The following is a 115,343-nucleotide window of genomic DNA, read 5'->3' on the forward strand; positions in this document are numbered from 1 at the left end:
GTCGGCCTGTGCGGCGGCGAACTGGGCGTCACCGCGGGCCGGGTCCAACTGCATCAGCACGGTGCCGGCCTTGACCTGCTGGCCTTCGCGCACCTCCACCGCTGCAATCACTTCGGCCGCCGGTGCCGGCACGGTGACCCGGTCCCATTCCAGCGTTCCCAGCGCAGTCGGTGGCGCCTGGCCACAGCCTGCCAGCAGGGCCAGGCCCACCAGTCCGAACCCACGCATCCCGTTGCCCATGACCATCCCCTCCAGCGACGGCGCTACGGTGCCATCAGCCCCGTGCACCCGCGATGATGCCGATCCGCCCTGGCGGTTTTTTCACCACGCCCTGACAGGCCTTGTGCCGTCAGGGTCTGGTCCACCTATCCACAGGTTGATTCGGCATCATTCCACAGCGGGTGTGGAAAAGCGGCAGGAGGATGGCCGGATTGCTCGCCTGGCAATGGAACGTGCGCCGGCGGCAGGATGGATCGCGCGGTGGGGTGATCACCAAAACGCTGAGCACCCCGCTGCGCGCCCGTTGTGGTGGCCTGATTGCCCAGATCGGATCCCGCTGGAACGCCGATCCCACCAGCACGGGAAGCCACAGCGGATGTGGAAAAGCTGCGACGTCAGAGCGGAGAGCCTGCGGCCAGAGGCCGGTCACGCCATCCATAGGCATCCTTCAGGAAACCACTGACCTCGTTGTTCTGGTAGACGACAACGCTACGATCACCCTTGCCGCAGTGCATTTCATCGCCAGCTTCCGCGCCTGCTGCCATTTTCCCGCACACCAGCACGCGCTCGGGACGTCCTCGCCGGTTGAAGTGAAACACCCTATAACCTTCGCCCGACCCCTGGAGCACGCGTGCATCGAATCCGTCTGCAGCGATGGCGTCTTCCGGCATCGGTACGTCAGGATTCATCCAGCCATTGATGACCTGCACCAGGCGTCCAGCCTTATCGTAATCCTCCTGGCGATAGACCGGCCCGGAATCGCTGGCCCAGGCCCGCCGGCGCAGTGCGTGGGAATCTGCATCAAACACTTCGTGAACCCGCATCTTCTCCGCAACGCGATGACTACGGATCCGGGGATAGGTCGACAGTTGCGAGAACCCATTCATTCCCACCTCGGCGGGAATGGTGACGTTGACGAAGTCGTACCGCAGGTCTGCACCCTTCACGCCCAGCCGGGTGACGGCATCCTGATAGAGAGGCTGCGCATCGGCCGGCAACAGATCCCCTTCGATGCTGTTGATCACGTAGACCCCCAGTTGCTGATCCAGCCGGGCCATCGCATAGGTCTCAAATCCGTAGACGCTCCGCTCGGACGGCCGTATGTACTCCGCAACGCCGGTCCACCCGGACGTACCCCTGACCGATGCCATGACATTCCGCCCCATCGATGGCGACGGCGGCGTTGATCTGACGGAGGCATACATCCGGCCATCATCGTCGAGCAGATATCGTTGCACCAGGGCGTTGCCTTGATCCATCTGATCACAGGTCAATCCCTCTCCACCTTGACGCAGACTGGCCGGAGTTGGCTGCGCCGACCATGTCGGGCGACTGTGCTTGTCATACTTCATGCAGTTCAATGTCTGGCTGAACAACATGCCATCCGGTCCACGCCCGTGCTTGCGGATCTCGACGAGGCGTTCCTGGTCGTCGTAGAGATAATCACGCGCTTCGGCGAGCACGAAGTCCTTGGATATCGTCCGGAGAAGTCCGGCAGCCGCTGTTCTCGCTGAAGGATCAATCTCGACGGCGGTAGGAGGGGACAAAGGCACTTCGCGGGACACCAAGCCGCCCGTTTCCGAATTCCAGCTAGCAGATTTCCGGCTCCGCCACAGCTCCTCGCGGCAGACACGTTCACCGGCCCCGTCTTCCGACTGGACGTACACAATGCTCCCACCCAGCAGGGAGAAGGGAAGCGTGCGTGACGCCGAATTCGAACGACTGAGCCTGATCTGCGGAAGCGAGAGGCGACCATCGGCCATGGGCGATGCTTCTCTCAGCTCCGTTGCATAGTCATCGATCATAGGGGACGTCAGAACGCTGATGTACTCCATCTTCCAAGGGGAAACCCAGGGATCGTTTGCCACCTTATCCCCACAGGCCCAGGCCGAGGGGCTGAGCACGGCACACGCCAGCATTACGCCCCCTGCCCGCCGCCCCGCCACTGACCACCCCCGCTTCTGCGGAGGTCTCGTACCCATCGACTTCATATGACTGCCTCCTGGCATGCATCCTGTACGTAAAGCCCATTACTCGTCATTCGCCCGGCAAACCGAGCTTCGTGGTACCAAAGCCATACTTCGTTTCCATCAGCTTCTTCACCGGGCCCATTCCCTCCACGCTCATCTTGCCGTCCGGCGTGCCGCAGCGTGTACCGACCTGCGTCCTGGCGTACTGCAGCTCGGCTTCACGGCTGCGCTTGGGCCGAGGATCGGGCTCCCACCAGGGGAAATGGGCGTAGGGCTTGTTGGTCGAGACTTCGTAGCGCCAGCACACGAACGACAGGGTCTCTCTACCGGCAGCGTCATAGTCGTACACGCGGTAAGAGCTGTAGCCGTTGGTGAGCGGCGTGAGCTTCAAGGCACCCTTCTCGGCGTAGGCGCGCAGGTTCTCGGTGTAGCCGTCGTCATCGGATACCGGACCGGACAGGATCACCCGCGTGAGCTTGCCATTTGCGTCGTAGTTCTCCTGGCGATTCAGATCCAGCCTGCGCCACTGTCGTTCGCTCGGATGCTTTGCCTGCGGTCCGAATACTTCGAAAATCCTGCTATCCGAACGGTGCAGATACTCACGCACACGGGTATAGCCTGTGACTCCTTCAAAGTACCCCTTGGCGACCTCTGGAGGAACACGCTCACCCGGGAACGTGTACCGCACCTCCTGCGACACGCTCCGACTGCGCTCTGCGAAAACTGGAGTGGCGTCAGATGGAACCAGGGTAGCGGAAGGGCTTCGCACCCCTACAAGTCCTCTTTTTTCGCTGCCATAAAAGCGAATGCCGACGATCCGTTTCAATTCAGCGTCGTCGACATTGACGAAGCCCCCTACAGTCCAGGCACCATCGGTCGCCTCCGTTCCAGGGCCGGTGTCCTCGCGGTAGGGATCCTCACCTGGCTTACGGGTGGCTTCCTTCTCTACATCGGAAGCCAGCGATCCATCCGGTCGATAAGTGAAGTATCGAGTGGTAGGGCGGGATGGCATATCGCGGAGCTGCGAACACTGGAACTCTGGCCTATCCGAGACTATCAATCCAGAACTCTCATTTGCCACTTCTATGCGACCATTTTTGTCGTAGAGTGCACAAAACGTTGTGGCCCTACGCCCTTTCGCGTCAACATTCTGAATCGAAGTCAATCTACCAGCCGAGTCATAATGGAGCTCATAGCTCCTACTCAGCTCGAAATAGGGATAGACCGACTTAACCGCAGGATGCAGGCTCTCAGGCGGCACTTGGCCAATCAATTTGGATTCCCGCCTCTTCCACTCTTCAACGCGACATAGCCGCTGCCCTTGAGCGCTTTCTTCCAAGTAATAAATAGCACCACCATTCGAGTTGAACGGTTTATTGTGCAACTCACCGAGTATTGGCTCGACACTGATCCGTACGTAGGGGGCATCTTCGTTCGCGCGACTGAGGCTGGCGCCTACCGCATCCACCTCGCCCGATGGGCTTGGCCTGAACTTGATCACCATCCCACCATTCTGAAACCGGAGATCCCTTTCATTTGATGAACCGCAGTCTGCATGCGCGGATTGCACACCACACAGGGTCCCCAAGGCCACCATCGCCCTCAACAGTAGATGCCCACTCATACTTGCTCTCCGTGCCCCCAAGAACCATGGCGACCCGAGTACGCTAGTTCAGTTGACCGATCCGCCTCAATAGGCACGACTGCAATGATCTCGTTCGGCATCGCTGCAGCGGGATCATCCATGTCACTCCCCCAGAGGAGTGGCATGGTTACCCAGAAACCCTGAATCCCGCGACGCGTTTCGGTACCTCTGAGGAAATCCGTCGCCTTACGCACATCATGCCGCCCCACCGCATCGGTCACGTAGTCGTTCACAACACTTGGCTCCTTCATGAAATCTGGCTGCAGATCTGCCGGCTGCGCGTAGAGCATGCGCCTGACGTGCCCTTTGTCACTAAGACCTGCCGCCGGAAATCCATGAAACACTGAGTCGTAGCGAGGGAAAGAGTCGCGAGGGACATTCGTGAAGACACGCTGATAAGCTTCTGAATTGGCATCCGCAAGCGCCCTGATTCCCGCCCAAGTTTTGGCACTTGCCGGCTTGTCGACCTCCAGGGTCGGAACTTTTTTGCTGAATAAAGGGTAGTAACCTTTGGTTGCATCAGAAAGGACGAATTGCTTGTCCCCCTTCTCAGGCTTCGTCTCAAGCGCCTGCCCCAGGAACTTCTTCCAAAGATTCATCCGCAGATCCCGTGCAAACTTCCGGGTTATCACCTGCAAGCCATTGCCCAGGTCCATCGACTTGGCCGCACCATCCACGATCACTGCGGCGATCTCGGTGTCACCCGTGCCCAGCAGGCTGCGGTCGTTGCAGTTCGCACTTCCAATGATGGCCACGGCGTCGTCCACGATCAGCAGCTTGGAGTGTACGTAACACTGCTCGGTCACCACGTACAAGGGGGTGGCCTGGTCGGCGCCGATCGTATGCGGTGCGTAGTGGTTCTTGTGGTTGATGTCGGCCAGGACCCCATAACTTCTCAGGTTCATTACCGACAGGTATTGCTTCCAGCGCCCGGCCTTCACCTCTGCCTGCAGGTCGGCCTCTTCCACGCTCGCCTCGCGGATGTCCTTGTCGCGCGCGATCAGTGAACGGCAGATGCGGCGGATCAGGCTGTCGTCGCCACGCAACAGGGTCTGCTGCACCCAGTATTGCTGCTTCAGCACGGCACCGTCGAACAGGCTGCCTTCCGGATGCACGGGCAAGGTGATGTACACATGGAAGCCCTGTCCGGCCACGATGGCGCGGCGGATGCGCGCAGCGATGGCCGCCACCAGCGGGTTGCTCAACGCTGTCAGTTCCATGCCACGTGCCAGCGTGGCCTGCTCCAGCAGGCCGGCGCCTGTCACAAGTTCGGATAGAAGTCTCGTCCTACTCGCCCGGCAAACCGAGCTTCGTGGTACCAAAGCCGTATTTGGTTTCCATCAACTTCTTCACCTGCCCCATACCCTCCACGCTCATCTTGCCGTCCGGCGTACCGCAGCGTGTACCGACCTGCGTCCTGGCGTACTGCAGCTCGGCTTCACGGCTGCGCTTGGGCCGAGGATCGGGCTCCCACCAAGGGAAATGGGCGTAGGGCTTGTTGGTCGAGACTTCGTAGCGCCAGCACACGAACGACAGGGGCTCTCTACCGGCAGCGTCATAGTCGTACACGCGGTAAGAGCTGTAACCGCTGGTGAGGGGCGTGAGCTTCAATACGCCCTTGTCTGCGTAGGCGCGCAGGTTCTCGGTGTAGGCGTCACCAGAGACCGGGCCAGACAGGATCACCCGCGTGAGCTTGCCCTTTGCGTCGTAGTTTTCCTGACGATTCAGATCCAGCGTGCGCCACTGACGTTCACGGGGGTACTTTGCGCGGGGAGCAAAGATCTCATAGATCTCGCTCCCGGTGCGATGCTGATAACTGCGCACACGTGTGTAGCCACCAATGCCACTGAACTGCGCACCTGCAGCACTCAAAGGTACGGCCTCGGCGGGAAACGTGTAGCGAAGCACCTCGCCTTGTGTGGAGGCTCCCGCCTATACCATCCGACTCAAGATAGATGATCTGCCCACCATCCTGATCGAACCCTCTGTTACGAACCAGAGAAGCATCCGGCACAATTCCCGGAAGACTCACCCTCCTGTCTTCAGTAATCCTTGGAAGACGGTAAGTGACCTTTTCCGCGTTTGATGGCGACAGCCGCATTTCCACTCCGGCTGTAGGTGCCAGCAAAGGAGCTTCAGCATCGTTGCAAGCAGCGCGAACAGTTGCGCTGGCGGCAAGCACAGCAACGAAGAGCAACTTCGATGAAACACATCTGCTTTCATGCTTCAAGCATTTCATCCCTGCCTTCTCTACAACTTGCCAAGTGTGCCCAACGCTGGGGCCACCGGGACAATGAATCGATGAAGATTCTTCTGATCCTTCATCGTGCCCGAGGAACGCGCAATCTGTACTGCAGCCATTGATCGCTCAACGGCGTCAGTTCCGTGCCACGCGCCAGCGTGGTCTACTCCGGCAGGCCGACGCCTGTCACAAGTTCGGGAAAGAAGTCTTGCCCTACTCGCCCGGCAATCCCAGCTTGGTCGTCCCAAACCCGTACTTGGTTTCCATCAGCTTCTTCACCGGGCCCATTCCCTCCACGCTCATCTTGCCGTCCGGCGTGCCGCAGCGTGTACCGACCTGCGTCCTGGCGTACTGCAGCTCGGCTTCACGGCTGCGCTTGGGCCGAGGATCGGGCTCCCACCAGGGGAAATGGGCGTAGGGCTTGTTGGTCGAGACTTCGTAGCGCCAGCACACGAACGACAGGGTCTCTCTACCGGCAGCGTCATAGTCGTACACGCGGTAAGAGCTGTAGCCGCTTGTGAGAGGCGTGAGCTCCAAAACGCCCTTCTCGGCGTAGGCGCGCAGGTTCTCGGTGTAGGCGTCACCAGAGACCGGGCCGGACAGGATCACCCGCGTGAGCTTGCCCTTTGCGTCGTAGTTTTCCTGACGATTCAGATCCAGCGTGCGCCACTGACGTTCACGGGGGTACTTTGCGCCAGGAGCAAAAATCTCGAAGATGCGCTGTCCGGTGCGGTGGAAATACTCACGAACGCGCGTATATGCGGTTACGCCGTTAAATTGCCCCTTCAGCACATCTGGCGATACACGCTCTCCAGGGAAGGTGTAGTTCAACTCCCTACCTTCATCCCGACTGCGTTGCTCAAAGATGGGCGTCGAGTCGGATGAAGCGATGGCAAAGGATTTACTCTGAATACCAGTAAGCCCGCGCTTATCACTCATCTGAAACGAAGCACCAATGCGGTGATGGATGCTGGCACCGTTAAAGAAAAATTCCCCCTGCGCGTACCAGGCCCCATCAGTTGCCTCGGTTCCGAAGTCGACATCCTCTTGCTCTGCGCTCTCCCCAAGCTTGCGTGTAGCCTTCTTGGTCATATCCAAAGCCAAGAATCCATCAGGCCGATAAGAAAAGTATCTTGTATCTACACTTACTGGCTTATCTCGAAGATCCGAGCACTGAAAATGCGGATCCTCCGAGACGATCAACCCAGAACTCTCATTTGCCACCTCTACGCGACCATTTTCGTCATAGAGCGCACAGAACGTTGTGACCTTACGGCCCGACGTGCCGGTCTGTTGAATCGATGTCAATTGACCCGACGCATCGTAATCAAGCTCGTGCGCCTTATGCATTTCAAAGTACGGATACAGCAACTTGACTGCAGGATGCAGGCTTTGGGGAGGCGCTTCACCAATCAGCTTGGACTCCCGCCTTCTCCATTCCTCAGCACGGCAGATCCGCTGCCCTTGGCCAGTAGTTTCCAGATAGTAGACCGAACCACCATTCGAGTCGAATGGAACGTTGTTCAACTTAGCCAGATCAGGACCGGTCCTGATTCTTATGTAAGGTGCCACCTCGTTCGCGCGACTGAGGCTGGCGCCTACTGCATCTCCTCCACCATCCAAGCTTGGCGTAAACTTGACCACCATGCTGTGTCCCTGAAAGCGGCCATCCCCTTCATTTTTTGAACTGCAACCTGCATGCGCGGCTTGCACGGCGCACAGAGCACTCACCGCAATCAGTGCTTTCAGCAGCAAATACTCACTCACACCTTTTCTCCTTGACTCAAGGCAGCATGTCGAGTCGAGTATGCCAATTCACTTGACCTATCCCCCTGAACAGGCAGGGCTGCAATGATCTCGCTCGGCATCGCGGCAGCCGGATCGTCCATGCTGCTCCCCCAAAGCAGCGGCATGGTGACCCAAAAGCCCTTAATCCGCGGACGTCCTGGCTCGCCCCTGAGGAAGTCAGTCGCCTTGCGCACATCATGCCGACCGACAGCACTGGTCACATAGTCGTTCTCAATACTAGGCTCCTGCATGAAGTCTGGTTGCAGGTCTGGTGGTTGCGCATACAACATGCGCTTGACGTGTCCCTTGTCACTCAGGCCTGCTGCGGGGAACCCATGAAACACGGAATCATAGCGGGGAAACGAATCACGTGGGACATTGGTGAAGACCTGCTGATAGGCATCCGAATTAGCGTCAGCAATCTTCCTGATCCCCTGCCAAGTTCTGGCGCTTGCCGGCTGTTCGATCTGCGGAACTGGATCTACCATATGGAACCAAGGCAGATACGCCCCCGCAGCTCCAGCTGCAGAGTATGGTTTCTTCTTTTTCTCTGACAGCTCTTGAATCGCCTGCCCCAGGAACTTCTTCCAAAGCTTCATCCGCAGATCCCGCGCAAACTTCCGGGTTATCACCTGCACGCCATTGCCCAGGTCCATCGACTTGGCCGCACCATCCACGATCACTGCGGCGATCTCGGTGTCACCTGTGCCCAGCAGGCTGCGGTCGTTGCAGTTCGCACTTCCAATGATGGCCACGGCGTCGTCCACGATCAGCAGCTTGGAGTGTACGTAACACTGCTCGGTCACCACGTACAAGGGGGTGGCCTGGTCGGCGCCGATCGTATGCGGTGCGTAGTGGTTCTTATGGTTGACGTCGGCCAGGACCCCATAACTTCTCAGGTTCATTACCGACAGGTACTCCTTCCAGCGCCCGGCCTTCACCTCTGCCTGCAGGTCGGCCTCTTCCACGCTTACTTCGCGGATGTCCTTGTCGCGCGCGATCAGCGAACGGCAGATGCGGCGGATCAGGCTGTCGTCGCCACGCAACAGGGTCTGCTGCACCCAGTACTGCTGCTTCAGCACGGCACCGTCGAACAGGCTGCCTTCCGGATGCACGGGCAAGGTGATGTACACATGGAAGCCCTGTCCGGCCACGATGGCGCGGCGGATGCGCGCAGCGATGGCCGCCACCAGCGGGTTGCTGGCCGCTGACTTCACGCCCTGCTTGCGCTTCACCAGGTCCTGCACAACGCCGGTTTTCCCGATGGGCCCACTCATGGCCACGCCCTTGTCGACGTAGCCGGCCTTCTTTTTTTCGGCTTTGGTCATGGGCCGCCGCTCGCCGCCCTTGATTGCCGTCTCCACCGTCCTGCCGGCTTCAGCGTCGGACCATCCGCATTCGGAAATCAGGAACTGGGTCTCGAGGTAGACAAAGGCGCGCGCCGAGGCGATGCAGTTGACCATCGCATCGAGGATCGAATGCATCGGCTGGTTGCGCTCCCAGTACGGCTGCAGGCAACTGGCATCGTCCAGATTCAGGCCGAGTTCCTTGCAGCCCTTCTTCTCCAGCGCATGCAACGCCGTACCCGAGGAACGCACGATCTGTACGGTGACGTCGCCGGCCGTGCCCGGCCGGGCCAGGTCACCGAACAACGCCTGCATGCCGCCCATCGACTGCAGCCATTGATCGCTCAACGGCGTCAGTTCCATGCCACGTGCCAGCGTGGTCTGCTCCGGCAGGCCGGCGCCTGTCCAGTCGTTGGCACCGCGGATGCCACGGTTCAGAACCTTGCGCACCGCCGCGCCGATTTCACGGTCGCCGCGCTGGTTCTGCCAGACCATGGCGTTCCAGCGGTGCATGAAGTTGCGGCAGATGTCGAACACCGCCGGTCCCTGCAGGCGCGCGTGCACGTCCTGCCACGGCATGCGCGGCTGGCGGCCGCTGTCGAGCAGGCGCTGGATGCGATCCACCGGCTCGTTGATCCACTTCACCAGCGATTCCCACGCCTGTTTGGCCTTGTTGAACTTGTTCTCGATCTCGGCATATTTGGCCTTGGCGTCCGTGACCAGCGAGTCAGGATCACGTACGTATCCCACGACCGTGGTGGCCGTCTTGATCGGGCCCAGAATGGCGTCCTTGATCGCAGCCTTGCGCTCATCGACCCACTCGCCGAACTTCTTCGCCTGGATCTTCGTGAAGCCTTCCACCGCACGCCCTGCGGCGGCGGCAGCCTCGCCGACGTTCAGCTTGACCGCCTCGTCGGCGGCCCGGTTGGAAGCGGCGATGACGTCGGCGTATTCCTTTTCGATCTCGGTCAACCACCCTTGAATGGCCAGGAAGGTCTTGGCGACCGAACGCTGTACCTTCACGGCTTCTTCCATGCCCGGAATGACCATCTCGGCAAGCTTGCGGATGCCTTCGCGCTCCAACGCGTCGGGCACGCCCAGCTTATCCGCATAGTCCTGCAGTTCGGCCAGTGCGGCGCCTGCATCCCACTGCGCCTTCATCCGGTCCAGCGCGATGGCCAGGCCCGGCACGTATGCCTGGGCAAAGCCGGGGCGGACACGGCCCGCTGCATCCGGGCTGGTATCGGGCTTGTCCAGGGTCAGGTCCTGCTCAGCCCTCGTCATGCCCCGGAATTTGCTCAGGCAGTTGTTGTAGTGATCATTGAGCACATGCAACGTCGGGTCGCAGACCACGTCGAAGTTGCCGTCGTCCCAGCGCCCGTGGGCGATGTCCAGGCCGCCGACGAAGCCGATCTTCCCGTCCACCACCAGGATCTTCTGGTGGTGCGAAAAGGCGATGTTGAAGGCATCGGTGCGGCCGGTGGCCGGGTTGTGCAGGCCGACCTGCACCTGCCCCGGCGTGTTGGCATCCTGCATCTTGTACAGGGCCGTGCGCGCCTCGTTTTCGTGGGTGTAGGCCGCCGCCTCGACACTGTCGTAGAGGAGCACCCGCACATCCACGCCGCGCTGGTTGATGGCGTCGAACAGCAGTTCGCTCAGTCGGCTGGCGTGGGCACCGCCACGGCTGTCCAGCTCGGTGTCGAAGTTCATCTGCCAGTCGGCGATGAAGATGAACTTCTGCGCGCCGCGGATGGCATCGGCCATCGCCTTCATCGCCGAGCGGCCATCGGTGTAGGCGTCAACCTTGTTGCCGCGCCGCACCGGCGCGAACTGGCGGTCCGGTGGCGCGTAGTAGTCACCGCTGCTGGTGCCCTTCTGCCCGTCCAGGCAGGTCAATGCGGTATGCGGGACGCTGCCCAGCTTGGTGCCGTCTGCCATCACTGGATCTCCTTGCGCTGGGCCGGGTCGGCGTCGATATGCGACTGGAACTCGTACTCGGCACGCTGCCGGTAGGCATACAGCGCCGCATCATCGGGAAGGTCGGCCAGGGTTTTGCCGTAGTTGATCGCTTCAAGCGTGTCCATGGTGGCGCGCACGCCTGGCGAGCTGCTGTAGGGACGCGGACGCTGCAGGGGAATCACGTCGATGCCATGCACCAGGAACAGCCGCCCCGGGAACCGGCCGGCATCGTTCCAGATCTTCGCGCACAGGGCGTCGTCCAGGCTGACGTCGCCCTGCTCGTCGGCCTGCCCCTCGGCAACGGTCTCGGCCCAGTTGCCCGGTACCAGCGCGCCATCTCGCATGTCCTCGTCCAGCGCCCGGCGGGTACGCACGATCTTCCAGGGCTGGCCTGCCAGCGGATGCCCCTGCGGCCCCGGAATGTCCTGCAGGCGGAAGGCCAGCTTCGGAATCTGCTCGCTGAGGGTGCTGGTCGGCATGTCCGGGAGCGCGTAGCTGAGCTGCGCAGGCCCGACGAAGGACTTCTGCCCGGCATGCACGGTGATGGTGCCGGGACAGTTCACCACCAGGTTGCCGCCCTCCAGGGTGAGGCTGGCGCCACCGGCGGTGGCGATATGCAGGGTGCGCGGCGCGGCCAGTTCCACGGCCGCCTGGGCGCTGGCGGCACGTAGAGAGGCACGCGATTGCACGTTGATCTGCGCGGACTGGGCGCGGACGTCCAGCGCCGCCTGCCCTGCCACGACGCTCAATGCAGCCTCGCCGGCAAAGGTCCGGCCACTGGCCGCGAGCACGCCCACGGCCTGCATCGCGTGCAGGCGCGCGCTACCGGCCACGCTGGCATCGCTGTGCTGGCCACTGGCCAGCACCACATGCCGGGCACTGCTCCACTGCAGCGCCTGCCCGGCCACCATGGCCAGGCCGGCGTGGCCGTGCAGCCCGAGCATGGGCTCTTCTGTATGCGGCACGGCGCCGCCGGTGGGCCGACCCTCACCACCTGCGCGGGCCTGTGCGTAGTCCTGCCCGGGCACGCTGGCGCGCGCGACCCGCTGCAGGCCCGCCAGGCCCGCGCTGTCCTCCGGCGGAGCGTGGCTGGCCATGCCGACCGCCCGGTGGGTGGTCGCCATCGCGTGCCAGGACCCGGCCAGGGTTGACGCCTGCTGCAGCAGCGCACTGGCGGCAACGGCCTCACCGGCCGGCGAAGCGGGGGCGCGGGGGTGCGCGATCAGCCATGCGCCACGCTCGGCGCGCAGTGCGCCCCAGGCATCGGTACGCAGTTCCGCGCCCTCGCCGCGCAGGGACCCGCGATGGTTGTCGGCCTGGTGCCGCAGGTGGCCAAGATTCAGTTCGCTGATGGCATGGCTGCTGGCCAGCTGCAGGCGCAGCTGCGCATCGGAGTCGTCGAATACCAGGCGGTTGTAGCCGGTTCCGGACCACTCCCGTGACTGGATGCCCCACAAGGCACCGGCATGCCGGTGCTGGTCTTCACCGGGCGCCATCGCATGCCAGGCAGGGGCGTGGCCGCCGGCCGCATTGCCCTGCGCACTCGGACACCTGTCGACGGCCTGGCCGAACAGGCCTGCGTCGCTACCGGCTGCAGCCGCACCGGCAGGCGTGGGAGCAGCGCCGGCATCACCACGGCCGTTGTACAGCGCGCCCAGCACCAGCGGCCGGTCGATGTCGCCCTCAAGGAAGCCGACCAGCACCTCCTGGCCTACGCGCGGCAGGAACTGCGAACCCACGCCTGGCCCGGCGTAGCGCTGCGCCACCCGCATCCAGCACGTTGCCTCGGCGTCGGTGGCCCCCTGCAGATGCAGGCGCACCCGGACCCGGCCCTGGCTGTCGGCATGCAGATCGGCGTCACTCCGGCCATCGCCGGCGATGACCCGGGCGGTCTGGTAGCCCGGTGCAAGCGGCCGCGGGTTGATGCGCTCCCCCGTTCCGTCCTGCAGTACCGGGCGCCATGGCTGCCGCTGGTCGACGGCCCGGAACCGGTTGGCGTAGCCCAACGCCGAGGACGCCTCGAGCGGGGCTCCCGGCAGCCCTGCGCTGGCCGCGAGCCAGGGCGCAGGTGGCTCGGCCCGCCGCTGCCCGCGCCCCTGCGTGATCGGCGGCGGGTTGCACCCGTGGTGCAGTACTTCGGTTGGCAGGAGGGTCGGGGCGGCGGCGGTTCCGGCCGCCAGCACGCGGATGAAGCGGCCCGCCTGCAGGCTTCGAACGCTGCCGGTGCCCAGCCAACCGGCCAGGCCCGCCTCGTGCGCTTCGGCTACCCGGCGCGCCCGGCGCTGCCCATCGGCCGCCTGGGCGAAGGCATGCGCGCCCACCGGGTCGTAGATCTCGCGCGGACTCTGGCCGCCCGCCTGCAACGGCAACTGGACATGGCGGAGCACCGGCCCCCGGTAATCGCTGGTGACCAGCGACAACCGGTTGCTGCCCAGCAGGCGACGTGCGCCCAGCTGCTGCAGCGTGTCCGCCGCTTCGGTACCGTCATTGCGATGGAAGCGGATGCCGCCATCGCGGGCGGACTGAGGGTTCTCCGGCTGCGCTCGACTGTCGGAAAACAGCACGAGGGTCAGCCGCCCGCCGCTGTCGCTCTCGAATGCGCCGGCAATTCCCTCTTCGGCCAGCAGGCGCTGCACGAAGGCCAGGTCCGGCTCGCGATACTGCACGCAGTAGCTGCGCGCCGGCGCCTCGGCCAGAGCGGCCATGGCGTCCTCGCTCCAACGCCAGCAGGCCAACTCACCATGCCCGCCCAGCACGTCCTCGACGATGTCGCGCACGGTGCGTTCCTGGTACACGCGGCTGTGCCGTGCATGCCCCAGCATCCAGGTCCATGGGACACAGTGCAGGCGATAGCGCGCCAGGCCGCCCTCGCTCTCCAGCCGATGGGCAGAGGCAACATACCCGCAGCGCAGATGGTCCTGGCCATCGTCCAGGCGGGTGACCAGCGCCGCCTCGCGACCCGGCCATTCACCGAACGCGAGGCCCGCGTCCGGATGCAGCACATCCACCCAGTAATCGAATCCACCAGCCAGGCATTCATGGCCCCACCATTGTTCGACGAACAAAGGGGGCAGGCCATCGGCCCGCAGGCGGTGCAGTTGATGGTCCGGCTCCAGCCCGACCAGCGAAGCAAGCGCGGCATGCGCGAGTGAAGCATCCATGTCATTTCCTGTGCCAGGCGCTCCTGCCCTGGCGATGGCCTACCTGCCACTTCCGCGTTGCTACGGGCCGGGCAGCGCGCTGCGCCGATCCTTGCGGAAGACCCTGTTCCCTTGGGGCTCCGGGCTGATAGTCATCCGCGACCCGGCCGCCGTCAAGTTTCCGGCGCGCCCCCCTCTCCGCCGGTCATGACGTTTTTTTCACCATCGGCTCATGGAGCCTGTGGCACAAGGGACGAAGGTGTCTATCCACAGCTTTCTTCCAGCCCGGTCCACACGCCATGTGGAAAACGCCCGGCGCTGGCCGTGTGACCCTGCCGCGCGCTACCCTTGCTGCCTGAATCCACTGTGGTGCAAGGCTTCCGCCCTACCCGATCAATGAAAAGCATCGAGCATCGAGACTTCACCCTGTCGCCGGAAGACAACGAGCGGCTGGCCAACCTATGCGGTCCGTTTGACGGGCATCTGCGACAGATCGAGCTGAAGCTCGGCGTGGAGATCGCCAACCGCGGCTTCGTGTTCCGCATCAGCGGACCGGAAGAGGCCATCGTCGAAGCACAGAAGCTGGTCGAGGCGCTGTACGCCGAGGCCGGCGAGACCACCTTCGACAACCATGCCATCCATCTGCGCCTGGCCCAGGCCAACGTCGAGCAGATCGCCGAGCGCTCCTACGAAGCGCAGGACGTGGCAATCAAGGTCAAGCGCGGCACGGTGCGCGGACGCGGTGCCAACCAGGGCCGCTACCTGCACCAGATCGCCACCCACGACATCAACTTCGGCATCGGCCCGGCCGGTACCGGCAAGACCTTCCTGGCCGTGGCCAGCGCGGTCGAAGCGCTGAATGAATCGCGCGTGCAGCGGCTGATCCTGGTGCGCCCGGCGGTGGAGGCCGGCGAGAAGCTGGGCTTCCTGCCCGGCGACCTGAGCCAGAAGGTCGATCCCTACCTGCGACCGCTGTACGACGCCCTGTATGAAATGATGGGCGTGGAGAAGGTGGTCAAGCTGCTGGAGAAGAACGTCATCGAGATCGCGCCGCTGGCCTACATGCGCGGCCGCACGCTCAACGATGCGTTCGTGATCCTGGACGAAGCGCAGAACACCACCATCGAGCAGATGAAGATGTTCCTGACCCGTCTCGGCTTCGGTTCCACCGCGGTGGTGACCGGCGACCTGACCCAGACCGACCTGCCCAAGCACGTCCGCTCCGGCCTGCGTGACGCCATCGATGTGCTGCGGGGGGTCGAGGGCGTCAGTTTCACCTTCTTTGAATCCCGCGACGTGGTCCGCCACCCGCTGGTCGCGCGCATCGTCAGCGCCTACGACCGCCGCGACCTGCATCAGATCCAGCCTGGAGCAACTCCATGACCCGTGGTCCCGTGCGACTGGACGTCGCCGTCAGTTACGCCCTGCCGCGCACCGGCCTGCCGGCGGCGGTCAGCTTCCGCAAGTGGGTGGCCGCCGCACTGAAGGGCCGCATCCGCGAGGCCGACCTGGCCATCCGCGTGGTCGACGCGAAGGAGGGGCAATCGCTGAACCGCCACTACCGCGGCAAGGACTACGCCACCAACGTGCTCAGCTTCCCGGCCGAAATGCCCGAAGGCCTGCCCAAGGGCGTCAAGTTCCCGCTGCTCGGCGACCTGGTGATCTGCGCGCCGGTAGTGGCCCGCGAAGCCGATGAACAGGGCAAGGCGCTCAATGCCCACTACGCGCACCTGACCGTGCACGGCGTGCTGCACCTGCTCGGCTGGGACCACGAGGACGACAAGGAAGCCGAGGCGATGGAACAGCTGGAGCGCGAGATCCTGGCCGAGCTCGGCATCGCCGATCCGTACGCCGGCGAGCGCTGAGCAGGCCGGGCGGCCATCCCCCGGGTCCATAACGAAAACACGAGGAACAAGGATGATCCAGCAAGGCAGCTTCATCACGCTACTGATCGTGGGCGGCCTCTTCGCCGCCCTGCTGGTGCTGGGCGTGCGCACCGTCCGGCGCATCGCTGCCACCGATCCCACCGGGCAGCACTGGCTGCTGCGCGGCCTGGCGCTGCTGTCGCCCCTCTGCCTGGTGGCAGGGCTGGCGATCGGCATGATCGGGCCGTACCTCAACGACCGGGCGCAGCCCGCACACGGCCCCGGCCTGCTGACGATCTCGATGCTGCTGATGCTGGCGGGTGCGCTGGCGCTGCCGGTGCTGTGGCGGATGATGCTGCAACGACGCCTGGGCCGGCCCGCCAATGGGCTGCCGTTCTTCCATGCCTCGCGCACCTCGCTGCTGGTGCTGTACGTACTCGCCGCGGTCTACATGATGCTGATCCGGAATGCCGGGCCGAACCCGGTGCCCTGGCTGATGGACGCTGGGCTGGTGCCGACCGTGGCCTGGGCCATCGCGGGGCTGGTCCACCTCGCGATGCTGTCGGTGCTGATTACCCTGCCGCTGATGCTCCTGCGCGCAGTGATGATTGGTGTCGCCCGCCGTATCACCCGGCCGTTCACCCGTTCCTCGGGGCTATGATGGCGCCCCACCGCCTGCGGATACCGCCCGTGTCACTGCGCTGCTGCCTGATCCTGCTGGGTGCCCTTGCCGCCCCGCCTGCCTTCGCCTCCAGCCTGGACCTGCCGGCGTTGATCGAGTGCCGGCAGCGCGTGGCCGATCTCGGCGCGCTGGCGCCGCTGCTGGCCGACCCGCTGAAGGCCGTGGCCCAGGGCCTGCAGCCGTTGCCGCAGGGCAACCAGTTCATGAGCGAGTACCGGCTGGCCCAGCCGATCACCGTCTTCGGCGTGGCCACCGAGCGGGTGGCGGTGGCCGGCGCCAGCATCATGGCGGTGCTTGACCAGGCCGACCCACGGCCGCTGGCCAAGCGGCTGGGGCTGGAGACCGGCTACGACCAGGACGGCAAGTTCATGGCCGGCCGCGAACTGGTCAGCCGTGATGTGACCGACCCGAAGACCGGTGAGGCCCAGATCGAGTCGATCATCCTCAGCGTCTCCACCGTGGCCTCCCATCCCGGCAAGACCCTGGCCGGCTGCACCTACAGCCTGGACCTGCCCGAGGAAGAAGCCCCCGCGCGGCCTGAACTGGCCCCGCCGCCGATCACCGGGCCCGGCAGCGACGGTCACTGACAGGCCGTCACATCCTGCTAGACTGGGGCCAACGCCCGGCCTGCCGGGTGCCTTTTTTCCAGAGATGTCAGAAGACGACAGTAGTAGCTCCCCTGCGGAGCACAGTGAAAAGAAGCGCGGCTGGCTTGAACGCCTGACGTCCGCCTTCTCCGGCGAACCCCACACCCGCGACGAGCTGGTCGCGGTCCTGCACACCGCGCAGGAAGAGGGGCTGATCGCCGCCGATACCCTGAAGATGATGGAAGGCGCCATTTCGGTGGCCGAGCTGACCGTGGGCGACGTGATGATCTCGCGCTCGCAGATGGTCTCGCTGCCGGTCGAAGCGCCCTTCCTGGAACTGATGAAGCAGGTGGTCGAATCCGGCCATTCGCGCTTCCCGGTTCATGGCGAGAACAAGGACGACATCCTGGGCATCCTGCTGGCCAAGGACCTGCTGCGCGGCGTGGTCGCCGACAACGGCCCGGCCAACGTGCGCGAGCTGCTGCGCCCGGCGGTGCTGATTCCGGAGGCGAAGAAGCTCAACGTGCTGTTGAAGGAATTCCGCCTGTCGCGCAACCACATGGCCATCGTGGTCGACGAGTACGGCGGTGTCGCCGGCCTGGTCACCATCGAGGACGTGCTGGAGCAGATCGTCGGCGAGATCGACGACGAGCATGACGAAGCCGAGGATCCGTCGGCGCAGATCGCCATCCAGTCCGACGGCCAGTACGTGGTCGACGCGCTGACTCCGATCGGCGACTTCAACGAGCGCTTTGGTGCCACGTTCTCCGACGAGGACTACGACACCATCGGTGGCCTGGTCACCGAGGCCGTGGGCCACCTGCCGGAAGTCGGTGACGAGCTGGCGCTGGATCGTTTCATGTTCCGCGTGGCTCGCGCCGATGCGCGTCGGGTGCAGGCCTTCCACGTGACCGTGCTGCCGCCGGACGCGCAGGACGACGCTTGAAGCGCGGCGGCCCTGTCCAGGCACTGCGCCTGACGGTGTGGCTGGCACTGTGCGTGCTGGCCATGGTCCTGCCGCTGGCCGCCTCCGCGCAGCCGGCGGCAACCACACCCGCACCTGCTGCACCCGTTGCCAGCGCCGAGGCTCCTGCCCCGCGCATCGGCGTGGTGACCATGCAGCCGGGCACGGTGTTCTTCGAGCGCTTCGGCCACGACGCCATCGTCGTGATCGATCCGGCCAGCGGCGAAGCGACCTCGTACAACTTCGGCTACTTCGATCCGTCCGAAGATGATTTCATCAGCCGCTTCATGCGCGGCGACATGATGTATTACCTGGTGGCGCTGCCGCTGCAGCAGGACCTGTCGTACTACGACGAGACCGGCCGTGGCGCCAGCGTGCAGTGGCTGGACCTGCGCCCGGACCAGGCGCGAGCGCTGGCCGCCGACCTGGCCGAGCGGGCCAAGCCGGAAAACGCGCGCTACCACTACGATTACTACACCGCCAACTGCGCCACGATGGTGCGCGATACCGTGGACAAGGCGCTGGGCGGCGGACTGCAATCGCAGCTGTCGGGGCGCTCGCGCGGCAACACCTATCGCAGTGAATCGGTGCGCCTGGCCTCGCCGGCAGCGTGGATGTGGCTGGGCTTCGACGTCGGCCTCGGCCCGTTCGCCGACCAGCCGCTGTCGCGCTGGCAGGAAGCGTTCGTACCCATGCGTCTGGCCGATGCGCTGCGCCAGGCACGCAACAGCGATGGACGACCGCTGGTGCAGTCCGAACAGGAACTGTTGCCGCACCGCATCGACCCGGAACCGAAGGAATTCGCGCGCCGCTGGTGGCCGTGGCTGCTGTGCGGCCTGGTGATCGCCGCCGGCGTGCTGGCGCTGCGCAGCCGCCTGCGGCTGCTGGCCGGGCTGGCCCTGCCGTTCTGGCTGCTGTGTACCATCGCCGGCAGCCTGCTGGTGTTCCTGTGGGGCTTCAGCACCCACTACGCCGCCTGGGCCAACCGTAACCTGCTGCTGCTTTCGCCGCTGGCGGTGCTGCTGCTGCCGGGCGCGATCGCCGTGCTGCGCCGGCGCGTGCCGGGCCGCATGTTCAGGATCGTGCTGTGGCTGCTGGCGGTACAGGCCGTGGCCGCGCTGGTACTGCACTGGCTGAGCCTGCAGGCGCAGTACAACGTGCAGTGGATCGTGCTGCTGCTGCCGGTGCACGTCGCCCTGGCGTGGGTGCTGGGGCGTCGTCCTCACTTGTCCGAAACACGCCCCTGACGCACGATGGCGGGCATGTCATTGCCCGCCTCCGCTTCCGCACCTGCCTCGGCCAACCCCGCCTGCGTCATCAACTGCGTCCACTACGATGACGAGGGCAAACGCCACGACATCAGCCTGGACGCCATCAGCGATGTCATTGCCAGTGGCAACGGCTTCGTCTGGGTGGGCCTGTACGATCCCAACGACGATGTCCTGCTGAAACTGCAGGAGGAATTCTGCCTGCACGACCTGGCCATCGAGGATGCGCGCAACGCGCACCAGCGGCCCAAGGTCGAGACTTACGGCAATTCGCTGTTCGTGGTGGTGACCACCGCGCAGATGGTCGATGAGCGCATCCAGTATGGCGAAACGCATGCCTTCCTCGGCCCGCGCTTCCTGGTGACGGTGCGCCATGGTGCATCGCTGTCCTACGCGCCGGTTCGCGCGCGCGTCGAGCGCGAGCCGCAACTGCTGAAGATGGGCCCGTCGTATTGCCTGTACGCGGTGACCGACTTCGTGGTCGACAACTACCTGCCGATCGTGCATCGCTTCCGCGACACCCTGGACCTGCTGGAAAAGGACATCTTCGCTGACAACTACAAGCGCAGCACCGTGGTGCGGCTGTACGAGCTCAAGCGCGAACTGAACAAGATGCGGATGGCGGTGGCGCCGCTGCAGGACGTGCTGGCGCAGCTGCGCCGCTACCAGGGCGATCTGATCCCCGACGAAGTGAAGCTGTACGTGCGCGACGTACACGACCACGCCGTGCGCATCAGCGATGTGATCGACACCCTGCGCGAAATGCTGGGCACCGCGCTGAGCGTGAACCTGTCGCTGGTGACGCTGGCGCAGGGCGAGACGGTCAAGCGCCTCGGTGCCTGGGCCGCCCTGCTGGCCGCGCCGACGCTGATCACCAGCTGGTACGGCATGAACTTCAGCCACATGCCGGAGCTGAGTGAACCGTGGTCCTACCCGCTGATGATCGTCGGCGTGGGCGGCGTGTGCGTGGGGTTGTACCGGTTGTTCAAACGCGCCAAGTGGCTGTAGAGCGTATCGACCAACGGTCGATACCCACCAAACCGGTAGGCCACGACCGTGGGTCGTGGCACATGACCCGCCTTGGGTAGTGCCGGCCGCTGGCCGGCAACCAGGCAATGCCGGCCAGCGGCCGGCACTACCGTTCGGCATCAGGCCACGTAGACGGTCTTGATGTTCATGAACTCATGGATGCCGTGGTCGGCCAGCTCGCGGCCGAAGCCAGACTGCTTGCTGCCACCGAACGGCAACCGCGCGTCACTCTTGACGATGGCGTTGACGAACGCGGCGCCACACTCCATCCGCTGGGCAAAGCCTTCGCCGCGCACCGGGTCGCGGGTCCACACGCTGCCGCCCAGGCCAAAGCGGGTGTCATTGGCCACGCGCAGCGCCTCGGCCTCGTCCTTGACCCGGATCACTGCAGCCACCGGCCCGAACAGTTCCTCGTCGTACGCCGGCATTCCCGGACCCACCTGATCGAGCACCGTGGCCGGATAGCCGGCATGCGTGCCGGCAATCGGCTCGCCACCGACCAGCACCCGCGCGCCCCTGGCCACGCTGGCCTGCACCTGCTTGTGCAGTTCGTCGCGCAGGTCGGCGCGGGCCATCGGCGCCAGCGTGGTACCACGCTCATCCGGATCCCCGTACTGGCGCTCGCCCGCCGCCTCAACGAAGCGACGGGTGAATTCATCGGCCACGGCATCGACAACGATGAAGCGCTTGGCTGCGATGCAGGTCTGGCCGCTGTTGTCGAAGCGTGATTTCACTGCCGCCGCCACGGTCTTGTCGAGGTCGGCATCGTCGAGCACCACGAAGGCATCACTGCCGCCGAGTTCCATCACCGACTTCTTCAGCTGGCTGCCGGCATTGGACGCGATCGAGCGCCCTGCCCGTTCGCTGCCAGTCAATGTCACCGCCTTCACCCGCGCGTCGCGCAGCACGTCGGCGGCCTGGTCGTTGTCGATGTGCAGCACATCGAACACGCCTTCGGGAAGGCCACCGTCACGGCACACCGCCAGGATCAGGTCGGCGCACTGCGGCACGTTGCTGGCGTGCTTGAGCAGGGCCACATTGCCAGCCATGAACGCCGGCGCGAGGAAACGGAACACCTGCCAGATCGGGAAATTCCACGGCATCACCGCGAACACGCAGCCGATCGGCTCGTAGCGCACGTAGCTGCGCTGGGCTTCGGTGTCGATCAGCTGTGGCTTGAGGTAGTCAGCGGCGTGGTCGGCGTAGTACTCGCAGGCCGCAGCACACTTGTCCACTTCGGCCAGCGCTTCGGCCTTGAGCTTGCCCATTTCATGGGTCATCGCCTGCTGCAGGTCGTCGCGGCGTGCGCGCAGCTGCGCGGCGATCTGGCGCAGGATGGCGCCTCTTTCCTGCAACGAGCGATCCGCCCAGCCCGGGAAGGCCTCGGCGGCAGCCTGCAGGCGCTGCTCGATATCGGCAGCGCCCATCAGTTCATGGCGGTAGGTGACCAGGCCGGTGGCCGGATCGACGATCTCGACGGTCATGGGGGATCTCCTTGAGGAAGACCCCCATTGTGCGCCGCCGGCCGTGAGCCGGATGTTGCCGGCGCTGTTGTTGCCGGCCCTGCCGGCAGACCTCAGCCGTTGTCCTGCCGCGCCAGCTGCAGGTCGCGCTGGCGCCGCTTCTCGGCGCGTGCATTGATGTACCAGCCGATCACCGCGGCAATCGATACCGCCGACACCAGCAGCGTTGCCAGTGCATTGATCTTCGGGCTGATGCCCATGCGCACCGAGGCGAACACCTTCATCGGCAGCGTGGTCGAACCCGGCGTGGCGACGAAGCTGGCCACCACCACGTCATCCAGCGACAGGGTGAAGGCCAGCAGCCAGCCTGCCACCAGTGCCGGGGCGATGATCGGCAACGTGATGCGGCCGAACACGGTCAGCCGGCTGGCACCCAGGTCCATCGCCGCTTCTTCCAGCGAGAGATCCATTTCCTGCAGGCGCGAGGACACCACCACGGTGACGAAGCACAGGGTGAAGGTGACGTGCGCAATCCAGATGGTGGCCAGGCCGCGCGCGGGGAAGCCGGGAATCGTGCCCATCGAGGCCAGCAGCGCCATCAGCGAGAAACCGAGGATGACGTCCGGCATCACCAGCGGTGCAGTGACCAGGGCGCCGAACAGCGGCTTGCCGCGGAAGCGCTTGAAGCGGGTCATCACCATCGCCGCCAGCGTGCCCAGCACGGTGGCGGTACAGGCGGTCCAGAACGCCACCACCAGGCTGGTCCACATCGCATCCATCAGCGCGCGGTCGGCGAACAGGTCGCTGTAGGCACGGGTGGAGAACCCGGCCCAGACCATCGCCAGCCGCGAGCTGTTGAACGAATAGAACATCAGCAACAGGATCGGCAGGTACAGGAAGGCGAAGCCGAGCAGCAGCACGCCCAGCCCCAGGCCCTTGGCGGTGCGCGGGCTCATGCCTGCTTTCCTTCCAGCAGGCGCTGCTGGGAACGGTTGAACAGCAGGATCGGCACCAGCAGCAGCAGGATCATCGCCACCGCCATCGCCGAGGCACCCGGCCAGTTGCGGTTGTTGAAGAACTCGTTCCACAGCTGGCGGCCGACCATCAGCGTCTCCGAACCGCCCAGCATTTCCGGGATTACGAATTCACCGATCGCCGGAATCATCACCAGCATGCAGCCGGCGATGATGCCCGCCTTCGACAGCGGCAGGGTAATGCGCAGGAACGCCTGCCACGGCTTGGCACCAAGGTCGTAGGCCGCCTCCAGCAGGCGGTGGTCGTGCTTGACCAGGTTGGCGTACAGCGGCAGCACCATGAACGGCAGGTAGCAGTAGACGATGCCGATGTAGGCGGCGGTCGGGGTGTCGATCAGCTGCAGCTTGGGCAGGCCCAGGCTGGTCATCAACGTCTGCAGGCCGGTGAACTGCAGGAACTGGTCAAGCAGGCCGTTGCGGTCCAGGATCGCCTTCCACGCATACACGCGGATCAGGAACGAGGTCCACGACGGCAGCACCACCAGCATCATCGCCACGTTGCGCGCGGCCGGCGACAGGCGGGCGATGGCGTAGGCCATCGGGTAGCCGATCAGCAGGGTCAGGAAGGTCGAGATCGCCGCGATCTTGATCGAGCTCAGGAACGCCTGCGCATAGATCGAATCGCGGAACAGCGCCAGGTAGTTTTCCAGGTTCAGCTTCAGCGAGAAGCCGCCGTCAGCGTACTGCAGCAGCCAGGTATACGGCGGCGAGCCGACCCGGCTGAGCGAGAAGCTGATCATCAGCACGATCAGGAACGGCACTGCGAAGAACAGCAGCAGCCACAGGTACGGAATGCCGATCACCGTGGCACGCAGCCCCGGCAGCCAGCGCTTCAGGCCGGCGACGCTCATGAGGTGAGCACCACGCCATCGTTGTCGCGCCAGTGCACCCACACGCTGTCGCCCCAGGTCAGGCCATCGCTGGCCCAGCGCTGCGAGTTGGCGAAGTTGGCCAGCACCTTGGCGCCGCTGGGCAGGCGCACGTGGTAGACCGAGTGGCTGCCGAAATAGGCGATGTCCTCGATCACGCCCTGTGCCTTGTTGGTGTGCCCTTCCGGCTCGTCCTTGCCGATCATCACCTTCTCCGGGCGCAGCGCGAACGCGACCGGCTGCCCTTCATAACCGGTGATGCCATGGGCGATGTAGATCGGTGCCGGGAACAGCGGCGAGCGCACGGTCACGTACTCGGGCAGGTCCTCGTCGATCACCCCGTCGAACAGGTTGACCGACCCGATGAACTCGGCCACGAAGCGGTTGGCCGGCTGCTCATAGACCTCGTCCGGCTTGCCGACCTGCTGGATCCAGCCGGCATCCATCACCGCGATGCGGGTGGCCATGGTCATCGCTTCTTCCTGGTCGTGAGTGACCATCACGCAGGTCACGCCCGACGATTCGATGATGCTGACCAGTTCCAGCTGCATCTGCGAGCGCAGCTTCTTGTCCAGGGCGCCCATCGGCTCGTCCAGCAGCAGCAGCTTCGGCCCCTTGGCCAGCGACCGCGCCAGCGCCACGCGCTGCTGCTGGCCACCGGACAGCTGGTGCGGCTTGCGCTTGCCCAGGTGGCCCATCTGCACCAGTTCCAGCATCTCGCCGACGCGCTTGCTGATCGCGTCCTTGCCCAGGCCATCCTGCTTCAGCCCGAAGGCGATGTTCTGCTCGACCGTCATGTGCGGGAACAGCGCATAGGACTGGAACATCATGTTGACCGGCCGCTGGTACGGCGGCAGTGCGTCCAGGCGCTGGCCATCGAGGGTGATGCTGCCCTTGGTGGGCGTCTCGAAGCCGCCCAGGCAGCGCAGCAGGGTCGACTTGCCACTGCCGGAGCCACCGAGCAGGGCAAAGATCTCGCCCTTGCGCACGTCCAGGTTGACGTCGTCGACGGCGACGAAACCGTCGAATTCCTTGCGCAGGTCACGAATGGAGAGATAGCCGGGCACACCCGTCGTGTCGACGACGGCGGCTACCGGCTGGGCTTCAACGGGCATGGGGGCTCCGGGAGCGGGCGGTGGACAGCGGCCGCCATTCTAACGGCCCGGGGGCGCAGGGGATATGACGGCAACAGGCGGGCGGGGCCGGTCGGGCCGCGCCTGCGCGGCCACTGCCCTTGCCGGGCAAGGCCCGCCTCCCTCCCGGGGAGCGGGCGCCGGGCATCGCCCGGCGCCGCCGGACCGGCTTACCGCCCGGTCTTCACCTCGGTCCACAGCCGGGTGTAGAGCTTGTCGGTCGCCGGCGTGTTGATCGAATAGGTGAACATCTTCTCGGCCACATCGGCCGGCGGATAGATGGTCGGATCGGTACGGATCGCCTCGTCCACCAGCGGGGTCGCGGTCGGCACCGGGTTGGCGTAGTGGATGAAGTTGGTGTTGGCTGCGGCCACCTTCGGCTGCAGCAGGTAGTTGATGAACGCGTAGGCCGCTTCCGGGTGCTTGGCGTCCTTCGGGATGGCCAGCATGTCGAACCACTGCGGGGCGCCTTCCTTCGGGATCGAGTAGGCCACGTGCACGCCATTGCTGGCTTCCTCGGCACGGTCGCGGGCCTGGATGATGTCACCCGACCAGCCGACCACCAGGCAGGTGCCGCCATTGGCCAGCGAGCCCACGTACTGCGAGGAGTGGAAATTCTGGACGTACGGACGGATCGACTTCAGCAGGTCGGCCGCCTTCTGCAGCTCGGCCGGGTCGGCGCTGTGCGGGTCCAGGCCCAGGTAGTGCAGCGCGATCGGGATCATGTCCGCCGGCGTGTCCAGGATGGTCACGCCGCAGTCCTTCATCTTGCTGATGTTTTCCGGCTTGAACACCAGGTCCCAGCTGTTGGCGATGTCGGCGCTGCCGCCGAAGCGCTGCTTCAGCATGTCCACGTTGTAGCCGATGCCGGTGGTGCCGATCATGTACGGCACGCCGTACTCGTTGCCCGGGTCCTGGGTGGCGATGCGCTTCATCACCGCCGGATCGAGGTTGCCCAGGTTCGGGATCTTGCTCTTGTCCAGCGGCAGGAACACCCCGGCCTGGATCTGGCGCCCGAAGAAGTTCAGGGTCGGCACCACCACGTCGTAGCCGCTGTTGCCGGCCAGCAGCTTGGTCTCGACCATCTCATCGCTGTCGAACACATCGTAGGTCACCTTGATCCCGCTCTCCTTCTCGAAGTTGGGGATGGTGTCCTCGGCGATGTAATCGCTGTAGTTGTAGACGTTCAGGACCTGGCTGTCCTGCGCGCCACCTTTGCCACCGCCGCAGGCGGCGAGCATGGCGGAGGCCAGGCCGAGCGTGAGGATACGCAGCTTCATCGGGTGCTCCAGAATGCGGGAAGGGGGGCCGGCGGAGCCGGCAACGGGTGCCAGCCTACCCCCCGGCGGCGGATTTTTCTATTGCGGACGCTCAGACGTTCAGCAGCAGGAACTCGCGTTCCCACGAGCTGATCACGCGGAAAAAGGTCTCGTATTCCTTGCGTTTGACCGAGATGTAGGCCCGGCAGAAACGCTCGCCCAGCAGTGCCTGCAGCGCGCCGCACTGTTCCAGGCCATCCAGTGCCTCGCCCAGCGAGCGCGGCAGGTTGTAGCCCAGTTCCTTGGCACTGCCGCTGACCGGTGCATCCGGTGCCAGGCGCTCGCGGATGCCGAGCAGGCCGCAGGCCAGGGTGGCCGCCATGGCAAGGTAGGGATTGGCGTCGGAACCGGCGAAACGGCTTTCGACGCGCATGTTTTCCGGGGTATCCAGCGGCACCCTCAGGCCGCAGGTGCGGTTGTCGAACCCCCAGTGCACGTTGCTTGGTGAAACCTCGCCGAACACCAGCCGGCGGTAGGAATTCACGTTCGGCGCGAAGAAGGCCATGGCCATCGGCACATACTTCTGCAGGCCCGCCAGGTAGTGGGCGAACATGGGGCTGAAATCCTCGCCGCCATGCTCGCCACTGAACACGTTCTGGCCGTCGCTGATCCGTACCAGGCTCTGGTGGATGTGCATGGCGCTGCCCGGCTCGTTCTCCATCGGCTTGGCCAGGAAGGTGGCGTACACGCCGTGGCGCATCGCCGATTCGCGCATGGTGCGCTTGAACAGGAACACCTGGTCGGCCAGGTCCATCGCGTTGGCGTGGGTGAAATTGACCTCCAGCTGCGCCGCGCCGGACTCGTGGATCAGCGTGTCGACGTCCAGCTTCATCGCGTCGCAGTAGTCGTACATCAGGTCGAGGATCGGGTCGAACTCGTTGACCGCATCGATCGAATAGGACTGGCGCGCCGTTTCCGGACGGCCCGAGCGGCCCGCCGGGGGCAGCAGCGGGAAATCCGGGTCGGTGTTCTTCTGCACCAGGAAGAACTCCAGTTCCGGTGCCACGACGGGGCGCAGGCCCAGTTCGGCATAGGCGTCCAGCACCCTGCGCAGCACGTTGCGCGGGGCCAGCTCGTGCGGTTCGCCGGTCTTGGTGTAGCAGTCGTGGATGATCTGCGCCGTCGGGTCGGTGGCCCAGGGCACCATGCGCACGGTGTCCGGGTCCGGACGCAGGATCATGTCCGAATCCGACGGCGAGGTCAGGTCGTAGTAATCGTCGGGGAACTCGCCCGTGACCGTAGTGGCGAAGATGCCTTCCGGCAAGCGCGTGCCGTAATCGTGCGAGAACTTGTCGGCGGGGATGATCTTGCCGCGCGCGTTGCCGGTGATGTCCGGCACCAGGCATTCGACCTCGGTGATCCGCCGCTCCTTCAGCCAGCGCAGCAGGCTGCTTTCCTGCGGTGCGGGGGGCGTGGCCGTCTTGCGCGGGCGCGTTCGGGAACTCATCGGGAATCCAGTCGGTTCTGTTGGTGCTGCCGGCAAGCTTGGCCGAACGCACGGAAAATAGCGTGATAGAACGGCGCCTGCATGACACGCCACTCCGGGTGCCACTGTACGCCGAGCACGAATCGATGATGCAGGCTGCGCGCCGCCTCGACCAGCCCGTCGTCGGCCACCGCCTCGACCCGCAGCCCCCGCGCCAGGCGGGCGATGCCCTGCCCATGCACCGAATTGACCTGCACGCGCTCGCCCTCGTGCCACTGCGCCAGCCAGCCATCGGCCGCCAGCGTGACCGCGTGGGCCGGCCCATACTGCACCTCCACCGGCGCCTGCGGGTCCTCGCGATGGTCGTCCAGGCCCGGCACCACATGCACCTGCGGATGCAGGCTGCCGCCCAGTGCGACATTCAACTCCTGGAAGCCGCGGCAGATCGCCAGCACCGGCAGGTCCAGCGCCAGCGCCTCCTGCAGCAGCGCGAAGGCATTGGCATCACGCGCCGGATCATGCGGGTTGCCCGGCCAGCTGCGGCCGCCTTCATAGTGCTGTGGTTCGATGTTGCTGACCGCACCGGTCAACAGCAGGCCATCGAGCCCCTGCAGCCAGTCACTGGCCGGCAACGGCGACTGCAGGCTCGGCAACACCAGCGGGGTGACGTCGGCCGCCTCGACCAGCGCGCGCACGTACTTTTCGCCAGCCACCGCGAAACGGTGATGGCCGAGCACGGTACTGTCGGTGGGCAGGCCCACCCAGGGCAGGCGGCGCATGGGAAAACTCCTTGGCGTATGGACACGTTACCCGCCGGCCGACGAACGCGGCAAGTCATCACCGTCACACCATGTCCGTCATCCATCGGCGAAACTACGCGGGTGAACACCGATCACCCTCCCCCACTCCAAACATCCGCGCCGCAAGCGCGAGGCCTGCAGTGAGCGCTGCCTTCCCACCCAGCTGGTACGCCGCCAGCCTGCCCGAACCACCCGCGCTACCCGCGCTGCGGGGCGATGTGCAGGCCGATGTAGCCGTGCTTGGCGCCGGCTATACCGGCCTGACCGCGGCACTGGAACTGGCGGCACGGGGCCAGCGGGTGGTCCTGCTGGAAGCACAGCGGATCGGCTGGGGCGCCTCCGGGCGCAACGGCGGGCAGGCGCTGGTTGGCTACGGCTGCGAGGTGGATGAGCTGGAGCGCCAGCTCGGCCGCGACGATGCCCGCCGCCTGTTCGACTGGTCGCGCGATGCCGTGCAGGCGATGCGCACGCGCATCGACCGCCATGGCATCGATTGCCACTGGGTGGAAGGCCACGCCAGCGTCGCCATCCGCGAGCGTCACGAGCGTGATCTGCGCGCCAACTGCGAGCACCTGCAGCGCCACTACGACTACCCCATGCAGTGGTGGGACCGTGACACCCTGCATGCGCAGCTGGACAGCCCGCGCTACCGCGCCGCGATGTTCGACCCGCTCAGCGCGCACCTTCAGCCGCTGGCCTATGCACGTGGCCTGGCCGATGCAGCACGTGCGGCCGGGGTGGTCATCCACGAGGATTCGCCCGTGGTGCGCATCCAGCGTGGCTCCCAACCCGCGCTGCACACGGCGCAGGGCAGCGTGCGCGCCGCGCACCTGGTGGTGGCCGGCAACGCCTGGCTGCAGGGCCTGTTGCCCGAGCTTGAGCGGCGGATCATGCCGGTCGGCACCTATATCGGTGCCAGCGCGCCACTGGGTGCGCAGCGCGCCCGCGCCCTGATCGGCAACAACATGGCCGTGGCCGACACCGCCTGGGCACTGGACTATTTCCGCCTCAGCCACGACCACCGCCTGCTGTTCGGCGGCCGCGCCAGCTATTCGGCCCTGCCCCCGCCCGGGCTGCACGGGGTGATGCAGCGGCGCATGCACCAGGTCTTCCCGCAGCTGGCCGACGTGCCGCTGGAACAGGTCTGGGGCGGCTACGTGGACATTACCCGCAACCGCGCCCCGCACTGGGGCCGGCTGGATGGCAACCTGTACTTCGCGCAGGGGTTCTCGGGGCATGGCGTGGCCGCCGCCGGGCTGGCTGGCGAGGTCATCGCCGCCGCAATTGCGGGGCAGAGCGAGCGCCTGGACGTGTTCCAGCGCCTGCGGCATGCGCCCTTCCCGGGAGGGCGGCTGCTGCGGATGCCGCTGCTGGTGGCGGCGATGTCGTGGTACAAGCTGCGGGACGCGTTGTGGTAGCGGAACCCTTCCCAGCCACATAATCGGCGCAGGAGCTGGGGGAGCACGTGGATGCGGTGGTGGAAGGACGGCCTGCAGGTGAGGATACGGGTCAGCCCCGAGGGGCTGGCACTGGCGCTGCTCTATGCCTTCGCCTGCTGGGGCGCGCGCAAGCTGTCGCTGGACCAGTTCTTCCTGCCTGCTGGCGTACGGGTGGCCGCACTGCTGCTGTGCCCGCCCCGTCTCTGGCCTTATCTGCTGATCGGTGAATACGCCTACTTCGCGCATCTGCGCATCCCTCTGATCAGCAAATACAACCTGACCTGGGTGATCCTCGCCTCGGTGTTCCTGATGCCTGCCGTGATGCTGATCGTGCGCCTGCACCGGAAGCTGCTGGCACGCACCACGATCGTCGGCGTGATCTCCATTGCGGCATGCGCCGCGATGGTCATCAGCCTGCTGAACCTGGGGATCTCGTACCTGCTCTGGGAACCGTTGCACAACGCGTCATTCATCACCAACCTGCTGCGCTATGCGCTGGGCGACTTCACCGGCATCCTGATCCTGGCGCCTCTGGCTCTGCTGTGGATCCGCCGGGCCGAGGAAGAATGGACGGTCCGGTCCATTGCTGCCGTGGCAGGAGCACTCGCAGCCATGCTTGTCGTTGGCCTGCAGGCGACTCCGGTGTCTGCCTCGATCACGGCGCCTGGCTCACTGCAGTTGCTGTTGATCCTGCCTATTCCCGCGATCGCCCTGACCTGCCTGCTGGGATGGCGCGGTGCGGCCATCGGTGTCGCCGCCGTGAACATGATGCTTGGCCTGAGCGCCCCTGCCGACCATCCGACGGCATTCGACCCGGCCACGTTCGCTACCCAGCAGGCCATGGCCATCGCCAGCATCGCCCTGCTGCTGCTGGGCGCGCGCATCACCCACTTCCAGAGCCAGCACCGGTTGCGCGAGGAAGATGGCAGAGCAGCCCTGCTGCTTGCGCGGAACTCACACCTGGCCAGCGAGATGGACCTGCGTGAGCGCGCGGCCCATCTGCGCCAGCTGGGCGATGGCATGGACCTGTCGCTGAACGAAATGGTGAACTGGCTGCATGCGCAGGGCCATCACGCTGTCGCAGACAGCCTGCGGCATACCTCGGAGGTGCATTCACGCCTGTTCCGGGCCCAGGCCAGCATGATCTATCCCGCCGCCCTGGAACGGCTGGGCCTGTACGTGGCCTTGCAGGCGGGTGGAGTGCGTGAGGCATGGAACGCCACGCATCGAATCGGGCAACCCAGGTTGATGGGTGACCCCTGCGCGCTCGGGGTAGGCCTGCAGCTCGCGGCCTACCGGCTTGTAGTTGATGCGGTATCACTTCTACTGAGATGCGAATCCGGACAGATTTCGGTCAGCATCCGCTGTGGATATTTCGCCCGAAATCCGGGTGTATTCATCTGCGTAGCCCTCGTGGGTCGGAACGAATCTTTGGGAATCCGGACCACGGAACTGGCAAATGAGCAGTTGCTGGGCCGAATTCTTGTGCATGGTGGCCACATGGACATGAGTGGCAACAGACTCAGGATCGTATTGACGGAAGCGCGGGGAGGTTCCAGCCAGGCGAGCGCTACCGAAGCTTTGGGGGGACGTACATCCTCCATTGACCCAGGTGCTCCGCGGGCCGCAACCTGACTTCCTCATAGAAATGAGATGCAGATCACTACCCGAAGGTGATCTTTGTTAGGCACCGCCTTGCCCCCCCGCCAAGGCGGTCCAGCTCGTGTGATTGCGCGCCCGTGCTTCTATGGATACTGTCACCCAATGGCGCGTTCAAACAAGCAATGGGGCCGCCGCCATGTCACGAGCATTGGAGGCTTGGGTTGAATTGGTGGAAGAGGGGAATTGAACTGACGTTCCGCGTGCGGCCCTTGGGGCTGGCGATTGCCGTGATGTACGCGATTACGTGTTGGGCCGCTTGGCGGGTTTCGCTGGACCAGTTTTACCTACCTGCCGGCATTCGCGTAGCGGCTTTGCTTGTGTGTCCACCTCGCCTCTGGCCCTACCTGCTTATTGGCGAGTACGCGTATTTTGCACAACTGCGCTACCCGTTGATAGATGAGTATGGCCTGGCATGGGTAATCCTGGGTTCGGCATTCCTGCTGCCAGCCGTTGCTCTGGTTGTATATGCGCATCGAAAATTCATGACTGCCAGGGCAGATGGATGGCTGCTTTCGGTCGCGGTGTCAGCCGCAGTGATTGCTACTGCCCTGAAGCTTGGGCTGTCTCACTTGCTTTCAGAGAACCCTTCAAGCGTGCCGATTGCGACAAGGGCCGTACGCTTCGTCCTTGGTGACTACATTGCCATCCTGACGGTTGCGCCACTGGCGGTTCTCTGGAGCAGGCGCCATGCAATGGACGAATGGGGACGCTGGCGCTCTCCCCCGACTGTCGCCGCTCTTGCAGTGATGCTGGGACTGGGTCTGATTACCGCAATGGCCCCTGGCTTGTCGGATGCAAGCAAGACAAGTCTGCAGTTGACCATGGCGCTGCCCGTGATCGTGTTGACATGTATTCATGGCTGGCAGGGAGCAGCCGTTGGCGTCCCCCTGTTGAACATTCTCATTGCAGTGGTTACTCCTACATCCGGCCTCCTTGGCTCATACGATGAACGAACCTTCACGACGCAGCAGCTGATCGCCATTGCAGGAACCGGGCTGCTGGCACTCGGCTCACGCATCAGCCGGCACTATCATCAGCGGGGGCGTAGAGACGTAGACGGGCACCAGGCTGCACGACTATCAAGGTCCGCTCATATGGCGGGCGAAATGGATCTGCGGGAGCGTGCCCTGGATCTCAGGAGAATCGCGGATGACATTGAAGCTTCCTTGAGCAGGACAGCCGACCTGTTGAAGACACATGGCCATCACTCGCCGGCAGTGGATCTACTTCTCACATCCACCGCACATTCCCGCCAATTCCGCGAATTGACCAGCATGGTCTATCCGACCGAGGTCGAGCACGTCGGTCTCTACCTGGCCCTGCAGGTCAGCGGCATTCGTGAAAGCTGGAATCAGACACACAGGATCACATCCCCCTTCCTGGCTGGGGATCCCTGCAAACTGAGTATTGCCTTGCAGTTGGCGGCCTACCGCACTCTCACCGAGGCCGTTTCATTGCTGCTCAAGCAGGAACAAGGACAGATCCAGATACGTGCTCGCTGTGGGAAATTGAAAGGGCAACAAGGAATTCTGCTCAGAATCGCTCTGCTGGACCGTGATCGCGATCTGCTACTCGACACAACACGTCTGGCTATTGAACGTCTGAGCTCCCGCGCACAAGCCTATGGAGGTAAAGTGCACTGCGAAGGGAACTGCGTACGTGTGCTGCTCCTGGAGACCGCAGCCAGCGGCGCGCAAAGCAGCATGCAAGCCGCCTGGGCAAGCCGAGCGGACATAGCCTGACTCTTGCCAGCCATCGGAACGGAAGGCAGGCACGATCAGATCATGGCAGGAGCCGCCCCCCCGGCTCCTGCTTCGTCGATATGCGCAATCGTGGCGCCAACGAGAGTGTCCTCAGCCTGCGGTATCCATAGACTCGACGACCCATACAGCGCTTGCACCTTCTCCATAGACAACCAACGAGAACTGAGCACTCTGGAACACCACGCGCCGGACAACCTTCTCGGGCAAACTCAGTCGATGCGAGGGCAAAGACACCTTAGCCGCACTCTTGCCAGCCGGCAGCGTCCAGAACGTGGCGTCGACATTTCCCACGATCAGCACGACCTGACCCGAGAGATCATTCACTTGGTAGTAACTGATCCCATCACGCTCGAACCCATAGACAAGCCAGTTTGGGTTCAAACTCAGATTCGTGGCTGCTGGCAGAGATTCTCCCAGACCGCTCCGAGCCATATGGATTCCGTTGTCGCCACTGGGGCAACACGCTGATGCGCTGAAAGCAGACACAGAAAGCAGGACAGCGGCAGGAAGCAACACTCGCAGTTCAGAAAATCTCACGCTCACCCCCATGGATGGTTGGAAAGACAGCTCCAGGCAATTCCGTTTCGCCACCCCACGACTGGATGGCGCTCGACCTCGCGTGAAGGGTTCCTTCGTTCGACGCAGCCGTGTCCAATGCACCAGTAGGGGGTGGCGCGACCCAGCATAACCATGCCGCACTGTGAGCGCCATGAAGGGAGTGCGTTCGAATCTCACCCTGTTGTCCTAAAGATTCCCGGCGAACTGACCCCAACCAGGCAGGGCAGATATGTCCACAACCGAGGGCTCCGGCTAAAGTTGCGCCCGAAACTGCCGCTATCCGTGCCGAGCCCTCCCTCGTGAGCCACCGCATCATGCCCGTCCTGCCGCAGGCCGCCGTCGATGGCGACCTGGCCGATCCGCTGCCACAGCGGATCCTGCTGGTCGAAAACTCCCGTGCCTTCACCAGCATGCTGCGCGAGGCCATCGAGCAACGCCTGGAACTGCCGGTGGTGATCGCCTCTACCCTGGCCGAGGCCGACCGCCTGCTGAGCGAGGATGGCGGCTGGTTCCTGGTGCTGACCGGGCTGGTACTGGCCGACGGCGACCGCGATGCGGTGGTCGAGTTCTTCCTCAAGCGTGGCCTGCCGACCGTGGTGGTCAGCAGCGTCTACGACGAAGACCTGCGCAAGCGCGTGCTGCAGCAGCAGATCATCGACTACGTGCTGAAGAACACCCCTGGCAGCATCGATTACCTGGTCTGGCTGGTGCAGCGGCTGGAGCGCAACCGTCGCATCGCGGCGCTGGTGGTGGACGATTCGCCCTCCGCGCGCGGCTATGCCGCCGCCCTGCTGCGCATGTACGGCCATGAGGTGCACGAGGCCGCCGACGGCAACGAAGGCCTGGCCGCGATCGAGGCGCATCCGGCGATCCGCCTGGCGGTGGTCGACCAGGAGATGCCCGGCATGCAGGGCGTGGAATTCACCCGCCGCCTGCGCACCCTGCGCTCGCGCGACAAGGTGGCGGTGATCGGCATCTCCGGCAATACCGATGCGTCACTGATCCCTCGCTTCCTGAAGAACGGCGCCAACGACTTCCTGCGCAAGCCCTTCTCGCGCGAGGAATTCTTCTGCCGGGTCTCGCAGAACGTGGACCAGCTGGAACTGATCGGCACCCTGCAGGACCTGGCCACCCGCGACTTCCTCACCGGGCTGCCCAACCGCCGCTGCTTCCTTGAGCAGAGCCAGCGCCAGCTGCCGCAGCTGCAGCTGCACGGCCAATGCGTGGCGGTGGCGATGATCGACATCGACCACTTCAAGCACATCAACGACACCTACGGCCACGAAGCCGGCGACGATGCGCTGCGCGCGGTAGCCGGCGCGGTGGCCGCGCACGCGCGCAGCCAGGACCTGATCGCGCGCTTCGGTGGCGAGGAGTTCTGCCTGCTGGTGCCGGACATGGAACAGGACGAGGCGCTGCTGTACTTCGAGGAACTGCGCCAGCGCATCGCCGCGCTGGAAGTGGACATCGGCTCGGCCACCCTGCGCATGACCGTCAGCATCGGCCTGTGCTGCCTGCGCCCGCAGCGTGATGCGCTGCACCGGCTGATCTCCGAGGCCGACCGCCAGCTGTACCTGGCCAAGGCCGGCGGCCGCAACCGGGTCAGCTGTACCACCATGGCCAGTCCGTTGCGCCCACGCGAGCCCGCCCTGCCCTGACCGGCACGCCTTGATCCAGATCAACGCCGCCCGCGCGCCGCGGTTCTACAGTCGGCCCCGACATACGCATGAAGGGGAGCCGGGGATGGCACTACTGGTCTGGCAGGACGATCTGAACATCGGCATCGATGTGATCGATCAGCAACATCGCCGCATCATCGAGATGCTCAACCACCTGCACGTGGCCCAGGCCAGCATGCAGCGTGCGGCGGCGGGCGAAGTGATCGATGAAGTGGTCGACTACACCATGTCGCACTTCGCGTTCGAGGAAGAGCTGATGGAGGAGGCGGGTTATACGTTCTGTGCCGCGCACAAGCGTGTGCATGAGGTCTTCATCAAGCGCGTGGCCGAGTACCGGCTGCGCTTCCAGGCCGGCGAGGACATCAGCGACGAGCTGCGCACCATGCTGTCACGCTGGCTGTTCAACCACATCCGTGGCGATGACCAGGCCTACGCCGAGCAGGTCAAGGCGCACCTGAACCAGTTCGCCCGCGAGCACCAGGGCGGCGGCTGGCTGGGACGCACGCTCAAGCGCTTCTTTGGTTGAGCCGCAGTGCGCGCCGGTGCAGTGCCACCAGCGCGCACAGGGTGGCCACCGCAGTCAGGCACAGGTAGTAACCCACCGCGACCAGGCCGAAGTGTTCGGCCAACCACGTGGCCAGGTACGGTGCCGGGGCCGCGCCGAGGATGCCGGCCAGGTTGAAGGACAGCGACGCCCCGGTATAGCGCACCTCCACCGGGTAGATCTCGGCCAGGAAGGTGCCGCACGGCCCGTAGGTCAGGCCCATCAGGAACAGGCCCAGGCACAGGAAGCCGGTAACCAGCCACGGGCTGTGCGGCTGGAACAGCGGTGCGAACAGCACGCCGAATCCGACGATCAGCACGCTGGCCACGATCATCGTGCGGCGCGTGCCCCAGCGGTCGCCATAGCGTGCCGACAGCGGGATGCCCAGTGCGAAGAACAACATGCCGGCCATCTGCATCAGCAGGAACTGTTCGCGGCTGTAGCCCAGCACCGCGGTTCCATGGCCGAGGCTGAACACCGTCATCAGGTAGAACAGCACGAAGGTTGCGAACGCCCCCAACGTGCCCAGCAGCATCGGCACCGGATGGTCTCGCAGCACCGTCAGCATCGGCAGCCGCACCGGCGCCTTGCGTTCCAGCGCCTTCTTGAAGTCGGGGGTCTCGTGGATGTTCAGTCGCACCCACAGGCCCAGCCCGACCAGCAGCGCGCTGGCCACGAAGGGAATGCGCCAGCCCCATTGCAGGAAGTCGTCCTGGCTCAGGCAGCGGCCCAGCGCCAGGAAGATGCCGGCCGACAGCAGGAAGCCCAGCGGGGCGCCCAGCTGCGGGAACATGCCGTACCAGGCGCGCTTGCCCGGTGGTGCGTTCTCGGTGGCCAGCAGCACCGCCCCACCCCACTCGCCGCCCAGCCCCAGTCCCTGGCCGAATCGGCACAGCGCCAGCAGCGCCGGTGCCCACAGCCCGATCTGCGCATGGGTCGGCAGCAGGCCGATCAGTACCGTGGACAGGCCCATGGTCAGCAGTGCGGCCACCAGGGTGGCCTTGCGGCCGATGCGATCACCGAAGTGGCCGAACACCGCCGAGCCCACCGGCCGGGCGATGAACGCCACCGCGAAGGTCGCCAACGACTGCAGCAGTGCCGCCTGTTCGCTGCTGTCCGGGAAGAACAGGTGCGGGAACACCAGCACCGCGGCCGTGGCGTAGATGTAGAAGTCGAAGAACTCAATGGTGGTGCCGATCAGGCTGGCCAGCAGGACACGGCGGGGGGAATTCACGGGCGGTGCGGCAGCGCGGGTCGTCGACATCGGCAACACGGGTAACGGTGGATCGCCCGATTCTGCCACGGGCTGGTGGCCGCACGGGACGATGGTTTCAGCCGACACCGATGCCAACGAAATTTTTCCGGCCGCCCGCTAGGCTGCGCCACCGGTCCCTGCATGGATGCCTTGCCGATGGCTGCAGTTGCGTTGTCGTGGTCCGATTCGCCGAAGCTGCCGCGCATGGCGGCGTGGCTGGTGGTACTGCTGGTGCATGGCCTGATGGCGCTGTGGTTGTGGGGCAGTGGCCGGATCGTGCTGCGCGCTGACGATGGTGCACGGATCTCGTTGCGCTGGCTGCCGCCGGAGCTGCCGGCGCCGGCGCCGTCACTTCCGGCGTTGCCCTCCGTACCGATGACACGCCGGGCTGCATCGGTGAAGCCCCACCCAACCCCGATCGCGCAGGCAGAGACCGCCCTGCCCACCGAGGGGGCACCGGCGGCTGAGGCGCCGCTGATCCTGGGCCTGCCTGCGGGCAGCGTCGACGGTGGCGATGGCATCAGCGCGGCGGGGGTGGCGCCACGCCTGATCGGTCGCCGCGAGGTGCATGCTGCGTTCGCACCGCGCCGCAACCATTTCCGCATCCGCCGGCAGATGACCCCGGAGCAGATCGTGCACAGCGTGGCGCAGCTGCTGGGGCTGTGGCCGCCGGGCTACATCGTCGACCCTTGCGAGCTGGGGAGGCAGGATATGGACTATTTCCAGAATGCGGTTGAAGAGGCCGATCGCGACCTGCTGCGTGCTGCGGTACTGCAGGTGAGTGCACGCTGCCGGTAATCTGCATTCCGCGAACGGCAGTCGAGCAAGCTCGACTCTACTCAAACGCGGCGCTTCCGTAGCGTCGAGCTTGCTCGACGGCTTTTGCCCTTCTGCATCTCGCGGAGAGCAGTCGAGCAAGCTCGACTCTACAGAAGCGCGGGCAACTGTGACGCTACAACTGGATCCAGGTGGCCTTGATCTCGCTGTACTTGTCGAACGCGTGCAATGATTTGTCGCGGCCATTGCCCGACTGCTTGTAGCCACCGAAGGGGGCGGTCATGTCGCCGCCATCCCAGCCGTTCACCCACACGCTGCCGGCGCGCAGCTGGCGTGCAACGCGATGCGCGCGACCAAGATCACGTGTCCACAGGCCGGCAGCCAATCCATAGCGGCTGTCGTTGGCCAGGCGCACGGCTTCGGCTTCGTCATCGAAACCCAGCACGGCCAGGACCGGCCCGAACACTTCCTCGCGCGCCAGGGCCTGCTCGGGCCGTACCTGGTCGAACACGGTGGGCTGCACATAGCAGCCGCCCGCTTCCACCTCGGCGCGATGACCGCCCAGCAGCAATCGGGCGCCCTCGCGTTCGGCACGCGCGATATCGCCCATCACCTTGTCCAGATGCGCGGCATCGACCAGCGCGCCCATCGGTGCGTCGGCTTCCAGCGGGTGGCGCGGCTGCATGTGCTGGCCATAGGCCACCACCTGGTGGACGAAATCCTCGCGGATCGAGCGTTGCACCAGCAGCCGCGAACCGGCGGTGCAGACTTCCCCCTGGTTGAAGAAGATGCCCTGCGCCACGCCCTTGGCCGCCGCATCGAGGTCCGGGGCGTCTGCGAACACCACGTGCGGGCTCTTGCCGCCGCATTCCAGCCAGACCCGCTTGAGGTTGGATCGGCCAGAGTATTCCAGCAGCTTCGCGCCAGTGGCGGTGGAGCCGGTGAAGGCCAGCACGTCCACGTCCATGTGCAGGGCCAGCGGTTCGCCGACGCGCGCTCCATGGCCGGGCAATACGTTCAGAACCCCGTCCGGCAGGCCCGCCTCGGCGGCCAGCGCCGCCAGCCGCAGCGCACTCAATGGCGACCGCTCGGAAGGCTTGAGCACCACCGAGTTGCCCATCGCCAGCGCCGGCGCGATCTTCCAGCAGGCCATCAGCAACGGGAAGTTCCACGGCACGATCGCCGCCACCACGCCGGCGGCCTCGCGCGTGACCAGCCCCAGTTCGTGCGGGCCGGTGGGCGCGATCTCCCCGTACAGCTTGTCCACCGCTTCGGCGGTCCAGCTCAGGCAGCGCACCACGCCGGGCAGGTCGATGCGCCGCGCGTCGCGCACCGGCTTGCCCATGTCCAGGGTTTCCAGCAGGGCCAGCTCGTCGGCGTGTTTTTCCACCAGCGCGGCCAGCGCCAGCAGCACGCGCTTGCGATGCGCCGGGCTGGCCTGCGACCAGTGGCCCGCATCGAAGGAGCGGCGGGCCGCCAGCACGGCACGCTCCACGTCCTGCGTGTCGCAGTCGGCGACCGCACCCAGCACGCGACCGTCGATCGGGCTGATGCAGTCGAAGCGGGCGCCGCTGGCAGCGTCGACCTGGCGGCCGTCGATGAAGGCCTGGCCGGGTATCGACAGCTGGAGTGCCAGCGCCTGCCAGTGGCTGCGGTCGGGGAAATCGGCCATGGGATACTCCTGCAATCAACCAGCCTTGCTTATACCGGGGCCGCCGCGACTTCGCCGTGACGCAGCTGCGCTACATTCGTCGCATCGCACCCGATGGAGCTGGCATGAAGCGTCCCGAAAGCGACCTGCACGACCTGGCCACCCAGCGCCCCGAGTCCCTGGACGCGTACTGGATGCCATTCACCGCCAATCGCCAGTACAAGGCGGCGCCGCGTGTACTGGTACGCGCCGAGGGCATGCACTACGAAGATGTCGATGGCCGCCCGATCCTCGACGGCACCGCCGGCCTGTGGTGCTGCAACGCCGGCCACGCGCGGCCACGCATCGTCGAGGCCATCGTCGAGCAGGCCCGCACGCTCGACTATTCACCGGCCTTCCAGATGGGCTCGCCGCCGGCCTTCGCACTGGCGCAGCGGCTGGCCGCACTGGCGCCGGCCGCGCTCAACCATGTGTTCTTCACCAGCTCCGGGTCCGAGGCGGTGGACACCGCGATGAAGATCGCGCTGGCCTACCACCGCCAGCGCGGCGAGGGCCAGCGCACCCGCTTCATCAGCCGCGAGAAGGCCTACCACGGGGTCGGCTTCGGCGGCATGGCTCTGGGCGGCCTGCCCAACAACCGCAGGGCATTCGGCCTGCAGCTGGGCGGCGTGGACTACCTGCGCCACACCCTGGACCTGCAGCGCAATGCGTTCAGCAAGGGCCTGCCACGCCAGGGCGCGGAGCTGGCCGATGACCTGGAACGGCTGATCGCGCTGCACGATGCCTCGACCATTGCCGCGGTGTTCGTTGAACCCATCGCCGGTTCGGCCGGGGTGATCCTGCCCGCACCGGGTTACCTGCAGCGGCTGCGCGAGCTGTGCGACCACCACGGCATCCTGCTGGTGTTCGACGAAGTGATCACCGGCTTCGGCCGGGTCGGCATGCCCTTTGCCGCGCAGCGTTTCGGGGTCACCCCGGACCTGCTGACCTTCGCCAAGGCGGTCAGCAACGGTGCGGTGCCGCTGGGCGGCGTGCTGGCCAGCGATGCGGTGCATGCCGCGTTGATGCAGGCGCCCCCGCAGGCGATCGAGCTGTTCCACGGCTACACCTATTCGGGCCATCCGCTGGCCTGCGCAGCGGCGCTGGCCACGCTGGAGGTCTATGCCGAGGAGCGCCTGTTCGAGCGCGCCATCGAGCTGGGTGAATACTGGCAGGAGCGGTTGCACGCCCTGCAGGGGCTGCCCAACGTGATCGATATCCGCAACTTCGGGCTGGTCGGTGCGGTGGAGCTGGCGCCACGCCGCGACACCCCCGGCAGCCGCGGCTACGAGGTGTTCCGCCGCTGCTTCCACGACGGCCGGCTGCTGGTGCGCTGTACCGGCGACATCATCGCGTTGTCGCCGCCATTGATCGTGGACAAGCCGCAGATCGACCAGATCACCGGCATCCTCGGCGAGATGATCCGGGCCACTGCCTGAGTCCGGACCGGCGGTGGCGAGCAGGTACAATGGGCGGTTCCGCTCCTGCTCGCTGCCGTGCCCATGGATATCGTCGTCAAAGAAGAACTCAAGGCCTACATCGACCCGCTGACTGCGGACGAACATGACGCGCTGGAGCGCAGCATCCTGGCCGAAGGCTGCCGCGATGCGCTGGTGCTGTGGGGCGATGTGCTGGTCGACGGCCACAACCGCTTCGGCATCTGCCAGAAGCACGGCCTGCCGTTCAACACCGTGCAGAACACCCGCTTCCAGAGCATGGAAGACGTGCACCTGTGGATGATCGAGCAGCACCTGGGCCGCCGCAGCGTTTCGGACTTCCAGCGCGGCGTGCTGGCGCTGCGCAAGCGCGACATCCTGGCTGCCCGCAAGCAGGTCGAGCAGGCGCAGCTGCAGCGCGAGAGCGACGGCAGCGCCGAGATCGTCGAGGACGCCGGCGAAGACAGCCCGCCGTGGGAACCGGCGCCGAAGATCAGCCGCGCCGAGCTGGCCCGCGAAGCCAAGCTGAGCACCAGCCAGGTCGGCATGATCGAGCGCATCCACGCCCAGGCCGCGGCCGAAGTGGTGCAAGCGGTGAAGGCCGGCGTGATTTCGATCAGCGCCGCCGCGGCCGTGGCCGACCTGCCCGAGGAAGAGCAGCGCGCCGCCGCCGCCGGCGGCAAGGATGAACTGAAGCAGGCCGCCAAGCGCGTGCGCGAGTCCAAGCGCAAGCCGCGTGCCCCGAAGGCGGACGCGGCCGAGATGGACTTCGAGGAGCCGGATGAGGACGCGATCGCCAGCCGCGACGCCGAGGTGCTGTCGGCACTGGAGCAGCTGGGCGAGGACGCACCGGCGCTGCGTCGCCGCGTCGTCGCGCTGACCCGCGAGAACGACACCCTGCGCGCGCAGCTGGCCGCGCTGCGCAGGCAACTCGAAGCGCTCTGAACCAGCGGGTAGTGCCGGCCGCTGGCCGGCAACCCCATGAACGTTCCGGGCGCGTTGCGGATGCCGGCCAGCGGCCGGCACTACCCGATGCTCATGCAGGGCCGGATAGACTTCGGGCATGACGCCTGCCAACGATCCGCGCCGCGCACAGCTGCGGCGCCTGAAAGCCCTCGCACTGGGCCTGCTGCTGTTGATGCTGGCCGGATTCGCGGTCAGCCACTGGCAGGGCGAACGCGGCATCTGGGCCTGGGTCTCGGCCTTCTGCGAGGCCGCCGCCGTGGGTGCGCTGGCCGACTGGTTCGCCGTCGTCGCGCTGTTCCGGCGGCCGATGGGACTGCCCATTCCGCACACCGCGATCATCCCGCGCAGCAAGGAACGCATCGGTGACAGCCTGGCGCTGTTCGTGCGCGACCAGTTCCTGGAACCGGGCGTGCTGTTGGCCAAGCTGCAGGTGTTCGATCCCGCCAGCCGCCTGGGCAGCTGGCTGGCCGATCCGGCGCGTTCGCGGATGCTCGCCGACATGGCGCGCGGCTGGGCGTTGCAGGCACTGGATTTCTTCGACGAGACCGCCGTGCGCCGGCAGCTGCACGGTTTCGTGGTGCAACAGCTGCGGCAGTGGAATGCCGCCGCCACCGCCGGCGAGCTGCTGGCGCTGCTGACCGCCGATGGCCGCCACCAGCGCGTGCTGGACGAGGGCCTGCAGCGGCTGGGGCGCTGGCTGGAGCAAGCGGAAGTGAAGGAGCGCGCCTCGCAGCTGATCGTGCGCTACATCCAGCGCGAATGGCCGACGCTGTCGAGCACGGTGAACTGGGTCAAGCCGATCGACGAGATCGGCGACAGCCTGGCCGAGCGCCTGGCGCGCGCGGTGCTGGAAGAACTGCAACAGGTGCTGGCCGAGCCGGAGCATCCGCTGCGCCAGGACTACGAGCACTGGCTGCAGGCCTACGTGCAGCGCCTGCGCGAAGACCCGGCGCTGGCCGAGCGCATCGAACAGCTCAAGCAGGAAATGATCGACCACCCTGCCCTGCAGGAGTACGTGCAGGGGCTGTGGGCGCGCATCCATGCCAGCCTGCGTGCCGACCTGCAGCGCGACGACTCCGCACTGGTCAGCCACCTGCAGCGCAGCCTGGCCTCGCTGGGCAGCAGCCTGCAGGCCGACCCCGCCCTGCGCGAGGCACTGAACCAGCACCTGCTGGAAGGCGCGCAGCGGCTGACCGGGCGCCTGCGCGAGGGCGTGACCACGCATATCGCGCAGACCGTGAAGGGCTGGGACGAGCGGCATCTGGTCGAGCAGCTGGAACTGAGCGTGGGCCGCGACCTGCAGTTCATCCGCTTCAACGGCACCCTGGTGGGCGGGCTGATTGGCCTGCTGCTGCATGCCGCGACAGTGATCTTCCGGTTCTGAACGCGCGCCTCGATGAACCGCCAGCAGTCGTCACGCTTGATTAACGAAATGCGAATGCCTATCATTTGCTAATCGGTTGTACGCTTAGCCAAGCGGGGCACGGACGCACGTACCCACCCGCCCCTTCGCCCGTGTACATCCCCCGACTACCGGGTCGCCCGCACTGCGCGGGTGGCGCACCGTCGATGGGGCTCGCTGGGCGACGTGCGCGGAGCGCATGGCGACTGTACCTGCGCATTCCATCGCCTGATTCATCCTGCATGGAATCGCACCGATGGCAATGCCGCTGAACTCCCCCCGTCCCACCGTGTTGGCCCTGGCCGTGACTGCATTGATGATCGCCCCGCTGGCCCACGCCGACGGCACTGCCGATCCTTCCGCGCGCACGCTGGATACGGTGAAGGTGACTGCCGATGGCGAGATGCCCGGCAGCTATACGGTGAAAGGCGCGCGCACTGCGACCAAGCTCGACCTGTCACTACGCGAGACGCCGCAGTCGGTAACGGTGGTTACCCGCCAGCGCCTGGATGACATGGGCCTGTTCTCCCTGTCGGACGTGATGGGCCAGGTGACGGGCGTCAGCGTGTCGGTCACCGACAGCGAGCGCATCAACTATGTCTCGCGCGGCTACACCATCGACAACTTCCAGATCGACGGCATGCTCAACACCTTCGGTGGCTCGATCAAGACCAACACCGACAACGTGATCTACGAGCGCATCGAAGTGATCCGCGGCGCCACCGGCCTGACCACCGGCGCGGGTGATCCGTCCGGCACCATCAGCATGATCCGCAAGCGGCCGACCGACACTTTCCAGATGGGTGCCAACGTGACCCTCGGCCGCTGGGGCAACCGTCGCCTGGAGGCCGACCTCGGCGGCCCCGTCGCGTGGGACGGCCGCATCCGCGCACGCATCGTGGCCGCCAAGCAGCAGAGCAACTCGTTCCGCGATGTCTACCGGCTCGACAAGGACGTGTTCTACGGCATCGTGCAGGCCGACCTGAGCGACAGCACGCTGTTCGAAGTGGGCTACGAGTACCAGTCGCCGCACACCACCGGCGTGACCTGGGGCGTGGTGCCGTACTGGGGCGCCGACGGCGCACCGGCCAACCTGCCGCGCTCGACCAATCTTTCTGCGTCCTGGAGTGCGTGGCCGATCGTGGAAAAAACCAGCTTCGCGCGACTGGAACAGCAACTGGGCAACGGCTGGTCGGTGAAGGGCAACGTCAGCCACGCCGTGCGCGATACCGATGGCAGCGTCTGGTACGGCGCGGCCGGCTACCCGCGCGCCGACGGTACCGGCGTGACCGCCTACATTTCACACTTCAACGAACACAGCACGATGGACGTGTTCGACGTCAACGTGGGCGGGCCGTTCCAGCTGTTCGGGCGCGAGCATGAACTCGTGTTCGGCCTGGGCCAGTCGGTGCGCAAGGGTGAGTCCGAGGCCATGTCGTTCGATTCCAGCGCACCGGGCTACGCGCAGGTGCCCGACTGGCGTCACTGGACCGGCCAGGTGCCGGTACTGCCGGTGACCCGCTCTGGTCGCCTGTCGTCACAGGACGAACTGCGCCAGCGCGCTGCCTACGTTGCCGCCCGGCTTCGCCTTGCCGATCCGTTGCTGGCCGTGGTGGGCGCCCGCTATGGCAGCTGGGAAACCCGTACCTGGGCCTATGGCTATGATGCCGCCGGCAACCGCAACAGCACCAAGCGCAGCGGCTACAGGCCCGACGACATGCTCACCCCGTATGCCGGGCTGGTGTACGACTTCAACTCGACCTTCAGCGGCTATGTCAGCTACACCGACATCTTCAAGCCGCAGAAATCCCGCGACCGCAACGGCAACTACCTGGAGCCGGTGGTCGGCGACATGTACGAAGCAGGCGTCAAGGCCGAGTTCTTCGGCGGCCTGCTGAATGCTTCGGCGGCAGTGTTCGAAGGCAAGCAGGACAATGTGGCCGAGATCGATGATTCAGTGCCGGTGAACTCGCTGCCCGATGGCAGCCAGGCCTACCGATCCACCGGCAAGGGCAACAAGGTGAAGGGGTGGGAAATCGAGACCCAGGGCAGCATCGGCGAGCAATGGAACGTCTCGGCGGGCTTCGCCCATACCGTCATCCGCAACAAGGACGGCGTGCTGCAGCGGACCACAGCCCCGCAGGACACCTTCCGCCTCAACACCAGCTGGCGCCCCGGCGGCATCGATGGCCGCTTCTGGCTGGGTGGCGGCGCCACCTGGCAGAGCCGCATCTGGAACACCAGCACCAAGGCGGATGGCAGCAAGGCCAACATCACCCAGGACGCGTTCTACCTGCTGAACCTGGCCGGCGGCTACCGCTTCAACGAGAACTTCAGCGCGCAGCTGAACATCAACAACCTGCTGGACAAGAAGTACTTCAACAACGTCGGTTTCTACAGCGGCGTGTACTGGGGCGAACCACGCAACGTGACGATGACGCTGCGCTGGAAGCTCTGACGATGGATGGCACCGGTTCTGCGACTGGTGCCCGGCCAGGGATGGCCAACCCCGGCGCGCTGCGGTGCGCCGGTCCCTTTTCACTGAAACCAGCAGGAATGCCGTGGACCGCTCGCCCGCAACCGCCAGCCCCCGCACCTTCTTCTCCAACCCGCGCTGGGGCGTGCTGTCACGCTCGCTGGCCGCGATCTTCGGCGGCTACGCGCTGGCCTCGGTGACCAGCGTGTTCTGCGCGCTGGCGCTGCCCGGCGCGCGCGGCCAGACCGTGCTGACCGGCATGCTGCTGGCAATCCTGGTGGCCGCCTGCGCCGCGTTGTGGGCGTTCGCCACCCGCACTGCGCTGCGCGCCTGGGCCGGCATCCTGGTCCCCACCCTGCTGATGGCCGCCGTCGCGCGCCTGCTGGGGGCCTGGGCATGAAGAACGGATTCCGCCAGTCGATGGCCTGGCTGCACACCTGGACCGGCCTGCTGGTCGGCTGGCTGCTGCTGCTGATCTTCATGGCCGGCACCGCCAGTTACTACCGCGAGGAAATCAGCCGCTGGATGCGCCCGGAGCTGCCGGCCAACAAGGTCAGCATCGACGTGGCCGCGCAGCGTGCGGTGGACTACCTGCAGGCCAACGCCAGCCAGGCCGAGAACTGGTTCGTCACCCTGCCGCAACCGCGCAACCCGGCCATGCAGATGTTCTGGCGGCTGCCGCCGGAGCTGGCCGATCCCAGCCGTGGCCGTCGCGGTGGCTTTGGTGATGCCACGCTGGACCCGAACACCGGCCAGGCCCTGAAGGCGCGCGAGACGCGTGGCGGAGATTTCTTCTACCGCCTGCACTTCGACCTGCACTACATCCCGGTGCTGTGGGCGCGCTACCTGGTCGGCTTCTGCGCGATGTTCATGCTGGTGGCGATCATCACCGGCGTCATCACCCACAAGAAAATCTTCAAGGACTTCTTCACCTTCCGCAAGGACAAGGGCCTGCGGTCGTGGCTGGATTTCCACAACGTCAGCGCGGTGATGGCACTGCCCTACCACGCGATGATCACCTACACCGGCATCGTCACCCTGATGATCATGTACCTGCCATGGGGGGTGAAGGTGGCCTACCCACAGGACGAGGACAAGTTCTTCAGCGAAGCCTTCGGCGGCATGCCGGAGGTGACCGCGCCGGCCGAGGGACGCGCCACGCCGCTGCCGATCGCGCAGCTGCTGGACAGCGCGCGTGGGCACTGGCATGGCGTGGAAGTGGCCGGCTTCACCGTGTCCAACCCGGGCGCGGCCAATGCGGTGATCGACATCCGCCAGCGCGACGGCAAGCGCCTGTCCACCGACACCCCGGCGCTGCGCTACGACATGATCAACGGCACGCTGCTGGAAGAGACACCGCCCTCCGGTGGTGCCACCGCCACCCGTGGCGTGCTGTACGGCCTGCACCTGGCCCGCTTCGCCGACTGGGGCCTGCGCGCACTGTTCTTCCTGTCCGGCCTGGTCGGCTGCCTGATGGTGGCCAGCGGCGTCGTGCTGTGGGCAGTGAAGGAACGGCCCAAGCACGCGAAGAGCGGCCGCACCGGCTTCGGCCTGCGCCTGGTCGACGCACTGAACATCGGTACCGTGGCCGGCCTGCCGATCGCGTTCGCCGCCTACTTCTGGGGCAACCGCCTGCTGCCGCTGGACATCGCCGAACGCTCCAGCGCCGAGGCCAACGTGTTCTTCTACGCCTGGGGCACGGCACTGCTGGCCGCCTTCATCTGGCCGAAGCGGATGATGTGGGCCTGGCAACTGTACCTGGGCGCCGCCGCGTTCGCGCTGGTACCGGTGGTCAACGCGCTGACCACGCATGCGCATCTGGGCGTGACCCTGCGCAATGGTGACTGGGTGCTGGCTGGCGTCGACCTGTCGATGATCGCGTTCGGCGCGATGCTGGCATTGTGCGGCTGGCGCATGCAGCGCTGGACGCCGCCGCTGTCTGCCGCCGAGAAGAAGAAGCGTGCGGCGGCGGCGACCAAGGCTCCGGTTGATGCTGCGGAACCTGCCGAAGCGGAGGCCAGCGCATGATGCTGCTGGCGTTGGCCCTGTCGTTCTCCGCGTTCACGGCATTGTCGCTGGCGATGGAAAAGCACCAGCACGACCTGCATGGCAAGGCGGCGGCCTCGCCAGCACGGCGCACGCAATGGCGGGTGCTGGGCTGGGCCCTGCTGGCGGTGGCGTTCGCACTGTGCGTGGCCGACCATGGCTGGGCGATGGGCCCGGTGCTGTGGCTGGGCACGATGACGCTGGGCGGCGCGGTGTTGTCGTTCGGGTTGTACCCGTACCGGCCGAAGTGGATCGCCGCGCTGGCGATCGCGCTGCCCGCGGCCGGGCTGCTGGTGGCGGTGCTGTAGCCACCCTCCACGCACGGCGTGGATCTACCGGCCAGACAGGGGTAGTGCCGGCCGCTGGCCGGCATCCCATGAACCCTCTGCGGGTCTGACATCGTTGCCGGCCAGCGGCCGGCACTACCGGACTTACCCCAACCGCTTCAATTCCCACGCGCGGTGGATGCGCGCGTTGCGCTCGAAATCCGGGCCGATGGTGCGCGCGGTGATCTCGCGGCACTGGGCGAACTCGGCGATGGCGTTCTCTTCCAGCTTGAAGCGGCGGAAGTTGTTGGAGAAATACAGCACACCGCCCGGCGCCAGGCGCGCCACGGCCGCACGCAACAGCTTCAGCTGCTCGCGCTGCACGTCGAAGTCGTCGGCGCGCGCGGAGTTGGAGAAGGTCGGCGGGTCACAGAAGATCACGTCGTACTGGCCGCGGTCGCCTTCCAGCCACGCCATGGCGTCGGCCTGCACCAGCAGATGCTGGTTGCCGCCCTGCCCGTTCAACGCCAGGTTGTCGTAGCACCACTGCAGGTAGGTGGCCGACAGGTCGACGCTGGTGGTGCTGGCGGCACCGGCCACGGCCGCCTGCACGCTGGCCACGCCGGTGTAGCAGAACAGGTTGAGGAAGCGCTTGCCGCGCACCTGCTCGGCCATCATCCGGCGCAGCGGGCGATGGTCGAGGAACAGGCCGGTATCCAGGTAATCGAACAGGTTCACCTGCAGCAGCGCGTTGTTCTCACGCACCACGATGAACTCGTCGCGCTGTTCGAAGCGGCCGTACTTGCTGCCGCCCTTGCCGCGCTCGCGCGACTTCATCGACACCTGTTCCGGCGGCACGCCGAATACTTCACGCGCGGCCGCCAGCAACTCGTTGCGGCGACGGCGCACGTCGTTCTCCGGAATCGCCGCCGGCGCGGCGTATTCCTGCACATGCAGGAAGGTGCGGCGCTGGCCACCGTCTTCCTCGTAGACGTCGATGGCGGCCGCGTACTCCGGCAGGTCGGCATCGTAGGCGCGGAAGCAGGTGATGTCCTCGCGGGCGCGCCAGCTCTTGAACTTCTTCAGGTTCTTGCGCAGGCGGTTGGCCACCATCTGCGCACCTTCGCTCAGCTCGCGCGGCTGCGCCGGGTCGCGGCCCGGCACGGCGATCGGGTCGCAGACGATCAGCGCGCATTCCAGCGCACCGTTGAACATCTGGTACTTCTTGCCGGCGCGCAGGCCGGTGGCGAAGGCCAGTTCGTCGTTGCCGCACAGCAGGCTGGCGCGCCACTGCGGCACCGCCTTCTGCAGGGCATTGCCCAGCGCGCGGTACAGCGCCGGATCGGCCGCCAGGCGCTCGTCGTACGGCGGGTTGCAGACCACCGCGCCGATCTCCTGCTCCGGCGCGGCCAGGTCGGCCACGTCGGCGCGGGTGAAGCGGATCGCATGGGCGACGCCCGCTACTTCGGCGTTCTCGCGCGCCGCCTGGATCGCGGTCGGGTCGATGTCGCTGCCGTGGATGACCGGTTTCAACGCTGCCAGGCCGGCCGCTTCGCGGTCACGTGCCTCGCTCTGGATGGCCTTCCAGGCGGCCTTGTCGAAGCCCAGCCAGCGGCTCGGCGGCAGGCTGCCGTGGCGCATCAGGCCGGGGGCAACGTCGGCGGCCATCAGCGCGCCCTCGATCAGCAGCGTGCCGCTACCGCACATCGGGTCGAGCAGGCCACCACCAGCGGCGTGCAGGCGCGGCCACTGCGCGCGCAACAGCAGCGCGGCGGCCAGGTTTTCCTTCAGCGGCGCCTCGTGGGCTGCACCGCGCCAGCCACGGCGGTGCAGCGGGCCGCCGCCCAGGTCGATCGACAGCGAGGCACGGCCCTTGCGCAGCGACAGGTTCACGCGCACGTCGGGCAGGTCGGTGTTGACCGAAGGGCGTTCCAGGCCTTCGTCACGCATGCGGTCGACGATGGCGTCCTTGATCCGCTGCGCGGCGAAGCGGGCGTGGGTGATCTTGTCGCCGGACACGTGCGCGTCCACCGCCAGGGTCATTTCCGGCTTGATGTGCTCATGCCACGGCAGCGCACGCACGCCGTCGTACAGGGCCTGCTCGTCCGGGCACTCGAACTCGTCGATCGGCCACAGCACGCGGCTGGCCAGGCGCGACCACATGACGATCCGCAGCGCCTGCTCCAGTTCGCCGTCGGCGTTGACGCCGGCAATGGTGGCGGTGGCCTTGCCAAGGCCCAGGGCCGACAGTTCATCGGCAAGCAGGTATTCCAGGCCCTTGGCGCAGGAGACGAAGAATTTCACAGGATCGGTTCGCAGGTGGTCGGGCGCGGCACAGGGGCCGGGCCAGTCGGAAAGGAGGGCCGTAGGCACGGCCGGCAGGCCCGCGCCGGGGGCGGCGGGGCTGCCATTGTAGTCAATGCGGGCGGGCGCGCCGTGCGCCCGGGCTTCACAGCTGGCGCAGCAGGCGCTCGAAGGCCTGCGCGGAGACCTCCACATGGTGCTCAAGGCGGTGCCCATCATCGACCAGCAACAGCTGCGCCGATCGCGCCTGTGCCCAGGCAATGACCCCGGCGGCCGGCACCACCTCGTCGTGCCAGGCCTGCACCACCGTGGTCGGTACCGCGGCGGCATCCAGAGCCGGCATCGGGCCCATGGTGGTCGGTGGCACCATCAGGAACAGGCCGGCCACCGGCACCTGCAGCGAGGCGATGGCGGAAATGTAGGCACCGAGGCTGGAGCCGGCCAGCACCACCGGCCCTTGCCCGGCAGCGAGGGCGGTGCGCTCGACCAGGCGGCGCAGGCGGGTCGGCACGTCGCCCACCCGGCTGACCTCGCTCATCGCGTCCAGGTCGGTGTAGTCCGGGCGTTCATGGGACCAGCCCAGGCGTTGTGCCACCTCGGCCAGCGCGGTGACCTTGATCGCTTCCGGGCCGCTCTCGAAACCGTGCGACAGGATGCAGTGGCCGCGGCTCATGCGCGCGCTCCGCGCGAGCGGGCCGATGAGGAAAGGGAAGGCAGGTTCATGCCGCAATGCTAGCATCGCCGGATGCCCAACCCGCTCCTGCCCGGCCTGCAGCTGCAGCCCCTGCCCTACCACGACCGCCTGCCGCTGCGCGACCCGGCCGCGCTGGAGATGGTGGTGATCCACTGCACCGAGCTGCCCGACCTGGCGATGGCCCGCGAGTACGGCGAGCGCGTGCTGTACGACAGTGGCGCCGGCAACAGCGGCCACTTCTACATCGACCGTGACGGTCGCGTGGTGCAGTACGTGGCACCGGAACGGGTGGCCCACCACGTGCGCGGCATGAACGCACATACGCTGGGCATCGAGCTGGTCAATACCGGGCGTTACCCGCACTGGTTCGACAGCCGCCACCAGGCGATGGACGAGCCGTACACCGAGGCGCAGCTGGTGGCACTGGAACAGTTGCTGCTGGCGCTGGCGGCGCACTACCCGTCGCTGCGGCGGATTGCCGGGCACGACCAGCTGGATCTGGAGCAGGTGGCGGCCAGCGACGATCCAACGCTGCGGGTGGCGCGCAAGCGTGATCCGGGGCCGTTGTTCCCGTGGGCGCGGATTCTGGCGAAGGTGCCGCTGCAGGCGTTGGGGTGAGGGTTTGCAGGGCTGCGCCCTGCACCTGCAGAGGCAACGTCAACGTCAACGTCAAAAGCGGGCTGTCGGTGGGATGGCGGGGTGGGTCCGGTTGCGGGGGACGCCGTAAATACGTCCATGTAGGCTCGGTCGCCGCATCCATGCGGCTCACGCCCCCGCAACCGGACCCACCCCGCCTTCGACAGATTCCGGCTGCTGTGGGTGGGTGTCGACCTTGGTCGACACGGTGGATCCACGCCATGCGTGGATGAGCGTCACATCGATCGGAATGGGCTTTTGTAGAGTCGAGCCATGCTCGACTGCTTCATGCGCGATGCGTGCGAGGGTACGAGCTCACGCGCCGCTGGCCACCGGGCGGCTGCTGTCGCTGACCCAACCGCTCCAGGAATCGGCGTAGATGCGTGCGCCGGACAAACCGGCCGATTCCATCGCCAGCAGCAGATGGCAGGCCGTCACGCCAGAGCCGCACATCAGCACCACCTGTTGCGGATCGCGGTTGCCGATCACGCCCTGCAGTTCGGCGCGCAGTTCCTGTGCATCACGCAGGCGGCCGTCGAGGACGTTCAACGCAAACGGACGGTTGACCGCGCCGGGTACGTGACCGGCGACCGGGTCCAGCGGCTCCACTTCGCCGCGGAAGCGTTCGCCCGCGCGTGCGTCGACCAGCCAGCCCGGCGCGTGCTTCAGCCGCGCAGAGATTTCATCGGCATTGGCGATCTGGGTGCTATCGAAACGCCCCGGATAGGCCGGCAGCGCTGTTACCGCCTCCTCCCCCGTTGCCAGCGGATGGCCGGCAGCCTGCCAGGCGGCGATGCCGCCGTCGAGCACCGCCACCCGGCCATGGCCGAGCAGGCGCAGCAACCACCACAGCCGCGCGGCGGCCATGCTGCCGTCGCTGCCGTCGTAGACCACCACCTGGGTATCCGGACCAATGCCCCATTGGCCCAGCTTCGCGGCGAAGGCGTCGCTGTCCGGCAGCGGATGGCGACCATGGCCCACGCGCGATAGGTCGGACAGGTCGCGATTGAGATCGGCGTAGACCGCACCCGGGATGTGCCCTGCAAGGTACTGGCCGCCACCGGCCTGCGGATCAGCCAGCGATGACCGCGCATCGACCACGCGCACGGCCGTGCTGGCGGTTGCACGCGCGTCGACCACGCGCACGCCCTTACCCAATGCAGCGGCCAGGGTGGCGACATCGACCAGGGTGGTCCACGGCAGATCGATCGGCTTCATTGCACTTGCTCCAGGCGGCGACGCAGGTTGTAGAGGATGGCCGCGGTCGCGCCCCAGATGCGCTGGCCCGGCCAGCCGTATTCAAGGACGTGGCGGATGCGGCCGCGATGATTGATTTCGACCTGGCGCAGGTTGTCGGCAGCCATCAGGTAGTCCAACGGCACCTCGAACACCTCGGCCACTTCGCTGGGTTGCGGCACCGGCACGAAGTCCGGATCCACCACCGCCACCACCGGCGTGACCCGGTAACCGGTGATCGTCACGAAGGGATCCAGGTAGCCCAGCGCCTGCACCTGGCCGGGCGCCAGCGCGATTTCTTCCTGGCTCTCGCGCAGTGCAGCGGCCAGTGCATCGCGGTCGTCCGGTTCGGTGCGACCGCCGGGGAACCCGACCTGGCCACCATGGGTGCGCAGGGTCTCGGTACGGCGGGTGAGGATCACCTGTGCGCCGTTGGCACGCGGCACGATGCCGGCCAGCACCGCCGCTTCCACGGGGGGGCCGGGCGGCAGGAGGTCGATCAGTTCACTGCGGTTCCAGCCGTCGCCAAGCGGCGGCACGGCCAGTGGATGCAGCGCGCGCATCAGGCGTTCGTGATCGGCCAGCGAGCCGCGCAATGATTGCTGCAGCTGTTCACGCAGGGGTTGCACGCGATGCAGGATGCGGCTGCGTTCCTCGTTGCTCATCGACGACCACCTTGCGATCTCGTCGAGATGCCGCCCGCAGCCGGTGCACTGCCGGTCTGGATCCAGCTTGCACACTCCGATGCAGGGACTTGCGACAACACGCGCCGATTCTTCCGTTGTTTGCACCCTGCAACAGTAGCGCGAATGGGCTGGATTTGCGCGTCAGGCACTGCACAAACAAAAACGCGCCGGTGGGATCACCGGCGCGTTTCGTTTACTGCTTCGATATTACTTGACGCTGACCAGCTTGATCTCGAACTGCACAGCCACGTTCGGCGGGAACGGGGTGCGCGGGTCGGCACCGTAGGCCTGATCCGGCGGCAGGGTGACTTCCCACTTCGAGCCTGCCGGCATCTGCAGCAGGGTCTCGCGCATGGCCTTCATTTCGACTTCGCTGACCTTGATCGACGGGATCTGCTGGGCCGGGCGGGCTTCGGTCGGGCGCTGGCCGTACGGGAACGGACCGGCCACTTCCAGCTGCACGGTGCTGGCCTGGGTCGGCTTGGCACCCTTGCCGGCTTCGATCACGCGGTACTGGACGCCGCTCGGCAGGGACTGCACGCCGGCCTTGGCCTTGTTCGCTGCGATGAACTGATCACTCTTGGTCTTGTTTTCGGCAGCGGCCTTTTCGTACTCGGCCTTGGCGGCCTGGGCACGGCCCTGCTCGCGCTTCTGGAACGCTTCAACGGCCGGCTTCAGCTGCTCGGCGGTGATCGCCGGCTGCTTCTTGGCGTAGGCGTCCTGCAGGCCCTTCACCACCGAGTTGATGTCCAGCTGCTCACCACGACCGGTCAGCTCCGCCAGGTTGTTGCCGTAGTCGTAACCGAAGTAGTAGCTCAGCTTGCCCTTTTCGGACGAAACGTCCTGGGCGAAGGCATTGCCCGTCAGGGCCAGGGCCGCGACGGCGACCGCGATAGAACGCAACTTCATCAAACAGTTCTCCAGGGGTGGTAACTCAGGGACGTTCTGCGCCGCCCTGAGGCGACGGGTTAGGATAACGGGCGCAACGTGTAACCGCTACTCACGATGCAGGCTATGACCCGTCTGCGTTTGCAGAGTTCAATATCACTTTTTTTTAACGTTCCAGGAGTTTCCCCGTGGCCGATGCCCTGATCGCTGTCGCCGACGACGGCGCCATCCGCACCGTGACCGTCCAGCGCCCGGACAAGCTCAACGCCCTCAATGCCGCGACCCTGCAGGCCCTGGCCGAGGTGTTCAGCGCCGCCGCCGCCGACCCGGAAGTGCGCGTGGTGGTGCTGACCGGCGCCGGCCCCAAGGCCTTCGTGGCCGGCGCCGACATCGCCGAGATGAACACCCTCAGCGCCGTTCAGGGACGTGATTTCTCCCTGCTCGGCCAGGGCCTGATGCGCCAGATCGAGCGCATGCCCAAGCCGGTCATCGCCCGCGTGAACGGTTTCGCGCTGGGCGGCGGCCTGGAGCTGGCGATGGCCTGCCACCTGCGCATCGCCGCCGATACCGCCAAGGTCGGCCAACCGGAAATCAACCTCGGCCTGATCCCGGGCTTCGGCGGCAGCCAGCGCCTGCTGCGCCTGTGCGGCCGTGCCGCCACCCTGGAGCTGTGCCTGCTGGGTGCACCGGTCAATGCAGCACGTGCGCTGGAACTGGGCATCGTCAACGAGGTGGTGCCCGCCGACGCGCTGGACAGCCGCGTGCAGGACGTGGCCCGCCAGCTGGCACGTTCGGCGCCGCTGGCCCTGCGTGGCCTGCTCGATGCGGTGCACGTGGGCGGCGAGTGCAGCCTGGAAGCGGGCCTGGAGTACGAAAGCGCACAGTTCGGCCTGCTGTTCGCCACCGAGGACATGCGCGAAGGCACCAGCGCCTTCCTGCAGCGCCGTCCGCCGGCCTTCCAGAACCGCTGACGCCATGGCATCCCGACCCAACCCCGCGCAGCTGTTCGCCCGGGTCCAGGCAGACGATCTCGATGGCGCCCTGCAGGACGGGCTGATGGACTATGTCGCCCGTGCCGGCGACGAACAGTTGCTGCCCGGCCACCCCGAGTTGCCGCAGCGCCTGCAGCAGGCCCAGCAGCAGTTGCACGCGGCCTGGGCCGCGCGCGAACGCTACCGCGCCCGAGCGGTGCGCCTGGCGCGCCGTGAGGCCGAACGCGACGCACGCCGGACACCCGCCCCGGCACCGGACGTGAAGCCGGCCCTGCCCGCGGCAGCGGCGGCCATCCTCGCCCGGGCCAAGGCCCGCGCCACTGGCAAGGAGCAGTAATGGCCACGGTGAAGAAGACCGCGCGCGCAGCGGCGCGCCGCGGCGGCGTGATGCCGCGTGCCGACGTGGTGGAAATGTTCACCCGCCTGCGCGAACTCAATCCGCACCCGAAGACCGAACTGGAATACAGCTCGCCGTTCGAACTGCTGGTGGCGGTGGCGCTGTCGGCACAGGCCACCGACGTCGGCGTCAACAAGGCCACGCGCCGCCTGTTCCCGGTGGCCAACACGCCGGCGAAGATCCTCGCGCTGGGCGAGGACGGCCTGAAGCAGTACATCGCCACCATCGGCCTGTTCAACGCCAAGGCGAAGAACGTGATCGCCACCTGCGCGATCCTGCTGGAGAAGCATGGCGGCGAAGTGCCGCGTGACCGCGATGCGCTGGAGGCGCTGCCCGGCGTCGGCCGCAAGACCGCCAACGTGGTGCTCAACACGGCGTTCGGCGAGCCGGTGATGGCGGTGGATACGCATATCTTCCGCGTGGCCAACCGCACCGGGCTGGCCCCCGGCAAGAACGTGCGCGAGGTGGAAGACAAACTGGTGAAGGCGATTCCGGCCGAGTTCCTGCTCGACGCGCATCACTGGCTGATCCTGCACGGCCGCTATGTGTGCAAGGCGCGCAAGCCGGATTGCCCGGGCTGCGTGATTGCCGACCTTTGCCGGTTCAAGGACAAGACCACGGCCGAAGCGTGACGCGGACCGTGTTGTGACGAAACGAAGACGGCGGGCACCAGGCCCGCCGTCTCGCTTTCAGACACTGTGTTTCAGGTGATCAGAACGACAGGTCGCCCCAGACGCCGAATTCCTTGGTCTTGTCGTTCTTCTTGTCGCCGGCGTTGGCCAGGTGCGTGTACTTGTACACGGTCGACAGCTTGAGGTTCTTCATGACCGGGAACTCGACGCCGACGTTCCAGTACTTGTCGCTCAGGGTCGGGTCCAGGGTCTTGCTGACGTCGGTGTCATCGTAACGACCGAACACGTTGATGCCGCCGTCGGTGACGCGCACGCTGCCCCACACCGACCAGCCGCTGGTCTTGTCGGTGGCAACGGTCAGCACGTTGTTGAGGTTCTTGGCCTGGAAGTACTCGCCACCGACGCGGAAGTTGCTGTCGGCGTAGGCCACCATCGCGTTGGCGCGGGTGTAGGTGTTCTCGGCGCTCTGGATGTCGGTTTCCTTGCCCAGCTTGCCGCTGTAGCCACCGACGGCGACCACGAAGTTCTCGTTCGGGGTGTAGGCCACGCGGCCTTCCACGTCCATGCCCTTGCTGCGGGTCGGGTTCTTGTAACCGGCGCCGGACACGACCGAGACGGCGTAGTTGAAGTTGTTGCCCAGGTTGCCGAAGCCATGCAGGCCCCAGTCGGACGAGTTGCCGTACTTCAGGCGATCGGTCAGGGTGTTCTCGACATAGCGCATGCCGTAGAACTTCTCGACGTACGGGATCCACGGCATGTCGGCGGCACCGACGCGCAGGTTGAAGGCCGGGTCGAAGCTGCCCTGCACGTAGGCTTTCTTGACGAACAGTTCGGTGTTGCCGATGGCCGAGCTGTACTGGAAGTCGGTGGTCAGGTTCGCCGACCAGATGTCGTTGAACTTGTGGTCGACGGTCAGGTAGAAGCGCTTGACGTCCAGGCCGGTGCCGCTGGCGGCGGTGTCCTTGCCGTTGCTGGTCTTGTCGATGTTGGTCAGGTCGAAGAACATGCGACCGCCAATCTTGTTGTCATTGACCAGCTTGGCCAGCTTGTCGACGCTGGTCTGGGTCTTCTGCGCACCTTCCAGGGCCTGGGCCTGGGTGATGTTCACTTCAGACTGCGCGTCGGACTGCGCCTGCAGCGCCTGCGAGTCGCTCTGCAGCTGCTGGACCTGGGCCTGCAGAGCAGCGATCTGCGCCTGCAGCTGCTGCAGCTGTGCCTGGGATACGCCCGTGCTGGCGGGAGCTGCGAAGGCGTCGGCGGAAACCAGACCGAGGCTTGCAACGACCGCGGCGGCGAGCAAATGGGAACGCATTTTGGATTTCTCCAGAGGGTTGGAATGGCTTGGGCAGAACGCCACGCCGGCAGGCCGGTCAAGCGTTTTGCGAACATTCCGTTAAAACCATGACAGCCGAATGACAACCTGAGCACCAACCACAGATTTCTTCGTGCGGTCATGCGTACGACGCATTTGTCGCGCCATCCTTGTCGATCCCTTGCGGCATATGGCGTGATGTATCGGCGTCGACGCGCTGGCCGCCGCCGCGCGGCGTCCACCTGCCGCGCCGGTTGCGCGCGGAAAACGCCGGATCGCTGCGGAATGCCCGGAACACGCATGCATCGGACAGGCCATCAGCGACATATAGAAAGGGGTCACAACGGCTGCGTCGTTCCTTCACGCCCCTGCTCCACGGGCGCCGGGCAACGCTGTCATGGATGCGTCATACAACGGTCCCCGCGCTGTCATCGAACCGTTATGGAATGTGCACCGGGCGGGTAACCCCGCATCCCAATCAACCCAGGAGCCACCCCGTGATCCACGCCTTCAAGTCGCGCGTTGCCGTTGCCGTCTTCGCAGCGTCGTCCGTGTTCGCCGCCAACGCCGCTGAAATCACCGGCGCGGGCGCCTCGTTCATCTACCCGGTGATGTCGAAGTGGTCGGCCGACTACAACGCCGCCACCAGCAACAAGGTCAACTACCAGTCGATCGGCTCCGGCGGTGGTATCGCCCAGATCAAGGCCAAGACCGTTGATTTCGGCTCCTCCGACGCCCCGCTGAAGCCGGAAGAACTGGCTGCTTCGGGCCTGGCCCAGTTCCCGTCGGTGATCGGCGGCGTGGTGCCGGTGGTCAACGTGGCCGGCATCGCTCCGGGCGCGCTGAAGCTGGACGGCACCGTGCTGGCCAACATCTTCCTGGGCAAGATCAAGACCTGGAACGACCCGGCCATCGCCGCGCTGAACCCGGGCCTGACCCTGCCGAGCGCCAAGATCACCGTCGTGCACCGTTCGGACGGTTCGGGCACCACCTTCAACTTCGTCAACTACCTGTCCAAGGTCAGCCCGGAGTGGAAGAGCTCGGTCGGTGAAGGCACCTCGGTCCAGTGGCCGGCCGGCATCGGCGGCAAGGGCAACGAAGGCGTTGCTGCCTACGTGAAGCAGATCAAGGGCGGCATCGGCTACGTCGAACTGTCCTACGCGCTGCAGAACAAGCTGTCGTACACCGCGATGAAGAATGCCGCCGGCAAGTTCGTGCAGCCGAGCGACGCCTCGTTCGCCGCCGCTGCCGCCAGCGCCGACTGGGCCAGCGCCAAGGACTTCTACCTGGTGATGACCAACGCCCCGGGCGCCGAGTCCTGGCCGATCACCGCGACCAACTTCATCCTGGTGCACAAGAAGCCGAAGAACGCTGCCAACGGCAAGGCCACCCAGGAGTTCTTCCGCTGGGTCTACAAGAGCGGCGACGCCCAGGCCCGCCAGCTGGACTACGTGCCGCTGCCGGACAGCCTGGTCCGCCAGATCGAGACCTACTGGTCGCAGAACCTGAAGTAAGCAAGCGCGTTCCCCCGCAGGAACGGGATCGGCGGGTCCTCTCTCCCCCGCCGATCCCACCCGGGCGCGAGATCCTCGAGATCTCGCGCCTTTCTCGTTTGCCGGTGGCGTCGAGCTTGCTCGACTGCCCCGGGTGGGTAGAGTCGAGCTTGCTCGACTGCTCCTGGTCGGCCCTGGTCGAGCAAGCTCGACTCTACGAAGGGCCAAGGACTCGGCTGGGTGCTGGAGTGTGCGGACCAACGGTCCGCACCTACCGAGAGCATGGAGCAGTCGAGCAAGCTCGACGCTACGGAGGCCATCCGCCGGTCATACCGTGCGCAGATCCGGGGTCTGCGGGGGTCTCCCGGATCGTGGCACACCCTGTGAAACCCTTGTCGGAACGTGATCCAGGACACCTCTGTCATGGTCGTAATACGGCTGTAACAAAAACATCATTTCATAGCCGCATCCGCCGACCCCGTCGGCTCTTCCCCGCTATGGAGTGACCATGAAACTGCACTCGGCCGGCCTTGCCGCCCTTTCCCTGGCCATCGCCCTGGGCCTGTCGGCCTGCGGTGGCGACAAGCAGGCCGCACAGCAGCCAGCTGCCGACGGTGCTGCCGCTCCGGCCGCTGCCGGTGCCAAGGTGACCGCCGAGGTCTCCGGCGCGGGCGCGTCCTTCATCTTCCCGCTGGTCTCCAAGTGGTCGGCTGACTACAACGCCAGCACCGGCGCCAAGATCAACTACCAGTCGATCGGTTCCGGCGGCGGCATTGCACAGATCAAGGCCGGCACCGTCGACTTCGGTTCCTCGGACAAGCCGCTGAGCAGCGAAGAGCTGGCCCAGGCTGGCCTGGCCCAGTTCCCGTCCGCCATCGGCGGCGTGGTGCCGGTGGTCAACATCGAAGGCCTGGAGGGCGGCAAGCTGCGCCTGAGCGGCGCCCTGCTGGCCGACATCTTCCTGGGCAAGGTCAAGACCTGGAACGATCCGGCCATCGTCGCCGCCAACCCGGGCGTGAAGCTGCCGGACGGCAAGATCACCCTGGTCCACCGTTCGGATGGTTCGGGCACCACCTTCAACTTCTCCAACTACCTGTCCAAGGTCAGCCCGGACTGGAAGGCCAAGGTCGGCGAAGGCACCTCGGTGCAGTGGCCGGACGGCGTGGGTGGCAAGGGCAATGAAGGCGTCGCGTCCTACGTGAAGCAGATCAAGGGTTCGATCGGCTACGTCGAGCTGGCCTACGCGCTGCAGAACGGCATGCCGTACACCGCCATGCAGAACGCGGCCGGCAACTGGGTCGAGCCGAGCGCGGAGACCTTCGCCGCCGCGGCCGCCAGCGCCGACTGGGCCAGCGCCAAGGACTTCAACCTGGTCATCACCAATGCCCCGGGCGACCAGGCGTGGCCGATCACCGCCACCAACTTCATGCTGATGCAGAAGCAGCCGAAGGACGCCAAGCGCAACCAGGACACCCTGGCCTTCTTCAAGTGGGCCTTCGAGAACGGCCAGGCCCAGGCCAACGAGCTGCACTACGTGCCGCTGCCGGCCGAACTGGTCAAGCAGATCGAGGCCTACTGGGCGACCGACCTGAAGTGATGGATACGACGGTGCCCGCCCCGCGCGGGCACCGCTGCTTCCACGCCATGCCGCCCCGCCCCTTCCTGGCCCAGCCGTCCCCATGAATGCCATCGCCCAGCCTGTAGCCGCCCCGTCCACGCGTGATGCGCGTGATGCCCGCAACGACAAACTGTTCCGATGGGTGCTGGTCGGCACCGTCATCTTCGTCCTGATCGCCTTGGCCTGCGCCGCGCTGTCGATGCTGTGGGGCGGCCGCCATGCCCTGCAGATGCAGGGCCTGAGCTTCTTCTTCTCCGCCGACTGGAATCCGGTCGAAAACAAGTTCGGTGCCCTCGCCCCGATCTACGGCACCCTGGTCACCGCGCTGATCGCGATGGTCATTGCCGTGCCGGTCAGCTTCGGCATCGCCTTCTTCCTCACCGAAGTCGCGCCGCGCTGGCTGCGTGGCCCGGTCGGTACCGCCATTGAACTGCTGGCCGGCATCCCCTCGATCATCTACGGCATGTGGGGCCTGTTCGTGCTGGTGCCGGTGATGACCGAGTACGTCACCCCGTTCCTCAACGAAACCCTGGGCGAGTGGCCGATCATCGGCCCGATGTTCCAGGGGCCGCCGCTGGGCATCGGCATGCTTACCGCCGGTTTCGTGCTGGCCATCATGGTCATTCCGTTCATCTCCTCGGTGATGCGCGAAGTGTTCCTGACCGTGCCGACCCGCCTGAAGGAGTCGGCCTACGCGCTGGGCTCCACCAAGTGGGAAGTGAGCTGGGACATCGTGCTGCCCTACACCCGCTCGGCGGTGATCGGCGGCATCTTCCTTGGCCTCGGCCGCGCCCTGGGTGAAACGATGGCAGTGGCCTTCGTGATCGGCAACAGCGTGCGCCTGTCGCCATCGCTGCTGGAACCGGGCACCACCATCGCCGCGCTGATCGCCAACGATTTCGGCGAAGCCACTGAAACCTACCGCTCGGCCCTGCTGCTGCTCGGCTTCGTCCTCTTCATCGTCACCTTCGTGGTGCTGGCCATCGCCCGCCTGATGCTGATGCGCCTGTCCCGCAAGGAGGGCAACTGATGTCCACCACCGCTGATTCGCTGTACCTGCGCCGCCGCATCGGCAACGTCGTTGCGATCACCGCATCCTGCGCCACCGCCCTGTTCGGCCTGTTCTTCCTGGGCTGGATCCTGTTCACCCTGGCCTCCAAGGGCCTGGCCGGCATCAACCTGGATCTGTTCACCAAGATGACGCCGCCGCCGATGCAGGAAGGCGGTCTTGCCAACGCCTTCTTCGGCAGCGCCGTGATGTGTGCGCTGGCGATCGGCATCGGCACCCCGCTGGGCGTGCTGGCCGGTACCTGGCTGGCCGAGTACGGCAACGCCCGCAAGGCCGGCACCGTGGTCCGCTTCGTCAACGACATCCTGCTGTCGGCGCCGTCGATCGTGCTCGGCCTGTTCGTCTACACCCTGTACGTGATGCAGACCGGCGGCAACTTCTCGGCATTCGCCGGTGCGCTGTCGCTGGCCTTCATCGTGCTGCCGGTGGTGGTGCGCACCACCGACGAGATGCTGCGCCTGGTGCCCTCGCAGATGCGCGAAGCTGCGCTTTCGCTGGGCATCCCGCAGTGGAAGGTGATCGTGCAGGTGCTGTACCGCAGCGCGTCGGCCGGCATCATCACCGGCATCCTGCTGGCGCTGGCGCGCATTTCCGGCGAAACCGCCCCGCTGCTGTTCACCGCCTTCGGCAACCAGTACTGGAACAACAACATCTTCCAGCCGATGGCCTCGGTGCCGGTGGTGATGAACCAGTTCGCCGGCAGCCCGTATGAATCCTGGCAGGTGCTGGCCTGGGCCGGTGCCCTGGTGCTGACTGTCTTCGTGTTGCTGGTCAGTCTTGCCGCCCGCGGCATCCTGCTGCGCAACCGTATCTCCCATGACTAACCTTTCCGTGGATAACGCCATGAACGACCTTTCCAATGCCGTGCCGATGCAGCGCATCGCCGTGCCGTCCTCGCACGAGAGCCTGCACACGCCGTCGCCGGTCAAGCTGGCCGCGCGTGGACTGGACTTCTACTACGACAAGTTCCACGCCCTGAAGGGCATCAACCTGGAGATTCCGGAAAAGCGCGTGACCGCGCTGATCGGTCCGTCCGGTTGCGGCAAGTCGACCCTGCTGCGCATCTTCAACCGCATCTACGCGCTGTACCCGAAGCTGGAAGCGCGCGGTGAGGTGCTGCTGGACGGCGAGAACATCCTGTCGCCGAAGTACCCGATGAACCGCCTGCGCAGCAAGGTCGGCATGGTGTTCCAGAAGCCGGTGCCGTTCCCGATGACCATCTTCGAGAACGTGGCCTACGGCATCCGCCACCACGAGAAGCTGAGCAAGGCCGACATGGCCGACCGCGTCGAGCAGGCGCTGCGCCAGGGCGCGCTGTGGGACGAAGTGAAGGACAAGCTGGGCCAGAGCGCGCTGGGCCTGTCCGGTGGCCAGCAGCAGCGCCTGTGCATCGCCCGCGCCGTGGCCCTGCGCCCGTCGGTGCTGCTGCTGGACGAGCCGACCTCGGCGCTGGACCCGATCTCGACCAGCCGCATCGAGCAGCTGGTGGAAGAGCTCAAGCACGAGTACACCATCGTCATCGTCACCCACAACATGCAGCAGGCCGCGCGCGTGTCCGACTACACCGCCTTCATGTACCTGGGCGACCTGATCGAGCACGACCGCACCGAAGTGATCTTCTCGCAGCCGTCGCAGCGGCAGACCGAGGACTACATCACCGGTCGCTTCGGCTGAAACGTCAGTCGAGCGTGGCTCGACTCTACAGACAACGGCAGTCGAGCGTGGCTCGACTCTACAGAGTGGAACAACCATGAACCTTCCCAACGACCACATCGTCAAGAGCTACGACGAAGAGCAGCAGCGCCTGGTGGCCGAAATCGTGCGCATGGGCGAGATGGCCGTCGCCCAGCTCGAAGCGGCGATGGACGTGATCGAGAAGCGCGACGAGAACGCCGCCCATCGCATCATCGCCAACGATGAAGCCATCGACGCGCTGGAACAGCAGATCAGCCACGACGTGATGCGCCTGGCGCTGCGCGGGCCGATGGCCCGCGACCTGCGCGAAATCCTGGCCGGCCTGCGCATCCCGGCCGACATCGAGCGCATCGGCGACTACGCGGCCAATGTCGCCAAGCGTTCGATCGCACTGGGCAAGGTACCGCCGCTGCCGCAGATCCAGGGCCTGCGTGCGCTGGGCCGCCTGGCCGCGCAGCAGGTGCGCCGCGCCATCGCCGCCTACCGCGACAACGACGCCGACGCCGCACTGGCGCTGCGTGAGGACGACGCCCGCCTGGACGCGCAGTACACCGCGCTGTTCCGCGAGCTGCTGACCTACATGATGGAAGACCCGCGCAACATCACTCCGTGCACCCATCTGCTGTTCATGGCCAAGAACCTGGAGCGCGTGGGCGACCACGCCACCAACATCGCCGAGAACGTGTGGTTCCTGGTGCACGGCGAGCAGCCGCTGCCGCCGCGCGAGAAGCGCGACGAGACCTCCAGCACCGGCCAGCCCTGACGCTGCACTGCAACACGTGAGTTGACTCCATGGTGGCCGCTGTCCTTGCGACAGCGGCCTTCTTGTTTCTGGGCATTCCGGCCACCGGTCTCCCCTTCTGTAACAAACCTCACGAAAATTTGAGGTCTTGGCGAGGATTCGTTGAGTAGGATCGCTGCACCATCGTTTCCACCGGCACCCCTGCCGGCCACCCGGGCACCCGCCCACACCACCCAGGAGCACGACCGATGAGCAGTTCCAACAAGACCCTGTCCCTGCTGACTGCTACCGCCCTGGCCGCCGGCCTGGGCATGACCGCTAGTGCCTCGGCCCTGAGCATGAGCGACCTCGCCCAGGGCTACCTGGTGGCCGGCCAGGCTGCCAAGGCCAGCACCGATGCCAAGGCCGCCGACACCAAGATGGCCGCCGACGCGACCAAGCACGCCGAAGGCAAGTGTGGCGCCGACGGCAAGAGTGCTGAAGGCAAGTGCGGCGCCGACAAGGGCAAGGCCGCCGGTGCTGCCGCCGGTGCCAAGACCAAGACCGGCGACAAGAAGTCGGCTGAAGGCAAGTGCGGCGAAGGCAAGTGCGGTGGCAAGCACTGACGTCCGCGCCCGCATGGTCCACCCGCGGTCGCCGCTTCGCGCGGCGGCTGCCGGGTTGGGCCTGCGCCGGGCGCTGCTGCAGGATCTGCGTGATGCACCGGCCGGCGACTTCGATTTCCTCGAATGCGCACCGGAGAACTGGATCCATGTCGGTGGGCCCGCCGGCGACGCGCTGGCCGAACTGGCGCAGCGCCACCCGCTGAGCTGCCACGGCCTGTCGTTGTCGCTGGGTGGCAGTGCGCCACTGGATACCCAGCTGCTGGAACAGGTCGGCCAGTTCCTCGAGACCCATCGCGTGCCGCTGTACAGCGAGCACCTGAGCTACTGCAGCGACGACGGCCACCTGTACGACCTGCTGCCGATCCCCTTCACCGATGAAGCGGTGCGCCATACCGCGGCGCGCATCCGCCAGGTGCAGGATCTGCTCGGCCGCCGCATCGCGGTGGAGAATGTGTCCTACTACCTGGCACCGGAACCGGCGATGGACGAACTGGCCTTCACCAACGCCGTGCTTTCCGAAGCCGACTGCGACCTGCTGCTGGACGTCAACAATGTCTACGTCAACGCCTGCAACCACGGCTACGATGCCGACGCCTTCATTGCTGGGCTGCCCGCCGATCGCATCGTCTGCCTGCATGTGGCCGGGCACCTGGATGAAGCACCGGACCTGAAGATCGATACCCACGGCAGTGCGGTGATCGATCCGGTCTGGGAACTGCTGGCGCGTACCTATGCGCGTATCGGCGCGCGCCCGACCCTGCTCGAACGCGACTTCAATTTCCCGCCCTATGCCGAACTGCAGGGCGAGCTGCAGACCATCCGCCGCCTGCAGGCCACGCACGCCGGTGACGGTCATGGCTGAGGCTCCCGATTCCCTGCGTGCACAGCAGCATGCGTTCACCGCGCACCTGCGCGACCCGCAGGCGGTGGCCGCGCCGGCAGGCCTGGAACCGCGTCGCGTGGCGGTCTACCAACGGCTGCTGTTCAACAATCTGCTCGGCCTGTTGAGCAACGGTTTCCCGGTCTGCGTGCGCCTGCTCGGCGAACCCGCCTGGAGCGCGCTGGTGCGCCAGTACTTCGCCACCCATCGCTGCCAGACGCCGTTGTTCACCGAGCTGGCCGCCGAGTTCGTGCAATGGCTGCAGGCACGGCCGCAGCTGCCGCATCCGGCACTGGCCGAGCTGGCCCACTACGAGTGGGTGGAAACCGCGCTGTACCAGCTGGCCGCCGAGCCCCTGCCGCCCGCGGGCGACATCGATCCTCTGCAGGTGCCGCTGCAGCGCTCGCCGCTGGCCTGGCCGCTGCTGTACCAGTGGCCGGTGCATCGGCTCGGTGCCGAGGACGCGCCAACGCAGCCACCAGTCGAACCGACCGGCCTGCTGGTACGCCGCGAAGCCGATGGGGAGGTGCGGTTCGCCGCACTCAGCCCGCTGGCGGTGTACCTGCTGGCCAGCATCGGCGAGCAACCCGGCCTCGAGGGCCAGGCCTACCTGCAACACCTGGCCAATGCCCACGGGCTGGCCGAGGACGCGCTGGCCGGACCCGGTGCCGCGTTGCTTCGGCAGTTCCTGCAGGCTGGCGTGATCGGCCCGCTCACAGCCCCTCCCTGACCCCCTTCCGCGGAGATCCCCTGATGAACCTTCCGACCCTGGCCGTCGCACGCGGCCAGCTGGACCGTCTCGCCCCCTGGTTGGCCCCGCTCGGCCTGCGCCTGCTGCTGGCCTGGGAATTCTTCGAATCCGGCCGCGAGAAGCTGCAGGGCCAGAACTGGTTCGCCGACCTGCAGGACGCCTTTCCGTTCCCGTTCGACCAGTTGCCATCCGCCCTGAACTGGCAGCTGGCGACCTGGTTCGAACTGCTCGGTGCAGCCTGCCTGCTGTTCGGTTTCGGCACCCGTTTCGCCTCCACCGGCCTGCTGGTGCTGACGGTGGTGGCAACCTATGCCGTGCACTGGCCGATGGAATGGCACTCGCTGGGCGACCTTGCGATGGGCTATGCGATCAGCGACCAGGGCTTCGGCAACTTCAAGCTGCCGGTGCTGTTCATGGCGATGCTGCTGCCGTTGATCTTTGCCGGTGCCGGCAAGCTGAGCGTGGATGCGTGGTTGGCGCGGTGGTTTCCATCGGGCATGACGGTCCGGCCCGCTGCGCGGTAGGCGCTGACCGGGGTCCGGCGCGCTCTGTGCCAACCAAGGTTGGCACCTACCGGGTACCAAAGGTTGGCACCTACCGGGTTTCAGGGGTTGGCACCTGCCGGGAACCTGGTGGTGTGGTGCTCCGGTGGGTGTCGACCTTGGTCGACACGCTCCTGCGCAGGGAACCCGTGCGCCACAGGCCAGTCGGGCGCTCGGGGGCGCTCTGCTAGAATTCACGCATGACTGACCCCACCCCCGCACCTGCCGCCACTTCCGATTCCGCAGTTCCCCAGGCGCAGCGCGCGATGTCACAACGCTTCCGCGGCTTCCTGCCGGTGGTGGTCGATGTGGAAACCGGCGGTTTCGACAGCCAGCGCAATGCGCTGCTGGAAATCGCCGCCGTGCCGATCGAGATGGACGAGAACGGCCTGCTCTACCCCGGCCAGACCGCCAGCGCACACGTGGTGCCGGCCGAGGGCCTGGAGATCGATCCGAAGTCGCTGGAAGTGACCGGCATCATCCTCGACCACCCGTTCCGGCTGGCCAAGGAAGAGAAAGCGGCACTGGACCACATCTTCGTCCCGGTGCGTGCCGCGATGAAGAAGTACGGCTGCCAGCGCGCGATCCTGGTCGGCCACAACGCCCATTTCGACCTCGGTTTCGTCAATGCGGCCGTTGCGCGTACCGGCCACAAGCGCAATCCGTTCCATCCGTTCAGCGTGTTCGACACGGTCACCCTGGCCGGCATCGCCTATGGGCAGACCGTGCTGGCGCGTGCGGCCACGGCCGCCGGACTGGGCTGGGACGCGAATGAAGCGCACAGCGCGGTGTACGACACCGAGCAGACGGCGCGCTTGTTCTGCACGATTGCCAACGCCTGGCCGCGGTAGATCCACGCCATGCATGGATGAATGCATCGGCCGTGCGGACCAACGGTCCGCACCCACCATCCAACCTGCCTGTAGATCCACGCCATGCGTGGATGCGATCAACCAATACTCGTACGATCGCGGCCGTCGCTCTTGGCCCGGTACAGCGCGCGGTCGGCGCGCTGGTACAGCAGCGCCGGGGTCCGGTCATCCGCATCCAGCTCCACCAGGCCTGCGCTGAAGGTCACGCGCAGGCCGTCCACGCCGGCCCAGTCCGGATGGTCATGGAACAGCCCGCGCAGGCGCGCGCACAGCTGCGCGGCTTCTTCCAGGCGCGTGTCGTTGAGCAGCAGCGCGAACTCTTCGCCACCGGTACGCGCGGGCAGGTCCGAATCGCGGCAGGCCGCGGCGATCAATCGCGCCACCTCCACCAGCACCGCATCGCCGATGCTGTGGCTGTGGCGGTCGTTGACGTCCTTGAAGTGATCGATGTCCAGCACCACCAGGCACAGCGGATGACCGCTGCGCTGCGAGCGCGCGAAGTCGCGGGCCAGGGTTTCATCGAAGCCACGGCGATTGGCCAGCCCGGTCAGGGCATCTTCGCGGGCCTGCCGCTCGAACGCCTCGGCCTGCCGTGCCAGGCGCTCGGCCAGCTCGGTCTTTTCCTGGTTCAGCGCCTGCAGGTGCACGGTCTTGGCCTGCAGGTCGAAGGTCGCCTCGTCCACGCTCCGGGCCAGGCGCAGGTTGCTGGCCTTCAGCTGCTGCAGCAGCAGGCGGTACAGCGCCACCAGGCCGGCCAGCAGCAACAGCCCGCCCAGCGCCTGCACGCTGCGGCGCTGCCACCAGAACGGCTCCACGGTGAAGCTCCACACCGCTTCCTGCTGGCCCCAGGCCCCCGCCGGGTGCGCAGCGGCCACGTGCAGGGTGTAATCCCCCGGCGGCAGGCCGACGAACTCGACGCTGCGCTGCGGGCCGCGTTCGACCCAGCCGGCATCCAGGCCCTCCAGCCGCGTGCGGTAGCGGATCCGGTCGGACATCAGGTAGCTCAGGCCCACGTAGCTCACCGCCAGGCGACGGCCGCCGGGAATGTAGTTGCGGTCGGGGCCTTCCCAATGCACCGGCGCACCATCCACCTGCACGCTCTCGATCGCCGCCGGCGGTGACGGGCGTTCACGGAAGCGCTGCAGGCGCTGCGGATCGACCGTGCTCAGCCCGCCCGCGGTGACCACCCAGAACGTGCCGTCCTGGCGCAGGATCGCCGACGGGCCCGAACTGCCGTTGGCCTGCGCGTTGGCCATGCCGTCAATCTCGTTGTAGCGCTCCACCAGCACCCGCGGCGCGCGGCCGTCGGCCACCGCATTGAGCGTGGCCATGTCGGTGCGCAGCACGCCTCGATTGCTGCTGACCCACACGTTGCCAAGGCGGTCGGGCACCAGCTGGAACACCGCATCCACCGGCATGCCCTGCTCCAGGCCTACCCGCGCCAGCCGGCCGTTCTGCCAGCGGTACAGGCCGCGGTCGCTGCTGATCCACATCGCATCGCCCAGCTGATGGAAGCCGAACACGCTGCGGCCGCCGCCCATCGGGGCCAGGTCGATCGACTGCACGTGGTTGCCGCGCAGCACGCGGATGCCTTCGATGGTGCCGATCCACAGGTTGCCCTGGTGGTCATGCTCGAGCGCGGTGATCAGGCCACCGGGCATGCCCGGCACGCTCGATACCTGCACGCGGTCGCCGTCGATGCGGACCACGCCCTTCTGCGTGCCGGCCCAGACCACGCCCTGCGCATCCACGCTGATCGCGCGGATGTTGCCTCCCGGCATGCCATCGGCGGCCGCATAGTTGTGCCGCAGGCTGCCGTCCGGGCCGAGGCGGTAGACGCCGTCACCGAAGGTGCCGACCCACAGATCCCCCGCCGGGCCCTGCGCCAGGCTGAGGACCGACGGCGCCTTGCCGCCCCGGTTGTGCAACGGCACCGCACGGAAGCGGCCGTCCGGCGTCTGCAGGTCCAGGCCGCTGGCGCTGCCGACCCACAACTGGCGGTCACGGTCCTCGAACACGGTGCGCACATAGTCGCCACTGAGGCCATCGCGCTCGGTGTAGCTGCTGAACAGTGTCTCGCGCAGGCGGTACAGGCCGCCGTTGGCACCCACCCAGATGCTGCCCTCCGCATCCTCGCGCAGGCTGACAACGCGCCCGCCGGGCAGGTTCAACCCCGCCGGCAGCCGCTCCAGCCCATGCGTGGAGATCCGCAGCAGGCCCTGGTTCTCGGTACCCAGCCACAGGTCGCCGTGGCGGTCCTGCAGCATCGCGGTCATGTGCAGCTGGCCCGGCAGGCGGTGCACCAGCACCAGCTGATCGTCCTCCACCCGGTACAGGCGCTCGCCGGCGACGATCCACAGGGCGCCATCCGGAGCGCGGTACGGCCACGACAGCCCGGTACCTGCGCCCAAGCCCCACGCGGCAGGTGCGCGCTTGAGCACACCGTCGTTGTCACGCAGCACCAGCCCATCGAGCGTGCCGACCCAGACCCGGTCCTGCGCGTCGACCACCAGTTTGGTGAAGCTCATCGCCATCGGCAGTTCAGCCGCCGGCGCCTGGTAGACGATGCCCTTGTCCGGCACCAGGTAGCCGAGCCCCTTGCCTTCGTACAGCAGCCACAGGCGTCCCTGGCTGTCCATCTGCATGGACTGGATCAGCACCTGCGGGGTATCGCCCTGGTGCTCCCAGACCCGCCACTGGCCGTCGTTGCCGCGATGGCTGACATTGCCGCGCGAATCGCTGATCCACAGCCCGCCCTGGCGATCGACGTAGAGCGCGCCGATGCCGTTGTCGCGCAGGCCCGGGCGGGTACTGCGGTCGAACACGGTGAAATCCAGGCCGTTGTAGCGCACCAGGCCTTCCCAGGTGGCGAACCAGAGATGCCCCTCCGGGGTCTGCGCGATGTCACGCAGCGAGTTGTGCGGCAGGCCGTTGCGCGAGGTCCAGACGTCGATCGCGTAGTCCCGCAGCGGCGGCGCGCCTTCCTGTGCCGCCAGTGGCGCGGCCACGGCCAGCAGCAGCCACAGCAGCCCCTGCCGCAATGCCCGCCTGAATGATGATCTGCGGCGCTCCGCCCAGCGCCTCGTGTCCCCCTGTCCGCCCATCAGCGCAGTGGCGGTGGCCAGCGGTGGCTGCGGGGTCTGGCAGCGTGCGGAAACGCGCGGGCAACGCGGGGCGGCGTGCCGACGGGAACAGGCTGGCTCATCGGGGGGCGTCTGGGGAGATGCGCGAATGATAGGGCAAACGCCAGCCCGCCGCGCCTAATCAGCCATGGACCACGCCCGCGGCAACAACGGCGGGCTTTCAGATCCAGCCGTGCAGGCGATGCGGGTTTGCGGCGGGAGGGATTGGTCCGGTACAGCGTCCGATCCCAGGCGGTGACCACAGGCCAGTCCAGAAGACCCCTCGCCTGGCACCTCAGCGGAGGGACAACTACGTCCTGTCACCGGCACGACGCCGGTAATGGGCTACCAGATCGGCCGGGTAGTACTCGTGGTCGCGGAAGCTCGAATCGTCGATGTCGAACAGCATCACGACCAGCGCGGCCTCGAAGGCCCAGTAGCCCATGTAGCCGCTGTCGTCGTCACGGTGATTCCCGTGCCAGTACACGTTGCGGCTGCCTGCATACCAGCCGTCCAGGAACTCCTTTACGAGCCCGGGCCGGCCCGAGGGTGAGGCGATTGCTTCCATGAGCGGGAGGTACTGGCGATACAACACCTCAGTGGAAACGGGTCGGCCCGCATCCCCCAGCGCAACTGCGATCGCGTCGAAGAGTTCGTCTTTTCCGGCGTTCCGCAGCAGCTTCAAGCTTCGTTGAATGTACTCTCGCCCCATGTCCAGCGAGAGCGCGAAAGCCAGCCACCATAGCCATTGCACGAAGTGATCTTGCCGGATGTCCTCGAACTGGAAACGGTAACTTCCCTCACCGGTCTCCAGCAGATCGCAGAGTTTGGTCATCTTCTCGCGCACTGGAAGGAGCGACCTCACCTCACCCTTGATTGATTCGATGTCATCACCTCGGGAATATCGCATTACCACCACTCCCAACACTGAATCGAAAAGCCTTGAGGCAGCAAGAACACGCCCTTTGCGCGGCAGTTCATCCCCCGCGATTCTCGATTCCTTTCGCTGAATCGATGCTCTCTCATGCTCGATCCAGCGGTCAAAGTAGCTTCTGTTCTTGCGCGAATCTCGCATTTTCATTGTTGGATCAAACCCTTAATTGACTCCGAAGCGGACATCAATCGATTCTGACAGTCCCAACCGTTCCGTCTTCGGCCACTCTGACAACAAGCTTCTCGACGCGCCCCTCTTCACCGTTTCCACGCTGCCACTGACCCAGTCCCATGCCCCCTTCGCCTGGCCTTCGATGCCGTTCAGTTCCATCAGGAAGGCCCGATGAGCAGCGCTGGCACTGTTCCATTGCCGCCAGTCCGCAGCAAAATCCTGCCGGGTCTGCTCCACGATGTGCTGCAGGGCGACGCGAAGGCGTTCGCGGCAGGCCTCAATCTCAGCAGAGTCGGCGCTGTCCGCCTCGTGCTGGTAGATCACCTGCACTGGCCCCACGCTCACCTGCGGCAGGCGTGCACGGCCTTCGTCATCGAGATGGCCGCTGAACACGCGGCCATCGGACAGAGTCGCCCGGTAACTGACACCGCGCGCGGGCGTGCAGTCCAGGTCGCCGTAATGGCAATGCAGCACGACCTCGCGCGTAACTGCCACATCACGGGCAACGAAACCGCTGGGCGGTGGCGTGGCGCTCCACAGGTTCACCGCTGACGGCGCGGTAGGCGCCGCGGAGACCGACGCACCGCCGCCGCCGTCAACCACGTACACCAGCGACTGAGCGCCTCCGAGCAACCTGCAGCCACAGGCCAGCGAATCGCCTTCGCGCGCGATCGGCTTGCCATCGAGGATCAGCGTCGGGTCCCCGGTGACGATCTCGAACGCGCCCCCATGCTTCGGACACGTCGCCTTGTCACCCACGCAGGCCACGGCCTTGCCTTCGATATCCGTATTCGACGATCCGGTCAGCACCCGCCCGCCACCCGTGGTGGCGTCGCCGACCACGATCCACATCCGTGCCATCTGCCATCCGCGAGGAACTTCGATGGCTTCAGGTGACGGGCCGCACGCAGCGCAGGCAATTCAACGCTGACGCAATTGCCCCGAATGTCTGGGCAACGCCTTGCAGCGCAGGCGATTACCGCATGTGACGCTTTCGCCCTATCGTGCTGCAAGCAGGGCTATCGCGTCAGTATCCGGCGGGGCCTGTCGGAATGCAGCCCCTCCCGTGTCTGCTCAGCCAGCCCGGCCCGGTGGCACCACCTGCGCACTGGCCGGCCACTGCACCACAGCTTCCAGCCCGCCTTCGGCGCGATTGCGCAGCCACAGGCGCGCACCATCCTTCTCGGCCAGCGCGCGGGCAATGGTCAGCCCCAGCCCGGCACCACCGGTTTCGCGCGAGCGCGAGGTTTCCACCCGCACGAACGGGTCGAACACCGCTTCCAGCTGGTCCTCGGCCAGCCCGGGGCCATCGTCGGCCACCATGACGGTGATCGCGCCGCCACTGCGCTCCACCCGTACCCGCACGCGCTGGGCGTACATCACCGCGTTGTCCACCAGGTTGGAGAACAGGCGGTGCATGGCCAGCGGGCGCAGCATCAGCACCGCTCCGGTCCCGCCTTCGAAGACGACATCGGCGCCCCCTTCGGCGGCATCTTCAACGATGCTCTCCAGCAGTGAATCCAGGTCCAGCGCCGCACGCTGCTCGGCACTTTCGGCGCTGCGTGCCAGTTCCAGGCCTTCGCGCACCAGTGCCTGCATCGCCGCCAGATCGCCGATCAGGCGCTCGCGCAGCACCTCGTCGGTGACATTTTCCAGGCGCAGGCGCAGGCGGGTCAGTGGGGTCTGCAGGTCGTGGGTGATCGCCGCCAGCATCTGCGTACGCTCGGCCAGATGCCGCTGCAGGCGGTGCTGCATCGCATTGAAGGCTTCCGCCGCACGCTGCACTTCGCGCGGTCCGCGCAGGGGCAGCGGATCCCGCTGCAGGTCATCGCCTAGGTCTTCGGCGGCGGCCGCCAGCTCCTGCAGCGGCGCGCTGGCCATGCGCGCGACGATGTACGCCAGCACCGCGATCGCCAGTACCAGCAGGGTCAGGAACCACGGGTCGACGGCGAGGATGCCGTTGTGGGCCACCGCTGGCGAGTCCAGCGCCAGCTTCAGCAGCGTACCGTCGTTGAGGGTTACGTCGACCGCGCGGCACTTGGGCGGAATGAACGCCGGATCGCGCTCGCGCGGATGCTTGCGATGCCCGGGCGGCGGCGGCGGCAGCAGATCCTGCAGCTTCGGGATGCACGATCGGAACGAGGTGAAGTGCACGTGCGCGCGCGACACCGGGCCGGGCCGGTCATCGAGCACTTCCATCAAGGCCGTATCGGCCCGGCCCAGGCGCGCACCCGGCAGCAGCGCACGCACGCTGGGGCCACCGACCTCCAGCAGCCGCTCGCGCAGTTCGGGGTTGCCGTCGAGCAGGTTGACGTAGCCCTGCAGGCGGTCGGCGATGCGATTCAGGTTCTGCCGCTCGAACTCCTGCTGGCGCTTGGAGGTGGCCAGCATGGTCGCGCCGATCGCGGCCACGCTCATGCCCAGCAGCAGGATCACGAACAGCCGCCCGACCATCGAGGACAGGAAATGGCGCAGGCGCTTCATCGCGACCTATTCCAGGTTGACCGACGAGGCCAGCACGTAGCCTTCGTTGCGCACCGTCTTGATCAGGCCGTCCGGCCCGCCGTCATCGCCCAGCTTGTTGCGCAGCCGGCTGACCTGCAGGTCGATCGCGCGGTCCTGCGCCTCGTAGTTGCGGCCACTGCTGAGCGCCACCAGCTGCTCGCGCGACAGCACCTTGTTGGCATGCGCGATGAACACCCGCAGCAGCCGGAACTCGGCACCGGACAGCACCACCACGCGATCGTCCGGGTCCACCAGGTGGCGGTGCTCCAGGTCGAATATCCAGCGCGAGAAGCGCGCGCGGCGTACCGCCAACGGCTCCAGGTTGGCCGGCAGCGCTTCGGTGCGGCGCAGCACGTTGCGGATGCGCGCCAGCAGCTCGCGCGGCTCGAACGGCTTGGCCAGGTAATCATCGGCGCCCATTTCCAGGCCCAGCACGCGGTCGATCGGCTCGGCACGCGCGGTGAGCATGATCACCGGGGTGTTCGAGCGCGCGCGCAGGTCGCGGCACAGGGTCAGGCCATCTTCGCGTGGCAGGTTGAGGTCGAGCACGATCAGGTCCACGTGCTCGCGGTCCAGCAGCTGGCGCATGGCGGTGCCATCGGCGGCCGTGCTCACCTGGTAACCGGCGCGGCCAAGCTGTTCGGCCAGCAGGGTCCGGATGTCGTTGTCGTCGTCGACGATCAGCAATCGATGCATCGTGTTTTCGGTCTCCATGTCGCGATCATCCCGTGTCGGCAGCTGAACCGCATCCGGGGCAATGCGTACCAGTGTATCCAGCCGAGGCCGCGATACCTGTGGTTACGCGTATTCACCGACAGTGTTACATAGAGACATACCCCGAGGATTGGCCCCCTGCCGGTCGATCTTCACAATGCCCACCAACGCCGCTGCCGCGGCCCCGAGAGTGAAGCCACGACGTGAGTTTCCGCCTGCTGCCCGCGACCCGCCGGGGTCGACTGATACTGATCGCCCTGCTTGCCCTTGCCGTTGCCGTCGCTGCCTGGTGGCTGCTGCGCAAGCCTGCCGCCCCGGCGGTGGCGACCACCCCGGTCAGCCGCGGCGACATCGAGCAGACCGTGGAGGCCACCGGCGTGATCGATGCCTACAAGCTGGTCAGCGTCGGTGCGCAGGCCTCGGGCCAGATCAAGTCGCTGAAGGTGCAGCTGGGCGACACGGTGAAGGAAGGCGACCTGATCGCCGAGATCGACGCCACCACCCAGCAGAACCAGGTGCTCAACGCGCAGGCCTCGCTGGACCAGGTCACCGCCCAGCGCGCGGTGCAGCAGGCCACCCTGCGCCAGGCCGAACTGGAGTTCGCGCGCCAGCAGCAGATGCTGGCCGCCGAGGCCACCTCGCGCCAGGAATACGATGCCGCCGAGGCGCAGCTGAAGACCGCCCGTGCCCAGCTGCAGTCCTACGAGGCGCAGATCAAGGGCCGCGAAACCGAGCTGGGCACCGCCCGCGCCAACCTGGCCTATACCCGCATCACCGCGCCGATGGACGGCACCGTGGTCGCGGTGGTGGCCGAGGAAGGCCGCACCGTCAACGCCAACCAGACCGCACCGACCATCGTCATGCTGGCACGGCTGGACGTGGTCACCGTCAATGCCGAGATCTCCGAGGCCGACGTGGTCAAGATCAAGGCCGGCATGCCGGTGTACTTCACCACGCTGGGCGACCCGGACCGCAAGTACCACGCCAAGCTCCGCCAGATCAATCCGGCGCCGGCCTCGATCGCCAACGAAAGTTCGTCCAGTTCCAGCAGCTCGTCCAGCTCCAGCTCCAGCAGCGCGGTCTACTACAACGCGCTGTTCGACGTGGAGAATCCGGACGGCACGCTGCGCATCGACATGACCGCCCAGGTCTCGGTGCTGCTGAAGCAGGCCAAGGGCGTGCTGATGGTGCCGTCGGTGGCACTGGGGCCCAAGCGCCGTGGCGATGAGCGCACGGTGCGGGTGCTGGACGACAAGGGCCAGCCGCAGCCGCGCAAGGTCACCGTGGGCATCAACAACGGCGCATCCGCCGAAATCCTGTCCGGGCTGAAGGAAGGCGAGCGCGTGGTGGTGGGCGAAGCCAGCGCGGCCGGCGCCGCCGGCGGCGGCAACCGTGGCGGCATGCAGATGCGGGTCGGTGGCCCGGGCATGGGGCGCCGATGAGCATGACGGCGCCGCTGCTGCGCCTGCGCGACCTGCGACGCGAATTCCCGGCCGGCGAGGATGTCATCGCCGTGCTGCGCGACGTGAATCTGGATATCCATGCCGGCGAGATGGTGGCCATCGTCGGCCAGTCCGGTTCGGGCAAGTCGACGCTGATGAACATCCTCGGCTGCCTCGACCGCCCGACCCGCGGCAGTTACCAGGTGGCCGGCCGCGAAACCGGAAAGATGGAGCCGGACGAGCTGGCCGAGCTGCGCCGCGAGCATTTCGGTTTCATCTTCCAGCGCTACCACCTGCTGGGCGATCTGGATGCGCGCGGCAACGTGGAAGTGCCAGCGGTATACGCCGGCAGCCCCGGCCCGGTGCGCAACGCGCGTGCCGAGCAGCTGCTGCAGCGGCTGGGCCTGGGTGACCGCATGCACCACAAGCCGGGCCAGCTGTCCGGCGGCCAGCAGCAGCGCGTATCGATCGCGCGCGCGCTGATGAATGGTGGCGAGGTGATCCTGGCCGATGAACCGACCGGCGCACTCGACACGAAATCCGGCGAGGAAGTGATGGCGATCCTCGGTGAGCTGCATGCCGAAGGCCACACCATCATCATCGTCACCCATGACATGAGCGTGGCCCAGCACGCACAGCGCATCATCGAGATCCGCGACGGCGAGATCATCGCCGATCGCGCCAATCCGGATGCGCCGAGCTACCGCGCGCAGCGCGAAGCCAGCACCGGCGTCTCCCACGGCAACAGCTGGCGGGCCGCCCGCGACCGCTTCACCGAAGCGTTCCGCATGGCCCTGCTGGCGATGAACGCACATCGGCTGCGCACCTTCCTGACCATGCTCGGCATCATCATCGGCATTGCCTCGGTGGTCTCGGTGGTGGCGCTGGGCAACGGCTCACAGCAGCAGATCCTGCAGAACATCAGCGCACTGGGCACCAACACCATCGACGTCTACCCCGGCCGCGGCTTCGGCGACATGCGCTCGGCACGCGTGCAGACGCTCAAGGCCAGCGATGCCGACGCCCTGGCGAAGCAGAGCTACGTGGACAGTGCCACCCCCAGCGTGTCGACCTCGGTCACCGCGCGCTACCGCAACCAGTCCTCCACCGCCCAGGTCAGCGGTGTTGGCGAGCAGTTCTTCCGGGTCAAGGGCGTAACCCTGCTCAGCGGCAGCTTCTTCGATGCCGATGCGGTGAAGGGCCTGGGCCAGGTGGCGGTGATCGACGAGAACACCCAGACCCAGTTCTTCCCCGATGTCGACCCGGTGGGCCAGGTGATCCTGCTCGGCAACGTGCCGGCGCGCGTGGTGGGCGTGGCCAAGCGCCAGAGCTTCGGTTTCGGTGGCAGCACCAGCCTGAGCGTGTGGGTGCCGTACACCACGGTGATGTCGCGCATGCTGGGCCAGAGCCACGTATCCAGCATCACCGTGCGTGTGGATGACAGCACTCCGATGGATGCCGCACAGGAAGCGATCACCCGCCTGCTGACGATGCGCCACGGCACCGAGGATTTCTTCCTCAGCAACAGCGCCGAGATCCGCGACACCATCGAGCAGACCACGCGCACGATGACCCTGCTGATCGGCGCGATCGCCGCCATCGCACTGCTGGTCGGCGGCATCGGCGTGATGAACATCATGCTGGTCTCGGTCACCGAGCGTACCCGCGAGATCGGTGTGCGCATGGCCGTCGGCGCCCGCCAGAGTGATATCCGCCAGCAGTTCCTGATCGAAGCGGTACTGGTGTGCCTGCTCGGCGGCGTGCTCGGCATCGGCCTGGCCCTGCTGCTGGGCTCGATGATCGGCCGCTTCGCCAGCGACTTCCAGGTGCTGTTCTCCACGGCCTCGATCATCGCTGCGTTCGCCTGCTCGACCCTGATCGGCGTGGCGTTCGGATTCCTGCCGGCACGCAACGCGGCGCAGCTCGACCCGGTGGAGGCCCTGGCCCGCGAATGAAGATGATGACCCGACTGCCCTTCCCTGCTCCCTCGCGCCTGCTGTTGGCTGGCGCCGTGCTGCTCGCCCTGTCCGCCTGTGCGTCGGTCGGCCGCTATCCGATAAAGGAACCGGACGTGGCGGCCAGCTACGGCCGGGGCGATGCCACCCTCAACGCACCGGCCGACGACCCGCGCAGCAGCCTGGACACACCGGGCCGCGACATCCGCCTGGACACCTGGTGGACCGGCTTCGGCGATGAACGCCTGGACCGCCTGGTGGCGCAGGCGCTGGCGGCCAACAGCGACCTGGCCGCCGCCGGCCTGGCGGTGCAGCGTTCGCGCCTGCAGGCCGGGCTGGCCAGCAACGCGCTGTGGCCGCAGCCTTCGTCATCCGGCGTCAGCGGCAATGCCAGCCGCGCCACCGACCAGGCTGACGACTGGCGTCGCAGCTACTCCACCGGCGTCTCGCTGGGCTGGGAAGTGGACCTGTGGGGCCGCCTGCGCACCCAGCGCGACATCGCCCGCTGGGAAGCGCAGGCCAGCGAGGAAGACCGCCAGAACACCGCACTGCTGGTGATCGGCGACACCATCAACCAGTACTGGAACCTGGCCTACCTCAACCAGTCCATCGCCACCGGCCAGGCCAACCTGGAGCGCCTGGAACGCACCCGCGAACTGGTGCAGGCCCGCTTCGACGCCGGTGCGGTATCGCGCCTGGAAGTGCGCCAGGCACTGCAGAACCTGCAGTCGCAGCGCTCCTCGCAGAGCGCGCTGGAACAGCAGCGGGTGGAGGCGCGCAATGCACTGACCGTGCTGCTGGACGGCACGCCCTGGCCGCAGCAGGACGAACCCCAGGACCTGCTGGGCGCACGCAGCCCCGGCATCGCCGAGGGCCTGCCGACCGACCTGCTCGGCCGCCGTCCCGACCTGCGCGCGGCCGAACTGCGCCTGCGCAACAGCCTGAAGACCATCAAGGTGACCGCCACCCAGTACTACCCGGCGCTGAGCCTGACCGGCAGCCTCGGTTCCAGCGCGACCTCGCTGGGCGATGTGCTGCGCAACCCGGTGGCCACGCTGGGCGCCGGCCTGTCGTTGCCGTTCCTCAACCTGCAGCGCGCGCAGCTGGATACCGACATCGCGGGCACCGCCTACCAGATCGCCGCCACCAGCTTCCGCAAGACGCTGTACACCGCGCTCTCGGAAGTGGACAACGCGCTGTCGGCACGTGAGCAGCTGGCGCGCCAGGTGGCGGCCTCGCAGGCCTCGTACGACGAAGCGGTGGAAGTGGAGCGCGCGCAGGAAGTGCGCTACCGCGTGGGTGCCACCGACCTGCGCACCTGGCTGGAGGCACAGCAGACGCGGCGCGATGCCGAGCTGTCGCTGGCGCGCGTGCGCCAGGGCCAGCTGAACAACGACGTGACCCTGTTCAAGGCGCTGGGCGGCAGCGCGGGGTGAGGCGATGCGGGGCTGCGCCCCGCACCCGCCAAAACAACGTCAACATCAACGTCAACAACGGGGCATTCCGTTGAATGGCGGGGTGGGTCCGGTGACAGGGGACGCCGCGAACCCCCCTCCGGGGTCCGGCCCAGCCGCTGGCGGCTGTGCGTTCGGGCGCTTGCGAAGCAGTGCTTCGCAAGCAAAGCGCCCTCACCCATGGGGGCTTGGTCGCCGCATCCATGCGGCTCACACCCCTGCCACCGGACCCACCCCGCCTTCGACGGTTTCCTGCGGCTGTTGGTAGGTGTCGACCTTGGTCGACACGGTAGCGCCGGGCCATGCCCGGTGAGCCCGCAGCGCCGCACGAAAAAGGAGCACAAAAAAGGGTCAGAGCCCCCTCCTGCGGAGAGGGATCTGACCCCCGATCAATCATCCAGCAGTGCCGATCAACCGCGCTGGCGCACGGCCTCGAACAGGCTGACGCCGGCGGCGACGGAGACGTTCAGGCTCTCGATCTCGCCCGGCATCGGGATCTTGACCAGGCCATCGCAGTTCTCGCGGGTCAGGCGGCGCAGGCCATCGGCTTCGCCGCCCAGCACCAGCGCGATGTTGCCCTTCAGGTCCAGCTGGTACAGCGAAGCGGTCGCTTCACCGGCCAGGCCGTAGATCCACACGCCCTGCTTCTGCAGGTCCTTCAGGCAGCGCGACAGGTTGGTCACCGCCACCACCGGAATGCGGTCGGCGGCACCGGCCGAGGTCTTGCGCACGGTGGCGTTGACCGTGGCCGACTTGTCCTTGGGAATGATCACCGCCGTGGCACCGGCGGCCGCCGCCGAGCGCAGGCAGGCGCCGAGGTTGTGCGGGTCCTGCACTTCATCCAGCACCAGCAGCAGGGCCTTGCCCTCGGCCGCGGTGACCAGGCCTTCCAGCTCGTTCTCGCTGTAGGTACGGGCGGCGGCATAACGCGCGGCCACACCCTGGTGGCGCACCGAACCGCCCACGCCATCCAGCGCCTGGGCGTTCACCTTGCGCACGTCGATGCCCTTGCGGCGGGCGTTTTCCTCGATTTCGGTCAGGCGCGGATTCTTCGCACCGGCCTCGACCAGCACTTCGCGGACGTTCTCGGCGTCGTTCTCGATGGAGGAGGCGACGGCGTTGACGCCGACGATCCACTGGCTGTTCTTGCTCATGCGGGCGGGGACCGGAAAGGGGGTGGCTATGGTAGAGCATCGGCGGGCCGGGCGCTGCGGCGGCGGCCACCCGCCAGCCGAGCGTAGGCCCGGCTCTACAGGTGGGTCATCGACTGCGCGGCGGCCAGTGCGGGGTGTCGTGGTCGGGGTGCTGGTGGGACACGATCGTGGCCAGGAACGCCAGCGACGCGACGTCGTCCTCGGTGCTCCGCGCCGGCAGGGTGCCCAGCGCGTCGACGAACGGCAGCTTGCGCTCCACCCCGTACTGGATCGTCGGCGGCAGGCGCTCGGGCTGGTCGAAGGCGCCGGCAGCGATTGCCACGCCGTCGGGCGCCTCGTAGGTCAGCGGGGTGCCACAGTCGGCACAGAATCCCCGCCGGACCACGTTGGACGACTGGAAGTAACGCGGCTGGCCGCGGGTCCAGCTGAACTGCACGCCGCGCACCGACACCAGCGGCGCGTAATAGGCACCGAAGGCCTTCTGGCACATCCGGCAGTGGCAGATCGAGCTGTCGGTCAGCTCGCCGCGCGCCTGGAAGCGGATCGCGCCGCACTGGCAGCCGCCGCTGTACTCGGGTTGGCCCTGCATGCGATGTCTCCTGGTGGTGCCGGCCGCTGGCCGGCAACCCGTCGGTGCCGAGGGTGCCATGGATGCCGGCCAGCGGCCGGCACTACCACGGCCATCAATATTTCTCTTTCTTCCGTTTGGCCGGCTTGCCACGCTCGGGCAGCGGCGGCAGGCCGTCGCCCTCGTCCTCGCCCTTGTGCTCGACCAGGCGGAAGTCGATCTTGCGTTCTTCCATGCTGGCCTTCAGCACCAGGATGCGCACGCGGTCGCCCAGCCGGTAGCTGCTGCCACGGCGTTCGCCGGTCAGCGTCTTGCGGGTGGCGTCGAACTTGTAATAGTCCTGCGGCAGCTGGGTGACATGCACCAGGCCCTGCACCTTCGACTCGTCCAGTTCCACGAACAGGCCGAAGCTGGTCACGCCGCTGATCACGCCGTCGAACTGCCCGCCGACGTGCTTTTCCATCCACGCCGCGCGGTAACGCTCGTCGACCTCGCGCTCGGCCTCATCGGCGCGACGCTCACGCTCGGAACACTGCAGCGCCAACGCGGCCATTTCGCGCGCGTTGTAGGTGAACTTGTCCAGCGGCTTGCCGGACAGCGCGTGCTTGATCGCGCGATGCACCAGCAGATCGGGGTAGCGGCGGATCGGCGAAGTGAAGTGCGCGTACGCCTCCAGCGCCAGGCCGAAGTGGCCGTGGTTGTCCGGGCTGTAGATCGCCAGGCTCTGGCTGCGCAGCAGCACCGATTCCAGCAGCGTGGCATCGGGGCGGTCGCGGATCTTCTTCAGCAGCTTGGTGTAGTCGCCGGGGCGCACCTTCGACCACGGCGGCAGGCTCAGCTTGAACTCCTTGAGGAATTCCAGCAGGTCGGCGTACTTGGTTTCCGGTGGCTTCTCGTGGATGCGGTACGGGGCCGGCACGTGGCGCGACAGCAGGTACTTGGCCGCCTCGACGTTGGTCGCGATCATGCATTCCTCGATCAGCTTGTGCGCGTCGTTGCGCACCAGCATGCCGGCCTGGGTCACTTCGCCGCGGTTGTCCAGCACGAAACGCACTTCGCTGCTTTCGAACTCGATGGCACCGCGCTTGGCGCGCGCCTTCGACAGCACCTTGTACAGCTGGTGCAGGCGCTGCACCTGCGGCAGCAGATCGCCCATCCAGGCCTTGGTATCGGCATCATCCTCGCCCACCGCCTTCCACACCTGGGTGTAGGTCAGGCGCGCGTGCGAGTTCATCACCGCTTCGTAGAAGCGCGAATGAGTGACCAGGCCGTCGCGGTCGATCTGCATGTCGCAGACGAAGCACATGCGGTCGACCTTGGGCATCAGCGAGCAGATGCCGTTGGACAGGGTCTCCGGCAGCATCGGCACCACGAAGCCCGGGAAGTACACCGAGGTCGCGCGCTTCTGCGCCTCCTCGTCCAGCGACGTGCCGGGGCGCACGTAGTTGGAGACATCGGCGATCGCCACCACCAGGCGGAAGCCATCGGCATTCGGCTCGCAGTACACCGCGTCGTCGAAGTCCTTGGCATCCTCGCCGTCGATGGTGACCAGCGGCGTGCTGCGCAGATCGACGCGGTCGCCGATCATCGACGGCTCGACCACCAGCGGTACCGATGCGGCTTCGTCCAGTACTTCCTGCGGGAACTCGAACGGCAGTTCGTGGCCGTGGATGGCAGTCTCCACCACCAGCGAGGCGGTCAGCTTGTCGCCGAGCACGGCGATGATGCGGCCGATCGGCGGGCGGCGGCTGTCCGGTGCCTGGGTCAGTTCGCAGACCACCAGCTGGCCATCGCGCGCGCCACCGGTCTGGTCCGGAGGCACCTGCACGTTGCGCTGCACGCGCTTGTCGTCGGGCACCACGTAGTTGATGCCCATCTCGACGCTGAAGCGGCCAATCAGGCGGGTCATGCCACGTTCCAGCACGCGGGCGATGCTGCCCTCGCGGCGGCCGCGGTGGTCGATGCCGGTCACGCGCGCCAGCACCTTGTCGCCGTGCATCACCTTGCGCATTTCATACGGCGGCAGGAACAGGTCGTCGCCGCCTTCGACCGGGCGCAGGAAGCCGAACCCTTCCGGGTTGGCGATCACCACGCCGGTGACCAGGTTCAGGGTCTGGATCGGGGCGAAGCCACCGCGCCGGTTCTGCACCAGCTGGCCATCGCGGACCATGGCGCCGAGCCGGCGCGACAGCGCTTCGGCCCGGTCCGGCGCACCCAGGCCCAGGCGCGCACCCAGTTCTTCGGCGGTCTGCGGCCCTTCGCAACGCTCCAGCAAAGCCAGGATGGCCTCGCGGCTGGCGATGGGTTGTTCGTACTTTTCTGCCTCGCGGGCGGCATAGGGATCGTCGATCACCTTGCCGGTCGGCGGCAACTTGCGGCCCGGAGCCGGGCCCGGTGCATCATCACCGTGGCGCTTGCGGCCACGCGGCGGCGCGCCGCCTTCGTTCAATTCGGGGAACCAGCCCGGCAGCGGCTTGCCCGGCTTGGTGGTGCGGGCCGCGCCCGCCTTGGCGCCCTTCTTCGGGGCCTGGCTGCGGGACTTGCTCCCGCCCTTGCTTGGTTTTTTGGTAGTCATCGCCCTACATGGTAGCCGGTGACGGCGTGCAGAACGGGTCAGTGGCCGCCTTGAAGGCGCTGCGTGAAAAAATTGCAGGAAGTCGTTGACAGCCTGCGGATTCATCTTCACAATTGCGCCTCTGGAACGCCCAGGTGGCGGAATTGGTAGACGCACTAGTTTCAGGTACTAGCGGGTAAAACCGTGGAGGTTCGAGTCCTCTCCTGGGCACCAACGAAAAAACTCCTCGCTCCGGCGGGGATTTTTTTTGCCTGCTGCATGGCGATGGATCCTGATCCCTGATCGACAGGCGTGGTCGGGAATCCAGAATGGCTTCACCAGGGTGTTGACACCCCCGTAACAACACCCCATAATCTCGCTCCTCGACGCCCAGGTGGCGGAATTGGTAGACGCACTAGTTTCAGGTACTAGCGGGTAAAACCGTGGAGGTTCGAGTCCTCTCCTGGGCACCATGTCGAGAATGAGAAGAACCCGCGAGAGCGGGTTTTTTCATGTCCGGAATCCGGGCCTTCGTAGCGTCGAGCCATGCTCGACTGCACCGGTCCGTAGAGTCGAGCTTGCTCGACTGATGCCATGCATGACGAAGCGCAAAGCAGTTGAGCAGGCTCGACGCTACGTACACGGGCGGCAGGGCGCTTCAGAAAAACGGCCGCAGCACCAGCTCCAGCCCGAGCAGCAGCAGGAACCCGAGGAAGCAGGCGCGGAACACCCGCGCACTGATCCGCTGCCGGATCAGCTGCCCCAGCCACATGCCCAGCAACGCGGGTATCACCGCCAGCACGCTCAGGCCCAGTTGCTGGATACCGAACGCGCCGTGCAGCACCAGGCCGGTGGTCAGCGAAATCGTCGACACGGTAAACGCCAGCCCCAGCGCCTGCACCAGTTCTTCGCGCTGCAATCCCAGCGACTGCAGGTACGGCACCGCCGGCATCACGAACACACCGGTCGCGCCGGTCACCACGCCCGAAAGCGCCCCCACCAGCGGCCCCAGCCAACGCTCGCGCCGCTGCGGAACACGGAACACCGGGGCCAGCAACGCATAGGCCGCATAGACCACCAGCGCCACGCCGAGTGCCATGCGCGACCAGGTGCGATCGACCCGCACCAACAGCGCGGCCGAGCCCAGCGTCACCACCACCACCGCCAGCATCATCGGCCACAGCCGCCGCACGATGCGGCCCAGTGACGGCCCGGACGCCAGCTGCCATGCATTGGTGACAAAGGTCGGGATGAACAGCATCGACGCCGCCGCCACTGGAGACAGCGCGCCCCCCAGCAGGCCCATGGCCACCGTCGGCAGGCCCATCCCGGTCACGCCCTTGACCATGCCGGCCAGCACGAACACCACGAGCAGCAGCACGTAGAAGTACATCGATTCATTCATGCCTTCATTGGATCGGGCCACCGCCCGGCGCACAATGCGGTCTTCCCGGCCTCGCCTTCGGCTGACCCGAAGGCTCGGGCGTTGCAATGAGGGCACGACATGCGGATGGACATCGCCGACCTGCGGCTGTTCCTGGCCATTGCCGAGGCGGGCAGCATCACGGCCGGCGCCGCGCAGGCGAACCTGGCGCTCGGTTCGGCCAGTGAACGCCTGCGGACGATCGAAGCCGACGCCGGTACGGCATTGTTGAACCGGCACCCGCGCGGGGTCAGCCTGACCGAGGCTGGCGCTGCCCTCGCCCATCATGCCCGCCTGATCCTGCAGCAACAGGCGCAGCTGCGCGGCGAGCTGCAGGCGTTCGCGCATGGCGCGCGCGGCACCCTGCACCTGTATGCCAACACTGCAGCGCTGACCAACTACCTGCCCTCGCGTCTCGCCCCCTGGCTGGCCGAGCGCCCGCGCCTGCATGTCGAACTACTGGAACGGACCAGTCCTGAAGTCGTGCGTGCGATCAGTGCCGGCCAGGCCGAGGCCGGCATCATCAGCGATGCCGTCGACGCCGCCGGCCTGCAGCAGCATGTGGTGGCCGAAGATCCGCTGGTGATGCTGCTACCCGCAGACCACTGTTTCGCATCGCGACGCAGTGTGGCCTTCGCCGAGGTTGCCGGCGAGACCTTCGTTGCGCTGGCCGATGGCAATGCATTGCAGACCTACATTGAAGACCAGGCGCGCGACATCGGGCGCCGCCTGGACGTGCGTATCCGCATGAAGACCTTCGAAGGCGTGTGCATCATGGTCGGCCACGGCATCGGGGTCGGCATCGTGCCGCGTACCATCGCCCGCCAGCATCGGCGCAGCACGCACACTGTCGCGGTACCGCTTGCCGATGCATGGGCACAACGTCGCCTGTGCGCCTGTTTTGCCGAGTGGACGCAGCTGTCGCCAGCGATGCGCAGCCTGCTTCATCACCTGGGCGTACCGCCGCAGAAAAAAGCGTGAAATCTTGTTGACACATCCTCTGCCGTTCCCCATAATTCGTCTCCTGAGTCGCCCAGGTGGCGGAATTGGTAGACGCACTAGCTTCAGGTGCTAGCGGGGGCAACTTCGTGGAGGTTCGAGTCCTCTCCTGGGCACCATGACTCAGCAAATGATCAAACCCGCGCAAGCGGGTTTTTTCATGCCCGTCATCCGGGCACATCCACGCGACGCGTGCATGCATCGCGATGAGGCTGCAAACAAAAACCCCGCCTTCCGGCGGGGTCTTGTTTTTCATCAATACCCGTCGGTCAATGCCCGCCACCGGCCGAGGCCGCACCTGCACCGGCGCCGAACGGTGGCTTGGCCAGCCACAGGAAGGCAATGATCGCCAGGAAGATCCAGCCCAGCAGGAAGAAGATGTCGTTGAAGCCCATCTGCGATGCCTGGTGGTTGATCATGTTGTTCAGCACCGCCGCGCCATGTTGCAGGTCACCCTGCCCCATTGCCGCCACCTGGTCCTGCATGCCCGGCTGATAGGCCGAGATGTGCTCGGTCAGGTCGGCATGGTGCACCTGGGTGCGCCGCGCCCACAGCCACGTCGTCAGCGATGCCGCGAAGCTGCCGCCCAGCGTACGCAGGAAGGTGGCCAGGCCGGAGCCCGCCGCGATCTCGCGCCCATCCAGGTCCGACAGCAGGATCTGCAGCACCGGCATGAAGAACAGCGCGACACCAATACCCATGATCAGCTGCACGCCGGCCACGTGCATGTAGTCCACCTGCAGGTTGAAGTTCGAGCGCAGGAAGCTGGTCATCGACAGCACGATGAAGGCCACCGTGGCCAGCATGCGCATGTCGAAGCGCGATGCGTACTTGCCCACGAACGGGGTCATGATCACCGGCAGGATGCCGATCGGCGCGGTCGCCAGGCCCGCCCAGATCGCGGTGTAGCCCATGTCACGCTGCAGCCACTGCGGGATCAGCAAGGCCACGCTGAAGAACGCCGCATAGGCCACCACCATCGCCAGCGTACCGGCGCGGAAGTTGCGATGGCGGAACAGCTTCAGGTCGACGATCGGATCCTTGTCGGTCAGTTCCCAGATCAGGAACACCGTCAGCGCCACCACGGCCACACAGGCCAGCACCACGATCTTCATCGACGAGAACCAGTCCTCGTCATTGCCCAGGTCGAGCACCAGCTGTAGCGCACCGACGCCGATCACCAGGGTGATCAGGCCGACGTAGTCCATCTTCGGTTTCTCGATCTGCTCCGGGCGACCCTTCAGCTGGTTGCCCACCACCAGCGCGGCGAAGATGCCCAACGGCACGTTGATCAGGAAGATCCATTCCCAGCTGTAGTTGTCGGTGATCCAGCCACCGAGGATGGGGCCGCAGATCGGCGCCACCACGGTGATCATGGCCAGCAGCGCCAACGCCTGCCCGCGTTTCTCGCGGGGATAGATCGAGACCAGCAGCGACTGCGTGATCGGGTACATCGGGCCGGCCACGAAGCCCTGCAGCGCGCGCGATACCACCAGCATGCCCATGCTCTGCGCCAGGCCGCACAGCAGCGAGGTGATGACGAAGGCCAGCGTGGCCCAGACGAACAGCTTGCGTTCGCCGAAGCGGCGGCTGAGCCAGCCGGTCAGCGGCAGCGCGATGGCCGTGCTGACCGCGAACGAGGTGATGACCCAGGTCGCCTGCTGCGAACTGGCACCGAGATTACCGGCGATGGTCGGCAGCGAGACGTTGGCGATGGTGGTGTCGAGCACCTGCATGAACGACGCCATCGCCAGGCCCACGGTGCACAGGGCGACACTGGGCGGCAGGAACCCGGAGGCCGCACCTGGCGCCGCCGGTGCGCCCGGAGCGCCGGGCGCGGCTGGAGCTTGTGCGGACATGGCGACCTCAGCCCGCCTTCGCCTGCTGCTGCGGCAGGTTGCCCTGGATGATCGTGTGGATCACCTCATCGGCATCATGCAGCTGCTTGGCATACACATCGGTGTCGAACACCGTGCCCTTGGCCGCCGCGCTCGGCAGCACTTCGCCCTTCTGGTCGCGCAGGCTCACTTCGGCCTTCATCGACAGGCCGATGCGCAGCGGGTGCTCGGCCAGCTGCTTGGCATCGATGGCGATGCGCACCGGCACGCGCTGCACGATCTTGATCCAGTTGCCGCTGGCGTTCTGCGCCGGCAGCAGCGAGAACGCCGAGCCGGTGCCCAGGCCCAGGCTCTGGATGCGGCCCTTGTACTTCACGTCACCGGCGTACAGGTCGGACTTCAGCTCCACTTCCTGGCCCAGGCGCATGTGGCGCAGCTGGGTTTCCTTGAAGTTGGCCTCGACCCACATCTGCTCGGTCGGCACCACGGCCATCAGGGCATTGCCCGGCTGCACGCGCTGGCCGACCTGCACCGAACGACGGGCAACGTAGCCGGTGACCGGCGCGACGATGCCGGCGCGGGCATTGTTGAGGAAGGCCTGGCGCAGCTGCGCGGCCGCCGCCTGCACGTCCGGCTGGGTGGCGATCACGGTGTCGTCGACCAGCGCGCGGTTGCGCTCGACGGTCTCACGCGAACCGGCCACGGCCGCTTCGGCGGCCGCCAGCTCATCGCGGGCATGGGCCAGTTCTTCGTTGGAGATGGCGCCGGTGGCGGCCAGGTCCTTGCGGCGGGCGAAGTCGTCGCGCACGCGCTTCAGGGTCACCTGGCGGGCATTCAGGTCTGCCTGCGCGCCCTCCACGCTGCGGTACAGGCCGCGGGTCTGGCGCACCGTCTTGGCCAGGTTGGCTTCGGCCTGCTGCAGCGCCACCGAGGTGTCGGACGGGTCCAGCTGCACCAGCAGCTGGCCGCGCTCGACGCGCATGCCGTCATCGGCGTTGATGGCGACCACGGTACCGGCCACCAGCGGGGTGATCTGCACCTGGTTGCCCTGCACGTAGGCATCGTCGGTCTCTTCGAACCAACGGCCGAACATGAAGTACCACAGCGCCAGTGCGGCAAGCAGCAGCACGACGATCACGAACAGGCCGCGCAGCAGGTTGCCGCGGCGGTTGGAGGCGGCCGGGGCCGCGGTGTCTTGGGTCTGGCTCATGGTGGAGGTCTTCAGGAATGCGAGGAATCGGAATGTGAGGCAATCGGGGCGCGGTCGGCGTCAGCGGGCTGGAAACCACCGCCCAAGGCCTTGCTCAGGCGCACCGAGGTCTGCACCTGCTGCGACTGCAGGCCGGCCAGCTGCTGCTGCGATTGCAGCAGGGTGGACTGCGCGGTCAGCACGTCCAGGTAGCTGCCGATGCCGGCGCGGTAGCGCTGCTGGGCCAGGTCGAAGGCCGAACGTGCGGTGTCCACGGCCTGCTGCTGCGCGTGCGCCTGCTGTGCCAGCGAACGCACCGCATTGACCTGGTCGGCGACGTCGCGCAGTGCGTCGAGCACGGCCTGGTTGTAGTTGGCCACCGCCAGGTCGTACTGCGCATCGGTGTTGGCCAGGTTGGCGCGCAGCTTGCCGCCTTCGAAGATCGGCAGGCTCAGCGCCGGGCCGATGTAAGCGAAGGTGGAACTGCTCTTCAGCAGATCGCCCACGTTCGGGGCGACCACGCCGGCCAGCGCGGTCAGGTTGAAGCTCGGGTAGAACTTGGTCCTGGCGACTTTGATCTGCTTGTCGGCCGCTTCCACGCGCCAGCGCGCAGCCACGATATCCGGGCGACGGCCAAGCAGTTCGCTCGGCAGCACACCCGGCAGCTGCAACGCCATCGGGTTCAGCGGCTGCGGGCGCTGGATCGACAGGCCCCGGTCCGGGCCCTTGCCGACCAGCGCGGCCAGCGCGGTGCGGGCAGCGTCGATGCGCTGCTGCGCGGCCAGCACCTGCTGCTGCGCGGCCGGCACGCGGGCCTCGGCCTGGCGCACCTGCAGGTCACTGTCGATGCCGGCGCTGCGGCGCTGGCGGGTCAGCTGAAGCGACTTCTGCGAGCGGGTCAGTTCTTCCTCGGCCACGTCATTGAGCTGCCAGGCGTAGGCCAGGTCGGCGTAAGCCTGGGCGATGCCGGTGGACAGGTTCAGGCGTGCCGCCTGGGCTTCGACCGTGGCGGCATGCGCGCCATCCACGGCCGCTTCCCAGGCCGCGCGCTTGCCGCCCCACAGGTCCACGCCGTAGCTGAAGTCGAAGGCAACCTGGCTGCTGCCGCCGTAGCGGCCGCCCATCTCGCTGCCGACCATCGATTCGGGCAGGCGCAGGCCGGTGTAGCCACCGGACACCGACAGGCTGGGCAGCTGATCGGCTCGTGCGGTGCCGACCTGGGCCTGGGCCTGGCGCAGGCGTGCATCGGCGGCATCAAGGCTCGGGTGGCCGGCGAGGCCTTCAGCGATCAGCGCGTCCAGCTGCGCGTCGCCCAGTGCCTTCCACCAGTCCTGCGCCGGGAAACCGGTGGCGCTCAGGTCGGTGTCGGCCAGGGTACGTTCGCTGTGCAGGCTGTCCACCTCAAGCACGTGGCCCTGCGGGGTGAGGCCGCGGCTGCTGGCGCAGGCGGCCAGGGCCAGGGCCAGCGCTGACACCAGCAGCGCGCGCCCGGACCGGCGGAGAGTGGGATGCGGGATCGGGTTCATGGGGTCGTCAGTGAATCGCGGATTCGGGTAAGGAGGGACAGCAGCAGCGTGCGCTCATCGGCGGAAAGATCACGCAGCGCGTAATCCATCACCGCGTCGCCGCGCAGCTTCAGCCGCGCCCACAGCGCGCGGCCTTCGTCGGTCAGCACGATCTGCAGTGCACGCCGGTCCTGCGCATGCGGCTCGCGGCGGACGCAGCCCAGTGCTTCCAGCTTGTCCAGCAGGCGGGTCACCGCACTGGGCACCTGGTCGATGGCCTGGGCCAGTTCGTTGGCGGTACAGGGGGCCATGTGCGAAAGCACCTTCAGCCCGATGTAGTGGGTGAAGCCGATGCCCAGATCTTCTTCAGCCATGGACGCGTCGAGTTGGCGGACCAGGCCGTCGCGCACCTGGCGCAGCAGCAGGCCGAAGCTGGGGGGAGTGGTTGCAGGACAGATCATGGGGGAGCATTCTCTTCCAAAAAAAATATTTCTCAATGGAAATATTCGATCTGGCATCGAATGCTGTGTTGCAGCAGCGGGCTCGATCAGTGAAGGCGCCTACCTTAATGATCTGGTCAGGTGGCCCGGTAGTACAATCCAGCCAATGGATGACACATTTCAGCCAGCGGATATGATGAACAAGGCAGAAATCCCCCCTCCCAAGCGCCTGCTGCGTGACGACGCGCTGGACTGGTTCGAGCGCAACGATGGCCCACCGGTCGTCGCCTTCCGCTTCGACAGCCCGCAGGGCCTTGTCCGCGAAGTGGACTGGCACCACCACCAGCGCGCGCAGCTGATCTGTGTCGAGCGCGGCCTGCTGACCACCCGCACCTCGCACGGCACCTGGTCACTGGCGCCGGGTTCGGCCGGCTGGATGCCGCCGCTTGAGCCACATACGGTCACCCTCGACGGGCCGTTGCGCGGCTGGGGCATGGCCCTGGCGGCGCCTGCCTGCTCCACCCTGCCCTCCGATCCGTGCGTGCTGGGCCTGTCCAAGCTTGCCCAGGCACTGGCCGACCGCATCTGCGAATGGCCGTTGGGTTATGCCACCACGCCCGAGCGCCAGCACATCATCGACGTGCTGCTGGACGAGATCCGCACCGCCCCGCGCCAGCGCATGCACCTGCCGATGCCGCATGACCGGCGCCTGCTGAAGATCGCCTCACAGCTGCTGGCCGACCCGTCCGACGAGCGCAGCCTGGCCGAATGGGCGCACTGGGCCGGGCTTTCCCCGCGCAGCCTGACCCGCCACTTCCGCGACGAGACCACCCTCAGCTTCGCCCAGTGGCGGCAGCAGGCCCGCCTGTCCGAGGCCCTGCGCCAACTGACCGACGGCCGCAGCGTGGCCGATATCGCCCATGCGCTGGGCTTCAGCAGCGCCAGCGCCTTCGTCACCGTGTTCCGCCGCCACTTCGGGCTGCCACCCGGGCGCTACCTGGCACGCGCCGGGCATGGCCTGGAAACCGGGCTGGACCCTGCGCGCGGCTTGGCATCCCCCGCCGCATCCGGATAATCACAGGATTGCGAGCGGCGACCGCCGTCGCCGCCTCCCGACAACAGGTAACAACGCCGCATGACCGAACTTGCCCGCCCCGTGTTCCACGGATTCGAACAACTGCCGCTGCGCGAGTACGCCGAGCGCGCCTACCTCGACTACTCGATGTACGTGGTCCTGGACCGCGCCCTGCCGTTCATCGGCGACGGCCTGAAGCCGGTGCAGCGCCGCATCATCTATTCGATGAGCGAGCTGGGCCTGAATGCCGCGTCCAAGCCGAAGAAGTCCGCGCGCACCGTCGGTGACGTCATCGGTAAATACCACCCGCACGGCGACAGCGCGTGCTACGAAGCGCTGGTGCTGATGGCCCAGCCGTTCTCGTACCGCTATCCGCTGATCGAGGGCCAGGGCAACTTCGGCTCCAGCGACGACCCGAAGTCGTTCGCGGCGATGCGTTACACCGAATCCAAGCTGACCCCGATCGCCGAAGTGCTGCTGGGCGAACTGGGCCAGGGCACCACCGACTGGGCGCCGAACTTCGACGGCACCCTGCAGGAACCAACCTGGATGCCGGCGCGGCTGCCGCACCTGCTGCTCAACGGCACCACCGGCATCGCCGTGGGCATGGCCACCGACGTGCCGCCGCACAATCTCAACGAGATCGTCAGCGCGCTGCTGCACCTGCTGGACAACCCCGAGGCCAGCGTGCGCGACCTGTGCGAACACGTGCAGGGCCCGGACTACCCGTCCAGCGCCGAGATCATCACCGCGGCCAGCGATCTGCGGAACATGTACGAGACCGGCAACGGCAGCGTGCGTGCACGTGCGACCTTCACCAAGGAAGCCAACAACATCGTGGTCACGGCGCTGCCGTTCCAGGTGTCGCCGTCGAAGGTGATCGAGCAGATCGCCGCGCAGATGCGCGCCAAGAAGCTGCCGTGGCTGGAAGACATCCGCGATGAGTCCGACCACGCCAACCCGGTGCGGGTGGTGCTGGTGCCGCGCTCCAACCGCGTCGACGCCGAACAGCTGATGGGCCACCTGTTCGCGACCACGGACATGGAGCGCAGCTACCGCGTCAACCTCAACGTGATCGGGCTGGACGGCCGTCCTCAGGTGAAGAACCTGAAGATGCTGCTCAGCGAATGGCTGACCTTCCGCAGCAATACCGTCACCCGCCGCCTGCAGCACCGCCTGCAGAAGGTCGAGCGCCGCCTGCACCTGTTGGAAGGTCTGCTGGTCGCGTTCCTCAACCTGGACGAGGTGATCCACATCATCCGTACCGAGGACGAACCGAAGGCAGCGCTGATCGCGCGCTTCGGCCTGTCCGACGACCAGGCCGAGTACATCCTGGAAACCAAGCTGAAGCAGCTGGCGCGCCTGGAAGAGATGAAGATCCGCGGCGAGCAGGACGAGCTGGCCAAGGAGCGCGAGAAGATCCTCGGCATCCTCGACAGCAAGGCCAAGCTGAAGAAGCTGATCCGCGACGAACTGACCGCCGATGCCAGGAAGTTCGGCGACGCACGCCGTTCGCCGCTGGTGCAGCGCCAGGCCGCGCAGGCCATCGACGAGACCGAGCTGGTGCCGAGCGAGCCGATGACCGTCGTGCTGTCGGAGAAGGGCTGGATCCGTGCCGCCAAGGGCCACGACGTCGATGCGTCCGCCCTGTCCTACCGCGATGGCGACGCCCTGCAGGGCGCGGTGCGCGCGCGCAGTACCCAGCAGGTCGCGTTCCTCGACAGCGAGGGCCGCGCCTACTCGACGCCGGTGCATACCCTGCCGTCCGCTCGCGGCAACGGTGAACCGCTGACCGGCCGCTTCTCGCCGGCGCCGGGCACCAGCTTCGTCACCCTGGCCAGTGCCGAACCGGAGACGCGCTTCGTGCTGGCCTCCAGCCATGGCTACGGCTTCGTCACCCGCTTCGAGAACCTGATCGGCCGCAACAAGGCCGGCAAGGCGATGCTGAACCTGTCGGCCGGCTCGTCGGTGCTGATCCCTTCGGTGGTTGCCAACGTCGCCACTGATCGCATCGTGGCGGTGACCAGCTCGGGCAACCTGCTGGCGATCGCCGCCAACGACCTGCCGGAACTGGACAAGGGCAAGGGTAACAAGATCATCGAGATCCCCAAGGCCAAGCTGGCCACCGAGCGGGTCGTGGCGATCGTGGCGATCAGCCCGGGGCAGACCCTGCAGGTACGCAGCGGCCAGCGCACCATGGGCCTGAAGTTCAACGAGCTGGACGCCTATCTCGGCGCCCGCGCCACCCGCGGCCACCTGTTGCCGCGTGGCTGGCAGAAGGTGGAAGGCCTGTCGGTGGAGTGACCGGTAGTGCCGGCCGCTGGCCGGCAACGTTGGATCCGAGCAACATTCAGCAGTTGCCGGCCAGCGGCCGGCACTACCGGAATCCAGGGACGTCAGACACGAAAAAGCCGGGGCATGCCCCGGCTTTTTCGTTGTCGGCTGGCGGGCGGTGGAGCAGCTGGCGGGCGAAGGCTGGCTGGCGGGGCTCCGATGCTGGCGGGCGACAGAACGCTGTGCTTCTTCTGGTAGAGCCGACCGCTGGTCGGCTGCTTCTGGCTCCTGGTAGAGCCGACTGTTAGTCGGCTGCTTTTTGAAGAGCAGCCGACCAGCGGTCGGCTCTACCGGGTGGTCGCCGGGAATTGCCCAGCGCCTGCGGCTCAGTGCGCCGGGGCGCCGTTGCCGTCGATCTTGCTCAGCTGGTACAGCTCCAGGCCGATCCGCTTGATCAGGCCCAGCTGCTGCTCCAGCCACCAGGCATGGTCTTCCTCGGTGTCCTTCAGCTGCGCCAGCAGCATGTCGCGGCTGACGTAGTCACCCTTCTCTTCGCACAGCTTCATGCCGGCGGCGAGATTGTTCCGAACCGCGTATTCAGTATCCAGATCCTTCTGCAGCATCTCCTCCACGGTCTTGCCCGGCTCGGTGGCATGCGGGCGCATGTCCGGGTCGCCGCCCAGGAACAGGATGCGGCGCAGCAGCGCGTCGGCGTGCTGGGTCTCTTCTTCCATCTCGTGGTTCAGGCGTTCGTACAGCGCGAACAGGCCCTGGTCCTCGTAGCGGCGGGAATGGATGAAGTACTGGTCGCGGGCAGCAAGCTCGCCGCGCAGCAGTTCCTTCAGGCAGGCGATGACGTCCGGGTTGCCTTTCATGGGGGGCTCCTGTGAATCGATGCGGCATAGGGTGACGCATTTCCGGCGACGGTGATCTAATCGGAATCAGTCGCAGTTGCGCCTGCGGCTACAATCGACCCTCGAGCGTGGAAAGGACGTGCGATGCGACGTACATGGCGTTGGGTGCTGGGCGTGTTGATCGCCATCGTGCTGGTCACCGTTCTGGTGCTGTGGCTGCTGCTGAGCGGCAGCCTGGCCGACCTGGACGGCGAGCATGCGCTGCCGGGCCTGGCCAAGCCGGTCACCGTCGAGCGCGACGCGCTGGGCGTGGTCACCATCACCGCCGGCAACCAGGCCGACGCGATGCGTGCGCTGGGCCGCGTGCATGCGCAGGAACGCTATTTCGAGATGGACCTGATGCGGCGCAGTGCCGCGGGCGAGCTGTCGGCGCTGTTCGGGCCGAAGGCCGTCGACGCCGACAAGCGCATGCGCGTGCATCGCCTGCGCGCGCGTACCGAGGCGAACATGCAGGCCGCACTGGGCAGCAACGCCGAAGCCATGGGGGCTTACGTGGCCGGGGTCAATGAAGGCCTGGCCGGGTTGTCCGTGCGGCCTTGGGCGTACCTGCTGCTGCGGCAGGCGCCGCAGCCCTGGCAGGCCAGCGACAGCGTGCTCACCGGGCTAGCCATGTACGCCGACCTGCAGGACCCGGGCAACCAGACCGAACTGGCGCTGAGCCGCATCCGCGCGGTGGTGCCGCCGGCGCTGTACGCCCTGCTCGTCCACGATGGCAGCGAATGGGATGCGCCCCTGTTCGGCGAACCGACCGGCAACGCCGTGCTGCCCGACGCCAGCCAGCTTGATCTGCGCACATTGCAGGGAAAGCCGGGCACCGGACAGGAAGAGGCCGATGCGGTCGGCAGCAACAACTTCGCCGTATCCGGCGCACTGACCGCCGACGGCCGCGCCATCGTCGCCGATGACATGCACCTCGGCCTGCGCGCGCCGGGGCTGTGGTTCCGCGTGCGCCTGCGCTACCCCGACCCGCAGGCCGCGGGCGGCCAGGTCGATGTCACCGGTTTCTCGCTGCCCGGCCTGCCGGCGGTGATCGTCGGCAGCAACGGGCACGTTGCCTGGGGCTTCACCAACAGCTATATCGACACGGCGGACTACCGCACTGAACCGGCCAATGCTGCGGTCACCGTGCATGACGAGCGCATCGCAGTGGCCGGCCAGGCCGACGTGGTGTTCCCGGTGCGCGAAAGCGCCTGGGGCCCCATCCTGCACACGCATGCCGATGGCAGCGGCGATGCCCTGCGCTGGGTCGCGCAGCTGCCGGGTGCGGTGCGCCTGGACTTCGGTGACCTGGCCCGTGCCGGCGATCTGGAAGCCGCCCTGCACTTCGCCGACCAGGCTGGCATCCCCGCACAGAACCTGGTGATCGGCGACCGCAGCGGACGCATCGCCTGGCGCCTGATCGGCGCCCGTCCAGACCGCGGCCCCGGTTGTGCACCGGCCGGCTTCAACGCCGCCAGCAACCAGGACTGCGCGCCCTGGCCGATCCGCAGCGACGCCGCACCGGCACTGATTGATCCACCCAGCCATCGCCTGTGGACCGCCAACGGCCGCGTGCTCGACGGCGAGGCATTGGCCAGCGTTGGCCATGGTGGTTATGACCTTGGGGCCCGTGCGCGGCAGATCCGCGACCTGCTGGCCATCCAGGAGCGCTTCGACGAGCACGACCTGCTGGCGATCCAGCTCGACGACCGCGCAGTGTTCCTGCAACGCTGGTGGGCACTGCTGCACGACGTCATCGAACGCAGTGACGATCCTGCGTTGAAGCGGTTGGGAGAGGCCAGCCATCAATGGGGCGGCCGCGCCTCGGTCAGCTCGGTCAGCTACCGGGTGGTGCGCGAGTTCCGCTCGCAGGTAATGCAGACGCTGTCTGACGCATTACTGGCCCCGGCCAACGCTCGACTGGGAGAGGACTACCTGGACCCGCGGCTGGCGCAGCTGGAAGGCGTCGCCTGGCCGATGCTGCAGCAGCGCCCGGCCAACCTGCTGCCCCCCGCCTTCGACAGCTGGGATGCGCTGTTGAACGATGCGGCACGCCGAACCGAAGCCGAACTGTCCCAACAGGGCCCGCTGGCCCAGCGCAGCTGGGGCGAGCGCAACACGGCGGCGATCTGCCACCCGATCGCACGCGCGCTGCCGGACTTCGCGAAGCGCTGGCTGTGCATGCCGGCCGATCGCCTGCCCGGCGACCGCGACATGCCGCGCGTGCAGACGCCGAATTTCGGCGCCTCGGAGCGGATGGTGGTCTCGCCCGGCCACGAGGCCGACGGCATCGTGCACATGCCCGGCGGCCAGAGCGGCCATCCGCTGTCCCCCTACTGGGGGGCCGGCCATGAAGACTGGGTGCATGGCCGCCCGACCCCGTTCCTGCCGGGCAAGGCCCAGCATGTGATGACGCTGGTGCCTGCACGGTAATGCCGGCTAGCGGCCGGCACTGCCTCCGGCGCTAGGCCAGTGCCTGTTCGTGCACGCCGGCAATCGCACGCCCGGACGGGTCGGCCGCTGCCGCGAAACTGGCATCCCATGCAATCGCCGCCGGCGACGAACAGGCGATCGACTTGCCGCCCGGCACCGTCTCGGCAGCTGCGCGACTGGGGAAGAACTGCTCGAACAGGTGGCGGTAGTAGTACGCCTCCTTGGTCTGCGGCGGGTTGTGCGCGAAGCGCTTGTCCGCGGCCGCCAGCACACGGTCGCTCACCTGTGCTTCGGCATGCGCCTTCAGCCCGTCGATCCAGCCGTAGCCGACGCCATCGCTGAACTGCTCCTTCTGCCGCCACAGGATGCTGTCCGGCAGGTAGCCGTCGAACGCCTCGCGCAGCACCGCCTTCTCGATGCGGCGGCCACCGAACCCGGCGCAGACCATCTTGTGCGCGGCGTCGAAACGCATCGCCACGTCGAGGAATTCGCGATCCAGGAACGGCACGCGCGGCTCCACGCCCCAGGCCATCATCGACTTGTTGGCGCGCAGGCAGTCGTAGTTGTGCAGGGCATCGAGCTTGCGCACCAGTTCATCGTGGAATTCGCGCGCATCCGGCGCCTTGTGGAAGTACAGGTAGCCGCCGAAGATTTCGTCGCTGCCTTCGCCGGACAGCACCATCTTCACTCCCATCGCCTTGATCCGCCGCGCCAGCAGGAACATCGGCGTCGATGCGCGGATGGTGGTGACGTCATAGGTCTCGATGTGGCGGATCACTTCCGGCAGTGCATCCAGGCCCTCCTCGAAGGTGTATTCGAAACCGTGGTGCACGGTGCCCAGCGCTTCGGCGGCAACCGCTGCGGCTGCCAGATCGGGCGAGCCCTTAAGGCCGATCGCAAACGAGTGCAGGCGCGGCCACCAGGCTTCGGTCTGGCCGCCGTCCTCGATGCGACGGCGTGCATAGCGTGCAGCCACGGCAGCGACCAGCGAGGAATCGAGGCCACCGGACAACAGCACCCCGTACGGCACGTCACTCATCAGCTGGCGTTCGACCGCATGCTCGAAGGCCTGGCGAAGCTCGGCCAGGTCGGCCTGGCGGCCCTGCACATCCGCGTACTCGCGCCACGGCTGCTGGTAATAGCGCACCAGTTCGCCGCTGGCACTGTCGAAATAGTGGCCTGGCGGGAACTGCGCGACATCGGCGCAGGAATCGACCAGCGCCTTCATCTCCGAGGCCACGCGCAGGCGCCCCTGCGCATCATGGCCCCAGTACAGCGGCACCACGCCGACCGGATCGCGCGCCACCAGCACGCGACCGCTGTCACGGTCCCACAGCGCGAAGGCGAAGATGCCGTTGAGCTGCTCCAGCCACTGCGCCGGCGATCCGCCCTGGCGGTACAGCGCGTTGATCACTTCGCAGTCCGAACCGGTCTGGAAGTCATAGGCGGTGGTCAGCGCGGCCTTCAGCTGCTGGTGGTTGTAGATCTCCCCGTTCACCGCCAACGCCAGCTGGCCGTCGGCCGACAGCAACGGTTGCGAGCCGCCGGCCGGATCGACGATGGCCAGCCGCTCATGGACCAGCAGTGCGCCCTCGTCGAGGTACACGCCGCTCCAGTCCGGGCCGCGGTGGCGCTGGCGCTGCGACAGTTCCAGCGCGTGGCGGCGCAGGGCGGGAAGATCGTCACCGGCCTGCAGGCCGAAGATTCCGAAGATCGAACACATGGCGGAGCTCCTGTTGGGGGATTTCACGGGTGGGAAGGTGTTCGACCGGCCATCCAGGCCCGGGTGGGGCTGCGCCCGGGCACAAAAAAACCCGCATCGGCCGATGCGGGTTTTCTGGTGTCCGGGCGTATGTTGCTGTCTATCTACCCAGGGCGCAGTCCCGCATCGGCCGCGCACGATTATTCGCGCGCAGATTGTTGCGGTTGTTGTTGACGGCGGTGGTCAGGCGGATCGACATGGCATCGACCCTACCCCGGTTTCCGGCACGGCGCAACAGTTGCGTCGGCAACCAGCTGGACCGCCTGGCGGCGCATAATGGCCCGCCCTGCAATGTGTAACTGGAATGCAACACCGCAATGGACGCACCGGGGCGCTGGCCGCCCTGCTCTGCCTGGGCCTGGCCGCATGCCAGACCCTGCCCCCGCCTTCGCCCCTGCCGCCAGCCCAGCTGCAAAGCCTGGAGCAACGCGGCACCGACGGCAGCTTCGACGGTGCCTGGAACACCGCGCAGACCTTCGAGCACTTCAACGATCCGCGTGCGATCACGTACTACGAGCGCGCCGCTGCGATCACGCCCTGGACCTTCCACAACACCAAGGCGGAAGAAGCACTGGGCCGGATCTGGACGTCCGGCACGCTGCGGCATGCCGACAGCCCCCATATCGATCCTGCACCGGTTCTGCGTGCGTCGTGGCGACGTGGCGAACGCGCCTACCTGGCAGCGGCCAACCACGGCAATCCCTACGCGTTCCATGAACTCGCCACTGCCTATCGCGCGCGCAGCGAGGCGCAGCTGGCATTGCGCTGGGACCTGCGCGCGATGATCTACCACCGCTATCCAAGCCGTTCCTCACGACTGCCGGATGCGGTGGCCGCGCAGGCCGGCACCGTGCACCCGTTGGTGGCCCGCATCCAGCGACGCGCCGAGCGCGGCGATGCCGAAGCGCAGGTGGACCTGGGCGCGCTGCTGGAAAGAGGCGTGGGCCTGCCGCGCGATCCGGCGCGCGCCCTGCAGCTGTACCAGCTCGCCGGTGCGCAGGGCAACGTGTTCGGCCAGTACTTCGCTGGGCTGTTGCTGGGTCGGAGCGCGCCGGGCGTGGAGAAAAACACCGATGCAGCGACGCAATGGTTCGCCAGGGCCGAAGCGCAGCACTTCTACATGGCCGCGCCGAGCTATTGGAAGAAGGCGATCGAGCCGCCGTTCTTCATCTTCTCGGAGTAGTAGAGCCGAGCATGGCTCGGCTCTACAGGAAAGCAGCCTCAGCCGGAGGCGTGCCGACCAACGGTCGGCACCCTCCCTCCTCACACCAGCAGCCGTTCCACCAGCCGCTGGTACAGCCCCGGCAGCGCTTCCAGCTCGTCCACGCGCACGTTCTCGTCCACCTGGTGGATACTGGCGTTGACCGGCCCCACTTCGATGCACTGCGCACCCAGCGGTGCGATGAAGCGCGCGTCGGAGGTGCCACCGCCCGTGCTTTCCTCCGGCGCACGACCGATGTGTTCGGCCAGCACGGCACGCGCAGTGGCGCGCAAGGTACCTTCCGGGGTGTAGAACGGCTCACCGCTGCGATGCCACTTCAGCGTGTACTGCAGGCCATGCCGGTCGAGCAGTGCAGCGATCTCCGCCTCCAGCTTCGGCGCGTCCCAGTGCGGGTTGTAGCGGATGTTGAAGTCCACCTCCAGCTCACCGGGAATCACGTTGTTGGCGCCCGTGCCGGCATGGATGTTGGAGATCTGCAGGCTGGTCGGCGGGAAGCTCTCGTAGCCTTCGTCCCAGCGCCGCGCACTCAGTTCGGCCAGTGCCGGCGCGGCCTGGTGGATGGGATTGCGCGCCTTTTCCGGGTACGCCACATGCCCCTGCACGCCCTGTACGCGCAGCTTGGCCGACAGGCTGCCGCGACGGCCGACACGCAGCAGGTCACCCAGCGTCGCGGTCGACGAAGGCTCACCCGTGATGCACCAGTCGATGCGCTGGCCACGCTCGGCGAACAGGCGTGCCACATGGCGCACGCCATCGATCGCATCGCCTTCTTCGTCGCTGGTCAACAGCACCGCCAGCGTGCCGGGATGATCGGGATGCGCGGCCACGAACTGCTCGGCGGCGACCACGAACGCGGCCACACTGCCCTTCATGTCGGCCGTGCCACGGCCATACAGCACGCCGTCACGGATCGTCGGCATGAACGGGTCGCTCGCCCATGCCTGGCGTGGACCGGGCGGCACCACGTCGGTGTGTCCCAGCAGCACCAGCACCGGCGCGCCGTGGCCATGGGTCGCCCACAGGTTGTCGACCTCGCCCAGGCGCAGGTGATCGCAGTGGAACCCGGCCTGCTTCAGGCGTGCCGCCAGCAACGCCTGGCAGCCGGCATCGTCCGGCGTCACCGAGGGGCGTGCGATCAGCTCGCAGGTCAGGTCGAGGACGGCACTCATGCGCCGCCCACGCCGAAGCGTGCCTTGAATCCGTTGTCACTGAAGCCCTGGCTGACCGTGCCGTCGGCGGTCACCACCACCGGGCGCTTGATCAGCTGCGGGTACTCACGCAGCAGCAGCTTCCACTCGGCATCCGAGTCGGCCGCCTTGCGGTTGTCCGGCAGCTGCCGCCAGGTAGTGGAGGACTTGTTGACCATCGTCGCCAGGCCGCCCAGCTGCGCGGCCCATTCCAGCAGGGTTTCCGGGCTGGGCTTGTTGTCGCGGTAGTCGACGAAGGTGTACGGCACGCCGAAGCGGTCCAGCCACTTGGTCGCCTTCTTGCAGGTATCGCAGTTCTTCAAACCGTAGACAGTGGTGCTCATGGCCATCTGTGATGCTGGAAAACAGAGGGCCAGAATCTCACAACAGGCGCTCGGACACGACCCGGAACGGCACCGCCGGCAGGCGCAGCGCCAGCCCTTCGGCCAGGTTCACGCCCATTGCCTGCAGGCGCGGACAGTGCGCTCCGCCCTCCAGCTGCAGCGGTTGCAGCTGGGTGGTATCCACCGGCAGATCGATGCGGGTGCTGGCCCAGCGCCCATCGCAGGTACGTGCGATGGCCTCGTCCTGGCAGGTCAGGAATCGCAACCGCGCGTCATGGCCATCGCAGAACCCGGCCCATGCCGAAGGGTTCCAGCCTTCGGCGGCGCGCCACTGCAGATGCAGCGCCGGGGCACTGCCCTGCCCGCCTTCGATCCAGGTCTGCCCGCCGCCATCGGCGCGTATCTGGTGTTCGAAACGCGTGGACAGGTGGGGTTGCATCGCATCGCTGAACGCGCGTGCACCGGCCACGAAGGCCAGCTGGTCCATCACGTTGCGGTCGAACAGCACCACCGGCGTCCCGTCCGGAGCATCGTCCCGGCGCAGGTACCAGCGCCAGTTGCTCTGGCGTGGCGAGGGCATCAGCGCGCGCAGCGGTCCGGCCATGCCGGGCCCGAAATGGCCATGGCGATAGCTGAGGATGGTGTACGGCGTACGCCCTTCATGCACGACGTAGTGATGGCCCGGCGGCGGTGGCGGTGCATGGCGCACATCAACCCACCAGCTCACATACACCACGTCGCGCACGTCGCTGACCAGCGCCGGTATCGGCCAGCGCCGCGACAGCGCACGCCGCAGCCGGGTCCAGCGTGGGGCGTGCAGCAGGCGAGGCAGCATCCGCCCGAACAGGGTGTCGGACGGATGCCGGTAGATCGCGGACTGCGCCAGGTCTTCCGGCGCCGTCACCTTCAGTCGGCCAGGCCGCGCAGCAGGTCGTTGACGCTGGTCTTGCTGCGGGTCTTCGCATCGACCTGCTTGACGATCACCGCGCAGTACAGCGAGTGGGTACCGTCCTTGCTCGGCAGCGAACCGGACACCACCACGCTGTATGGCGGGATGTAGCCGTAGCTGATCTCGCCGGTAGCGCGGTTGTAGATGCGCGTGCTCTGGCTGAGGAACACGCCCATGCCGATCACGCTGTGGTGGCCGACCACGACGCCTTCCACCACTTCCGAACGCGCACCGATGAAGCAGTGGTCTTCAATGATGGTCGGGCTGGCCTGCAGCGGTTCCAGCACGCCGCCGATGCCGGCGCCGCCGGACAGGTGGCAGTGCTGGCCGATCTGCGCGCAGGAGCCCACAGTGGCCCAGGTATCGACCATGGTGCCTTCGCCGACGTAGGCACCGATGTTGGTGAAGCTCGGCATCAGCACCACGTCCTTGCCGAAGTACGTGCCGCGGCGGGCGATCGCGCCCGGCACCACGCGCACGCCGCCACGGCGGAACTTCGCTTCGTCATAACCGGCGAAACGCGATTCGACCTTGTCCCAGAACGGCGCCGGGCGCGCATCGACCACCGCCATGTCGTTGACGCGGAAGTACAGCAGCACGGCCTTCTTCAGCCACTCGTTGACCTTCCAGCCGCCATGGCCGTCCGGCTCGGCAACCCGGAACTCACCGCTTTCCAGGCCATCGATCACCCGGTTCACCAGCGGCTTGGTCGAGCCTTCCAGCTCATGCAGGGTCAGCGTGGCGCGGCGCTCGAAGGCGCTCTCGATGCCGAACTTCAGCTCTTCCACGCCCGGCGCGGCCGGCTTGCGCAGCGACTTGCGGGCAATGGTTTCGGCGCGCGCGGCTTCGGCGCTCTTGGCCGGGGCCTTCTTCGGTGCAGCCACCTTCTTCGCCGGGGCCTTCACCGCAGCGGCCTTCTTCGGCGCAGCGGCGTTCTTTGCGGCCGGCGCGGCGGCAGGTTTCTTGGCCGCTGCGCTCTTCGGGGTCGCGGCGGTCTTCTTGGCGGGCTTGGTGGCCATCAGGCGGGGTCTCCGGCGTTTCGATCAGGGTCCAGGCAGGCCAGCATCGCGTCATGCAGCTGCTGCCGGGCAGGTTCAGTCAGGGGGAGGTCGTGTTCGTCACTGATCACGAAAGTGTCTTCGGCGCGTTCGCCGAATGTGGCAATGCGCGCGTCATGCACGCGCAGGCCCTGGTTGCGCAGCACGAACGCCACGTCGGCCAGCAGGCCGGGACGGTCGGGGGCGACCAGGGCAAAACGGGTCGCGCCGGGCTCATCGCGGAACTCGATGCGCGGGGCAAAGCGGAAATGGCGCAGCTGCCGTGGCACCACCCGGCGCGAAGGCCGCAGTCGGGTCAGGTCACCGCTGAGCGCCTCGCGCAGTGCAGCCTCCAGGTTGGTGCTGCTGCCATCGGCGAAGGTATCGGCCGGGTTCACCTCGAAGGTATCGAAGATGGTGTCGGCAGGGCCATCCAGCACGCGCGCGCGGTGGATGCCATAGCCCTTGCGGTCCAGGGTCATCACGATGGCGGCGAACAGGCCGTCGCGGTCCGGCGAATGCACGAACACTTCCAGTGCCGGGTCGTCGACGCTGATCCGGCGCACCTTCACCAGCGCCTGGCCCTGCTTCACCGGCACCAGCGCGGCCGCCTGCCAGGCCAGCTGCTCCGGCCGCAGCCGGATGAAGCCTTCGTCGGGCATCACCGCGAACTGGCGGTCGATGGTGGCATCGTCGTAGCCCTGCTCGCGCACCAGCGCGCGCACGCTGTCACGCGCCTCGGCCACGCGCTCGGCCGCCGGCACCGGATGTTCCAGCCCTTCGCGCAGCGCGCGCCGGGTGGCGAAATAGAGGTCGGCCAGCAGGCGGTCCTTCCACGCGTTCCACAGCTTCGGGCTGGTGCCGGCGATGTCGGCACAGGTCAGCAGGTACAGGTAGTCGAGGCGGTCGCGGCTGCCGACCAGGGTGGCGAAGCGATGGATCACCACCGGATCGGCGATGTCCTGCTTCTGCGCGGTCACCGACATGCGCAGGTGCTGTTCGACCAGCCATGCCACCAGCTCGGTATCGGTGCCACTCAGCGCATGGGCCTGGCAGAACGCGCGCGCGTCCACCGCACCCAGCTCCGAATGGTCGCCGCCACGGCCCTTGGCGATGTCATGGAACAGGCCGGCCAGCAGCAGCAGCTCCGGCTTGCGCAGGCGTGGCCACACTTCGTGCGCGATCGAGAATCGCTCGTCGGCACGGCTGCTGGCGAACAGGCCGATGTTGCGCAGGACCATCAACGTGTGCTGGTCGACGGTGTAGACATGGAACAGGTCGAACTGCATGCGCCCACTGACCTGGGCGAACGCGGGAATCCACTGCCCGAGCACGCCCAGCCGCGCCATGCGCGAAAGCGTGTCGACCGGGCGCTGGCCACGCAGCAACGCCAGGAACTGCTCGCGCGCATCGGCGTCGGCCACGTCGTAGGCCGGCAGCACGGGCAGCGCTTCGGCCAGCGCGCGTGCGGTCAGCGAATGCAGGCCGCGCACCTGCGGATTGTTGGCCCAACTGGCGAACAGCGCGAATACCTGGCCGATGTCGCCGCGCGGCCAGTCGGCATCATTGGCCGCCAGGTAGCCGCGGCGCAGGGAAAAGCCCACGGTCAGCGGTTCCGGCTGCGCCTCGCCGTCGAACTGTTCCTCGAAGCGCTGCAGCAGGCGGTCGCTGATCCGGCGCACCACCAGTGCGGCGCGATAGAAGCCCTGCATCATCTTTTCGACACCCAGGTTCTCGGCGTCGTCTTCAAAGCCCAGGCGCGCGGCCAGGGTCTTCTGGTAATCAAAGCGCAGGCGCTCTTCCGGGCGGCGCGCCACCAGGTGCAGGCCGAAGCGCAGCCGCGCCAGCACCGCGCGTTCGCGCTTCAGCGCGGCCGCTTCATCGGCGCCCAGGTGGCCGAGCCCGACCAGCGCCTCCAGGTCACGCACGCCAAACGCGCGCAGCGCCATCCAGCCCAGCGTATTGAGATCGCGCAGGCCGCCGGGGCCATCCTTCAGGTCCGGCTCCAGGTTGTCGGCGGTATCACCGAAGCGCTGGTGGCGGTTGCGCAGTTCTTCCAGCTTGGCCAGGAAGAACGCACGCGCCGGCCACAGCTCGCGATCATCGATGGCCTCGCGCAGGGCGCGACGCGTGGCCTCTTCGGCCAGGATCGGGCGCGCCTCGATCAGCGCGGTCAGTACGGTCTGGTCGGCCGCCGCCTCGCGGCATTGCGCCGCCGACCGCACGGCATGGCTGACCGCCAGCCCGCAATCCCACAGCAGTGCGAACAGGCGCGCCAGTGCCGGCTCGTGGGCCAGCTGCGCCGGCGGCTCGCCGAACACCAGCAGGTCGATGTCCGAACGCGGGAACAGTTCGCCGCGGCCGTAGCCGCCCACCGCAAACAGTGACAGGCCACTGTCGGCCGGCAGGCAGCGCTGCCACGCCAGGCGGATCAGATGGTCGGCTGCGCGTGCGCGCAGCGCCAGCAGGCGTTCGATGTTGTCGCCCTGGTCGAAGCGGCGGTACAGGCGCGCGTCGGCCTGCTGCAGCGCCTGGCGCGCGGCAGCAGCCCAGTCCGGGTCGATGAGCGACGCGGCCGGCGTGTCCAGCAGCGAACTCGCCGGCAGCATCCTCAGGAGACCTGCGACTCGCCCGGCGACAGAGTCAGCACATCCACGCCGGTCTCGGTGACCGCGATCATGTGCTCCCACTGCGCCGACAGCTTGCGGTCCTTGGTCACCACGGTCCAACCGTCCGGCAGCACCTTGTTGTAGCGGGTGCCCTCGTTGATCATCGGCTCGATGGTGAAGGTCATGCCCGGCTGCAGCACCAGGCCCTGGCCCGGGCGGCCGTAATGCACCACCTGCGGCTCGTCGTGGTAGACCTTGCCGATGCCGTGGCCGCAGTACTCGCGCACCACGCTGAAACGCTCGCCTTCGGCATAGCTCTGGATGGCATGGCCGATATCGCCCAGGGTGGCGCCCGGACGCACCGCGCGGATGCCGCGCCACATCGCTTCGTAGGTGGTTTCCACCAGGCGGCGCGCCATCACCGACGGCGTGCCGACGAAGTACATGCGGCTGGTATCGCCGTGCCAGCCATCCTTGATGACGGTGACGTCGATATTGACGATGTCGCCATCCTTGAGCACCTTCCCTTCACTGGGAATGCCGTGGCAGATGACGTTGTTGACCGAGGTGCACACGGTCTTGGGGAAGCCGCGGTAGCCAACGTTGGCCGGAATGGCGCCCTGCACGTTCACGATGTGGTCGTGGCAGATGCGGTCCAGTTCCTCGGTGGTGACACCGGGCTTGACGTGGGGGGTGACGATGTCGAGCACTTCGCTGGCCAGGCGGCCGGCGATGCGCATCATCTCGATTTCCTGCGGGGTTTTCAGATTCACGCTCATGGCGCCCATTATCGCTGATCCGGCCGCAATCTGAACGAACGCCACCCAACTGGCGATCCGGGCCATGCACGGTTCCGGCAAGGAAAGTGAAAGCGTGACGGACTCCGCCCTTTCGGGTCCCTATTTATCACGAATTACAGACACTTGCGCTGCCTAAGCTGGCCCCAGCGTCGTCAAAGCGGCACCGATCGTACCGTCTTCGCCTTGTTCAACAGACCTTCGGGTCAGGGAGGTTGTCCATGCGATCCCCAGTTCGTTCCCCGCTGGCCTGGGCCATCGCCGGGCTCCTGATGTCCAGCCCGGTACTGGCCGCCGACACCACCACCTTCAACGTCACCCTGGTGGTCACCAAGGCCTGCACCATCACCGCCGCGGCGGCCACCAACGTGGATTTCGGCACCGCCGCCTCCACCACCGCCACGCCCACCCTGGGCCAGGGCACGGTGACCGCGCAGTGCTCGGCGTTGACCCCGTACACGATTTCGCTGAATGCGGGCGCCAACGCCAGTACCGCCAATGACGTCACCACCCGCCGGATGAAGAACACCAATGCGGCGGTGACCGCCAACAACTATGTCGGTTACCAGCTGTACCAGGATGCCGCGCACACGCTGGTGTGGGGGGCCACCACCGGCACCAACACCCAGGCCGGCATCGGCACCGGCCTGGCGGTGCCCTACATCGTCTACGGCCAGATCCTGAATCTGAGCACCAACAACCCGGCCACCGGTAACTACCTGGATACGGTCACCGCCACGATCACGTATTGATGGAGCACGCCCGCATGGCCGGATCCCGCCCGTGGCGCGCCACCGGCGTGGCGCTGCTCGCCCTCTGCCTGCTGGCGGCCCCCATGGCAGGGGCCACCAGCCTGCAGGTAGCCCCCACCAGCCTGCAGCTGGAAGCCCGCCAACGCGCCGGCGAGCTGTGGCTGACCAACAGCGGCACCTCACCAGTGAAGCTGCAGGTGCGTGTGTTCCGCTGGGTACAGCAGAACGGGCAGGAACAGCTGCTGCCCACCGATGAACTGGTCGCCACCCCGCCGATGCAGGAATTGGCGGCCGGACAGCAGCAGCTGGTGCGGGTGATGCGGCCCACCCGTGAGCCGCCGCCGGCCCAGCAGTACTACCGGCTGATCGTGGACGAGGTGCCCGACCTGTCCACCCGCACCGACGGCATGCAGTTCGTGCTGCGCTATTCGATCCCGGTATTCGTGCAACCGGCGTCGGGCAAGCTGGCCGCACGGCTGCAGGCCCGGCTGGTGCGGCTGGACGATGGCCGCGACGGCGTGGAGGTGTCCAATTCCGGCGACAGCTACGCGCAGATCGCCGACCTCGCGCTGGGCAGTGCCAAGCGCCCGCGCATCGTGCACCCCGGCCTGCTGGGCTACGTACTGCCCGGCCAGGTGATGCGCTGGCCGCTCGAACGCACGGCGATCGACCGCGACAACGACCAGATCACGGCCAAGCTCAATGGCGAGTCGGAACAGACGCCACTGTCGCCACCACCGGCTCGCTGAGGCGTTGATGGGCGCGCTGCTTGCTGCCCTGGCTCCTGCGGCGACCGAAGCCGCCGATGTGTCCGGCGCAGGAGCCACCGGGGCTGCCGATGTATCCGGCGTGTCCGCCGATGCCATCCTGCCACCTCCCACTCCGCTCACCGCCAGCCAGACGCTGTACCTGGACGTATCGCTCAACAGCACGCCGCGCGGCCTGCTGCCATTCACCGACAACCGCGGTCGCCTGCAGGCCAGTCCCGAAGTGCTGCGCCAGCTCGGCTTCAATGCCAGCGGCGACGCGCCGGTGTACCTGGACCAGATCAGCGGCGCGGTGGTGCGCTATGACGCCCACATGCAGACCCTGGCACTGGACGTACCGCTGGACCAGCTGACCCTGCCGACCACCGTGCTCAGCCGCCCGCAGGCGCGCGCACCCGCTGGCAGTGCATCGCCCGGCGTGCTGTTCAACTACGACGTGTATGGCAGCCGGGTGGATACGCTCGGCAACCTCAGCCTGAGCTCGGAACTGCGCCTGTTCGGCATCGGCAACGGCACCTTCGAGAACACCGCGATCAGCCGTCGCTACCAGCAGCCCGGCGACCGCCGCTGGCGTGGCGAGAGCGTGCGCCTGGATACGCGCTGGAGCCTGGATTTTCCCGACCAGGCAATGACCCTGGAGGTTGGCGACTTCTACAGCGGCTTCGTCGACTGGACCCGGCCGGTGCGCCTGGGCGGCCTGCAGATCGGCCGCAACTATGGCCTGCAGCCCTATCGCGTGCTGACCCCCACCCCCAGTTTCCTCGGCCAGGCGGTGGTGCCCTCCACGGTCGAGCTGTATGTCGATGGCCTGCGCCAATACAGTGGCCAGGTGCCGGTCGGCCCGTTCCAGCTGGCCGCGCAACCCGGCATCAGCGGTACCGGCAGCGCGCAGGTGGTGGTGACCGATGCGTTCGGTCGCATGCAGACGCTGGATTTCAGCTTCTATGGCACCCAGCAGCTTCTGGCCAAGGGGTTGTCGGACTGGTCGCTGGGCGTTGGCCATCTGCGCGAAGACTTCGGCCAGCGCTCGTTCGCCTACGACGACCGCACGGTTGCCAGCGCCAGCTGGCGCGGCGGCGTCAGCGATACATTCACCGGCGAAGCACATGCCGAAGGCGGCGGTGGCCTGGCCCAGGCCGGCCTCGGCGGCTGGTGGCTGCTCGGCAGTGCCGGCGTGTTCAATGCCGCCTACGCGCACAGCGACTACCACGGCCTGCAGGGCGGGCAATGGGCGCTGGGCTACAGCTGGAACAACCGCCGCCTCAACGTCAACCTGCGCAGCGTGCGCAGCCACGGCGACTACCGCGACCTGGGCGCGCTGCAGGGCAACCTGCCGCCGAGCATCAGCGAACAGGCCACGGTCGGCATGGATCTGCTGCGGCTGGGCACGCTCAGCGCCAGCTACCTGCGCCTGCGCTATCCCGATGGCGAGGACAACCGCTACGCCAGCCTGTTCTGGTCGCGCACCTGGAGCCAGCGCTGGTCGGCCTACCTGTCGGTGAACCAGAACCTGGACCAGAGCGACGACCGCAGCATCTATCTGTCGGTCACCGCCAGTCTCGGCAACAACCGCCAGGCCAGCCTGTCCAGCCAGCGCAATGGCGACAGCCAGAGCTGGGTGGCCGACGTCACCCAGCCCGTGCCGGGCGATGGCAGTGCCGGCGGTGTCGGCTGGCGCGCCCAGGTCCGTCATGGCGAAGACGGCAATGGTGGCCTGGCCGAGGTCGGCATCCTCAACGATGTCGGCCGCTACTCGTTCGGTGCGTCGCGCCAGGGCGGCCTCAACTATGCCTACGCCAGTGCCAGCGGCAGCCTGGTGTGGATGGGCGGGCACGCCTTCGCCACCCGCGAGGTCTCCGACGCGTTCGCGGTGATCAGCACCAACGGCGTCGGCGGCGTGCCGGTACGACTGGAGAACCGCCTGATCGGCGTCACCGATGATCGCGGCCTGCTGCTGGTCAGCCCGCTGCTGTCGTGGCAGCGCAACCGGGTCTCGATCGACACCCTCGACCTGCCCGAGGACATGCGCGCCGACCGCATCGAGGACTGGGTGACGCCGCGCCAGCGCGCGGGCACCCGGGTCACGTTCCAGCTGCGATCGCGGCCCTCGCTGAGCCTGACCCTGCTGGGCATGGACGGCCAACCACTGGAGGTCGGCAGCGAAGTGCAGCTGCCCGATGGCCGCCAGGCGACCGTTGGTTATGACGGCCTGCTCTACCTCGAGGATGTGGCCGCCGGCAGCATGCTGTACGTCACCACCAGCCGCGGCCAGTGCCGGCTGAAGGTGCCGGACCTGCCCAGGGTGGTGGCGTCCGGCGCCCGGCCGCGGCCGGCACCGCTGCACTGCATCCCGGAGGTGGCGCCATGAGGATGCTGCTGCTTGGCCTGCTGCTGGTGGCCGGGCTGCTGGCCGCGACACCGGCGCGCGCCGTCGCGGTCTGCACGGCCATCGCCGACCCGACACTGCCGTTCGGCAACGTCAACAGCAATGCGCCGGGCGCAACCACGGGCACGCTCAACATCACGGTGAACTGCACCACCTCCGCGCTGAGCCTGCTGGCCACCACCGGGGTGCGGGTGTGCGTGGGCATCGGTGCCGGCAGCGGTGGCGGCAGCAGCACCAGCTGGCGGACGATGAAGACCGGCACCAGTGACAGCATGAATTTCCAGCTCTACAACACCTCCAACTTCAGCCAGGTGACCGGCTTGACCCCGCGCGGCACGCCGCCCGCGCAGGAACTGACCTTGACCTACAACGTGCCCCTGACCGGCGGCAACGGCACGCAGGCCACGCAGCTGTTCGCACAGATCCCGGCCAATCAGATCCTGGCCTCGGGCGCGTACAGCAGTACCTTCAGCGGTGCCAGCGTGGTCCTGACCTGGGCCTGGAACGAAGTGCTGCTCGGCACCGCCACCGTGCCGGCCACCTGCAATGGCGGCGCCACCGGCACCAACAGCGCCAGCGCCGCGTTCAGCTTCACCGCCACCGCCAACGTGCTGCCGCAGTGCGGCAGCTACGTCACCACCAACATGAACTTCGGCAACGTCACCGGTGGCATTCCCGCCAACATCGACCAGACCGCCACGCTGACCCTGACCTGCCTGAAGAACACCGCCTACCAGATCAGCCTGAACAACGGCCAGAACAACCCCGCCGCCACCAGCACGCGGCGCATGGCCACCACCCTTGGCACCGGCACCTACTACCTCACCTACGAGCTGTACCGCGATTCGGCGCGCAGCCTGCGCTGGGGCAACACCCTCAACGTCGATACCGTTGGCGGCACCGGAAGTGGCAGCGCGCAGCAGCTGACCATCTATGGCCGGGTGCCGCCGGTCACCGGCCAGCCCCCTGCCGGCGCCTACAACGATCTGGTGCAGGTGACGATCACCTATTGACGCGCGTGCCGACCAGCGGTCGGCCCCCACCGGGCAGATGGCGCAGTCGAGCAAGCTCGACTCTACAGTTCCGGCCGATCCGGCCGATACCGCGCAACGAGTCTTTCGACACACAGGATGGCAGGTGGTTCGCGCACTTCTGATCGGGGCGATGCTGGTCGCCAGTACGCCCGCGTGGGCCGACCCCAGCAGCAGTGCCGTGCAGATCCGGCTGACCGTGGTCGAGGCCTGCAGCGGTGATACCGGCGGCGACCACTGCCCACCCCCGCATCAGCGCAGCGATGCACCGCAGCTGCCATCCCAGGTCCGCGACCTTGCCCCGCCGGCCGACGACGACGACGCAGCGCCTGCCGTGACCGTCATCTACTGATGCGCGCACTGCTGACCCTGCTGGCGCTGCTGCTGGCGCCGTCGGCCGCGGCGCTGGACCTGCTGCCGACTACGCTGCAGCTGCCAGCCGACGGCGGCCATACCGCGCTGTGGCTGTACAACCCCGGCCCGGGTCGCTGGCAGGGCCAGGTGAGGATCCTGGCCTGGGAGCAGCAGGCGGACGCCGAGCGACTGCGCCCCAGCGACCAGATCGTGGCCAGCCCGGTCCAGCTGGACCTGCCAGCGGGCGCCCGCCAGCGCATCTGGCTGCTGCCGCGCCTGCCGTCTCCCGTGGCCAGCGAACGGGCCTACCGGGTCGTGCTCGCGCCCAGCGCGCCTGGCCTGCCGCGCTACTCGCTGCCCCTGTTCCGGGGACATGCCGCGCCGCTGGCGCAGCCGCAGCTACGCTCCGAGGTCGACCCCGAACCGTCGCACCCCACCCTGCGACTGACCAACACGGGTACCCTGCACGCCCGCCTGCACGACCTCGCCTTCGTTGCCGACGATGGCCGGCGCCTCGTACTGCTGCCCGGCCTGGCCGGCTATGTGCTGGCAGGCCAGGAGCGCCATTGGGCCCTGCCCCCCCATGCCCACGGCTATGCCGGCGGCCATTTCCAGGCCCGCCTGCAGGACGGCCGCGTGGTCGAGCTGTCCACGCCGGACCCGGCAATTGCAGCGAGCGCACCGGGCGGGCTATAATCGACCGGATTCCTGCCGCCTGCGTGCGCGGGACCCGTCCACACCGGACGTCACCGG

95 protein-coding genes and 3 tRNA genes (1 of these 98 running past the window's edge) are annotated in these 115,343 nt (G+C 66.8%); 52 read left to right on the forward strand and 46 right to left on the reverse strand.

Going from position 1 to position 115,343, the window contains the following annotated elements; genetic code table 11:
- From N5C18_RS00630 to N5C18_RS00665, 8 genes are all read right to left on the reverse strand, one after another.
- Positions 1 to 246, reverse strand: partial view of an HlyD family efflux transporter periplasmic adaptor subunit gene (locus N5C18_RS00630; RefSeq protein WP_279943566.1) — the beginning only. The gene continues 711 nt to the left of window position 1, outside the view; the window shows 246 of its 957 coding nt (coding positions 1–246); it begins with the start codon at positions 244 to 246; the stop codon falls past the left edge of the window.
- Positions 247 to 614: 368 nt separating this feature from the next.
- On the reverse strand, positions 615 to 1,982 hold the full coding sequence (locus N5C18_RS00635) for a hypothetical protein (RefSeq protein WP_279943567.1): 1,368 nt from the start codon (positions 1,980 to 1,982) through the stop codon (positions 615 to 617).
- 274 nt (positions 1,983 to 2,256) lie between these two features.
- Entirely contained in the window at positions 2,257 to 3,693 is a 1,437-nt protein-coding gene (locus tag N5C18_RS00640) for a hypothetical protein (protein ID WP_154582925.1), read from the reverse strand.
- A gap of 116 nt (positions 3,694 to 3,809) precedes the next feature.
- Positions 3,810 to 5,054 (reverse strand): phospholipase D-like domain-containing protein, encoded by a 1,245-nt coding sequence (locus tag N5C18_RS00645; RefSeq protein WP_279943568.1) that lies wholly within the window; start codon positions 5,052 to 5,054, stop codon positions 3,810 to 3,812.
- A gap of 67 nt (positions 5,055 to 5,121) precedes the next feature.
- Positions 5,122 to 5,742, reverse strand: a complete 621-nt coding sequence (locus tag N5C18_RS00650; protein WP_279943569.1) for a hypothetical protein — start codon at positions 5,740 to 5,742, stop codon at positions 5,122 to 5,124.
- A gap of 547 nt (positions 5,743 to 6,289) precedes the next feature.
- Entirely contained in the window at positions 6,290 to 7,843 is a 1,554-nt protein-coding gene (locus N5C18_RS00655; RefSeq protein ID WP_279943570.1) for a hypothetical protein, read from the reverse strand.
- A complete protein-coding gene (locus N5C18_RS00660; protein WP_279943571.1) occupies positions 7,840 to 11,148 on the reverse strand; it encodes a phospholipase D-like domain-containing protein in 3,309 nt (1,102 codons plus the stop codon). Before N5C18_RS00660 ends, N5C18_RS00655 begins: the two co-directional genes overlap by 4 nt.
- The gene (locus N5C18_RS00665; RefSeq protein ID WP_279943572.1) at positions 11,148 to 14,330 is read right to left on the reverse strand and encodes a type VI secretion system Vgr family protein; all 3,183 of its coding nucleotides are present in this window, start codon (positions 14,328 to 14,330) and stop codon (positions 11,148 to 11,150) included. The genes N5C18_RS00660 and N5C18_RS00665 overlap by 1 nt, the downstream gene beginning before the upstream one ends.
- A gap of 375 nt (positions 14,331 to 14,705) precedes the next feature.
- On the opposite strand from N5C18_RS00665, the gene N5C18_RS00670 reads away from it, so the two are divergent.
- From N5C18_RS00670 to N5C18_RS00700, 7 genes are all read left to right on the forward strand, one after another.
- Positions 14,706 to 15,692, forward strand: a complete 987-nt coding sequence (locus N5C18_RS00670; RefSeq protein ID WP_006429312.1) for a PhoH family protein — start codon at positions 14,706 to 14,708, stop codon at positions 15,690 to 15,692.
- Positions 15,689 to 16,174: an rRNA maturation RNase YbeY gene (gene ybeY, locus N5C18_RS00675; protein WP_053449273.1), complete on the forward strand. Its 486-nt coding sequence runs from the start codon at positions 15,689 to 15,691 to the stop codon at positions 16,172 to 16,174. Before N5C18_RS00670 ends, ybeY begins: the two co-directional genes overlap by 4 nt.
- A 52-nt stretch (positions 16,175 to 16,226) precedes the next feature.
- The gene (locus N5C18_RS00680) at positions 16,227 to 16,835 is read left to right on the forward strand and encodes a hypothetical protein (protein WP_279943574.1); all 609 of its coding nucleotides are present in this window, start codon (positions 16,227 to 16,229) and stop codon (positions 16,833 to 16,835) included.
- The gene (locus tag N5C18_RS00685) at positions 16,835 to 17,443 is read left to right on the forward strand and encodes a hypothetical protein (protein WP_180879792.1); all 609 of its coding nucleotides are present in this window, start codon (positions 16,835 to 16,837) and stop codon (positions 17,441 to 17,443) included. The genes N5C18_RS00680 and N5C18_RS00685 overlap by 1 nt, the downstream gene beginning before the upstream one ends.
- A gap of 64 nt (positions 17,444 to 17,507) precedes the next feature.
- Positions 17,508 to 18,389, forward strand: coding sequence for a transporter associated domain-containing protein (locus N5C18_RS00690; RefSeq protein ID WP_005408827.1), 882 nt, complete (start codon positions 17,508 to 17,510; stop codon positions 18,387 to 18,389).
- A gap of 62 nt (positions 18,390 to 18,451) precedes the next feature.
- The gene (locus N5C18_RS00695; protein WP_279944490.1) at positions 18,452 to 19,654 is read left to right on the forward strand and encodes a DUF4105 domain-containing protein; all 1,203 of its coding nucleotides are present in this window, start codon (positions 18,452 to 18,454) and stop codon (positions 19,652 to 19,654) included.
- A 6-nt stretch (positions 19,655 to 19,660) separates the two neighbouring features.
- Positions 19,661 to 20,683, forward strand: coding sequence for a magnesium and cobalt transport protein CorA (locus tag N5C18_RS00700; RefSeq protein ID WP_014036582.1), 1,023 nt, complete (start codon positions 19,661 to 19,663; stop codon positions 20,681 to 20,683).
- A gap of 140 nt (positions 20,684 to 20,823) precedes the next feature.
- Here N5C18_RS00700 and N5C18_RS00705 read toward each other — a convergent pair whose 3' ends face one another.
- The 7 genes from N5C18_RS00705 to N5C18_RS00735 form a co-directional block, all read right to left on the reverse strand.
- Entirely contained in the window at positions 20,824 to 22,188 is a 1,365-nt protein-coding gene (locus N5C18_RS00705; protein WP_279943577.1) for an NAD-dependent succinate-semialdehyde dehydrogenase, read from the reverse strand.
- A gap of 92 nt (positions 22,189 to 22,280) precedes the next feature.
- Positions 22,281 to 23,123 (reverse strand): ABC transporter permease subunit, encoded by an 843-nt coding sequence (locus N5C18_RS00710; RefSeq protein ID WP_053509840.1) that lies wholly within the window; start codon positions 23,121 to 23,123, stop codon positions 22,281 to 22,283.
- Entirely contained in the window at positions 23,120 to 24,052 is a 933-nt protein-coding gene (locus N5C18_RS00715) for an ABC transporter permease subunit (RefSeq protein WP_279943579.1), read from the reverse strand. Before N5C18_RS00715 ends, N5C18_RS00710 begins: the two co-directional genes overlap by 4 nt.
- Positions 24,049 to 25,185, reverse strand: a complete 1,137-nt coding sequence (potA, locus tag N5C18_RS00720) for a polyamine ABC transporter ATP-binding protein (RefSeq protein WP_053509843.1) — start codon at positions 25,183 to 25,185, stop codon at positions 24,049 to 24,051. The genes N5C18_RS00715 and potA overlap by 4 nt, the downstream gene beginning before the upstream one ends.
- A gap of 188 nt (positions 25,186 to 25,373) precedes the next feature.
- Positions 25,374 to 26,483 (reverse strand): polyamine ABC transporter substrate-binding protein, encoded by a 1,110-nt coding sequence (locus tag N5C18_RS00725; RefSeq protein WP_279943581.1) that lies wholly within the window; start codon positions 26,481 to 26,483, stop codon positions 25,374 to 25,376.
- 91 nt (positions 26,484 to 26,574) lie between these two features.
- The gene (locus N5C18_RS00730) at positions 26,575 to 27,969 is read right to left on the reverse strand and encodes a glutamine synthetase family protein (protein WP_006429229.1); all 1,395 of its coding nucleotides are present in this window, start codon (positions 27,967 to 27,969) and stop codon (positions 26,575 to 26,577) included.
- Entirely contained in the window at positions 27,966 to 28,727 is a 762-nt protein-coding gene (locus N5C18_RS00735; protein WP_279943582.1) for a gamma-glutamyl-gamma-aminobutyrate hydrolase family protein, read from the reverse strand. The genes N5C18_RS00730 and N5C18_RS00735 overlap by 4 nt, the downstream gene beginning before the upstream one ends.
- Positions 28,728 to 28,888: 161 nt before the next feature.
- On the opposite strand from N5C18_RS00735, the gene N5C18_RS00740 reads away from it, so the two are divergent.
- From N5C18_RS00740 to N5C18_RS00750, 3 genes are all read left to right on the forward strand, one after another.
- Positions 28,889 to 30,166 carry an FAD-binding oxidoreductase gene (locus N5C18_RS00740; RefSeq protein ID WP_053509850.1) on the forward strand — a complete coding sequence of 426 codons (1,278 nt, stop codon included), beginning with the start codon at positions 28,889 to 28,891 and terminating at the stop codon, positions 30,164 to 30,166.
- A gap of 51 nt (positions 30,167 to 30,217) precedes the next feature.
- On the forward strand, positions 30,218 to 31,822 hold the full coding sequence (locus N5C18_RS00745) for an MASE1 domain-containing protein (RefSeq protein ID WP_164241046.1): 1,605 nt from the start codon (positions 30,218 to 30,220) through the stop codon (positions 31,820 to 31,822).
- 188 nt (positions 31,823 to 32,010) lie between these two features.
- Positions 32,011 to 33,591: an MASE1 domain-containing protein gene (locus N5C18_RS00750; RefSeq protein ID WP_239544169.1), complete on the forward strand. Its 1,581-nt coding sequence runs from the start codon at positions 32,011 to 32,013 to the stop codon at positions 33,589 to 33,591.
- Between the two features lie 111 nt (positions 33,592 to 33,702).
- Here N5C18_RS00750 and N5C18_RS00755 read toward each other — a convergent pair whose 3' ends face one another.
- Positions 33,703 to 33,993: a hypothetical protein gene (locus tag N5C18_RS00755; RefSeq protein WP_238581863.1), complete on the reverse strand. Its 291-nt coding sequence runs from the start codon at positions 33,991 to 33,993 to the stop codon at positions 33,703 to 33,705.
- A 491-nt stretch (positions 33,994 to 34,484) separates the two neighbouring features.
- Here N5C18_RS00755 and N5C18_RS00760 point away from each other — a divergent pair, with 491 nt between their 5' ends.
- Positions 34,485 to 35,828 (forward strand): diguanylate cyclase, encoded by a 1,344-nt coding sequence (locus N5C18_RS00760; RefSeq protein WP_164241044.1) that lies wholly within the window; start codon positions 34,485 to 34,487, stop codon positions 35,826 to 35,828.
- Between the two features lie 85 nt (positions 35,829 to 35,913).
- Complete coding sequence (locus tag N5C18_RS00765; protein WP_279943583.1) at positions 35,914 to 36,375, forward strand: bacteriohemerythrin; 462 nt, start codon at positions 35,914 to 35,916, stop codon at positions 36,373 to 36,375.
- Here the strand turns inward: N5C18_RS00765 and N5C18_RS00770 are convergent.
- Entirely contained in the window at positions 36,356 to 37,657 is a 1,302-nt protein-coding gene (locus N5C18_RS00770; protein ID WP_053509857.1) for an MFS transporter, read from the reverse strand. The genes N5C18_RS00765 and N5C18_RS00770 overlap by 20 nt on opposite strands.
- Before the next feature lie 147 nt (positions 37,658 to 37,804).
- Between N5C18_RS00770 and N5C18_RS00775 the strand changes: the two genes are divergently transcribed.
- Positions 37,805 to 38,446 carry a hypothetical protein gene (locus tag N5C18_RS00775; protein WP_279943584.1) on the forward strand — a complete coding sequence of 214 codons (642 nt, stop codon included), beginning with the start codon at positions 37,805 to 37,807 and terminating at the stop codon, positions 38,444 to 38,446.
- Between the two features lie 154 nt (positions 38,447 to 38,600).
- Here N5C18_RS00775 and N5C18_RS00780 read toward each other — a convergent pair whose 3' ends face one another.
- On the reverse strand, positions 38,601 to 40,097 hold the full coding sequence (locus N5C18_RS00780; protein WP_279943586.1) for an aldehyde dehydrogenase: 1,497 nt from the start codon (positions 40,095 to 40,097) through the stop codon (positions 38,601 to 38,603).
- A 104-nt stretch (positions 40,098 to 40,201) separates the two neighbouring features.
- Between N5C18_RS00780 and N5C18_RS00785 the strand changes: the two genes are divergently transcribed.
- From N5C18_RS00785 to N5C18_RS00815, 7 genes are all read left to right on the forward strand, one after another.
- A complete protein-coding gene (locus N5C18_RS00785) occupies positions 40,202 to 41,554 on the forward strand; it encodes an aspartate aminotransferase family protein (protein WP_049458209.1) in 1,353 nt (450 codons plus the stop codon).
- Between the two features lie 63 nt (positions 41,555 to 41,617).
- The gene (locus tag N5C18_RS00790) at positions 41,618 to 42,496 is read left to right on the forward strand and encodes a plasmid replication/partition related protein (protein WP_279943587.1); all 879 of its coding nucleotides are present in this window, start codon (positions 41,618 to 41,620) and stop codon (positions 42,494 to 42,496) included.
- A 118-nt stretch (positions 42,497 to 42,614) separates the two neighbouring features.
- Positions 42,615 to 43,901, forward strand: coding sequence for a DUF445 family protein (locus N5C18_RS00795; protein WP_279943588.1), 1,287 nt, complete (start codon positions 42,615 to 42,617; stop codon positions 43,899 to 43,901).
- A 274-nt stretch (positions 43,902 to 44,175) separates the two neighbouring features.
- Complete coding sequence (locus tag N5C18_RS00800; protein WP_279943589.1) at positions 44,176 to 46,377, forward strand: TonB-dependent siderophore receptor; 2,202 nt, start codon at positions 44,176 to 44,178, stop codon at positions 46,375 to 46,377.
- Positions 46,378 to 46,480: 103 nt separating this feature from the next.
- Positions 46,481 to 46,795 carry a DUF3649 domain-containing protein gene (locus tag N5C18_RS00805; protein ID WP_053509869.1) on the forward strand — a complete coding sequence of 105 codons (315 nt, stop codon included), beginning with the start codon at positions 46,481 to 46,483 and terminating at the stop codon, positions 46,793 to 46,795.
- Complete coding sequence (locus N5C18_RS00810; protein WP_279943590.1) at positions 46,792 to 48,423, forward strand: PepSY-associated TM helix domain-containing protein; 1,632 nt, start codon at positions 46,792 to 46,794, stop codon at positions 48,421 to 48,423. Before N5C18_RS00805 ends, N5C18_RS00810 begins: the two co-directional genes overlap by 4 nt.
- The gene (locus N5C18_RS00815) at positions 48,420 to 48,749 is read left to right on the forward strand and encodes a DUF3325 domain-containing protein (protein ID WP_053449253.1); all 330 of its coding nucleotides are present in this window, start codon (positions 48,420 to 48,422) and stop codon (positions 48,747 to 48,749) included. Before N5C18_RS00810 ends, N5C18_RS00815 begins: the two co-directional genes overlap by 4 nt.
- 123 nt (positions 48,750 to 48,872) lie before the next feature.
- Here the strand turns inward: N5C18_RS00815 and rlmKL are convergent, their stop codons facing one another.
- Positions 48,873 to 51,011: a bifunctional 23S rRNA (guanine(2069)-N(7))-methyltransferase RlmK/23S rRNA (guanine(2445)-N(2))-methyltransferase RlmL gene (gene rlmKL, locus N5C18_RS00820; RefSeq protein ID WP_180878290.1), complete on the reverse strand. Its 2,139-nt coding sequence runs from the start codon at positions 51,009 to 51,011 to the stop codon at positions 48,873 to 48,875.
- A 145-nt stretch (positions 51,012 to 51,156) separates the two neighbouring features.
- Positions 51,157 to 51,684: a hypothetical protein gene (locus N5C18_RS00825; protein ID WP_279943591.1), complete on the reverse strand. Its 528-nt coding sequence runs from the start codon at positions 51,682 to 51,684 to the stop codon at positions 51,157 to 51,159.
- Between the two features lie 72 nt (positions 51,685 to 51,756).
- Between N5C18_RS00825 and N5C18_RS00830 the strand changes: the two genes are divergently transcribed.
- Positions 51,757 to 52,323: an N-acetylmuramoyl-L-alanine amidase gene (locus N5C18_RS00830; RefSeq protein ID WP_053509879.1), complete on the forward strand. Its 567-nt coding sequence runs from the start codon at positions 51,757 to 51,759 to the stop codon at positions 52,321 to 52,323.
- Positions 52,324 to 52,656: 333 nt separating this feature from the next.
- On the opposite strand, the gene N5C18_RS00835 is transcribed toward N5C18_RS00830, so the two are convergent.
- The 3 genes from N5C18_RS00835 to N5C18_RS00845 all read right to left on the reverse strand — a co-directional run bounded on the left by N5C18_RS00835 (position 52,657) and on the right by N5C18_RS00845 (position 55,172).
- Positions 52,657 to 53,559, reverse strand: coding sequence for a sulfurtransferase (locus N5C18_RS00835; protein WP_279943592.1), 903 nt, complete (start codon positions 53,557 to 53,559; stop codon positions 52,657 to 52,659).
- A complete protein-coding gene (locus N5C18_RS00840) occupies positions 53,556 to 54,368 on the reverse strand; it encodes a CoA pyrophosphatase (RefSeq protein ID WP_164086144.1) in 813 nt (270 codons plus the stop codon). The genes N5C18_RS00835 and N5C18_RS00840 overlap by 4 nt, the downstream gene beginning before the upstream one ends.
- A gap of 102 nt (positions 54,369 to 54,470) precedes the next feature.
- Positions 54,471 to 55,172, reverse strand: a complete 702-nt coding sequence (locus N5C18_RS00845; protein ID WP_005408797.1) for an FKBP-type peptidyl-prolyl cis-trans isomerase N-terminal domain-containing protein — start codon at positions 55,170 to 55,172, stop codon at positions 54,471 to 54,473.
- 167 nt (positions 55,173 to 55,339) lie between these two features.
- On the opposite strand from N5C18_RS00845, the gene N5C18_RS00850 reads away from it, so the two are divergent.
- The 3 genes from N5C18_RS00850 to nth are packed head-to-tail and all read left to right on the forward strand — an operon-like array spanning position 55,340 to position 57,172.
- Positions 55,340 to 56,122 (forward strand): enoyl-CoA hydratase-related protein, encoded by a 783-nt coding sequence (locus N5C18_RS00850; protein WP_279943593.1) that lies wholly within the window; start codon positions 55,340 to 55,342, stop codon positions 56,120 to 56,122.
- Positions 56,123 to 56,126: 4 nt separating this feature from the next.
- Entirely contained in the window at positions 56,127 to 56,480 is a 354-nt protein-coding gene (locus tag N5C18_RS00855; protein ID WP_008267356.1) for a hypothetical protein, read from the forward strand.
- Positions 56,480 to 57,172: an endonuclease III gene (gene nth, locus N5C18_RS00860; protein ID WP_053512053.1), complete on the forward strand. Its 693-nt coding sequence runs from the start codon at positions 56,480 to 56,482 to the stop codon at positions 57,170 to 57,172. The genes N5C18_RS00855 and nth overlap by 1 nt, the downstream gene beginning before the upstream one ends.
- Positions 57,173 to 57,251: 79 nt before the next feature.
- Here nth and N5C18_RS00865 read toward each other — a convergent pair whose 3' ends face one another.
- Together N5C18_RS00865 and N5C18_RS00870 are read right to left on the reverse strand one after the other, a co-directional pair.
- Positions 57,252 to 58,484 carry a porin gene (locus N5C18_RS00865; protein WP_053449245.1) on the reverse strand — a complete coding sequence of 411 codons (1,233 nt, stop codon included), beginning with the start codon at positions 58,482 to 58,484 and terminating at the stop codon, positions 57,252 to 57,254.
- Between the two features lie 139 nt (positions 58,485 to 58,623).
- Entirely contained in the window at positions 58,624 to 58,848 is a 225-nt protein-coding gene (locus tag N5C18_RS00870; protein ID WP_279943594.1) for a hypothetical protein, read from the reverse strand.
- A gap of 133 nt (positions 58,849 to 58,981) precedes the next feature.
- On the opposite strand from N5C18_RS00870, the gene pstS (N5C18_RS00875) reads away from it, so the two are divergent.
- The 11 genes from pstS (N5C18_RS00875) to rnt all read left to right on the forward strand — a co-directional run bounded on the left by pstS (N5C18_RS00875) (position 58,982) and on the right by rnt (position 68,730).
- Positions 58,982 to 59,998, forward strand: a complete 1,017-nt coding sequence (gene pstS, locus N5C18_RS00875) for a phosphate ABC transporter substrate-binding protein PstS (protein WP_008267138.1) — start codon at positions 58,982 to 58,984, stop codon at positions 59,996 to 59,998.
- 487 nt (positions 59,999 to 60,485) lie between these two features.
- A complete protein-coding gene (gene pstS, locus N5C18_RS00880) occupies positions 60,486 to 61,574 on the forward strand; it encodes a phosphate ABC transporter substrate-binding protein PstS (RefSeq protein ID WP_049458236.1) in 1,089 nt (362 codons plus the stop codon).
- Positions 61,575 to 61,656: 82 nt separating this feature from the next.
- Complete coding sequence (gene pstC / locus N5C18_RS00885) at positions 61,657 to 62,625, forward strand: phosphate ABC transporter permease subunit PstC (protein ID WP_008267250.1); 969 nt, start codon at positions 61,657 to 61,659, stop codon at positions 62,623 to 62,625.
- Entirely contained in the window at positions 62,625 to 63,488 is an 864-nt protein-coding gene (pstA, locus tag N5C18_RS00890; protein ID WP_006428262.1) for a phosphate ABC transporter permease PstA, read from the forward strand. The genes pstC and pstA overlap by 1 nt, the downstream gene beginning before the upstream one ends.
- A 19-nt stretch (positions 63,489 to 63,507) precedes the next feature.
- A complete protein-coding gene (gene pstB / locus N5C18_RS00895) occupies positions 63,508 to 64,338 on the forward strand; it encodes a phosphate ABC transporter ATP-binding protein PstB (RefSeq protein ID WP_005408788.1) in 831 nt (276 codons plus the stop codon).
- 76 nt (positions 64,339 to 64,414) lie between these two features.
- Positions 64,415 to 65,122, forward strand: a complete 708-nt coding sequence (gene phoU, locus N5C18_RS00900) for a phosphate signaling complex protein PhoU (protein ID WP_008265615.1) — start codon at positions 64,415 to 64,417, stop codon at positions 65,120 to 65,122.
- A gap of 227 nt (positions 65,123 to 65,349) precedes the next feature.
- On the forward strand, positions 65,350 to 65,706 hold the full coding sequence (locus N5C18_RS00905; RefSeq protein WP_279943595.1) for a hypothetical protein: 357 nt from the start codon (positions 65,350 to 65,352) through the stop codon (positions 65,704 to 65,706).
- Positions 65,693 to 66,568 (forward strand): DUF692 domain-containing protein, encoded by an 876-nt coding sequence (locus N5C18_RS00910; RefSeq protein WP_053511433.1) that lies wholly within the window; start codon positions 65,693 to 65,695, stop codon positions 66,566 to 66,568. The genes N5C18_RS00905 and N5C18_RS00910 overlap by 14 nt, the downstream gene beginning before the upstream one ends.
- Positions 66,561 to 67,316 carry a putative DNA-binding domain-containing protein gene (locus tag N5C18_RS00915; RefSeq protein WP_053511434.1) on the forward strand — a complete coding sequence of 252 codons (756 nt, stop codon included), beginning with the start codon at positions 66,561 to 66,563 and terminating at the stop codon, positions 67,314 to 67,316. Before N5C18_RS00910 ends, N5C18_RS00915 begins: the two co-directional genes overlap by 8 nt.
- Before the next feature lie 23 nt (positions 67,317 to 67,339).
- Entirely contained in the window at positions 67,340 to 67,861 is a 522-nt protein-coding gene (locus N5C18_RS00920) for a DoxX family protein (protein WP_053511435.1), read from the forward strand.
- A 284-nt stretch (positions 67,862 to 68,145) separates the two neighbouring features.
- Positions 68,146 to 68,730, forward strand: a complete 585-nt coding sequence (rnt, locus tag N5C18_RS00925; RefSeq protein WP_008267547.1) for a ribonuclease T — start codon at positions 68,146 to 68,148, stop codon at positions 68,728 to 68,730.
- A gap of 98 nt (positions 68,731 to 68,828) precedes the next feature.
- On the opposite strand, the gene N5C18_RS00930 is transcribed toward rnt, so the two are convergent.
- From N5C18_RS00930 to N5C18_RS00950, 5 genes are all read right to left on the reverse strand, one after another.
- Positions 68,829 to 71,855, reverse strand: coding sequence for a ligand-binding sensor domain-containing diguanylate cyclase (locus N5C18_RS00930; protein ID WP_279943596.1), 3,027 nt, complete (start codon positions 71,853 to 71,855; stop codon positions 68,829 to 68,831).
- A 328-nt stretch (positions 71,856 to 72,183) separates the two neighbouring features.
- Entirely contained in the window at positions 72,184 to 72,954 is a 771-nt protein-coding gene (locus N5C18_RS00935; RefSeq protein ID WP_080376014.1) for a PoNe immunity protein domain-containing protein, read from the reverse strand.
- A 15-nt stretch (positions 72,955 to 72,969) separates the two neighbouring features.
- Positions 72,970 to 73,830 carry a PAAR domain-containing protein gene (locus N5C18_RS00940; RefSeq protein ID WP_164241148.1) on the reverse strand — a complete coding sequence of 287 codons (861 nt, stop codon included), beginning with the start codon at positions 73,828 to 73,830 and terminating at the stop codon, positions 72,970 to 72,972.
- A gap of 222 nt (positions 73,831 to 74,052) precedes the next feature.
- Positions 74,053 to 75,462, reverse strand: coding sequence for an ATP-binding protein (locus N5C18_RS00945; RefSeq protein WP_006427864.1), 1,410 nt, complete (start codon positions 75,460 to 75,462; stop codon positions 74,053 to 74,055).
- Positions 75,463 to 75,468: 6 nt separating this feature from the next.
- Positions 75,469 to 76,197, reverse strand: coding sequence for a response regulator (locus tag N5C18_RS00950; RefSeq protein ID WP_006427862.1), 729 nt, complete (start codon positions 76,195 to 76,197; stop codon positions 75,469 to 75,471).
- A 203-nt stretch (positions 76,198 to 76,400) separates the two neighbouring features.
- Between N5C18_RS00950 and N5C18_RS00955 the strand changes: the two genes are divergently transcribed.
- From N5C18_RS00955 to N5C18_RS00965, 3 genes are read left to right on the forward strand one after another with little or no spacing between them, the layout of a single operon-like run.
- Positions 76,401 to 77,639 carry an efflux RND transporter periplasmic adaptor subunit gene (locus N5C18_RS00955; RefSeq protein ID WP_053511439.1) on the forward strand — a complete coding sequence of 413 codons (1,239 nt, stop codon included), beginning with the start codon at positions 76,401 to 76,403 and terminating at the stop codon, positions 77,637 to 77,639.
- Entirely contained in the window at positions 77,636 to 79,594 is a 1,959-nt protein-coding gene (locus N5C18_RS00960; RefSeq protein WP_006427858.1) for a MacB family efflux pump subunit, read from the forward strand. Before N5C18_RS00955 ends, N5C18_RS00960 begins: the two co-directional genes overlap by 4 nt.
- Positions 79,591 to 81,030, forward strand: coding sequence for a TolC family protein (locus tag N5C18_RS00965; RefSeq protein ID WP_053511440.1), 1,440 nt, complete (start codon positions 79,591 to 79,593; stop codon positions 81,028 to 81,030). The genes N5C18_RS00960 and N5C18_RS00965 overlap by 4 nt, the downstream gene beginning before the upstream one ends.
- 428 nt (positions 81,031 to 81,458) lie before the next feature.
- Here N5C18_RS00965 and rlmB read toward each other — a convergent pair whose 3' ends face one another.
- From rlmB to rnr, 3 genes are all read right to left on the reverse strand, one after another.
- Positions 81,459 to 82,202, reverse strand: coding sequence for a 23S rRNA (guanosine(2251)-2'-O)-methyltransferase RlmB (gene rlmB / locus N5C18_RS00970; protein WP_008265272.1), 744 nt, complete (start codon positions 82,200 to 82,202; stop codon positions 81,459 to 81,461).
- 106 nt (positions 82,203 to 82,308) lie between these two features.
- Positions 82,309 to 82,791 carry a GFA family protein gene (locus N5C18_RS00975; protein WP_053512162.1) on the reverse strand — a complete coding sequence of 161 codons (483 nt, stop codon included), beginning with the start codon at positions 82,789 to 82,791 and terminating at the stop codon, positions 82,309 to 82,311.
- 94 nt (positions 82,792 to 82,885) lie between these two features.
- The gene (rnr, locus tag N5C18_RS00980) at positions 82,886 to 85,345 is read right to left on the reverse strand and encodes a ribonuclease R (RefSeq protein ID WP_279943597.1); all 2,460 of its coding nucleotides are present in this window, start codon (positions 85,343 to 85,345) and stop codon (positions 82,886 to 82,888) included.
- A 128-nt stretch (positions 85,346 to 85,473) separates the two neighbouring features.
- On the opposite strand from rnr, the gene N5C18_RS00985 reads away from it, so the two are divergent.
- Both N5C18_RS00985 and N5C18_RS00990 read left to right on the forward strand, forming a co-directional pair.
- A tRNA-Leu gene (locus tag N5C18_RS00985) sits at positions 85,474 to 85,558 on the forward strand.
- Positions 85,559 to 85,712: 154 nt separating this feature from the next.
- Positions 85,713 to 85,797 (forward strand) — tRNA-Leu (locus N5C18_RS00990).
- 185 nt (positions 85,798 to 85,982) lie between these two features.
- Here N5C18_RS00990 and N5C18_RS00995 read toward each other — a convergent pair.
- A complete protein-coding gene (locus tag N5C18_RS00995) occupies positions 85,983 to 86,729 on the reverse strand; it encodes a sulfite exporter TauE/SafE family protein (RefSeq protein WP_279943598.1) in 747 nt (248 codons plus the stop codon).
- Between the two features lie 99 nt (positions 86,730 to 86,828).
- On the opposite strand from N5C18_RS00995, the gene N5C18_RS01000 reads away from it, so the two are divergent.
- Together N5C18_RS01000 and N5C18_RS01005 are read left to right on the forward strand one after the other, a co-directional pair.
- Positions 86,829 to 87,728 carry a LysR family transcriptional regulator gene (locus tag N5C18_RS01000; RefSeq protein WP_164241144.1) on the forward strand — a complete coding sequence of 300 codons (900 nt, stop codon included), beginning with the start codon at positions 86,829 to 86,831 and terminating at the stop codon, positions 87,726 to 87,728.
- A 50-nt stretch (positions 87,729 to 87,778) separates the two neighbouring features.
- A tRNA-Leu gene (locus N5C18_RS01005) sits at positions 87,779 to 87,865 on the forward strand.
- 150 nt (positions 87,866 to 88,015) lie between these two features.
- Here the strand turns inward: N5C18_RS01005 and emrB are convergent.
- The 4 genes from emrB to emrR are packed head-to-tail and all read right to left on the reverse strand — an operon-like array spanning position 88,016 to position 92,739.
- Complete coding sequence (emrB, locus tag N5C18_RS01010) at positions 88,016 to 89,605, reverse strand: multidrug efflux MFS transporter permease subunit EmrB (protein WP_006427717.1); 1,590 nt, start codon at positions 89,603 to 89,605, stop codon at positions 88,016 to 88,018.
- Positions 89,606 to 89,612: 7 nt separating this feature from the next.
- Positions 89,613 to 90,794 carry a multidrug efflux MFS transporter periplasmic adaptor subunit EmrA gene (emrA, locus tag N5C18_RS01015; protein WP_006427716.1) on the reverse strand — a complete coding sequence of 394 codons (1,182 nt, stop codon included), beginning with the start codon at positions 90,792 to 90,794 and terminating at the stop codon, positions 89,613 to 89,615.
- 11 nt (positions 90,795 to 90,805) lie between these two features.
- Positions 90,806 to 92,299, reverse strand: a complete 1,494-nt coding sequence (gene emrC, locus N5C18_RS01020) for a multidrug efflux transporter outer membrane subunit EmrC (RefSeq protein ID WP_053449230.1) — start codon at positions 92,297 to 92,299, stop codon at positions 90,806 to 90,808.
- On the reverse strand, positions 92,296 to 92,739 hold the full coding sequence (emrR, locus tag N5C18_RS01025) for a multidrug efflux system transcriptional regulator EmrR (protein WP_005408766.1): 444 nt from the start codon (positions 92,737 to 92,739) through the stop codon (positions 92,296 to 92,298). Before emrR ends, emrC begins: the two co-directional genes overlap by 4 nt.
- Positions 92,740 to 92,911: 172 nt before the next feature.
- On the opposite strand from emrR, the gene N5C18_RS01030 reads away from it, so the two are divergent.
- Both N5C18_RS01030 and parC read left to right on the forward strand, forming a co-directional pair.
- A complete protein-coding gene (locus N5C18_RS01030; RefSeq protein WP_180878278.1) occupies positions 92,912 to 93,793 on the forward strand; it encodes a helix-turn-helix transcriptional regulator in 882 nt (293 codons plus the stop codon).
- 60 nt (positions 93,794 to 93,853) lie between these two features.
- Positions 93,854 to 96,097 (forward strand): DNA topoisomerase IV subunit A, encoded by a 2,244-nt coding sequence (gene parC, locus N5C18_RS01035; protein ID WP_053508209.1) that lies wholly within the window; start codon positions 93,854 to 93,856, stop codon positions 96,095 to 96,097.
- 356 nt (positions 96,098 to 96,453) lie between these two features.
- Here parC and bfr read toward each other — a convergent pair whose 3' ends face one another.
- Entirely contained in the window at positions 96,454 to 96,942 is a 489-nt protein-coding gene (bfr, locus tag N5C18_RS01040; RefSeq protein ID WP_004151115.1) for a bacterioferritin, read from the reverse strand.
- 123 nt (positions 96,943 to 97,065) lie between these two features.
- On the opposite strand from bfr, the gene N5C18_RS01045 reads away from it, so the two are divergent.
- On the forward strand, positions 97,066 to 99,393 hold the full coding sequence (locus tag N5C18_RS01045; RefSeq protein ID WP_279943601.1) for a penicillin acylase family protein: 2,328 nt from the start codon (positions 97,066 to 97,068) through the stop codon (positions 99,391 to 99,393).
- A 31-nt stretch (positions 99,394 to 99,424) separates the two neighbouring features.
- Here the strand turns inward: N5C18_RS01045 and asnB are convergent, their stop codons facing one another.
- A complete protein-coding gene (asnB, locus tag N5C18_RS01050; RefSeq protein WP_279943602.1) occupies positions 99,425 to 101,116 on the reverse strand; it encodes an asparagine synthase B in 1,692 nt (563 codons plus the stop codon).
- Positions 101,117 to 101,459: 343 nt separating this feature from the next.
- On the opposite strand from asnB, the gene N5C18_RS01055 reads away from it, so the two are divergent.
- Positions 101,460 to 102,338, forward strand: coding sequence for a sel1 repeat family protein (locus tag N5C18_RS01055; RefSeq protein ID WP_279943603.1), 879 nt, complete (start codon positions 101,460 to 101,462; stop codon positions 102,336 to 102,338).
- A gap of 80 nt (positions 102,339 to 102,418) precedes the next feature.
- Here the strand turns inward: N5C18_RS01055 and dapE are convergent, their stop codons facing one another.
- The 6 genes from dapE to map are packed head-to-tail and all read right to left on the reverse strand — an operon-like array spanning position 102,419 to position 109,348.
- Positions 102,419 to 103,546 carry a succinyl-diaminopimelate desuccinylase gene (dapE, locus tag N5C18_RS01060; protein WP_164241138.1) on the reverse strand — a complete coding sequence of 376 codons (1,128 nt, stop codon included), beginning with the start codon at positions 103,544 to 103,546 and terminating at the stop codon, positions 102,419 to 102,421.
- The gene (locus tag N5C18_RS01065) at positions 103,543 to 103,914 is read right to left on the reverse strand and encodes an arsenate reductase (RefSeq protein ID WP_279943604.1); all 372 of its coding nucleotides are present in this window, start codon (positions 103,912 to 103,914) and stop codon (positions 103,543 to 103,545) included. The genes dapE and N5C18_RS01065 overlap by 4 nt, the downstream gene beginning before the upstream one ends.
- A gap of 31 nt (positions 103,915 to 103,945) precedes the next feature.
- On the reverse strand, positions 103,946 to 104,812 hold the full coding sequence (locus N5C18_RS01070; RefSeq protein WP_053449224.1) for a hypothetical protein: 867 nt from the start codon (positions 104,810 to 104,812) through the stop codon (positions 103,946 to 103,948).
- Positions 104,813 to 104,814: 2 nt separating this feature from the next.
- Entirely contained in the window at positions 104,815 to 105,876 is a 1,062-nt protein-coding gene (gene dapD, locus N5C18_RS01075) for a 2,3,4,5-tetrahydropyridine-2,6-dicarboxylate N-succinyltransferase (protein ID WP_279943605.1), read from the reverse strand.
- On the reverse strand, positions 105,876 to 108,503 hold the full coding sequence (locus N5C18_RS01080; protein ID WP_053508223.1) for a [protein-PII] uridylyltransferase: 2,628 nt from the start codon (positions 108,501 to 108,503) through the stop codon (positions 105,876 to 105,878). The genes dapD and N5C18_RS01080 overlap by 1 nt, the downstream gene beginning before the upstream one ends.
- 2 nt (positions 108,504 to 108,505) lie before the next feature.
- Entirely contained in the window at positions 108,506 to 109,348 is an 843-nt protein-coding gene (map, locus tag N5C18_RS01085; protein ID WP_080357237.1) for a type I methionyl aminopeptidase, read from the reverse strand.
- A gap of 173 nt (positions 109,349 to 109,521) precedes the next feature.
- Between map and N5C18_RS01090 the strand changes: the two genes are divergently transcribed.
- The 6 genes from N5C18_RS01090 to N5C18_RS01115 all read left to right on the forward strand — a co-directional run bounded on the left by N5C18_RS01090 (position 109,522) and on the right by N5C18_RS01115 (position 115,286).
- The gene (locus N5C18_RS01090) at positions 109,522 to 110,052 is read left to right on the forward strand and encodes a spore coat U domain-containing protein (protein WP_164241136.1); all 531 of its coding nucleotides are present in this window, start codon (positions 109,522 to 109,524) and stop codon (positions 110,050 to 110,052) included.
- On the forward strand, positions 110,052 to 110,801 hold the full coding sequence (locus N5C18_RS01095) for a molecular chaperone (protein WP_180878265.1): 750 nt from the start codon (positions 110,052 to 110,054) through the stop codon (positions 110,799 to 110,801). The genes N5C18_RS01090 and N5C18_RS01095 overlap by 1 nt, the downstream gene beginning before the upstream one ends.
- A gap of 7 nt (positions 110,802 to 110,808) precedes the next feature.
- Positions 110,809 to 113,187 carry a fimbria/pilus outer membrane usher protein gene (locus N5C18_RS01100; protein ID WP_164241134.1) on the forward strand — a complete coding sequence of 793 codons (2,379 nt, stop codon included), beginning with the start codon at positions 110,809 to 110,811 and terminating at the stop codon, positions 113,185 to 113,187.
- Positions 113,184 to 114,218, forward strand: coding sequence for a spore coat U domain-containing protein (locus N5C18_RS01105; protein ID WP_279943607.1), 1,035 nt, complete (start codon positions 113,184 to 113,186; stop codon positions 114,216 to 114,218). Before N5C18_RS01100 ends, N5C18_RS01105 begins: the two co-directional genes overlap by 4 nt.
- Positions 114,219 to 114,369: 151 nt before the next feature.
- A complete protein-coding gene (locus N5C18_RS01110) occupies positions 114,370 to 114,588 on the forward strand; it encodes a hypothetical protein (RefSeq protein WP_164241153.1) in 219 nt (72 codons plus the stop codon).
- Entirely contained in the window at positions 114,588 to 115,286 is a 699-nt protein-coding gene (locus tag N5C18_RS01115) for a molecular chaperone (protein ID WP_164241132.1), read from the forward strand. The genes N5C18_RS01110 and N5C18_RS01115 overlap by 1 nt, the downstream gene beginning before the upstream one ends.
- Positions 115,287 to 115,343 lie beyond the last annotated feature (57 nt).

The organism is Stenotrophomonas sp. GD03930 (genome assembly GCF_029839665.1).
In the GTDB taxonomy this organism is placed as follows: domain Bacteria; phylum Pseudomonadota; class Gammaproteobacteria; order Xanthomonadales; family Xanthomonadaceae; genus Stenotrophomonas; species Stenotrophomonas forensis.

Coding starts and splice junctions, on each gene's coding strand:
- N5C18_RS00735 (WP_279943582.1), bottom strand. CDS start 28,727: ATGCGCCGCCTGCCCTGGGTGGGCCTGCCCACCGACAGTACCGTGCTC.
- N5C18_RS00700 (WP_014036582.1), top strand. CDS start 19,661: ATGGCGGGCATGTCATTGCCCGCCTCCGCTTCCGCACCTGCCTCGGCC.
- N5C18_RS01055 (WP_279943603.1), top strand. CDS start 101,460: ATGCAACACCGCAATGGACGCACCGGGGCGCTGGCCGCCCTGCTCTGC.
- parC (WP_053508209.1), top strand. CDS start 93,854: ATGACCGAACTTGCCCGCCCCGTGTTCCACGGATTCGAACAACTGCCG.
- N5C18_RS00855 (WP_008267356.1), top strand. CDS start 56,127: ATGGCATCCCGACCCAACCCCGCGCAGCTGTTCGCCCGGGTCCAGGCA.
- N5C18_RS00665 (WP_279943572.1), bottom strand. CDS start 14,330: ATGGATGCTTCACTCGCGCATGCCGCGCTTGCTTCGCTGGTCGGGCTG.
- bfr (WP_004151115.1), bottom strand. CDS start 96,942: ATGAAAGGCAACCCGGACGTCATCGCCTGCCTGAAGGAACTGCTGCGC.
- dapD (WP_279943605.1), bottom strand. CDS start 105,876: ATGGCCACCAAGCCCGCCAAGAAGACCGCCGCGACCCCGAAGAGCGCA.
- N5C18_RS00975 (WP_053512162.1), bottom strand. CDS start 82,791: ATGCAGGGCCAACCCGAGTACAGCGGCGGCTGCCAGTGCGGCGCGATC.
- N5C18_RS01100 (WP_164241134.1), top strand. CDS start 110,809: ATGGGCGCGCTGCTTGCTGCCCTGGCTCCTGCGGCGACCGAAGCCGCC.
- N5C18_RS00825 (WP_279943591.1), bottom strand. CDS start 51,684: ATGAGCCGCGGCCACTGCATCCTGTCGCACGGTTTCGAGAGCGGCCCG.
- N5C18_RS00660 (WP_279943571.1), bottom strand. CDS start 11,148: ATGGCAGACGGCACCAAGCTGGGCAGCGTCCCGCATACCGCATTGACC.
- N5C18_RS00690 (WP_005408827.1), top strand. CDS start 17,508: ATGTCAGAAGACGACAGTAGTAGCTCCCCTGCGGAGCACAGTGAAAAG.
- N5C18_RS00995 (WP_279943598.1), bottom strand. CDS start 86,729: ATGAATGAATCGATGTACTTCTACGTGCTGCTGCTCGTGGTGTTCGTG.
- N5C18_RS01065 (WP_279943604.1), bottom strand. CDS start 103,914: ATGGCCATGAGCACCACTGTCTACGGTTTGAAGAACTGCGATACCTGC.
- N5C18_RS00775 (WP_279943584.1), top strand. CDS start 37,805: ATGGCTGCAGTTGCGTTGTCGTGGTCCGATTCGCCGAAGCTGCCGCGC.
- N5C18_RS01090 (WP_164241136.1), top strand. CDS start 109,522: ATGCGATCCCCAGTTCGTTCCCCGCTGGCCTGGGCCATCGCCGGGCTC.
- N5C18_RS00715 (WP_279943579.1), bottom strand. CDS start 24,052: ATGAGCGTCGCCGGCCTGAAGCGCTGGCTGCCGGGGCTGCGTGCCACG.
- N5C18_RS00905 (WP_279943595.1), top strand. CDS start 65,350: ATGAGCAGTTCCAACAAGACCCTGTCCCTGCTGACTGCTACCGCCCTG.
- N5C18_RS00845 (WP_005408797.1), bottom strand. CDS start 55,172: ATGAAGTTGCGTTCTATCGCGGTCGCCGTCGCGGCCCTGGCCCTGACG.
- map (WP_080357237.1), bottom strand. CDS start 109,348: ATGGCCCGGATCGCCAGTTGGGTGGCGTTCGTTCAGATTGCGGCCGGA.
- N5C18_RS00640 (WP_154582925.1), bottom strand. CDS start 3,693: ATGGTGATCAAGTTCAGGCCAAGCCCATCGGGCGAGGTGGATGCGGTA.
- N5C18_RS00940 (WP_164241148.1), bottom strand. CDS start 73,830: ATGTGGATCGTGGTCGGCGACGCCACCACGGGTGGCGGGCGGGTGCTG.
- N5C18_RS00670 (WP_006429312.1), top strand. CDS start 14,706: ATGAAAAGCATCGAGCATCGAGACTTCACCCTGTCGCCGGAAGACAAC.
- N5C18_RS01000 (WP_164241144.1), top strand. CDS start 86,829: ATGCGGATGGACATCGCCGACCTGCGGCTGTTCCTGGCCATTGCCGAG.
- N5C18_RS00745 (WP_164241046.1), top strand. CDS start 30,218: ATGCGGTGGTGGAAGGACGGCCTGCAGGTGAGGATACGGGTCAGCCCC.
- N5C18_RS01080 (WP_053508223.1), bottom strand. CDS start 108,503: ATGCTGCCGGCGAGTTCGCTGCTGGACACGCCGGCCGCGTCGCTCATC.
- N5C18_RS00730 (WP_006429229.1), bottom strand. CDS start 27,969: ATGAGTTCCCGAACGCGCCCGCGCAAGACGGCCACGCCCCCCGCACCG.
- N5C18_RS00695 (WP_279944490.1), top strand. CDS start 18,452: ATGGTCCTGCCGCTGGCCGCCTCCGCGCAGCCGGCGGCAACCACACCC.
- asnB (WP_279943602.1), bottom strand. CDS start 101,116: ATGTGTTCGATCTTCGGAATCTTCGGCCTGCAGGCCGGTGACGATCTT.
- N5C18_RS00760 (WP_164241044.1), top strand. CDS start 34,485: ATGCCCGTCCTGCCGCAGGCCGCCGTCGATGGCGACCTGGCCGATCCG.
- N5C18_RS00945 (WP_006427864.1), bottom strand. CDS start 75,462: ATGAAGCGCCTGCGCCATTTCCTGTCCTCGATGGTCGGGCGGCTGTTC.
- emrC (WP_053449230.1), bottom strand. CDS start 92,299: ATGAACCCGATCCCGCATCCCACTCTCCGCCGGTCCGGGCGCGCGCTG.
- emrA (WP_006427716.1), bottom strand. CDS start 90,794: ATGAGCCAGACCCAAGACACCGCGGCCCCGGCCGCCTCCAACCGCCGC.
- rnt (WP_008267547.1), top strand. CDS start 68,146: ATGTCACAACGCTTCCGCGGCTTCCTGCCGGTGGTGGTCGATGTGGAA.
- N5C18_RS00950 (WP_006427862.1), bottom strand. CDS start 76,197: ATGGAGACCGAAAACACGATGCATCGATTGCTGATCGTCGACGACGAC.
- potA (WP_053509843.1), bottom strand. CDS start 25,185: ATGCCCGTTGAAGCCCAGCCGGTAGCCGCCGTCGTCGACACGACGGGT.
- N5C18_RS00705 (WP_279943577.1), bottom strand. CDS start 22,188: ATGACCGTCGAGATCGTCGATCCGGCCACCGGCCTGGTCACCTACCGC.
- N5C18_RS00960 (WP_006427858.1), top strand. CDS start 77,636: ATGAGCATGACGGCGCCGCTGCTGCGCCTGCGCGACCTGCGACGCGAA.
- N5C18_RS01095 (WP_180878265.1), top strand. CDS start 110,052: ATGGAGCACGCCCGCATGGCCGGATCCCGCCCGTGGCGCGCCACCGGC.
- N5C18_RS00685 (WP_180879792.1), top strand. CDS start 16,835: ATGGCGCCCCACCGCCTGCGGATACCGCCCGTGTCACTGCGCTGCTGC.
- N5C18_RS00865 (WP_053449245.1), bottom strand. CDS start 58,484: ATGCGTTCCCATTTGCTCGCCGCCGCGGTCGTTGCAAGCCTCGGTCTG.
- N5C18_RS00680 (WP_279943574.1), top strand. CDS start 16,227: ATGATCCAGCAAGGCAGCTTCATCACGCTACTGATCGTGGGCGGCCTC.
- N5C18_RS00785 (WP_049458209.1), top strand. CDS start 40,202: ATGAAGCGTCCCGAAAGCGACCTGCACGACCTGGCCACCCAGCGCCCC.
- N5C18_RS00635 (WP_279943567.1), bottom strand. CDS start 1,982: ATGGCCGATGGTCGCCTCTCGCTTCCGCAGATCAGGCTCAGTCGTTCG.
- N5C18_RS00930 (WP_279943596.1), bottom strand. CDS start 71,855: ATGGGCGGACAGGGGGACACGAGGCGCTGGGCGGAGCGCCGCAGATCA.
- N5C18_RS00830 (WP_053509879.1), top strand. CDS start 51,757: ATGCCCAACCCGCTCCTGCCCGGCCTGCAGCTGCAGCCCCTGCCCTAC.
- phoU (WP_008265615.1), top strand. CDS start 64,415: ATGAACCTTCCCAACGACCACATCGTCAAGAGCTACGACGAAGAGCAG.
- ybeY (WP_053449273.1), top strand. CDS start 15,689: ATGACCCGTGGTCCCGTGCGACTGGACGTCGCCGTCAGTTACGCCCTG.
- nth (WP_053512053.1), top strand. CDS start 56,480: ATGGCCACGGTGAAGAAGACCGCGCGCGCAGCGGCGCGCCGCGGCGGC.
- N5C18_RS00780 (WP_279943586.1), bottom strand. CDS start 40,097: ATGGCCGATTTCCCCGACCGCAGCCACTGGCAGGCGCTGGCACTCCAG.
- N5C18_RS00810 (WP_279943590.1), top strand. CDS start 46,792: ATGAAGAACGGATTCCGCCAGTCGATGGCCTGGCTGCACACCTGGACC.
- N5C18_RS00800 (WP_279943589.1), top strand. CDS start 44,176: ATGGCAATGCCGCTGAACTCCCCCCGTCCCACCGTGTTGGCCCTGGCC.
- N5C18_RS00710 (WP_053509840.1), bottom strand. CDS start 23,123: ATGAGCCCGCGCACCGCCAAGGGCCTGGGGCTGGGCGTGCTGCTGCTC.
- N5C18_RS01030 (WP_180878278.1), top strand. CDS start 92,912: ATGATGAACAAGGCAGAAATCCCCCCTCCCAAGCGCCTGCTGCGTGAC.
- N5C18_RS01115 (WP_164241132.1), top strand. CDS start 114,588: ATGCGCGCACTGCTGACCCTGCTGGCGCTGCTGCTGGCGCCGTCGGCC.
- N5C18_RS00770 (WP_053509857.1), bottom strand. CDS start 37,657: ATGTCGACGACCCGCGCTGCCGCACCGCCCGTGAATTCCCCCCGCCGT.
- N5C18_RS01110 (WP_164241153.1), top strand. CDS start 114,370: ATGCTGGTCGCCAGTACGCCCGCGTGGGCCGACCCCAGCAGCAGTGCC.
- N5C18_RS01105 (WP_279943607.1), top strand. CDS start 113,184: ATGAGGATGCTGCTGCTTGGCCTGCTGCTGGTGGCCGGGCTGCTGGCC.
- N5C18_RS00645 (WP_279943568.1), bottom strand. CDS start 5,054: ATGGAACTGACAGCGTTGAGCAACCCGCTGGTGGCGGCCATCGCTGCG.
- pstB (WP_005408788.1), top strand. CDS start 63,508: ATGAACGACCTTTCCAATGCCGTGCCGATGCAGCGCATCGCCGTGCCG.
- rnr (WP_279943597.1), bottom strand. CDS start 85,345: ATGACTACCAAAAAACCAAGCAAGGGCGGGAGCAAGTCCCGCAGCCAG.
- dapE (WP_164241138.1), bottom strand. CDS start 103,546: ATGAGTGCCGTCCTCGACCTGACCTGCGAGCTGATCGCACGCCCCTCG.
- rlmB (WP_008265272.1), bottom strand. CDS start 82,202: ATGAGCAAGAACAGCCAGTGGATCGTCGGCGTCAACGCCGTCGCCTCC.
- pstC (WP_008267250.1), top strand. CDS start 61,657: ATGAATGCCATCGCCCAGCCTGTAGCCGCCCCGTCCACGCGTGATGCG.
- N5C18_RS00765 (WP_279943583.1), top strand. CDS start 35,914: ATGGCACTACTGGTCTGGCAGGACGATCTGAACATCGGCATCGATGTG.
- N5C18_RS00815 (WP_053449253.1), top strand. CDS start 48,420: ATGATGCTGCTGGCGTTGGCCCTGTCGTTCTCCGCGTTCACGGCATTG.
- emrB (WP_006427717.1), bottom strand. CDS start 89,605: ATGTCCGCACAAGCTCCAGCCGCGCCCGGCGCTCCGGGCGCACCGGCG.
- N5C18_RS00965 (WP_053511440.1), top strand. CDS start 79,591: ATGAAGATGATGACCCGACTGCCCTTCCCTGCTCCCTCGCGCCTGCTG.
- pstA (WP_006428262.1), top strand. CDS start 62,625: ATGTCCACCACCGCTGATTCGCTGTACCTGCGCCGCCGCATCGGCAAC.
- N5C18_RS00935 (WP_080376014.1), bottom strand. CDS start 72,954: ATGAAAATGCGAGATTCGCGCAAGAACAGAAGCTACTTTGACCGCTGG.
- emrR (WP_005408766.1), bottom strand. CDS start 92,739: ATGATCTGTCCTGCAACCACTCCCCCCAGCTTCGGCCTGCTGCTGCGC.
- pstS (WP_049458236.1), top strand. CDS start 60,486: ATGAAACTGCACTCGGCCGGCCTTGCCGCCCTTTCCCTGGCCATCGCC.
- N5C18_RS01045 (WP_279943601.1), top strand. CDS start 97,066: ATGCGACGTACATGGCGTTGGGTGCTGGGCGTGTTGATCGCCATCGTG.
- N5C18_RS00920 (WP_053511435.1), top strand. CDS start 67,340: ATGAACCTTCCGACCCTGGCCGTCGCACGCGGCCAGCTGGACCGTCTC.
- N5C18_RS00790 (WP_279943587.1), top strand. CDS start 41,618: ATGGATATCGTCGTCAAAGAAGAACTCAAGGCCTACATCGACCCGCTG.
- N5C18_RS00835 (WP_279943592.1), bottom strand. CDS start 53,559: ATGAAGCCGATCGATCTGCCGTGGACCACCCTGGTCGATGTCGCCACC.
- N5C18_RS00915 (WP_053511434.1), top strand. CDS start 66,561: ATGGCTGAGGCTCCCGATTCCCTGCGTGCACAGCAGCATGCGTTCACC.
- N5C18_RS00795 (WP_279943588.1), top strand. CDS start 42,615: ATGACGCCTGCCAACGATCCGCGCCGCGCACAGCTGCGGCGCCTGAAA.
- N5C18_RS00725 (WP_279943581.1), bottom strand. CDS start 26,483: ATGAAGCTGCGTATCCTCACGCTCGGCCTGGCCTCCGCCATGCTCGCC.